The organism is Lysobacter sp. ISL-50 (genome assembly GCF_018612875.1).
Taxonomy (GTDB): domain Bacteria; phylum Pseudomonadota; class Gammaproteobacteria; order Xanthomonadales; family Xanthomonadaceae; genus Lysobacter.
The window spans coordinates 19658-132038 of the sequence record NZ_JAGGRI010000003.1; the positions used below are offsets into that span (position 1 = coordinate 19658).

Annotated in this window: 114 protein-coding genes, 1 tRNA gene and 4 pseudogenes; 62 read left to right on the forward strand and 57 right to left on the reverse strand. The window is 63.9% G+C overall.

Annotation, left to right across the window (positions count from 1 at the left end; all coding sequences use genetic code 11):
- The first annotated feature begins 92 nt into the window (after window positions 1-92).
- The 6 genes from J7J50_RS01595 (at window position 93) to J7J50_RS01620 (ending at window position 5678) form a co-directional block, all read left to right on the forward strand.
- Entirely contained in the window at window positions 93-2570 is a 2478-nt protein-coding gene (locus J7J50_RS01595; protein WP_215063358.1) for a DEAD/DEAH box helicase, read from the forward strand.
- 274 nt (window positions 2571-2844) lie between these two features.
- Complete coding sequence (locus tag J7J50_RS01600; protein WP_251044271.1) at window positions 2845-3483, forward strand: ribonuclease H-like domain-containing protein; 639 nt, start codon at window positions 2845-2847, stop codon at window positions 3481-3483.
- Window positions 3484-3674: 191 nt separating this feature from the next.
- On the forward strand, window positions 3675-3980 hold the full coding sequence (locus tag J7J50_RS01605; RefSeq protein ID WP_215063355.1) for an I78 family peptidase inhibitor: 306 nt from the start codon (window positions 3675-3677) through the stop codon (window positions 3978-3980).
- A gap of 236 nt (window positions 3981-4216) precedes the next feature.
- Window positions 4217-4627 (forward strand): I78 family peptidase inhibitor, encoded by a 411-nt coding sequence (locus J7J50_RS01610; protein WP_215063352.1) that lies wholly within the window; start codon window positions 4217-4219, stop codon window positions 4625-4627.
- Between the two features lie 140 nt (window positions 4628-4767).
- Window positions 4768-5244: a ribonuclease domain-containing protein gene (locus J7J50_RS01615; RefSeq protein ID WP_215063350.1), complete on the forward strand. Its 477-nt coding sequence runs from the start codon at window positions 4768-4770 to the stop codon at window positions 5242-5244.
- On the forward strand, window positions 5241-5678 hold the full coding sequence (locus tag J7J50_RS01620; protein WP_215063348.1) for a barstar family protein: 438 nt from the start codon (window positions 5241-5243) through the stop codon (window positions 5676-5678). Before J7J50_RS01615 ends, J7J50_RS01620 begins: the two co-directional genes overlap by 4 nt.
- 39 nt (window positions 5679-5717) lie before the next feature.
- On the opposite strand, the gene J7J50_RS01625 is transcribed toward J7J50_RS01620, so the two are convergent.
- The 3 genes from J7J50_RS01625 to J7J50_RS01635 form a co-directional block, all read right to left on the reverse strand.
- Window positions 5718-6797, reverse strand: a complete 1080-nt coding sequence (locus J7J50_RS01625) for a DNA topoisomerase IB (RefSeq protein ID WP_215063346.1) — start codon at window positions 6795-6797, stop codon at window positions 5718-5720.
- A 64-nt stretch (window positions 6798-6861) separates the two neighbouring features.
- A complete protein-coding gene (locus J7J50_RS01630) occupies window positions 6862-7092 on the reverse strand; it encodes a hypothetical protein (protein WP_215063344.1) in 231 nt (76 codons plus the stop codon).
- A gap of 87 nt (window positions 7093-7179) precedes the next feature.
- Window positions 7180-8463 (reverse strand): TCR/Tet family MFS transporter, encoded by a 1284-nt coding sequence (locus tag J7J50_RS01635; RefSeq protein ID WP_215063342.1) that lies wholly within the window; start codon window positions 8461-8463, stop codon window positions 7180-7182.
- 518 nt (window positions 8464-8981) lie between these two features.
- Here J7J50_RS01635 and gltB point away from each other — a divergent pair.
- Together gltB and J7J50_RS01645 are read left to right on the forward strand one after the other, a co-directional pair.
- Window positions 8982-13436 (forward strand): glutamate synthase large subunit, encoded by a 4455-nt coding sequence (gene gltB / locus J7J50_RS01640; protein ID WP_215063340.1) that lies wholly within the window; start codon window positions 8982-8984, stop codon window positions 13434-13436.
- A 265-nt stretch (window positions 13437-13701) separates the two neighbouring features.
- On the forward strand, window positions 13702-15234 hold the full coding sequence (locus J7J50_RS01645; RefSeq protein WP_215063338.1) for an FAD-dependent oxidoreductase: 1533 nt from the start codon (window positions 13702-13704) through the stop codon (window positions 15232-15234).
- A gap of 156 nt (window positions 15235-15390) precedes the next feature.
- On the opposite strand, the gene folE is transcribed toward J7J50_RS01645, so the two are convergent.
- The 9 genes and pseudogenes from folE to bioB form a co-directional block, all read right to left on the reverse strand.
- The gene (folE, locus tag J7J50_RS01650; RefSeq protein WP_215063336.1) at window positions 15391-15984 is read right to left on the reverse strand and encodes a GTP cyclohydrolase I FolE; all 594 of its coding nucleotides are present in this window, start codon (window positions 15982-15984) and stop codon (window positions 15391-15393) included.
- A gap of 234 nt (window positions 15985-16218) precedes the next feature.
- Window positions 16219-16560, reverse strand: coding sequence for a hypothetical protein (locus J7J50_RS01655; RefSeq protein WP_215063334.1), 342 nt, complete (start codon window positions 16558-16560; stop codon window positions 16219-16221).
- Window positions 16561-16807: 247 nt separating this feature from the next.
- Window positions 16808-18499 (reverse strand): diguanylate cyclase, encoded by a 1692-nt coding sequence (locus J7J50_RS01660; RefSeq protein WP_215063332.1) that lies wholly within the window; start codon window positions 18497-18499, stop codon window positions 16808-16810.
- 284 nt (window positions 18500-18783) lie between these two features.
- Window positions 18784-19776: a multidrug resistance efflux transporter family protein gene (locus J7J50_RS01665; RefSeq protein ID WP_215063330.1), complete on the reverse strand. Its 993-nt coding sequence runs from the start codon at window positions 19774-19776 to the stop codon at window positions 18784-18786.
- Complete coding sequence (gene bioC, locus J7J50_RS01670) at window positions 19773-20684, reverse strand: malonyl-ACP O-methyltransferase BioC (protein WP_215063328.1); 912 nt, start codon at window positions 20682-20684, stop codon at window positions 19773-19775. Before bioC ends, J7J50_RS01665 begins: the two co-directional genes overlap by 4 nt.
- Before the next feature lie 97 nt (window positions 20685-20781).
- Window positions 20782-21579 carry a pimeloyl-ACP methyl ester esterase BioH gene (gene bioH / locus J7J50_RS01675; RefSeq protein ID WP_215063326.1) on the reverse strand — a complete coding sequence of 266 codons (798 nt, stop codon included), beginning with the start codon at window positions 21577-21579 and terminating at the stop codon, window positions 20782-20784.
- Window positions 21580-21901: 322 nt separating this feature from the next.
- On the reverse strand, window positions 21902-22354 hold the full coding sequence (locus J7J50_RS01680) for an ACT domain-containing protein (RefSeq protein WP_215063324.1): 453 nt from the start codon (window positions 22352-22354) through the stop codon (window positions 21902-21904).
- Entirely contained in the window at window positions 22351-23583 is a 1233-nt protein-coding gene (bioF, locus tag J7J50_RS01685) for an 8-amino-7-oxononanoate synthase (RefSeq protein WP_215063322.1), read from the reverse strand. Before bioF ends, J7J50_RS01680 begins: the two co-directional genes overlap by 4 nt.
- A 93-nt stretch (window positions 23584-23676) precedes the next feature.
- A pseudogene (gene bioB / locus J7J50_RS01690) lies at window positions 23677-24639 on the reverse strand (biotin synthase BioB); the annotation flags it as partial.
- A 512-nt stretch (window positions 24640-25151) separates the two neighbouring features.
- Here bioB and J7J50_RS24610 point away from each other — a divergent pair.
- From J7J50_RS24610 to J7J50_RS24620, 3 pseudogenes are all read left to right on the forward strand, one after another.
- Window positions 25152-25286 (forward strand): annotated as a pseudogene (locus J7J50_RS24610) (double zinc ribbon domain-containing protein); the annotation flags it as partial.
- Window positions 25287-25457: 171 nt separating this feature from the next.
- Window positions 25458-25607, forward strand: a pseudogene (locus J7J50_RS25225) (ComF family protein); the annotation flags it as partial.
- 228 nt (window positions 25608-25835) lie between these two features.
- Window positions 25836-26177, forward strand: a pseudogene (locus tag J7J50_RS24620) (phosphoribosyltransferase family protein); the annotation flags it as partial.
- A 65-nt stretch (window positions 26178-26242) separates the two neighbouring features.
- On the opposite strand, the gene J7J50_RS01700 reads toward J7J50_RS24620, so the two are convergent.
- The 4 genes from J7J50_RS01700 to ubiA all read right to left on the reverse strand — a co-directional run bounded on the left by J7J50_RS01700 (window position 26243) and on the right by ubiA (window position 32077).
- A complete protein-coding gene (locus J7J50_RS01700; protein WP_215063320.1) occupies window positions 26243-27988 on the reverse strand; it encodes a M64 family metallopeptidase in 1746 nt (581 codons plus the stop codon).
- Window positions 27989-29003: 1015 nt separating this feature from the next.
- Window positions 29004-30446 carry a TIGR00366 family protein gene (locus J7J50_RS01705; protein ID WP_215063317.1) on the reverse strand — a complete coding sequence of 481 codons (1443 nt, stop codon included), beginning with the start codon at window positions 30444-30446 and terminating at the stop codon, window positions 29004-29006.
- Between the two features lie 127 nt (window positions 30447-30573).
- Window positions 30574-31095: a Rid family hydrolase gene (locus tag J7J50_RS01710; protein WP_215063316.1), complete on the reverse strand. Its 522-nt coding sequence runs from the start codon at window positions 31093-31095 to the stop codon at window positions 30574-30576.
- 91 nt (window positions 31096-31186) lie between these two features.
- A complete protein-coding gene (ubiA, locus tag J7J50_RS01715) occupies window positions 31187-32077 on the reverse strand; it encodes a 4-hydroxybenzoate octaprenyltransferase (RefSeq protein ID WP_251044273.1) in 891 nt (296 codons plus the stop codon).
- Window positions 32078-32417: 340 nt separating this feature from the next.
- On the opposite strand from ubiA, the gene J7J50_RS01720 reads away from it, so the two are divergent.
- The 4 genes from J7J50_RS01720 (at window position 32418) to J7J50_RS01735 (ending at window position 37960) form a co-directional block, all read left to right on the forward strand.
- Window positions 32418-32494 (forward strand) — tRNA-Arg (locus J7J50_RS01720).
- Between the two features lie 268 nt (window positions 32495-32762).
- Window positions 32763-33281: a hypothetical protein gene (locus tag J7J50_RS01725; protein ID WP_215063314.1), complete on the forward strand. Its 519-nt coding sequence runs from the start codon at window positions 32763-32765 to the stop codon at window positions 33279-33281.
- Window positions 33282-33626: 345 nt separating this feature from the next.
- The gene (locus J7J50_RS01730) at window positions 33627-34196 is read left to right on the forward strand and encodes a hypothetical protein (protein ID WP_251044275.1); all 570 of its coding nucleotides are present in this window, start codon (window positions 33627-33629) and stop codon (window positions 34194-34196) included.
- On the forward strand, window positions 34193-37960 hold the full coding sequence (locus J7J50_RS01735) for a peptidoglycan-binding domain-containing protein (protein WP_215063313.1): 3768 nt from the start codon (window positions 34193-34195) through the stop codon (window positions 37958-37960). The genes J7J50_RS01730 and J7J50_RS01735 overlap by 4 nt, the downstream gene beginning before the upstream one ends.
- Window positions 37961-38481: 521 nt before the next feature.
- On the opposite strand, the gene J7J50_RS01740 is transcribed toward J7J50_RS01735, so the two are convergent.
- The 8 genes from J7J50_RS01740 to J7J50_RS01775 form a co-directional block, all read right to left on the reverse strand.
- Window positions 38482-39174 carry a hypothetical protein gene (locus J7J50_RS01740; protein WP_215063311.1) on the reverse strand — a complete coding sequence of 231 codons (693 nt, stop codon included), beginning with the start codon at window positions 39172-39174 and terminating at the stop codon, window positions 38482-38484.
- Between the two features lie 566 nt (window positions 39175-39740).
- Window positions 39741-40211 (reverse strand): hypothetical protein, encoded by a 471-nt coding sequence (locus J7J50_RS01745; RefSeq protein WP_215063309.1) that lies wholly within the window; start codon window positions 40209-40211, stop codon window positions 39741-39743.
- A 25-nt stretch (window positions 40212-40236) separates the two neighbouring features.
- Window positions 40237-40668: a LacI family transcriptional regulator gene (locus J7J50_RS01750; protein ID WP_215063307.1), complete on the reverse strand. Its 432-nt coding sequence runs from the start codon at window positions 40666-40668 to the stop codon at window positions 40237-40239.
- Window positions 40665-42044: a recombinase family protein gene (locus tag J7J50_RS01755; RefSeq protein WP_343222416.1), complete on the reverse strand. Its 1380-nt coding sequence runs from the start codon at window positions 42042-42044 to the stop codon at window positions 40665-40667. Before J7J50_RS01755 ends, J7J50_RS01750 begins: the two co-directional genes overlap by 4 nt.
- Window positions 41999-42367 carry a recombinase family protein gene (locus J7J50_RS01760; RefSeq protein ID WP_215063302.1) on the reverse strand — a complete coding sequence of 123 codons (369 nt, stop codon included), beginning with the start codon at window positions 42365-42367 and terminating at the stop codon, window positions 41999-42001. The genes J7J50_RS01755 and J7J50_RS01760 overlap by 46 nt, the downstream gene beginning before the upstream one ends.
- Window positions 42368-42451: 84 nt before the next feature.
- Complete coding sequence (locus J7J50_RS01765; RefSeq protein WP_215063300.1) at window positions 42452-42820, reverse strand: recombinase family protein; 369 nt, start codon at window positions 42818-42820, stop codon at window positions 42452-42454.
- On the reverse strand, window positions 42817-43302 hold the full coding sequence (locus J7J50_RS01770; protein WP_343222417.1) for a DUF2924 domain-containing protein: 486 nt from the start codon (window positions 43300-43302) through the stop codon (window positions 42817-42819). The genes J7J50_RS01765 and J7J50_RS01770 overlap by 4 nt, the downstream gene beginning before the upstream one ends.
- A 177-nt stretch (window positions 43303-43479) precedes the next feature.
- Entirely contained in the window at window positions 43480-44412 is a 933-nt protein-coding gene (locus J7J50_RS01775) for a hypothetical protein (protein WP_215063298.1), read from the reverse strand.
- A 544-nt stretch (window positions 44413-44956) separates the two neighbouring features.
- Here J7J50_RS01775 and J7J50_RS01780 point away from each other — a divergent pair.
- The 13 genes from J7J50_RS01780 (at window position 44957) to J7J50_RS01840 (ending at window position 55496) form a co-directional block, all read left to right on the forward strand.
- Window positions 44957-45169 carry a helix-turn-helix domain-containing protein gene (locus J7J50_RS01780; RefSeq protein WP_215063297.1) on the forward strand — a complete coding sequence of 71 codons (213 nt, stop codon included), beginning with the start codon at window positions 44957-44959 and terminating at the stop codon, window positions 45167-45169.
- Window positions 45166-45636, forward strand: a complete 471-nt coding sequence (locus J7J50_RS01785; RefSeq protein WP_215063293.1) for a hypothetical protein — start codon at window positions 45166-45168, stop codon at window positions 45634-45636. The genes J7J50_RS01780 and J7J50_RS01785 overlap by 4 nt, the downstream gene beginning before the upstream one ends.
- Window positions 45637-45655: 19 nt before the next feature.
- Window positions 45656-46546 (forward strand): ATP-binding protein, encoded by an 891-nt coding sequence (locus tag J7J50_RS01790; protein ID WP_251044279.1) that lies wholly within the window; start codon window positions 45656-45658, stop codon window positions 46544-46546.
- Window positions 46547-46639: 93 nt separating this feature from the next.
- Window positions 46640-47167, forward strand: coding sequence for a hypothetical protein (locus tag J7J50_RS01795; protein ID WP_251044281.1), 528 nt, complete (start codon window positions 46640-46642; stop codon window positions 47165-47167).
- Window positions 47168-47181: 14 nt separating this feature from the next.
- Complete coding sequence (locus tag J7J50_RS01800) at window positions 47182-47379, forward strand: hypothetical protein (RefSeq protein WP_215063290.1); 198 nt, start codon at window positions 47182-47184, stop codon at window positions 47377-47379.
- Between the two features lie 188 nt (window positions 47380-47567).
- Window positions 47568-47804: a DUF6511 domain-containing protein gene (locus tag J7J50_RS25230; RefSeq protein WP_215063289.1), complete on the forward strand. Its 237-nt coding sequence runs from the start codon at window positions 47568-47570 to the stop codon at window positions 47802-47804.
- A gap of 52 nt (window positions 47805-47856) precedes the next feature.
- Window positions 47857-48606, forward strand: coding sequence for a hypothetical protein (locus tag J7J50_RS01810; protein ID WP_215063288.1), 750 nt, complete (start codon window positions 47857-47859; stop codon window positions 48604-48606).
- A 9-nt stretch (window positions 48607-48615) separates the two neighbouring features.
- Entirely contained in the window at window positions 48616-49494 is an 879-nt protein-coding gene (locus tag J7J50_RS01815; protein ID WP_215063287.1) for a hypothetical protein, read from the forward strand.
- A complete protein-coding gene (locus tag J7J50_RS01820) occupies window positions 49494-50348 on the forward strand; it encodes a ParB/RepB/Spo0J family partition protein (RefSeq protein WP_215063286.1) in 855 nt (284 codons plus the stop codon). The genes J7J50_RS01815 and J7J50_RS01820 overlap by 1 nt, the downstream gene beginning before the upstream one ends.
- Window positions 50345-52624: a phage/plasmid primase, P4 family gene (locus tag J7J50_RS01825; protein WP_215063283.1), complete on the forward strand. Its 2280-nt coding sequence runs from the start codon at window positions 50345-50347 to the stop codon at window positions 52622-52624. Before J7J50_RS01820 ends, J7J50_RS01825 begins: the two co-directional genes overlap by 4 nt.
- Window positions 52625-52789: 165 nt before the next feature.
- Entirely contained in the window at window positions 52790-53353 is a 564-nt protein-coding gene (locus J7J50_RS01830) for a hypothetical protein (protein ID WP_251044285.1), read from the forward strand.
- Window positions 53350-53781, forward strand: coding sequence for a DUF6362 family protein (locus J7J50_RS01835; RefSeq protein WP_215063281.1), 432 nt, complete (start codon window positions 53350-53352; stop codon window positions 53779-53781). Before J7J50_RS01830 ends, J7J50_RS01835 begins: the two co-directional genes overlap by 4 nt.
- 455 nt (window positions 53782-54236) lie before the next feature.
- Window positions 54237-55496 (forward strand): site-specific DNA-methyltransferase, encoded by a 1260-nt coding sequence (locus J7J50_RS01840; protein ID WP_215063279.1) that lies wholly within the window; start codon window positions 54237-54239, stop codon window positions 55494-55496.
- A gap of 35 nt (window positions 55497-55531) precedes the next feature.
- On the opposite strand, the gene J7J50_RS24630 is transcribed toward J7J50_RS01840, so the two are convergent.
- The gene (locus J7J50_RS24630; protein WP_251044286.1) at window positions 55532-56062 is read right to left on the reverse strand and encodes a hypothetical protein; all 531 of its coding nucleotides are present in this window, start codon (window positions 56060-56062) and stop codon (window positions 55532-55534) included.
- Between J7J50_RS24630 and J7J50_RS24635 the strand changes: the two genes are divergently transcribed.
- On the forward strand, window positions 56052-56597 hold the full coding sequence (locus J7J50_RS24635) for a hypothetical protein (RefSeq protein ID WP_251044288.1): 546 nt from the start codon (window positions 56052-56054) through the stop codon (window positions 56595-56597). The genes J7J50_RS24630 and J7J50_RS24635 overlap by 11 nt on opposite strands.
- Here the strand turns inward: J7J50_RS24635 and J7J50_RS01850 are convergent.
- The 5 genes from J7J50_RS01850 to J7J50_RS01870 all read right to left on the reverse strand — a co-directional run bounded on the left by J7J50_RS01850 (window position 56567) and on the right by J7J50_RS01870 (window position 59010).
- Complete coding sequence (locus J7J50_RS01850) at window positions 56567-56890, reverse strand: hypothetical protein (RefSeq protein WP_215063269.1); 324 nt, start codon at window positions 56888-56890, stop codon at window positions 56567-56569. The genes J7J50_RS24635 and J7J50_RS01850 overlap by 31 nt on opposite strands.
- Before the next feature lie 175 nt (window positions 56891-57065).
- Window positions 57066-57338: a hypothetical protein gene (locus J7J50_RS01855; protein ID WP_215063267.1), complete on the reverse strand. Its 273-nt coding sequence runs from the start codon at window positions 57336-57338 to the stop codon at window positions 57066-57068.
- Between the two features lie 164 nt (window positions 57339-57502).
- Window positions 57503-58147, reverse strand: coding sequence for a DUF3489 domain-containing protein (locus J7J50_RS01860; protein ID WP_215063265.1), 645 nt, complete (start codon window positions 58145-58147; stop codon window positions 57503-57505).
- Window positions 58148-58214: 67 nt separating this feature from the next.
- The gene (locus tag J7J50_RS01865; protein WP_215063263.1) at window positions 58215-58445 is read right to left on the reverse strand and encodes a hypothetical protein; all 231 of its coding nucleotides are present in this window, start codon (window positions 58443-58445) and stop codon (window positions 58215-58217) included.
- A 175-nt stretch (window positions 58446-58620) separates the two neighbouring features.
- Window positions 58621-59010 carry a hypothetical protein gene (locus J7J50_RS01870; RefSeq protein ID WP_215063261.1) on the reverse strand — a complete coding sequence of 130 codons (390 nt, stop codon included), beginning with the start codon at window positions 59008-59010 and terminating at the stop codon, window positions 58621-58623.
- A 252-nt stretch (window positions 59011-59262) separates the two neighbouring features.
- Between J7J50_RS01870 and J7J50_RS01875 the strand changes: the two genes are divergently transcribed.
- The 12 genes from J7J50_RS01875 to J7J50_RS01930 all read left to right on the forward strand — a co-directional run bounded on the left by J7J50_RS01875 (window position 59263) and on the right by J7J50_RS01930 (window position 68591).
- Window positions 59263-59805, forward strand: a complete 543-nt coding sequence (locus J7J50_RS01875) for a hypothetical protein (protein WP_215063259.1) — start codon at window positions 59263-59265, stop codon at window positions 59803-59805.
- A 230-nt stretch (window positions 59806-60035) separates the two neighbouring features.
- Window positions 60036-60284 (forward strand): hypothetical protein, encoded by a 249-nt coding sequence (locus J7J50_RS01880; RefSeq protein ID WP_215063258.1) that lies wholly within the window; start codon window positions 60036-60038, stop codon window positions 60282-60284.
- A 148-nt stretch (window positions 60285-60432) separates the two neighbouring features.
- Window positions 60433-60687: a hypothetical protein gene (locus J7J50_RS01885; protein ID WP_215063257.1), complete on the forward strand. Its 255-nt coding sequence runs from the start codon at window positions 60433-60435 to the stop codon at window positions 60685-60687.
- Between the two features lie 178 nt (window positions 60688-60865).
- Entirely contained in the window at window positions 60866-61399 is a 534-nt protein-coding gene (locus tag J7J50_RS01890) for a hypothetical protein (protein WP_215063256.1), read from the forward strand.
- 122 nt (window positions 61400-61521) lie between these two features.
- Window positions 61522-62052: an elements of external origin gene (locus tag J7J50_RS01895; protein ID WP_215063255.1), complete on the forward strand. Its 531-nt coding sequence runs from the start codon at window positions 61522-61524 to the stop codon at window positions 62050-62052.
- Window positions 62053-62055: 3 nt separating this feature from the next.
- The gene (locus J7J50_RS01900; protein WP_343222418.1) at window positions 62056-64002 is read left to right on the forward strand and encodes a phage terminase large subunit family protein; all 1947 of its coding nucleotides are present in this window, start codon (window positions 62056-62058) and stop codon (window positions 64000-64002) included.
- On the forward strand, window positions 63999-64217 hold the full coding sequence (locus J7J50_RS01905) for a hypothetical protein (RefSeq protein WP_215063254.1): 219 nt from the start codon (window positions 63999-64001) through the stop codon (window positions 64215-64217). The genes J7J50_RS01900 and J7J50_RS01905 overlap by 4 nt, the downstream gene beginning before the upstream one ends.
- Window position 64218: 1 nt before the next feature.
- On the forward strand, window positions 64219-65715 hold the full coding sequence (locus tag J7J50_RS01910; RefSeq protein ID WP_215063253.1) for a phage portal protein: 1497 nt from the start codon (window positions 64219-64221) through the stop codon (window positions 65713-65715).
- A complete protein-coding gene (locus tag J7J50_RS01915; RefSeq protein ID WP_215063252.1) occupies window positions 65712-66893 on the forward strand; it encodes a S49 family peptidase in 1182 nt (393 codons plus the stop codon). The genes J7J50_RS01910 and J7J50_RS01915 overlap by 4 nt, the downstream gene beginning before the upstream one ends.
- Window positions 66893-67285 (forward strand): head decoration protein, encoded by a 393-nt coding sequence (locus tag J7J50_RS01920; protein ID WP_215063251.1) that lies wholly within the window; start codon window positions 66893-66895, stop codon window positions 67283-67285. The genes J7J50_RS01915 and J7J50_RS01920 overlap by 1 nt, the downstream gene beginning before the upstream one ends.
- A 3-nt stretch (window positions 67286-67288) precedes the next feature.
- Entirely contained in the window at window positions 67289-68296 is a 1008-nt protein-coding gene (locus J7J50_RS01925; protein ID WP_251044290.1) for a major capsid protein, read from the forward strand.
- 4 nt (window positions 68297-68300) lie between these two features.
- Window positions 68301-68591, forward strand: coding sequence for a hypothetical protein (locus tag J7J50_RS01930; RefSeq protein ID WP_215063250.1), 291 nt, complete (start codon window positions 68301-68303; stop codon window positions 68589-68591).
- 263 nt (window positions 68592-68854) lie between these two features.
- On the opposite strand, the gene J7J50_RS01935 is transcribed toward J7J50_RS01930, so the two are convergent.
- Window positions 68855-69967 carry an IS110 family transposase gene (locus tag J7J50_RS01935; protein WP_215063248.1) on the reverse strand — a complete coding sequence of 371 codons (1113 nt, stop codon included), beginning with the start codon at window positions 69965-69967 and terminating at the stop codon, window positions 68855-68857.
- Window positions 69968-70083: 116 nt separating this feature from the next.
- Here J7J50_RS01935 and J7J50_RS01940 point away from each other — a divergent pair, with 116 nt between their 5' ends.
- From J7J50_RS01940 to J7J50_RS02015, 16 genes are all read left to right on the forward strand, one after another.
- Window positions 70084-70527, forward strand: a complete 444-nt coding sequence (locus J7J50_RS01940) for a hypothetical protein (protein WP_215063246.1) — start codon at window positions 70084-70086, stop codon at window positions 70525-70527.
- On the forward strand, window positions 70527-71075 hold the full coding sequence (locus J7J50_RS01945) for a hypothetical protein (protein WP_215063244.1): 549 nt from the start codon (window positions 70527-70529) through the stop codon (window positions 71073-71075). Before J7J50_RS01940 ends, J7J50_RS01945 begins: the two co-directional genes overlap by 1 nt.
- Before the next feature lie 55 nt (window positions 71076-71130).
- Window positions 71131-71889 carry a hypothetical protein gene (locus J7J50_RS01950; RefSeq protein WP_215063242.1) on the forward strand — a complete coding sequence of 253 codons (759 nt, stop codon included), beginning with the start codon at window positions 71131-71133 and terminating at the stop codon, window positions 71887-71889.
- Entirely contained in the window at window positions 71889-72320 is a 432-nt protein-coding gene (locus J7J50_RS01955) for a DUF6631 family protein (RefSeq protein WP_215063240.1), read from the forward strand. The genes J7J50_RS01950 and J7J50_RS01955 overlap by 1 nt, the downstream gene beginning before the upstream one ends.
- Before the next feature lie 181 nt (window positions 72321-72501).
- Entirely contained in the window at window positions 72502-72723 is a 222-nt protein-coding gene (locus J7J50_RS01960) for a DUF4175 domain-containing protein (RefSeq protein ID WP_215063238.1), read from the forward strand.
- Complete coding sequence (locus J7J50_RS01965) at window positions 72704-73180, forward strand: glycoside hydrolase family 104 protein (protein WP_215063236.1); 477 nt, start codon at window positions 72704-72706, stop codon at window positions 73178-73180. Before J7J50_RS01960 ends, J7J50_RS01965 begins: the two co-directional genes overlap by 20 nt.
- Complete coding sequence (locus tag J7J50_RS01970) at window positions 73177-73581, forward strand: hypothetical protein (RefSeq protein ID WP_215063234.1); 405 nt, start codon at window positions 73177-73179, stop codon at window positions 73579-73581. Before J7J50_RS01965 ends, J7J50_RS01970 begins: the two co-directional genes overlap by 4 nt.
- Window positions 73582-73642: 61 nt before the next feature.
- Window positions 73643-76912, forward strand: coding sequence for a tape measure protein (locus J7J50_RS01975; RefSeq protein ID WP_215063232.1), 3270 nt, complete (start codon window positions 73643-73645; stop codon window positions 76910-76912).
- 116 nt (window positions 76913-77028) lie between these two features.
- Window positions 77029-78606, forward strand: a complete 1578-nt coding sequence (locus J7J50_RS01980) for a hypothetical protein (protein WP_215063230.1) — start codon at window positions 77029-77031, stop codon at window positions 78604-78606.
- Window positions 78606-79541 (forward strand): hypothetical protein, encoded by a 936-nt coding sequence (locus tag J7J50_RS01985; RefSeq protein WP_215063228.1) that lies wholly within the window; start codon window positions 78606-78608, stop codon window positions 79539-79541. Before J7J50_RS01980 ends, J7J50_RS01985 begins: the two co-directional genes overlap by 1 nt.
- Before the next feature lie 12 nt (window positions 79542-79553).
- Window positions 79554-81263, forward strand: a complete 1710-nt coding sequence (locus tag J7J50_RS01990; RefSeq protein ID WP_215063226.1) for a hypothetical protein — start codon at window positions 79554-79556, stop codon at window positions 81261-81263.
- Window positions 81260-82075, forward strand: a complete 816-nt coding sequence (locus J7J50_RS01995; RefSeq protein ID WP_215063219.1) for a phage BR0599 family protein — start codon at window positions 81260-81262, stop codon at window positions 82073-82075. The genes J7J50_RS01990 and J7J50_RS01995 overlap by 4 nt, the downstream gene beginning before the upstream one ends.
- A gap of 17 nt (window positions 82076-82092) precedes the next feature.
- Window positions 82093-82329, forward strand: a complete 237-nt coding sequence (locus J7J50_RS02000) for a hypothetical protein (RefSeq protein ID WP_251044291.1) — start codon at window positions 82093-82095, stop codon at window positions 82327-82329.
- On the forward strand, window positions 82329-82550 hold the full coding sequence (locus tag J7J50_RS02005) for a hypothetical protein (RefSeq protein WP_215063217.1): 222 nt from the start codon (window positions 82329-82331) through the stop codon (window positions 82548-82550). The genes J7J50_RS02000 and J7J50_RS02005 overlap by 1 nt, the downstream gene beginning before the upstream one ends.
- Window positions 82537-84750: a phage tail protein gene (locus J7J50_RS02010; RefSeq protein ID WP_215063215.1), complete on the forward strand. Its 2214-nt coding sequence runs from the start codon at window positions 82537-82539 to the stop codon at window positions 84748-84750. Before J7J50_RS02005 ends, J7J50_RS02010 begins: the two co-directional genes overlap by 14 nt.
- Before the next feature lie 2 nt (window positions 84751-84752).
- On the forward strand, window positions 84753-85193 hold the full coding sequence (locus tag J7J50_RS02015) for a hypothetical protein (RefSeq protein ID WP_215063213.1): 441 nt from the start codon (window positions 84753-84755) through the stop codon (window positions 85191-85193).
- Here J7J50_RS02015 and J7J50_RS02020 read toward each other — a convergent pair.
- From J7J50_RS02020 to J7J50_RS02120, 20 genes are all read right to left on the reverse strand, one after another.
- On the reverse strand, window positions 85190-85561 hold the full coding sequence (locus J7J50_RS02020; RefSeq protein ID WP_215063211.1) for a hypothetical protein: 372 nt from the start codon (window positions 85559-85561) through the stop codon (window positions 85190-85192). The two genes, J7J50_RS02015 and J7J50_RS02020, sit on opposite strands and share 4 nt — an antisense overlap.
- A 247-nt stretch (window positions 85562-85808) precedes the next feature.
- Window positions 85809-86834 (reverse strand): hypothetical protein, encoded by a 1026-nt coding sequence (locus J7J50_RS02025; RefSeq protein ID WP_215063209.1) that lies wholly within the window; start codon window positions 86832-86834, stop codon window positions 85809-85811.
- 47 nt (window positions 86835-86881) lie between these two features.
- Window positions 86882-87889 (reverse strand): DUF4915 domain-containing protein, encoded by a 1008-nt coding sequence (locus J7J50_RS02030; protein WP_215063207.1) that lies wholly within the window; start codon window positions 87887-87889, stop codon window positions 86882-86884.
- Window positions 87890-88011: 122 nt separating this feature from the next.
- A complete protein-coding gene (locus J7J50_RS02035; RefSeq protein WP_215063205.1) occupies window positions 88012-88818 on the reverse strand; it encodes an HlyD family efflux transporter periplasmic adaptor subunit in 807 nt (268 codons plus the stop codon).
- On the reverse strand, window positions 88815-90935 hold the full coding sequence (locus tag J7J50_RS02040) for a peptidase domain-containing ABC transporter (protein ID WP_215063203.1): 2121 nt from the start codon (window positions 90933-90935) through the stop codon (window positions 88815-88817). The genes J7J50_RS02035 and J7J50_RS02040 overlap by 4 nt, the downstream gene beginning before the upstream one ends.
- The gene (locus J7J50_RS02045; protein ID WP_215063201.1) at window positions 90925-91443 is read right to left on the reverse strand and encodes a hypothetical protein; all 519 of its coding nucleotides are present in this window, start codon (window positions 91441-91443) and stop codon (window positions 90925-90927) included. Before J7J50_RS02045 ends, J7J50_RS02040 begins: the two co-directional genes overlap by 11 nt.
- A 3-nt stretch (window positions 91444-91446) precedes the next feature.
- Window positions 91447-92229 carry a Fic family protein gene (locus J7J50_RS02050; protein WP_215063199.1) on the reverse strand — a complete coding sequence of 261 codons (783 nt, stop codon included), beginning with the start codon at window positions 92227-92229 and terminating at the stop codon, window positions 91447-91449.
- Window positions 92230-92293: 64 nt separating this feature from the next.
- A complete protein-coding gene (locus J7J50_RS02055) occupies window positions 92294-92719 on the reverse strand; it encodes a hypothetical protein (protein WP_215063197.1) in 426 nt (141 codons plus the stop codon).
- Between the two features lie 10 nt (window positions 92720-92729).
- On the reverse strand, window positions 92730-93431 hold the full coding sequence (locus J7J50_RS02060; protein WP_215063195.1) for a hypothetical protein: 702 nt from the start codon (window positions 93429-93431) through the stop codon (window positions 92730-92732).
- Between the two features lie 292 nt (window positions 93432-93723).
- A complete protein-coding gene (locus tag J7J50_RS02065) occupies window positions 93724-94359 on the reverse strand; it encodes a DUF416 family protein (protein WP_215063192.1) in 636 nt (211 codons plus the stop codon).
- A 24-nt stretch (window positions 94360-94383) separates the two neighbouring features.
- On the reverse strand, window positions 94384-95196 hold the full coding sequence (locus J7J50_RS02070; RefSeq protein ID WP_343222420.1) for a DUF416 family protein: 813 nt from the start codon (window positions 95194-95196) through the stop codon (window positions 94384-94386).
- Window positions 95197-95348: 152 nt separating this feature from the next.
- Complete coding sequence (locus J7J50_RS02080) at window positions 95349-95675, reverse strand: hypothetical protein (RefSeq protein WP_215063185.1); 327 nt, start codon at window positions 95673-95675, stop codon at window positions 95349-95351.
- Entirely contained in the window at window positions 95669-96289 is a 621-nt protein-coding gene (locus tag J7J50_RS02085) for a hypothetical protein (protein ID WP_215063183.1), read from the reverse strand. The genes J7J50_RS02080 and J7J50_RS02085 overlap by 7 nt, the downstream gene beginning before the upstream one ends.
- A gap of 98 nt (window positions 96290-96387) precedes the next feature.
- The gene (locus J7J50_RS02090) at window positions 96388-97740 is read right to left on the reverse strand and encodes an XVIPCD domain-containing protein (RefSeq protein WP_215063181.1); all 1353 of its coding nucleotides are present in this window, start codon (window positions 97738-97740) and stop codon (window positions 96388-96390) included.
- Window positions 97737-98279: a hypothetical protein gene (locus J7J50_RS02095; protein WP_215063179.1), complete on the reverse strand. Its 543-nt coding sequence runs from the start codon at window positions 98277-98279 to the stop codon at window positions 97737-97739. Before J7J50_RS02095 ends, J7J50_RS02090 begins: the two co-directional genes overlap by 4 nt.
- Window positions 98280-98419: 140 nt before the next feature.
- On the reverse strand, window positions 98420-98953 hold the full coding sequence (locus J7J50_RS02100; RefSeq protein ID WP_215063173.1) for a hypothetical protein: 534 nt from the start codon (window positions 98951-98953) through the stop codon (window positions 98420-98422).
- Window positions 98954-99019: 66 nt separating this feature from the next.
- Entirely contained in the window at window positions 99020-99529 is a 510-nt protein-coding gene (locus tag J7J50_RS02105; protein WP_215063172.1) for a DUF4189 domain-containing protein, read from the reverse strand.
- Window positions 99530-99550: 21 nt separating this feature from the next.
- Window positions 99551-100663: a type IV secretion system protein gene (locus tag J7J50_RS02110; protein WP_215063171.1), complete on the reverse strand. Its 1113-nt coding sequence runs from the start codon at window positions 100661-100663 to the stop codon at window positions 99551-99553.
- Between the two features lie 34 nt (window positions 100664-100697).
- Window positions 100698-101438: a hypothetical protein gene (locus J7J50_RS02115; RefSeq protein WP_215063170.1), complete on the reverse strand. Its 741-nt coding sequence runs from the start codon at window positions 101436-101438 to the stop codon at window positions 100698-100700.
- Between the two features lie 99 nt (window positions 101439-101537).
- A complete protein-coding gene (locus tag J7J50_RS02120; RefSeq protein WP_215063169.1) occupies window positions 101538-102173 on the reverse strand; it encodes a LuxR C-terminal-related transcriptional regulator in 636 nt (211 codons plus the stop codon).
- Between the two features lie 485 nt (window positions 102174-102658).
- Here J7J50_RS02120 and J7J50_RS02125 point away from each other — a divergent pair, with 485 nt between their 5' ends.
- The 3 genes from J7J50_RS02125 to J7J50_RS02135 all read left to right on the forward strand — a co-directional run bounded on the left by J7J50_RS02125 (window position 102659) and on the right by J7J50_RS02135 (window position 106315).
- Window positions 102659-103072, forward strand: coding sequence for a helix-turn-helix transcriptional regulator (locus J7J50_RS02125; RefSeq protein ID WP_215063168.1), 414 nt, complete (start codon window positions 102659-102661; stop codon window positions 103070-103072).
- 34 nt (window positions 103073-103106) lie between these two features.
- Window positions 103107-104492: a DUF1963 domain-containing protein gene (locus J7J50_RS02130; protein ID WP_215063166.1), complete on the forward strand. Its 1386-nt coding sequence runs from the start codon at window positions 103107-103109 to the stop codon at window positions 104490-104492.
- A gap of 767 nt (window positions 104493-105259) precedes the next feature.
- Window positions 105260-106315 (forward strand): DUF3800 domain-containing protein, encoded by a 1056-nt coding sequence (locus J7J50_RS02135; RefSeq protein ID WP_215063164.1) that lies wholly within the window; start codon window positions 105260-105262, stop codon window positions 106313-106315.
- 76 nt (window positions 106316-106391) lie between these two features.
- Here J7J50_RS02135 and J7J50_RS02140 read toward each other — a convergent pair whose 3' ends face one another.
- Window positions 106392-106757 carry a helix-turn-helix domain-containing protein gene (locus J7J50_RS02140; protein ID WP_215063162.1) on the reverse strand — a complete coding sequence of 122 codons (366 nt, stop codon included), beginning with the start codon at window positions 106755-106757 and terminating at the stop codon, window positions 106392-106394.
- A gap of 351 nt (window positions 106758-107108) precedes the next feature.
- On the opposite strand from J7J50_RS02140, the gene J7J50_RS02150 reads away from it, so the two are divergent.
- Together J7J50_RS02150 and J7J50_RS02155 are read left to right on the forward strand one after the other, a co-directional pair.
- On the forward strand, window positions 107109-108311 hold the full coding sequence (locus J7J50_RS02150; RefSeq protein ID WP_215063158.1) for a nucleoside triphosphate pyrophosphohydrolase family protein: 1203 nt from the start codon (window positions 107109-107111) through the stop codon (window positions 108309-108311).
- A complete protein-coding gene (locus J7J50_RS02155; protein ID WP_215063156.1) occupies window positions 108308-108979 on the forward strand; it encodes a uracil-DNA glycosylase in 672 nt (223 codons plus the stop codon). The genes J7J50_RS02150 and J7J50_RS02155 overlap by 4 nt, the downstream gene beginning before the upstream one ends.
- Here J7J50_RS02155 and J7J50_RS02160 read toward each other — a convergent pair.
- From J7J50_RS02160 to J7J50_RS02180, 5 genes are read right to left on the reverse strand one after another with little or no spacing between them, the layout of a single operon-like run.
- Window positions 108976-109785, reverse strand: coding sequence for a hypothetical protein (locus J7J50_RS02160; RefSeq protein WP_215063154.1), 810 nt, complete (start codon window positions 109783-109785; stop codon window positions 108976-108978). The two genes, J7J50_RS02155 and J7J50_RS02160, sit on opposite strands and share 4 nt — an antisense overlap.
- 3 nt (window positions 109786-109788) lie before the next feature.
- A complete protein-coding gene (locus J7J50_RS02165) occupies window positions 109789-110421 on the reverse strand; it encodes a C1 family peptidase (protein WP_215063152.1) in 633 nt (210 codons plus the stop codon).
- A complete protein-coding gene (locus tag J7J50_RS02170) occupies window positions 110418-111425 on the reverse strand; it encodes an ImmA/IrrE family metallo-endopeptidase (protein WP_215063150.1) in 1008 nt (335 codons plus the stop codon). Before J7J50_RS02170 ends, J7J50_RS02165 begins: the two co-directional genes overlap by 4 nt.
- Before the next feature lie 3 nt (window positions 111426-111428).
- Complete coding sequence (locus J7J50_RS02175) at window positions 111429-111791, reverse strand: helix-turn-helix transcriptional regulator (RefSeq protein ID WP_215063148.1); 363 nt, start codon at window positions 111789-111791, stop codon at window positions 111429-111431.
- Window positions 111784-112065 carry a hypothetical protein gene (locus tag J7J50_RS02180; RefSeq protein ID WP_215063146.1) on the reverse strand — a complete coding sequence of 94 codons (282 nt, stop codon included), beginning with the start codon at window positions 112063-112065 and terminating at the stop codon, window positions 111784-111786. Before J7J50_RS02180 ends, J7J50_RS02175 begins: the two co-directional genes overlap by 8 nt.
- Window positions 112066-112381: the final 316 nt, after the last annotated feature.

Consider the following 112381-nt stretch of genomic DNA (forward strand, 5'->3'; position numbering starts at 1 on the left):
TTCCCGATTCCCGATTCCCCGCGCCACGCCGCCGTCTCACACGCTGAGATCAGCGTCGCGTACAACGAGACTCCGCCCGCTCAAGCCGCGCCATGTCCGCCCTGATCGATCCGTCCTCGCGCGACCTCGTCCCGTCCGCCGCCAGCGCCCGCGCCCTGGCGCGCAGCGATAACGAAGAAGCCATCGACGCACGCCACGGCGGCGCCCTGGCCGAGCGCCTGCAGCGCCGCTACCGCGACCGCATCACCGGTCACTTCACCCTGCCCGGCCGCGACGGCCGCTACGCGCCGCTGCCCGACGACCTGCCCGAATCGCTGAAGGCGGCGTTGCGCGCGCGCGGCATCGAGCGGCTCTACAGCCATCAGGCCGAAGCCTGGGACGCGGCCCAGGCCGGCGAACACGTGGCCGTGGTCACCCCGACCGCCTCGGGCAAATCGCTGTGCTACATCTTGCCGGTGGTGGCCGCGGCGATGACGTCCGGGGCCAAGGCGCTGTACCTGTTTCCGACCAAGGCGCTGGCGCAGGATCAGGTCGCCGAGCTGCTGGAACTCAACCGCGCCGGCGAGTTGGGCGTCAAAGCCTTCACCTTCGACGGCGATACCCCCGGCGATGCGCGCCAGGCGATCCGCCTGCACGGCGACATCGTCGTGTCCAACCCGGACATGCTGCATCAGGCGATCCTGCCGCATCACACCAAGTGGGCGCAGTTCTTCGAGAACCTGCGCTACATCGTCATCGACGAAATCCACACCTACCGCGGCGTGTTCGGCAGCCACGTCGCCGGGGTGCTGCGGCGCCTGCGGCGCATCTGCGCGTTCTACGGGGCCCGGCCGCAATTCATCCTGTGCTCGGCGACGATCGGCAATCCCAAGGCGCACGCCGAGGCGCTGATCGAACAACCGGTGCGTGCGATCCTCGACTCCGGCGCGCCCACCGGCGACAAGCACGTGCTGCTGTGGAACCCGCCGGTGGTCAACGCCGACCTGGGCCTGCGCGCCTCGGCGCGTTCGCAGAGCAACCGCATCGCCCGCATCGCGATCAAGGCCGGCCTGAAGACGCTGGTGTTCGCGCAGACCCGCTTGATGGTCGAGGTACTCACCAAATATCTGAAAGACGTGTTCGATCACGACCCGCGCAAGCCCGCGCGCATCCGCGCCTACCGCGGCGGTTATCTGCCCAGCGAACGGCGCGAGGCCGAACGGGCGATGCGCGACGGCCGCATCGACGGCATCGTCTCGACTTCGGCGCTGGAGTTGGGCGTCGATATCGGCAGCCTGGATGTGGTGGTGCTCAACGGTTATCCCGGCTCGGTCGCCGCGACCTGGCAACGCTTCGGCCGCGCCGGCCGCCGCCAGCAGCCGTCGCTGGGGGTGATGGTCGCCAGCTCGCAGCCGCTGGACCAGTACGTGGTGCGGCATCCGGATTTCTTCGCCGACGCCTCACCCGAGCACGCGCGGATCGCGCCGGACCAGCCGCTGATCCTGTTCGATCACATCCGCTGCGCCGCCTTCGAGCTGCCATTCCAGCACGGCGAGAGCTTCGGCCCGATCGATCCGGACGTGTTCCTGCAGGCGCTGGCCGAAACCGGCGTGGTCCATCGCGAGGGCGAGCGCTGGGAGTGGATCGCCGACAGCTATCCGGCCAACGCGGTGAGCCTGCGCTCGGTCGCCGACGGCAACTTCGTCGTGGTCGATCGCAGCGGCGGGCGTCAGTCGATCATCGCCGAGGTCGATTACTCGGCCGCCGCGTTGACCTTGTACGAAGGCGCCATCCACATGATCCAGTCGGTGCCGTATCAGGTCGAGCGGCTGGACTGGGAGGGGCGCAAGGCCTACGTCACCCGCACCCATGTCGATTACTACACCGACTCGATCGACTACACCAAGCTCAAGGTGCTCGAACGCTTCGACGGCGGCCCGGCCGGGCGCGGCGACAGCCATCACGGCGAAGTGCACGTGGTGCGGCGCGTCGCCGGCTACAAGAAGATCCGTTACTACACCCACGAAAGCATCGGCTACGGGCCGGTGAATCTGCCCGATCAGGAATTGCACACGACCGCGCTGTGGTGGCAGTTGCCGCAGGGCGTGTTGCTGTCGCGGTTTGAATCCAGGCAAGAGGCGCTGGACGGTTTTCTCGGCGCCGCGCACGCGCTGCACATCGTCGCCACGGTCGCGGTGATGGCCGATGCGCGCGATCTGCAGAAGTCGGTCGGCAACGGCGACGGCGCCTGGTTCGCGACGCAAGACGCGGACGGCCGCGGCCAGCTGCGCGGCGGCGAGCACGATCCGCCGCACGGCGGCGCGCTGTCGATGCTGGAAGTGCAGCAGTTCGTGCCGACCGTGTACCTGTACGACAATTTCCCCGGCGGCGTGGGGCTCAGCGAGCCCTTGTGGTTGCGTCAGGCCGAATTGGTGACGCGCTCGCGCGAACTGATCGAACGCTGCGATTGCCGCGCCGGCTGCCCGGCCTGCGTCGGGCCGGTGCTGGCGTCGGATGAAGAGCGCGGCGCGGCGACGCCGAAGTCGCTGGCGCTGCGGGTGTTGCGCCTGCTTGAAGACGACGCGGCATGACGGTCAGTCTCGCCAAGTTGCGGGCGTTGCAGCGGCAGGCCGGGCGGGTCGAGGTTGAGGCTGCGTCGGTCGATGGAGGAAAAGCGAATCTCCCCGCCCCGACCTCGACGCCCTGCGCCGCCTGATCGCACAACGCGAACGCAAACCTGCCGCCGCGCCGTCGTCGTCGACCGCGCCCAAAGCATCGTCGCCGCTCGCCCGCCTGCCCGCCGACCGCTCGCTCCCCGGCGAGCAGATCGCCCCGGGCCTGCACCTGATCCAGGCGCACTTGCCCATGCCGGCGCCGGCCGCGGCCTTGTCGCTGGCCTTCGCCAAGCGCCCCGACGACGCGCTCGACCCGCGCCGCCTGCTGTTCTTCGACACCGAAACCACCGGCCTGGCCGGCGGCACCGGCACCCGCGCCTTCATGATCGGCGCGGCCGACTGGCATCGCGACCCGCACCACGGCGACGGCCTGCGCATCCGCCAGCTGATGATCTCGACCCTGTCCGCCGAGCCGGCGATGCTGCGCGCGTTCGCGCAATGGCTCGCGCCCGACACGGTGCTGTCGAGCTACAACGGCCGCTGCTACGACACGCCGCTGCTCAACACGCGCTATCGATTGGCGCGCATCGCCAATCCGCTGAGCGGGCTCGATCACGTCGATCTGCTGTTCCCGGCGCGGCGCATGTATCGCGGCGTGTGGGAAAACTGCCGACTGGCGACGATGGAACGCGAGCTGCTGCGGATCGTGCGCGAGGACGACCTGCCCGGCTCGCAGGCACCGGCGGCGTGGCTGCATTACCTGCGCGGCGGCTCGTCGTCGCTGCTGCGGCGCGTGGTCGCGCACAATCACCAGGACGTGGCGACACTGGCGCAGCTGATGCTCAGACTGATCCAGAGCCACGACGAACGCGCGTTGTCTTCCGCATAGCGACCACGCGCGACGCGGCCGCGACATCGCCGCCACGCCCGGCATGAACGCATCGCGCATCACGCCCGATCGCGACCATCGCCGCGTCGCATCGCCCCGCTACACTGCGCGCCCCGGCCTTCATGCGCCGCACACGCCGCCGCCCGCAGGCTCGCGGCACCGATCTGACGAGCATCGCCAGGAGCATCGCCATGTCCCCCAACGCCTTCATCCGCATCACCCTGCCCGTCGCCGCGCTGAGCCTCGTCCTGGCCGCCTGCGCCACGCCGATTCCGCCGACCAACATCAGCCCCGCCGCCTGCAACGCCGAAGCCGCGCGTTGGGCGATCGGCCGCGCGCCCGACGACGCCACGGTCGAACGCGCCCGCACCGAAACCGGCAGCCGGTCGGTGCGCGTGCTCAAGCCCGGCACCGCGGCGACGATGGATTTCCGGCCCGACCGCTTGAACATCGACGTCAACGATCGCGGCGCCATCACCGGTCTGCGCTGCGGCTAAGCGACTCGCGATCGGGCCGGCGGCAACAGCGTTCGTCGCCGGCCCGATCCGACGGCGACGGCGCCGCGCCTTGTTGCAGCGCGGCAGCGATGCGGTTCGCGCACGCGATCGCGACCGCGCCCCTGTGCGCACAGTCGCGAAACCGCGCATCGATCCGGCGCGTTAACCTGCGACACAGCCGCGGCGGCGCAGGCTCGCCGCATCGCGCCGAGCGCGCACCCGCGAAGGAAACCGCCATGCCGAACCGAAACGACGCATCGCATCCGCTGCACCGTCTGCTGCCCGTGGCCGTGCTGGCGCTCGGCTTGTCCCTGGCGCTGAGCGCCTGCGCCAGCCCGCGCCCCGCCGCCGAAATGGCCAGCTCGGCCGAGCAAGCCGCCGCCGCCGGGCAACCGGCATCCGAACCCGCCACGCCCACGCAGCCCGCGCCCATGCCCGCAGCACCGACTTGCAACGCCGAAGCGGCCAAATCCGCGATCGGCAAGACCGCCGACGCCGCCACCGTAGAACGCGCCCGCACCGCCGCCGGCGGCCACACCGTGCGCGTGCTCAAGCCCGGCCAGATGATCACGAAGGAATACATGGACGGCCGGGTCAACGTGCACGTCGATGAGAAGAACGTGATCGTCGAAGTCGGCTGCGGCTGAGGCGCAGCGCCCTCATCGTCATGTCCCGGCGCGGCAATCCGATTGCCGCGCCGCGGTTCCAACGCATCACGCGTCGCGACCGCGCCGCCAACGACGCATTGACCTAAACTGATCCGGCTTGTCGCACCCGGAGCTTTGCCATGCGCGTGTCCTCCCGTTACCTCTGGCTCGCGATAGCGGTCCTGGCGATCGGCGTGTTGTATTGGAACGGATCGGCACGCCACGGCAGCGATCGCACCACGCAGGCGTCCGGCCCCGCCGCCGAAGCCGACCTGCCCCGCGGCGAACGCGATACCCGCCCGCCCCGCGCCAATCCGGCTCACAGCTATCCCGAGTTCCTGCCGAGCCAAGCCCACGAGGTGCTGCGCCGCATCGCCGCCGGCGGCCCGTTCGACCACCGCCAGGACGGCAGCGTGTTCCAGAACCGCGAGAACCGCCTGCCGCGGCAGCCGCGCGGCTATTACCACGAGTACACGGTGGAAACGCCCGGTTCGGACGATCGCGGCGCGCGCCGCATCGTCACCGGCGGCGATCCGCCGCGCGAGTTCTACTACAGCGACGATCACTACCGCAGTTTCCGCCGCTTCGACGTGGCGAGCGGAGGAGCCGCGCGATGAGCGCCGTCGATCCGCGCGAACTGCTCGCCGATCCGGCCCAGGCCGGCGCGTACTTCATCGATGCGCGCGACGCGCGCGCCCTGGCCGATGCCGCGGCCGATCTCGACTACGCGGTGGCGCGGGTCGATTTCGCCGGCTGCGCGGGCAAGGACGAAGCCCTGCAGCGGATCGCGCGCGCGCTGCGGTTTCCGGAATGGTTCGGCGGCAACTGGGACGCGCTCAACGACAGCGTCAACGATCTGTCGTGGTGGCCGGCGCCGGGTTATCTGCTGCTGATCGAACACGCCGGCGCGTGGCAGTCGCAGTACACCGACGAAGCGACGATCCTGGTCGAAATCCTCAACGACGCCGCGCAGGACTGGGCCCGGGCGCGGGTCGCGTTCTGGGCGCTGCTGCCGTTGCCGGCGGCCGAACTGGCGAAGATGGCGCCGTAACCGCGGTTCGCCATCGCGGCGATTCGCGGCGACGCCGCATCAAATCCCGTTGCGCCGCGACTGCGCGAGAAACCGCAACGCCGCGCGCTCCCACTGCAATTCGCCGCGCGCATCCTGCGCGTAGCGGCCCAGGCGCCCTTCGCGCCAACCGGCGAACACGGCCGGATCGATGTACGCCTTGCGGCATACCGACGGCGTGTTGCGCAACGCGCGCGCGACCTCGCCGATCACTTCGTTCTGCAGCGAGGCCAACGCGCGTTCGCTCGGCGCGCCGCCGCGCGCGGGCGCCGGCAGCGGCAGATGAGCCAGCCGACGGAACGCCGCCAGCGTCCCGCCCCAGGTGCGGAAATCCTTCGCGGTGAAATCCGCGCCCATGGCCTCGTGCAGGTAGGCGTTGACCGCGCCGGAATCCACCGGCTGCACGCGGCCGTCGTCGTCGCGGTACTGGAACAGCGCCTGCCCCGGCAATTGCTGGCAGGCGCGGACCAGCCGCGTCAGCCGGGCGTTGTCGAGTTCGGCCTCCTGCGCCTGCCCGCCCTTGCCGCGGAAACGAAAACGCGCGCGGCCGCCGCGCAGGAACTCGACGTGACGGTTGCGCAGCGTGGTCAGGCCGAAGGAGCGATTGCTGCGCGCGTATTCGTCGTTGCCGATGCGCAGCAGGGTCTGCGCCATCACCGCCACCACCATCGCCAGCACCTTCTCGCGCGGAAAGCCGGGGCGCTTGAGATCGCGCCGCACCCGCCGGCGCAACGCCGGCAACGCGCGGCCGAAGGCGATCACGCGCTCGAACTTGCCTTCATCGCGGAGCGAGCGCCATTGCCGGTGATAGCGATACTGCTTGCGCCCGCGCGCATCGCGGCCGGTCGCCTGCAGGTGGCCGCGCGCGTCGGCGCAGATCCACACCTCGGTGTAGGCCGGCGGAATCGCCAGGGCGCGGATGCGTTCGAGCGTCTTGGCCGCGCGCAGCGGCTTGCCGCGCGCGTCGCGATAAGCGAAACCGCGGCCGGCGCGGCGGCGGGCGATGCCCGGCTCGCCGTCGTTGACGTAACGCAGGCCGGCCGCGCGCGCGGTGCGGCGGTTGCTCGCGGCGGGAACGTCCGGTCCGGTGCGCTCGCTCATGCCCCAGCAATACGGGCCGCGGCGTCAAGAATGCGGCAAGGAAGCGCTCGCGGACGGGCGCGATTCAGCGCCCGCCGTCGTCCTTCTTCTTGAAATCGACCGGCTCGCTCTTGGCCTCGCTGCGCACGGTCTCGAGCTTGCGCTCGCACCAGCCCGGCGGCGTCTCGCCGGGCCGCGACGGGCCGCTGGCGCATTCGGGCCGCGCATCGACGGCGGCGTTGGTGTCCCGGTATTCCACACCGCCGCAGGCGCTCAGCGCCATGGCGACCGCGATCGAAACGATGACTGCACGCATGCTCAGGCTCCTGTCTGCTTCACCGCGACGATGCCGCGCCGATCCCAACCGCACCTGTGCCATCGGTCAGGCAGGGACCGCGCCGGTTCAGACCGCCGCTTCGGCCTCGGCCTCGGCCATGACGGCGACCGGCACCGCCGCCGGCGCGCGCGCGTAGCGCCAGGCGATCAACAAGCCGGCGAACAACAGGGCCGCGGCGATGAACCACGGCGCGCCGGGCAGGTGGATCGGCGAGCTCTTGCCGATGAAGTAGCCGAAGCTGCCGGCGAAGATCGCCGGGCCCAGCACGCCGGCCAGCGAAATCAGGCTCATCAGCGAACCCTGGATGCGCCCCTGCACTTCGGGCCCGACCTGGCGCGTGACCAGCGCCTGCGTGGCCGGCGCGGCCATCGCCCACAAGGCGCTGATCGGCAGGCCGAGCAGGAAGTACAGCCCGGTGTCGGACAGCCCGTAAATAACGAAGCCGATCACGCCGCAGCTCAGGCCGATCAGCAGCGTGCGCCGTTCGCCGAACTTGGCCACCATGCGGCCGATCAGGAAGACATTGACGATGATGTTGCACACGCCCACCACCAGCAGCACCCAGCCGACTTCGCGCAGGCCCCAGTGGTACTGGTAGTCGGCGAACAACACGAAGATGCTCGGATACACGTAGTGCGCCATGTTGGCGATGAACACCACCGCGGCCAGGCCGAACACCTGCGGGTAGCGCTTGAGCAGCACCAGCGCGCCGAACGGATTGGCGTGGGCCCAGTCGAAGCGCGGGCTGCGCCGCTGCGGCGGCAACGATTCGGGCAGCACGAACAGGCCGTAGAGGAAGTTCAGCAGCGCCAGGCCGGCGGAGAACCAGAACGGCAGGCGCAGGTCGATCTCGCCCAGGTAGGCGCCGATCACCGGCCCGACCACGAAGCCCAGGCCGAATGCAGCGCCGATCATGCCGAAGCTCTTGGCGCGCTGTTCCGGCGGGGTGATGTCGGCGATGTAGGCGTTGGCGGTGGTGAAGCTGGCCGCGGTGATGCCGGAGACGATCCGCCCGATCAGCAGCAGCGGCAGGGTGTCGGCCACCGCCATCAACACGAAGTCCAGGCCCAGCCCCAGGCACGACAGCAGGATCACCGGGCGCCGCCCGAAGCGGTCCGACAGGCTGCCCTGGATCGGCGAGAACACGAACTGCACCAGCGCGAACACCGTGCCGAACAGGCCGACCCACCACGCCGCCACGGCGGTGTCGCCGTTGACGAAGTTTTCGATCAGATGCGGCAGCACCGGAATGATCAGGCCGAACGACAGCACGTCGATCAGGACGGTGATGAAGATGAAAACGAGCGCAGCACGACGCGCGCCCGAGGCGGGAGCGGAAGCAGAGGTCATGAAAGTAGGCGGCCGGCCTGGATGATCCGATCGGCGCAGTCTAGCGCGCGAGCCCGCGGCCGCCATGGACGATTGTCACGCGGCGATGGTTTCCGACGTTACCAATTGCCCCGCGAAGCATATATTTTTCCTGTCGGATCATCTGCTTACGAAATCGCCTGTGAGCGCGCGCGCTCACAAAGCCGTGCCGGCGCAAGCGCCGTAATTCCCGTGCCCCCGGGTGAATTGCCGCATCGCACAATTTGTGCTTTAGTCGGAACACGCTCGGTTATTACACCGCCGGTGCAGGAGAAATCCCGCGCCAGTGGCGGACTCGCCTTGCGCGACGGCAAAACGACACAGCGATATCGCGACCACGACTCGCGTTGGAGAGCATTACGTCGAAGCCGATCTCCACGGCCGCCGCATCAGAGATGCGCGCCCGCGGAACCAGTGAGAGAGGCGCGACACAGGCACGGCCACAACGCGAAGGCGGTAGCGAGCTAGCGATCCACGGAACACTCACGTCCGGAGATGCGATGCAAGCCACGCAACAAAGTTTGTACGACCCCCGCGACGAGCGGGACAGCTGCGGTTTCGGACTGATCGCGCAACTCGACGATCGCCCTAGCCGAGCCCTGGTCGATCGCGCCCTGGAGGCGCTCTCGCGCATGACCCACCGCGGCGGCGTCGCCGCCGACGGCCTCAGCGGCGACGGCTGCGGTCTGCTGATCCGCCATCCCGACGCGTTTTTGCGCCTGATCGCGCGCGAAGCCAACATCCGCCCGGGCCCGCATTTCGCCGCCGGCCTGGTGTTCCTGCCGCACGACGCCAGCCAGGCCGGCGTCGCCCGCGACACGCTCAACGAAACCCTGCGCAGCGAAGGCATGCGCGTGACCGGTTGGCGCGTGGTGCCGGTGAACCTGGACGCCTGCGGCGATCTGGCGCGCAAGACCATGCCGCGCATCGAGCAGATTTTCGTCGATGCCGCCGCGCCGTTCGACCCGGCCGGCTTCCAGCGCTCCTTGTTCCTGGCGCGCCGCCGCGCCGAACAGCGCCTGCGCGCGATCAAGGACTTCTATGTGGTCAGCCTGTCCTCGGCCAGCATCGGCTACAAGGGCATGGTGCTGCCGGACCGGCTGATGCAGCTGTATCCGGACCTGCAGCGCGCCGAGCTGGCCGCCAGCGCGGTGGTGTTCCACCAGCGCTTCTCCACCAACACCACGCCGCGCTGGCCGCTGGCGCAGCCGTTCCGCCTGCTCGCGCACAACGGCGAGATCAACACCATCGCCGGCAACCGCGCCTGGGCGCAGGCGCGCGCCTACACCTGGCGCACGCCGAGCCTGGACCTGCGCGAGTTCGATCAGGTCGTCAGCACCGACGGCTCGGATTCGCAGAGCCTGGACAACATGCTCGAAGTGCTGCAGGCCGGCGGCATGGACCTGCTCAAGGCGATGCGCATCCTGATTCCGCCGGCGACCCAGTCGCTGGAATACAAGGACGCCGATCTGGCCGCGTTCTACGAGTACTACGCGCTCAACACCGAGCCGTGGGACGGCCCGGCCGGCATCGTCACCTGCGACGGCCGCTACGCCGCCTGCACGCTCGACCGCAACGGCCTGCGCCCGGCGCGCTGGCTGCGCTCGCGCGATCGCCATTTCCTGATCGCTTCCGAGGCCGGGGTGTGGGAGCTGCCGGTGGAGGAGATCGAAGCCAAGGGCAAGCTCGGCCCGGGCGAGATGATCGCCGCCGACCTGTACCAGGGCGAGCTGCTCGATTCGGAAGCCATCGACCGCATCAACCGCGCGCGCGCGCCGTACAAGCGCTGGCTCAAGCAGGGCATGACCTACCTGCACAGCGAGCTGATCGATCCCAACCTCGCCGCCGAGCCGTTCGATCACGAAACCCTGGCCGGTTTCCAGAAGCTGTTCCAGCTGACCCGCGAAGAACGCGAGCAGGTGCTGCGCCCGCTGGCCGAGATCGAACAGGAAGCCACCGGCTCGATGGGCGACGACGTGCCGATGGCGGTGCTGTCGCAACAGGTGCGGCCGCTGTACGACCACTTCCGCCAGGCCTTCGCCCAGGTCACCAATCCGCCGATGGACCCGTTGCGCGAGGATTGCGTGATGTCGCTGGCGACCCAGATCGGGCGCGAGGGCAACGTCTTCGTCGATGGCCCGGGCAATGTCGGCCACATCCATCTGAACTCGCCGGTGCTCGCCCAGCGCAAGCTGCGCCAGTTGCTGTCGATGGCGCCTTACGATCAGTCGCACCACTACATCGACCTGAACTACACCGCCGAGGAAGGTCTCAAGGCCGCGCTGTTGCGGCTGTGCGCGCAAGCCGAGCAGGCCACGCGCGACGGCAACGTGCTGCTGATCGTCACCGACCGGCGTCCGCGCCGCGACGCGCTGATGATGCACGCGCTGCTCGCCACCGGCGCGATCCACCAGCACCTGACCCGGGTCGGCCTGCGCTGCGAGGCCAATCTGATCATCGAGACCGGCACCGCGCGCGATCCGCATCATTTCGCCTGCCTGATCGGCTTCGGCGCGACCGCGGTGTATCCGTACCTGGCCTACCAGACCCTGCACGACCTAGGCGCGCGCGGCATCCTGCGCACCAAGCACGGCGAGGTCGCGCAGATCGGCCGCAGCTACCGCCGCGCGATCAAGAAGGGCCTGCTGAAGATCATCTCGAAGATGGGCATCGCCACCATCGGCAGTTATCGCGGCGCGCAGTTGTTCGAGATCATCGGCCTGGACAAGGAAGTCGTCGATATGTGCTTCACCGGCGCGCCTTCGCGCATCGCCGGCGCCGGTTTCGAGCTGTTGCAGGAAGACAACCAGACCCTGGCCGACATCGGTTGGGATGCCAATCGCCTGCCCGAGATCGGCGGCCTGCTCAAGTACACGCCGGGCGGCGAATATCACCTGTTCAATCCCGACGTGGTCACGCGCCTGCAGCGCGCGGTCGGCAGCGGCGAGTGGAGCGACTGGCAGCACTACGCCGAGGCGGTCAACGAACGCCCGACCGCGGCGCTGCGAGATCTGCTGGAGCTCAACGCCGATCCGGCCAAGGCGATTGCGATCGAGGAGGTCGAACCGGTCGCCGACATCGTGCGCCGCTTCGATTCGGCGGCGATGAGCCTGGGCGCGTTGTCGCCGGAAGCGCACGAAGCGCTGGCGATCGCGATGAACCGTCTGGGCGGGCGCTCCAATTCGGGCGAAGGCGGCGAAGACCCGGCGCGTTATCGCAGCGACAAGGTCTCGAAGATCAAGCAGATCGCCTCGGGCCGTTTCGGCGTGACACCGGAGTATCTGGTCAACGCCGAAGTGCTGCAGATCAAGATCGCCCAGGGCGCCAAGCCCGGCGAAGGCGGCCAGCTGCCCGGCCATAAGGTCAACGAACTGATCGCGCGCCTGCGCTACGCGATGCCCGGCATCGGCCTGATTTCGCCGCCGCCGCATCACGACATCTATTCGATCGAAGACCTCGCGCAGTTGATCCACGACCTGCGCCAGGTCAATCCGCAGGCGCTGATCTCGGTCAAGCTGGTGTCGCACGCGGGCGTGGGCACCATCGCCACTGGCGTGGCGAAAGCCGGCGCCGACCTGGTGACGGTGTCGGGCCACGACGGCGGCACCGGCGCCAGTCCGCTGTCGTCGATCCGCTACGCCGGCACGCCGTGGGAACTGGGCCTGGCCGAAGCGCGTCAGGCGCTGATCGCCAACGATCTGCGCGAGCGGGTGATTCTTCAAACCGATGGCGGCCTGAAGAGCGGGCTGGACGTGATCAAGGCCGCGCTGCTGGGCGCGGAGAGCTTCGGCTTCGGCACCGCGCCGATGATCGCGCTGGGCTGCAAGTACCTGCGCATCTGCCACCTCAACAATTGCGCCACCGGCGTCGCCACCCAGGACGCCGGCCTGCGCCGCGATCATTTCACCGGCCTGCCCGAGCGCGTGGAGAACTTCTTCCGCCTGCTGGCCGAGGAAGTGCGGCATTGGCTGGCCTCGCTGGGCGTGCGCACGCTCGGCGAACTGGTCGGCCGCACCGATCTGCTCAAGCAAAGCGAAGGCGACAGCGCGCGCCAGCAATGCCTGGACCTGTCGCCGCTGCTGGCCGGATCGGGTCTGGCCCACGGCGGCCATTGCGGCATGCCGGCGCCGGCGGCGGAACCCGACGGCCTGTCGGCGCAGTTGGAAGCCGAACTGGCCGAGGTGATCGCGAACAAGGCCGGCGGCGATTTCAGCTACAAGATCCGCAACACCGACCGCAGCATCGGCGCGCGCCTGTCCGGGCGCATCGCCCGCGCCCACGGCGATCGCGGCATGAACGATGCGCCGATCACCCTGCGCTTCAACGGCACCGCCGGGCAGAGCTTCGGCGCATTCCAGGCCGGCGGCCTGCATTTCGAGCTGTCGGGCGAAGCCAACGACTACGTCGGCAAGGGCATGGCGGGCGGCCGCATCGTGCTGCGTCCGCCGGCGGGCGCGCGTTATGTCGCCAATGAGACACCGATTCTCGGCAACACCTGTCTGTACGGCGCCACCGGCGGCGAGCTGTACGCCGCCGGCCGCGCCGGCGAGCGTTTCGGCGTGCGCAATTCCGGCGCGACCGCGGTGGTGGAAGGCGCCGGCGATCACTGCTGCGAATACATGACCGGCGGCGTGGTCGCGGTGCTGGGCCGCACCGGGTTGAACTTCGGCGCGGGGTTTACCGGCGGCATGGCGTATGTGCTCGATACCGAGCGCGATTTCGTCGATCGCTACAACCATGAGCTGATCGACATCCTGCGCATTTCCGCCGACGGCTTCGAGCATCACCGCTCGCACCTGCACGACCTGCTGGAAACGCATGTGGCATTGACCGGCAGCGTGTGGGCGCGGCGGATTCTGGATGAGATGCGCGACTACCTGGGCAAGTTCTGGCTGGTGAAGCCGAAGGCGGCGAGCCTGGAGTCGCTGGCCGAGACGTTGAGGAGTGCGGCGTGATGGGGGGCTGGTTTGCGGCAACGGCAACGGCGAATCCCCCCTGCCCCCCTTTTTCAAAGGGGGGAACGGCAACGGCTGATTGGGCGACGGTGACGACGATGATTGGAATTTCGCGGTTCGAGCATTCAAGCAAGCATCTGCCCGCCCCGACGGTAAAACCGACCGGGTTCCCCCCTTTGAAAAAGGGGGGCCAGGGGGGATTCGCTTTGGCTGTCGCTCCTGACGCCACCAACCGCCATCGACAACGCCAACCGGGCCCGCAGCAATGAGCAAGAAGCCAGTCTTCCAATTCCGCGACGCCCCGCGCGAGATGCCCTCGCGCATCCCCCTGCAACTGCGCCTCAACGGCGACTGGGGCGAACTCTACGGCCGCTTCGCCGAGGTCGAAGCCAAGAAGCAGGCCGGCCGCTGCCTGGACTGCGGCAACCCGTACTGCGGCTGGGCCTGCCCGCTGCACAACTACATCCCGCAATGGCTGGAACTGGCGCGCGAAGGCCGCCTGCACGAAGCCGCGGCGCTGTGCCACGAAACCAATCCGCTGCCCGAAGTCTGCGGCCGCGTGTGCCCGCAGGACCGTCTGTGCGAAGGCAGTTGCACGCTCAACGACGGCTTCGGCGCGGTCACCATCGGCGCGGTCGAGAAATACATCGTCGATAACGCGCTCGCCGACGGCTGGCGCCCGGACCTGTCCACGGTCAAGGCCAGCGGCCACCGCGTCGCCGTGGTCGGCGCCGGGCCCGCGGGCCTGTCGTGCGCGGATCGGCTGGCGCGCGCCGGCATCCAGGCGGTGGTGTTCGATCGCTACGAAGCCATCGGCGGCCTGCTGCATTTCGGCATTCCGAGCTTCAAGCTCGAAAAATCGGTGATGGTTCAACGCCGCGACGTGCTCGAAGGCATGGGCGTGCAGTTCCGCCTCGGCGTCGAGATCGGCCGCGACATCAGCCTGGATGCATTGATCGAGGAATTCGACGCGGTGTTCCTGGGCCTGGGCTCGTACCGCTACACCGACGGCGGCCTGCCCGGCCAGGACCTGCGCAACGTGCTGCCGGCGCTGCCGTTCCTGGTGCAGAACGGCCGCGTCGTGCATGGCGACGGCGAGACCCTGCGCTCGGCGCCGATCGCCGGCTGGGAAGATCAACTGGAACTGCCGGACCTGCGCGGCAAGCGCGTGATCGTGCTCGGCGGCGGCGATACCGGCATGGACTGCGTGCGCAGCGCCGTGCGCATGGGCGCGGCGCAGGTGCGCTGCGTGTACCGCCGCGACGAGGCCAACATGCCCGGTTCGGCGCGCGAAGTCGCCAACGCGCGCGAGGAAGGCGTGGAGTTCCTGTTCAACCGCCAGCCGCTGGAGTTGCTCGGCGACGGCACCACCGTCAGCGCGGTGCGCGTGGCCGAAACCCGCCTGGGTCCGCCGGATGCGCGCGGCCGCCAGCGCGCGGAAATCGTCGAAGGCAGCGAATCGGTGCTGGACGCCGACGTGGTCATCATCGCCTTCGGCTTCCAGCCCGACCCGCCGGCGTGGCTGGCGCAGCAGGGCATCGAGCTGGCCGACAACGGCCGCATCAAGGTGCTGGCCACCTCCGGCAGCTGCGCGACCAAGCGCAAGACGACGACGGGCTTGCCGTACCAGACCACGAATCCGAAGGTGTTCGCCGGCGGCGACGCGGTGCGCGGCGCGGACCTGGTGGTGACCGCGGCGTTCGAAGGGCGCGAGGCGGCGGCGGGAATCGTATCGCTGCTCAGCGAGCGCGCGCCGGTGGCGGTGCGCAGCGATTCGAAGCAGGCGAAGTTCGGCTAGCGTCGTTCCCTTCTCCCGCTTGCGGGAGAAGGTGCCCGGAGGGCGGATGAGGGCATGCGCGATCTGGTTTGCGACGCAAGTTGCCACGTCGCGTGCCCTCACCCCAACCCTCTCCCGCAAGCGGGAGAGGGAGAGGAGCAGATCACAGAAGCAGAATCAGCGCCCCGGACCCACATCGATGAACCGCAGGAACTCCGCGCGCGTGCGCGCATCGTCGCGGAACATGCCGAGCATCTTCGAGGTGATCATGCTCACGCCGCGCTTGTGCACGCCGCGGGTGGTCATGCACTCGTGCGCGCCCTCGATCACCACGCCCACGCCGAGCGGCTGCAGCACGTCCTGGATCGATTGCGCGATCTGCGCGGTCATCTTTTCCTGCACCTGGAAGCGCCGCGCATAGGTCTCGACCACGCGCGCCAGCTTGCTGATGCCCACGACCTTGCCGCTGGGCAGATAGCCGACGTGGGCCTTGCCGATGATCGGCGCCATGTGGTGCTCGCAGTGGCTTTCGAACTCGATGTCGCGCAACACGATCATCTCGTCGTAGCCGGCGACTTCCTCGAAGGTGCGCGCCAGGTACTCGCGCGGATCGTCGTCGTAGCCGCTGAACCAGTCGCCGTAGGCCTCGACCACGCGCTTGGGCGTGTCCAGCAGACCTTCGCGGGCGGGATCTTCGCCGGCCCAGGCCAGCAGAGTGCGGACCGCGGCTTCGGCTTGATCGCGGCTGGGCTTGTCGGGGGTGTCGGCCATGAGTCGGCCTCGTTCGGTGGGAGGGGAATGCTATCAAGCCGGGATTCGGGATTGGGGATTGGTTGGACGGGAATCGGGAATCGGGAATCGTAGAAAAGCCGCCAGGCCTCCCAGCTTTAGGCTTTTACGATTCCCGATTCCCGATTCCCGGCAAAAAAAAGGTCGCCCAAAGCAGGCGACCAGTTGACTCCCCGGGGGAGAGAGACCTAGGGAGCAGAGCCGGTGCGCGGGTTGTCAGCGCTCCGGCCGGTCGAGCGCGTGGGGCAGATTGCGCTCGATGTGGTGCCAACCGTCGCGCACGGCGTCGCGCGCTTCGGCCCAGTGCAGTCGCGACGAGGCCCGGCAATGGGTCCAGTCGCGCGCGAGTTCGTCCTCGACCTCCTCGAAGCGGCGTCCGCCGCAATGCAGATAGCTGTCGTAACCGTAGCGATAGGCCGGCTCGTAATCGGGCCATTCGCGACCGGCGCTGTAATACGCGGCGAAACGGAATTCACGGTGAAAGTGTTCGCGGTACTCCCCAGGGTCGATTGCCTGCGCGACGGCGGCGCCGACCTGGGTTTCGTCGTGTTTGCTCATGGCTTGCATCGACTTGCCTTAAACGCCAAACGCGTCCATGAGCCCACGCTAGGCCCTGGCGGATGCAATGCAGGTGAAGACGCGGCGTGACGGCGGCGATGTTCAGCTAAAGTTCGCGTCGCGCTCAGCAGCGTTAGCGCCGCGTGAGGATTTCGATCCGCCACAGGCTGGGCGAAGGCCGATACGCGGCATCGGCCGAGTGTTCAGGCGATGCTCGGACGAGCGCCGATACCGAGGCCGCGGGCGCTTACTCGGCCTGCAGCACCACCGCGATATCGCGGCTGCCGCTCTGCGCCACGCTGACCGCGTTGCGGCCGGCGGCGGTGGCGTTGCGCAGGGCGAAGCGCACGCGTTCGAACAATGCCGCCACCTGCTCGCCGCGTTGCGACATGGCCAGGCCGATGCTCACGCTGATGGTGATTTCGTGGCCGTCGATGCGGAACGGACGCTGGGCGAAGGTCTCGCCGATGCGCCGCGCCAGCAGCTCGCATTCGCCGCGCTCGCATTCGCTGACGATGCCGAAGCAATCGCCCTCCATGCGCGCGATGGTGTCGTCCGGGCTCAGCACCCCGCGCATGCGCGACAGGGCCTGCTGCAGCAGCGCATCGCCGACCGCGCGGCCGTAGCGCGCGTTGACCTCGCCGAAACCGTCCAGATCCACCAGCAGCAGGCCGTAGGTGTTGACGTTGAGGCTGCCCGGCGAGGACCAGGCTTCCAGCATCTGCTCCAGCACCTGGGCGTTGAGCGCGCCGGTGAGCGGATCGCGTTCGACCGACTGCCGCGCCAGCAGCACGATGCGATGGCGGTTGGCGGCGTGCTGGCTCAGGGCCAGCGCCAGCACCGCCGATTCCAGCACCGCGGTCAGGGCCAGGCCGCGTTCGGCCCATTCGGCGTCCTGCAGGCCCAGGATGTTCGCCGCCAGCGCGGCGGCCAGCACCAGCATCGGCGTCCAGCCCAGCAGGTAATAGCCGGCGTAGGGCGCGCCCTTGCGCCAGGCCACCACCGCGATCACCAGCATCAGCGGCACGCCCAGCAGCAACAGCGCGTTGCCGCCGATGTACCACCAGCCGTAGACGTGTTCGCGCAGCAGCACCAGGACCAACAGCCAGAACATGTTCGCCCACTGGATGCTGCGCAGCACCCAGGTGGTGCGCGGCATCAATCGCGGCAGGTCGAGGAAGCGCAGGCTGAAGCCGATCTGGAAGATCGTCGCCAGGGTCGCCAGCGCCCACCCCACCGCCGGTTCGCTGGCCATGCCGGCCAGCCCCCACATTTCCGAGGCATCGCCCGATCGCAGCAGCAGGTAGGTGGCCATGCACGCCAGATAGGCGCCGTAGCCCAGGTAGACGAAGTCGCGGAACGCCACCCACACGCCGACCATCGCCACCGCCATCAGCATCATCGCGGTGAAGGCGGCGGCCATGAAACGCGCGTCGCCGCGCTCCTGCCGGGCCAGTTCGGGAATGCTCGCGAACGACAGGCGGATTTCGCTCATCGCCGCGCGGCCCTTGATGCGCACATAGGCCACGGTCGAAGTCGGCCAGCCGTTGGGCAGCGACAGCACCCAGCCGCGCCGCATCAGCGGCACGCCGCCGCGTTCGGCGTCCTGGATTTCGCGCAGATGCGCCGCGCCCGGCGGGTAGTACAGCAGCGGCCCCATCGCGCGCGAGCCGCGCACCACCAGCATCAGGCCGTCGCCGGGCTTGATCGAGCGCTGGCTGGTCAGGCGCAGCCAGTAACCCTCCGAGCGGCGCGGCAGGCTGAAGCGGATGACGTCGTCGGGACGCTCGGCGGTCAGGCTGCGCATCACCGGCGCGCCCACCGGCGGCGTCTGCAGGTCGGTGTCGGTCATCAACACCTCGACCTTCAGCGATTGCGCCGCGGCCGGCGCGCACAGGCAGGCCAACGCGACCATCAGCGCCCACAGGGCCTTGCGCATACCCAGGTCCGCCCCCGCGAGAATGAGCGTTGAAGTCTAGCCGGAGTCGGCGCGGGCGGGATGGCCGATCGAGGCGCAATCGGGCGTCCTCACAAACCCAACGCCCCCACCTACCGGCTTCCCCCCTTTGAAAAAGGGGGGTTAGGGGGGATTTGCTCTTCAAGTTCAGATGGGCGCGAGGACTGCTTTCAGAGCAAAGGCAAATCCCCCCTACCCCCCTTTTTCAAAGGGGGGGAAGCGCCGTTTCTATTTAACTTTCATCGGGGAGAACTCGTCGTTTCGATTCAACCGCCGCGATCGCTGCGCAATTCCTTCACCCGGCGATCGTTGCCCGCCGCCGCGCGCGCGGCGACCACGCTGAATGCGACGATCCCGAGCATGACCACGCAGGCGCCGGCCAGCGCGCGGCCCTGCGGCCAGGCTTCGCCGAGCCACAGCGCGCCGATCACGGTGGCGAACAGGATTTCCGCCGCCTGCATGGCCTCGGCCGCGGCCAGCGCGGTCGGATCGTTGCGGACCATGCCGGTGGCCTGGAAGAACAGCACCGTCGCGATCACCCCGGCGCCCAGCGCCACGCCCGCGGCCAGGACCACCTGTCCGGCCGGCGGCGGGCCCGCTTCGATCCCGGCATACAACGCCACCGCCCACCACAACGGCTGGCTCGCCAGGGTCATGCCGAACACGCGCTGGGTGGCGTTGAGTTCGGTCCCGGTCTTTTCCAGATGCAGCAGCAGGCCACGATTGCCCAGCGGATAAGCGACCGCGCCGATCGCCACGCAGACCAGCGCGATCCAGCCGGCGCGATCCAGCCGCCCGCCGCCGTGGCCGAGTTGCAGCAACAGCACGCCGGCCACGATCACCGCGCCGGTCGCCAGCGCCGGCAGCGGAATCCGCGCGCGCGCGTCGCGATACAAAAACGGCGCGCACAGCATTCCGGCGATCACGGTCAGCTGGAAGGTGCCGGCCACCAGCCACGACGGCCCGCTGGAGGCGGCGTAGCTCAGGCACAGGTAGAACAGCACGAAGCCGATCCCGCTCCACAGCAGCCACGGCCCGGGATGAGTGCGGATCGCCCGCCACACCGGCCGCACGCCGCCCAGCAGCGGCATCGCCACCAGCAGCATCGGCAGGGTGAACAGATAACGCAGCGCCGCGGTCCAGGCCCAATGCCCGCCGGCGTTGGCGGCGGCGCGGTTGAGCACGTAGGTGCAGGTGAAGAACAGCGCCGAAGCCAGTGCGATCGACACCGCCCACAAGGCCTGGCGGCTGGCGCTCATGGACGCTGCCGGACGCGGATGCTCGACGCCGGCACCTGCACTTCGTCGATGCCGCCGACCCGGATCGGCGTGCCCGGCTCCGGGCCCCAAGCGTGGGCGTAGATGACTTCCCAGGTCGCTGGCAGCTGGCCGCGCGCATCGCGCAGCGGCTCGTAGGCCTGCGCGGCGCGGGCGAAGCGCGCGCGCCCGGTCAGGCTGCGCCGGCGCGTGACCATCGCGTTGGTCGCGCCGAGCGTGCGCAGTTCGCGCATCAGATGGCCCAGGTCGGGATGACCGAGGGTGAATTCGTCGCGATCGAGCACCGGATTCTTGAATCCGGACGCGATCAGGGCATCGCCGAACTGGGCGATCGACGGAAACAGGCTCACGTGCGGCGCCGCGTCGGCTTCGGCGAAGGCGCCGCGCAGCTCGAACAAGGTGTCCGGGCCGAAGGTCGACACCAGCAGCAGCCCGCCGGGCTTGAGCACGCGGCGGAAACCGGCGAACACCGCCGGCAGGTCTTCCACCCATTGCAGGCACAGGTTCGAGAACAGCACATCGACGCTGCTGTCGCGCAGCGGCAGCGCGCGCGCGTCGGCGCAGACCGCATCGGGCCGGCGCGCGCCGCCGAGCAGGCGCGGGCGCCAGCCGCCGTCGCCGAAATGCGTGCGCGCCTCGCGCAGCATCGGCACGGCCAGATCCAGCGCGATCACCTGCGCGCGCGGCCAGCGCTTCTGCATCGCCGCGCTCAGATGGCCGGGGCCGCAGCCGACATCGACCACGACTTCGGGCGCGCGATCGTCGAGGTAATCCAGGGTTTCCGACAAGCGCGCGCCGACTTCGCGCTGCAACGCGGCGGCATCGTCGTAGCCGTGCGCGGCGCGCGAGAACGAGCGGCGAACCTGGCGGTGGTCGAACAGATCGGTCATGGACTTCGGGCTTGCCTGTTGCTGTGCGGGAGGTTCATGCGCGCCGGGTGCGCGCGCGGGACGGATTCGAATGCATCGGCGTCATCGCCGCATGGCATCAGGCCGCGGCCGACTGGGCTTCCGCCTCATCGACGAAGGCCTCGATGGTCTGCGCGACTTCGTCGGTCGCGCCGAGAAACGGCGCGTGGCCGGCCTGGGCGATCACCACGCTGCGGCCGCGCGGCGCCAGCGCGGCGGCGGCCGGCATCGCGGCGGACGGCACCAGGCGGTCGCGGCGTCCGGAAATCCACAGGCTGGGCACTTGCAGGCCGGGCAGTTCCTCGCGCACGTCGAATTCATCCAGCAAGCTCAGGCCTTCGTGCAGCGCGCGCGCGGCCGGTTCGCCGCGCTCGAAGGCTTGTTGCTTGAGATGGCGCAGTTCGTCCTGCGCGCTGGGCGAGCCCAGCGCTTCCAGGGCCAGAAAGCCTTCCAGGGTGCCGCGAAAATCGCGCTGCAAGGCCTCGCCGAAATTACGGAACAGATCCGGCGACACGCCGTGCGGCCAGTCCGGCCCGACCACGAAGCGCGGCGAGGATGCGATCAGGATCAGGCCGCGTACCTTGCGCGGATGATCCAGTCCGGCGCGCAGCGCGACCTGGCCGCCGAGCGACCAACCCAGCCAGTAGGCATCGGGGATGCGCTCGACCAGTTCCGCCGCGAGCGCCTTGGGATCGAGCGCGGTGGCGTCCTCGCGCGCGTAGCCGTGGCCCGGCAGATCGATCAGGTGCACGGTGTAGTGCGCGGCCAGGCGTTCGACCAGCGACGCGAACAGGCCGCCGTGCATGGCCCAGCCGTGGATCAGGGCGATGGCCGGGCGTCCGCTGTCGGGGGAAGCGCCGATGGTTTGGATGTACATGGGGGAAGGAGGTCCGTACTGCGTGCGTTGGTGCTGAGCTGGTTGGTGCGTGTTTGCGCGTGTTTGCGAAGTGGCGATGGCTGTGTCGGCTCTGCCGACCTCGCGCTTATGTTCTTAGCCGTTTTTTTTGCCGTTGTTTTTTTGCCGTCATTCCCGCGAACGCGGGAATCCAGCGACTTTGACGGTACTCGCACGAAAGTCGCTGGATTCCCGAGCTCGCAGGAATGACGGTAGGAAGGTGGCTTGGCGGACGAAGTTCATCGGCTCCGGCACGCAACGTAATTCCGGCGCGAATCACGACTTAGTCCTGAACCCTGCCGCCTCACACCCCCGCCTCACCGCGCAAGGAATGCAACGCCGCCACCGCCTCGTCGCAGCGATCCGCCGGCACCAGCAGATGATCGTGATAGAACCCGGCCAACACATTGCACGGAATACCGCGCCGGGTCAGCGCGCGCGAGAACGCCGCGGTCAGACCCACCGCTTCCAGCGCCGAATGCACGCGCAAGGTCAGCCACGCGGCGACGAAGTCGTACTTCAATCCGTGTGCGTCGGCATCGGCGCGGCGCAGCACGCAGGTCAGGCCTTCGTTCTCGGTCACCGTCGCCAGGGCGAGCTCGCGCAAGGGCGAGCGAGCGTCGGACGTGCTGGCGTAGACGTACTCGCCTTCGCGCACATCGACCTGCAGGCCGGCCAGCATCTGCGCCAGATCGGTTTGCGCGATCGATCCAGCCGCCGCGCCCGCGTCCGACGTCGAAGACGGCCCGGCGCTCATCGCGCCGCGGTGGCCGGCGCGGCCGCGCCGCTATCGCTGCGTTCGATCGCCACGCGTTCGGCCGCGCGCGCCAGCGCTTCGATCAGGCCATCGACCTGTTCGCGCGTGTGCAGCGCCGAGAAGGTCACGCGCAGACGCGCGCGGCCTTCGGGCACGGTCGGCGGGCGGATCGCGGCGACCCAGTACCCCTGCTGCTCCAAGGCCTGCGCCATCGCCAGCGCCCGGCGATCGTCGCCGCACATCACCGGCTGGATCGGCGTGCCCGAATGCAACAGTTCCAGACCGAGCTTGCCCGCGCGTTCACGGAAATGCGCGGTCAGCTCGGCGAGTTTTTCGCGCCGCCAATGATCGCTGCGGGCGAGCTTGATCGCCGCGCGCGTCGCCGCGGCCTGCGCCGGCGGCAACGCCGTGGTGTACAGATGGCTGCGCGCGGTTTCGGCCAGATGGCCGATCAAGTCGGCATCGCCGTGCAAGGCCGCGCCGTAGCTGCCCAGCGCCTTGCCGAACGTCGCCAGCTGCAACGGCACTTCCTGCACCGACAGACGCGCCGCGGCGACCGTGCCGCGCCCGTCCGGGCCGATGACGCCGACGCCGTGCGCGTCGTCCACGTACAGCACCGCTTTCTGCGCGCGCGCCACCAGGGCCAGATCGCGCAGCGGCGCGATGTCGCCGTCCATGCTGAAGACGCCGTCGGTGGCGAGCATCGCCATGCCTTCTGGCACGTTGCGCAATTGCCGGATCGCGCCTTCCGGATCGGCGTGCGGATAACGGCGCAGGCGGCAGCCGGCCAGACGCGCGGCGTCGATCAGGCTGGCGTGATTGAGACGGTCCTGCACGCAGACATCGTCTTCTTCCAGCAGGCCCTGCACCGCGGCGATATTGGCCAGGAAGCCGCTGCCGAACAGCAGCGCGCGCGGCGAGCCCAGCCAGTCGGCGAGTTCGCGCTCGAGCGCTTCATGCTGGGCGTGGTGGCCGCAGACCAGATGCGAGGCCAGTCCCCCGGTCCCTTCGCGCGAGGCCGCATCCTGGAAGGCGTTGGTCACGGCGAAATGCTGCGACAGTCCCAGGTAGTCGTTACCGCAGAAATTGACCAGCGACCGGCCTTCGACCTCGCAGCGCGCGCCGTCGCGATGGGTGACCACGCGGTGGGTGCGGCTGCGCGCGTTCGCCACGCGCTGGGCCTGGGCTGTTTGAATCCGTTCGCGCCAAAGGGTTCGCTGGCTGCTCATCGCGGAAGCTCCGCCGCTTCAGGCGGCGCAGGTGTGGGCGGACTGTTCGGAATGTTCCTCAATACTCGCATGGACGGTGCCGGCGGTCTCGACGATTTGCATCGGCTTGAGGCCCAGGCGGGCGAACAGTGCAAGGTCGCGCTCGGTGTCCGGATTGCCGGTGGTCAGCAGTTTTTCGCCGTAGAAGATCGAATTGGCGCCGGCCAGGAAGCACAGCGCCTGCAGTTCGTCGCTCATCGCCTCGCGTCCGGCCGACAGGCGGACCATCGACTTGGGCATCAGCAGGCGCGCAACTGCGATGGTGCGCACGAATTCGAAGGGGTCCAGCTCGGCCGTGCCGGCCAGGGGCGTGCCTTCGACCTGGACCAGCCGGTTGATCGGCACCGAGTCCGGATGCGCCGGCAGGTTGGCCAGGGTCTGCAGCAGGCCGGCGCGCTGGCCGCGCGACTCGCCCATGCCGACGATACCGCCGCAGCAGGTCTTCATGCCGACATCGCGCACGTGCTCCAGCGTGTCCAGGCGGTCCTGGAACTCGCGGGTGTGGATGATCTCGTTATAGAACTCCGGCGCGGTGTCCAGATTGTGGTTGTAGTAGTCCAGGCCGGCCGCCTTCAGCGACTTGGCCTGATCGCCCGACAACATGCCCAGGGTGGCGCAGGTTTCCAGACCCAGGGCCTTCACCTCGCGGATCATCGCCGCGACCTTCGGGATATCGCGGTCCTTCGGCGAGCGCCAGGCCGCGCCCATGCAGAAGCGCGAAGCGCCGGCGGCCTTGGCCTGCCGGGCTTTCTCCAGCACCGCCTCGGTGCTCATCAGCTTGGTCGCGTCCACGCCGGTGTGATAGCGCGCGGCCTGCGGGCAGTAGCTGCAGTCTTCCGGGCAGCCGCCGGTCTTGACCGACAGCAAGGTGCTGACCTGGACTTCGGTCGGATCGAAATTCTCCCGGTGCGCGCTCGCGGCGCGGTGCAGCAGCTCGGGGAACGGCAGATCGAACAGCGCGCGGACCTCGGCGCGGGACCAATCGTGGCGGAGCGGAGTGGAACTCGGAGTGGACATAGGCACCGGGGCTGGCTCCAGCGGGACTGCACTGACGGCGGGCAAAGGGGGACCGGCCGCCGGACGGCCGGAGCCGGCAGTCTGGTAAGCGCGCGGGCGGCTGTCAACCGATCTTGTCGCGATCGAGTTGACAGCTTTGGGCGGGGCGTATGGGATGGACTGGGTCGCGGGGCCAGCCGCTGCGTGGTGGCGGTGTCTTTTGTAGGAGGGCCTTCAGGCCCGATGCTTTCCTCTCCGGAACCGCGCCCCGGCCGAAGCGCGGAAACAGATAGCCAAGCGAAGGCCCCCCCACCGCGCCCCTGCGAAGTCTTTTGTGGGAGGGCCCTTCAGGCCTGACGCTTTCCGCTACGAAGCGACAACCCCATCCGCAAAACAACCTCCCCGCGGACTTCCCCGACGCGCGCCCCCGCCTTCCCCCGACAGCCCTGGCGCCCACGGCAAGCCAAGCTGCGCCAATGACCTTCGCCGCCTCCGCGATAGACGCGCCGCGCGCCGGCGGACTCTGGCGTCGCCTGGGCTGGGCGCTGTGGCCGCCGCGCTGCCTGATCTGCGGCGAGGCCGGCGCCGACGGCCGCGACCTGTGCCCGATCTGCGCGGCGGCATGGCCGTGGATGGGCACGGCCTGTCTGGCCTGCGCCTTGCCGTTGGCGGCTCCGGCGCCGTTCGCCGGGCAAACGGGCGACGCCATGGGTTCGATCGATGACTCTGCTCATCCGAGAACCGACGCATGCATCGGCGATGACAACGCGCTCGCCCATGGCTCGCCGCACGCTTGGCCCGATGCAGCAGCCCAAACCGATGCCGCAAGCATCACCCCAATCTGCGGCCACTGCCTGCGCCGCCCGCGCGTGTTGAGCGAAGTCCACGCCGCCTGCGTCTATCGCGCACCGCTGGACCGGCTGCTGCCGCGCTTCAAGTTCCATCGCGATCTGGCCGCGGGCCGTCTGCTGGCGACGATGATGGCGCGGGCCATCGCGGCGAAATTCGAATCCGGTGATCTGCACCGATTCGATGACCGCAACGATGCGACGCGCACACCGGCCACTACAACGCCCTGCATCCCGGCCAGCCGCGCCGGCCCGCTCGAATCCCACACAGCTCATAGCGGTTCGCATGCGGGCGACGCTACAGGCCCTTCATCGCGGACGTCCCCGCCAATCGATGCACCGATCACTGCGCCACCCACCACGCCGATCCTCATCCCGATCCCCCTGCACCGCGCGCGCCTGCGCGAACGCGGCTACGACCAGGCGCTGGAACTCGCGCCCCCCCTCGCCCGCGAGCTGCGCCTGCCCTTGCTGGACGATGCCCTGCTGCGCCTGCGCAACACGCCCGCGCAATCACGCCTGGACGCCGCGCATCGGCGACGCAACCTGCGCGATGCCTTCGCCTGGCGCGGCGCCGCATCGGTTCCCGCGCACGTGGTCCTGATAGACGACGTCATGACCACCGGCGCGACCCTGCACGCCGCCGCGCGAACGCTGCGGCGCGTGGGCGTGCAGCGAGTGGACGCCTGGGTCTGCGCACGCGTGCTGTGAGCGCGAGCCGCTCTATGCCGACACGACGCGGCCGCGGACAAAGCCGCGACCGCCTCGCCCCAACGCTACGGCGACCCCGCCAGCGCCTGCGCCGGCTGCACCCGCGCCGCGTTGACCCGGATCGACCAACTGCGCGAATGCTGCAACAGCCCACCGGCCATCGCCGCGCTCACGAACGCGGTCTTGTCGGTGACGCGCAATTCCAACGTGCGTGTCGCCGGCGTGGCCGCATCCTGGCGGAAATCGTAGGTCGCCGAGGTCGCACCCGCGATCGCGGTGCCATCGAGGTACCACTGCACCGCGACGGTGCCGATGCTCGGCCGCAACAACGTCGCCGAGAACCGCTTGGTCGTACCGCGCGCGTACGCCACCGCCGCGGCCGGCGACGGCGATTCGGTGCCCGGCTCGACCAGGTCGATGCCCGCCGACGGCGACCCGAAGCCGCCGCGATACAACTTGCGCACGTACTCCTGCCGGCAGACCGGGCAGAACGTATTGCCTAGCGCGCGCATCAGGCAGGTGTTATCGACCGGCCGGTACATACCGTTGCTCAGATAGCGCGCGCCCTTGAACAAACCGGTGCCGCTGGTGCCGGCGGGCGTCGGAATCGGCAGACCCGGGGTGAACCAGCTGCGCCACTTCACCAAGCTGGCGTTGGTCTGGTTGGTGACGTTGGGCTCGCACAGCGCGCTGCCGCTGATATCGCTGCACGCCGGGAAGCCGGGATACGGGCTTTCGTATTCGTCGGCCAGCCCGTGGAAGCTGTGGCCGAACTCGTGGATCGCGATCAAGGCCGCGCTGGTGTGCGCGGAGATCGTCGCGAACGAACCGCCGGCACCGCCGTAGACCGGGTCGTTGACCGTCACCAGGATCTTGTCCCAATCCGGAAAGCTCGCCGCCGCCGCCATTACCTTGGACGAGCGCGTGGTCAGCAGGCGATGGATCTGGCTGGTGCAGAAGGTCGCATCGAGCGCGGTGTTGACGAATTGCCCGGCGCGCGGATCGTTGCGCGCATCGGTGTCGGCGCAACACGTGGTGCCGGTGCAACCGACCTGGTACGGCGGATGATCGGCGCCGGACTGGGCGGAGGCGACGAAGCCGGCCTGCCAGTTCACGAAGCTCTGATACTCCTTGTACGGGCTGACGTTGAACATCGCCGTCTTCAGCGCCGCGGCCTGATTGGCGAAGGTGGTCTGCTCGGCATTGGTGTAGCCGTCGCCCAGCACGAGGATGTCGAGACGATTGCCCGAGTTGGCCGCCTTCGCGGCACCGGCCTTCGCATCGTCCGGCGCGGGCAGCGACCACGGCGTGCGCGCCGGCATCGTCGCCGCCAGCGGCAATTGCGAAGAACGGATCGCCAGTTCGCGCAGATCGATGCGCTGCGCGGACTTGGCGTTGCCGTTGCCGATCAGTTCGATCGTATCGGCCTCCTCCATGGGCACGCGGACGACGAAGGCGCGGCGCGGGTCGCGCACCAGCGGATGCAGCTCGATCGCACCGTCGCCGTGATCCGGATCGTGCGCGAATTCGGCGCGGATGAAGTTGGGCACCTGCGCCTCGTACACGGCGGCGTTCTTGGCGCCGTTGCGCGACACGCGGTATCCCACGCGTTCCACGCCGCGCTCGACCGGTTGGTCGCTGCGCTGGTCGCGATGCGGATCGGACAATTGCACCTGGGTGTAGAACACCGGCTCGGCGCGGCCTTGCGCGTCCATTTCGAACACGACGTAGTGAGCGGGAACGGCGGCGTAGGCGCAGGAACTGGCCAGCAACCACAGTAGGGCGGCGCGCGTGAGCTTGGACGAAATCATGGGATCTCCCAACGGCACGGGGATACGGGCGTCCGCGCGGCGCGGACGGTTTCGTCGCGGAACCCGCGCCAACGACGGCGCCACAGCCCCGGGTGTGCCCACGACGGCTGCACGCTAACCCACGCGCTGGCCGTGCTTCGTCGCGGCGATCACACAATGCGCCGGCGCGATGGAGGAGGTTTTGTGATGCCCGCCAGCGAATATGCGTTTTCGCGCATCGATGGGCCGATTCGATGGGACGACTCGATGGACCGATCACGCCGGCGCTGTCGCCCGGCTCGAAGCGTTCGCAAGCATCGCCTGGGTTGCCCAGGCGAAGACAGGCGCGGCGATACACGACGTCCGCCGAATCCCTCGCACGCGCGCATCATCCGCGTACACACGCCCCGCAGGCAGCGCGAAGCGCATACGAGCGCAGGCGAGACCGCTCGCGGCCCCGCCCGCCGCCCGATGGCGGAATCCTTTCCGCCACGCGCGCCATCCCGGGCGCATCCCCGATTCCGACCGCCCGCCATCCATGGCGGTGGTTTCCCTACGCCTCGCCTCCTGGCGAGCCTGATCGAATCGAGCGGGGGTTTGCTGATTTACTCACCGGCGTCCTTGCCGTGTCGGAACCGACCTTCATCGCGAGCGCTTGGCCGACGAGGACGCATGTCGCCCGCGATGTTCCCTGGTCCGATTCCGAAGTCCTTTGAAGTCTCCCGAAGTCCTTTCCCGATAGCCGACGAAGTCCGTTTCAAGCCCCATTAGCGGAGGAAATCCGTTTCCTTTCGCGTGGAGCCATTGTCGCGCAGACAGGTCGCACAGGCTGAGAAGTGCGAGCGTATCGACGGAAAAAACCGCGGTTTGTTCCAGTGTGGAGGTGGAGCGCGACCTCCTTGTTGCGCTCCCGCCGCGGCAGCCCGACGCGACGTCTCCACCCGCACAGGATCGCCCGCCGCCCCGGTCCAGGGCAGTCGGGCATCGTCGCGAACGGGGGTAGGATTTTTCCGGTTGCGCGGCCGGCGTTTTGCGCTTACGGCATGACCGGCGGGTGATAGCTCAGAGTCAGGCCGAGCAACCACAACAGCCCCAGCACCAGCGGAATGTGCACTAGCAGCTGGATGAAGGTGAATCCGACGATGTCGCGCGCCTTCAGTCCCAGCACGCCCAGCAGCGGCAGCATCCAGAACGGATTGATCAGGTTCGGCAGCGCCTCGGCGGCGTTGTAGACCTGCACCGCCCAGCCCAGATGCACTTTCAGATCGTTGGCGGCCTGCATCACGTAGGGCGCCTCGATGATCCATTTGCCGCCGCCGGAGGGCACGAAGAAGCCCAGCACCGCCGAGTAAACGCCCATGACCAAGGTAAAGGTGTCGGTATCGGCCACGCGCACGAATACGCTGGACAGATGATGCGCCAGGGTCTGGCCGTCGCTGCCCTTGGCCGCGGTCAGCAGGCTGGCGATGCCGCCGTAGAGCGGGAACTGGATCAACACGCCGGTGGTGCTGGGCACCGCGCGCGCGACCGCGTTGAGGAAGCTGCGCGGTCGCCAGTGCAGCAGCAGGCCAGCGGTCAGGAACGCGAAGTTGTACGTGTTGAGGTTGGCGATGGCGCTGACCACGGGTTTGCCGGAAAACTCCACGATGAGCCACCCAAGACTCATCGCCGCCAGCAGCAACGTGATCAGCGGGCTGTATTCCAGCCATTCGCCCGGACGCTTGCGCGGCGGCAACGTGGCGGCGTTCTTTTCTTCGACGGCGAAATGCTCGGCGCCGTCGAAATCGCGCGCGCGCCGCACCGACGCGCCGCGCGGCGCGGTGACGAAGCAGATCAGCAGCGACACCGCGATCAACACCGCGGTCAGCACCACCGACTGCCACAGCAAAATGGTTTCGCTGAAGGGAATCACGCCGGTGATCGCCAGCAAGGCCGGCGGCATGCTCGCCGGATTGGCCTGCAACTGCGCGGCCGACGAACTCAGGCCCATTGCCCATACCGCGCCCAGGCCGAGATACGCCGCCGCGCCGGCCGCGCGGTAATCCATGTCCAGGTCGTCGCGACGCGCCAGCGCGCGCACCAGCAGGCCGCCGAATACCAGCGAAAAGCCCCAGCTCAGCAACGAGGTCAACATGCTGATCAGGCCGACGTAGCAGATCGCGCCGCGACCGCTGCGCGGGACGCGGGCGAGCGCGTCGATCACCCGCGCGACCGCCGGTGCGGTCGCGACGACGTAACCGCCGATGACCACGAAGGCCATTTGCATGGTGAAGGGAATCAGGCTCCAGTAGCCGTCGCCGAATGCCGACGCGGTCGCCGTGGGCGTGGCGCCGAAGCCCAGCGCAGCGACCGCGACGATGACCACGCCGAGCGCGGCGAACACATACGCGTCGGGAAACCATCGTTCGGCCCAGGCCGCGCTGCGCAGGGCGAAGCGCGCGAGCGGGCCGTCGGCGGGAGCGGAGGCGGCTGAGTTCATGGCGGGATTCCTGCGACGGGGCTGGGCGATTGTCCAAGCCTGGGCCGGACGGGCCACTTGCACTTTAGTCGCACACTCGCCGCCGCGGCGAGGGTACACGCCGCTGCCACGGCGCGCCCTGCGTGACTTACGGCGTCTTGGCCGGCGCGATCCGCGCCTTCGCCCGCTTGCCGGAGCCGATGATCGCCTCGGCCCGCAGCTCGAAGCTGGCGTCCTTCGAATACAGGCCGCTGGTCGCGACCGCGGTCCAGGCCGGATAGTGGTCCTTGAAGAACTCACGATGCACTTTCAACACCGGCGCGATACGGCGGCGGAATTCCTCGTGATCGCGGGCGACGTGGAAGCTCTGCATCTCCACCACATCGTCCATGCTGGCGCCGGCGCTGCGCAGGTGCGCCTGCAGTTGCTGGAACAGCCAGCGCGCCTTGGCCTCGTCGTCGACGCCTTCCAGCGCGGGAATGCCCGAGACGATCACGCGGTCGCCGATCTTCACCACCGGCGAGTAGTGCAGATCGTGATACGAACTCTCCCACCCTTCCGGCGCGAAATGCTCGCGCGCGGGCGCCGAAGCCGGCGGCGCGGCGATGGCCGGCAACGCCGCGACACAGAGCGCGGCCAGGGGAATCAGGGAACGCAGCCAGACGCGCATGAGTCACTCCGCAGCCGATAAGGCGGCCATTGCACGCCAGCGGCGCGGCGCTGTCATTGCCCGCGATCGCGGTTTCGCCGGATTCAGCGCCTCAGACCGCCGCGGAGGTCGCGCGCAGGGCGTAGTCCAGCGCCAGGCCGGCGAAGATCGTCAGCCCCACCCAGTGGTTGTGCAGGAACGCGCGGAAGCAGGCCTCGCGTTCGCGATGGCGGGCGATAACGAACTCATACACCACCAGCGCCGCCGCGACCGCCAGGCCGCCGAAGTACCACACCCCCAACTCCGCGCGCTGGCCGACCAGGCCCAGCGCGAGGAACATGAGCGCATACAGCACGCCGATCGCGACCAGATCCAGATCGCCGAACAAGATCGCGGTGGACTTGGAGCCCATCTTCAGATCGTCCTCGCGATCGACGATGGCGTACCAGGTGTCGTAAGCGGTGGACCACAGGATATTGGCCGCATACAGCAGCCACGCCAGCGCCGGCACCTCGCCGCGCACCGCCGCGAACGCCATCGGAATGCCCCAGCCGAAGGCCATGCCCAGATAGACCTGCGGCAGATAGGTGTAGCGCTTGAGATAGGGATAGCTCGCCGCCAGCACCACGCCGACGAAACTCATCACGATGGTCAGCCGGTTCAAGGTCAGGACCAGCCCGAACGCCGCCAGCATCAGCACCGCGAACACCGCCAGCGCCTCGCGCCCGCGCACCTCGCCGGTCGCCAGCGGCCGGTGCTTGGTGCGCTCGACATGCGGATCGAGCCAGCGATCGGCGTAATCGTTGATCACGCAACCCGCCGCCCGAGTCAGCCAGACCCCGGCGCTGAACACGAACCACGTCCACAGCGGCGGCACGCCCCCGGCCGCGACCCACAGCCCCCACCAGGTCGGCCAGAGCAGCAACAGCCAGCCGATCGGCCGATCGCCGCGGGTCAACTTCCAATAAAGCGACAGCCGCCGGCGCCAGTCCGGCGCGGGCATGGGGGAATGAGCGTGTTCCATAGCGCATAGATTAGCGCGAGGTGTTCGCGGCATCTGCGTTGGAGGTGGGTCGGGTGCTTGGCGGGTGTGGGCGGGTTGGACGCGGCCCGGTGATGGCGGCGGCTGGCTGGCGCGGGGTTAGCGGACTGGACGTCCTGGGCGGCCTGTCGCTCAAAAGCGTATGTGTCGCGGGGCCGAATGCCTTCCGCCATCGGGCTGGTGCCGTCATTGCCGGCCCGCCGACCCGCGACCTTGCGGCCGCCCGCAACGCGACGTCACCCAAACCGCCGGATTCCGTTAGAATGCACGGCCGCACGACACCCTCGTGCGCACCGACAACGCGCCTGTAGCTCAGCCGGATAGAGTAGTGGCTTCCGAAGCCATTGGTCGGGGGTTCGAATCCCTCCAGGCGCACCAAACTCCCAGCCTCAACCTTTTCTACGCCTCGTCGCAACGACGAAAAAGGCCCTATTTCCGGGGCTTTTGGCGCTTTCCATTGGTCGGCGAGTTATCCACAGAGGGGCTGTTTGGCGATTTTTTCGCCTCTCTCCGGGCCTTTTTCTCCAAGCCATTGGTCGGCCGACCATTGCTCGCCCCTTAAAATTCAGGCACTTACGAGGGCCGGTTTTTTGACGTTTTGCCTTCGAAAGGGCGGCGAAACTCACGTCCATTGAAAGAGCGATGCTTGCGTATCGGACTGCTAAGTGAGGCCGCGCAACATTTTCAGTGGTTCTGCGACCAGATACTTGTCAGAGGCTGTGAACTTCGCGTCGCGCCGGATAACCTCCCTCTTGGCATCAATCGAGGGATCAAACAATCAATGGCGACTAGGTACTCCAAGCGGCGGTTCGACGGAACAGTAGTCCACTACGACTCCGAGGAGGATATGCGGGCAGATGAACCACCTCGGGCAGGCTTGTTCGTCTTTTCAGGTGTCTTCGCCGAGTTTTCCATCTTCTACGCCTTGGTCGGCTTCTTCATATCCGCCGTGGTGATCGCCTTAACAGTGTATGGCCTTGATCTGGGCGCCAGTTGGTCAAAGCCTCTGCGCTTTAGCGCGGTGCTTGTGGCGATCAGTGCGGTTACTTATCTGATAGCGCGAACGGGCTGGTTCCTAACCCAACTCTTCTTCCTTGTCGTGGGCGCCATCATCATCCTTAGCGTTCTCGGTGCGATCGTTGCTGCACTCTGGCATTTCGCATAGGGGAATTGGCGGCGGCCCTACCCCGAGCGAATCGATCGTGCTTGAGGAACGCCCTGCTTCAGACGAGCGTTCGTGGTGACCTCCAAGCGCTGTCGTAGCACATGCTATGCGTCACGCTCGCACCATTGGAGGAATGCTTCCTCAGAAACCAGCGAGCGGTCTTGACTCCGGCTCGACACCCGGTACAAGCTGCGCCCAGCTTTACCCTATTACTGCGGGAGTGCCCAATGTAGGCGCTTCGGCTTGACCCGAATCCTTTGGACGGGCCCTTTCGTGGGCACCCCAGGACCTTACCGCGCAGGACTAGCGGCAAGGGCATTTACACGGGTCCAACATGGACAGTTTATGTGCCAACGCTGCTACCGACCTATTGCCGATGCGCTGCATCCATTCTTGGATGCGGAAGGCATTCCCGTGCCTTCAAGCACGGACTATCTAGCTGACCCGGAGCCTGAAATGCCATTTGTAAACGAATTCATTCCTGCTGAGGAAGTCGCGAAGTATCAGCTAGAAGAGATTGATAGCAAATTTGTATCAAATGGAACACGAGCACGGGACTGGACGATTGATCGCGAGCGGGACATCTACCTGAGGAATGTCGCCATAGGCGGCGGGGCAGAACCCGAGCTGCGAAACAGGACGTCATGGACGTTGTATTGGCATGGCGATTTGATCTTTCTGCGGCTTGATTTGATATCCGGCGGCGAAGAATCGGACGGAGTGGGCTGTTCGCAATGGAAACTAATGTGGCTCAACGGAAGTAACGGCTTGCCGCCGCACTTGAAGGAACAACAGACACAGATCTTTTCGGATCTCAAAGAAGCGTTGACCGCATACAAGAGCTTCGGCATCTACTCACGTGATTGGCTTGGCTATCGGGTCATCCTTGAAATTGATGAGGCGTGCGTGATATGACGGACGCGCTGACAGCCAATGAAGCGATAGCGCTTCTGCGTGGGAGCCCAGGCGATTACGCAACTCCAGAGAAGTTGCGTGCTTTAGCTGCACAGGTTGATGCAGACAGTCCGGGCCGACTGACCGTTCTCTATAGCGGACAAACGGCAAACGGGGTGTGGTCTTCAGATGTAATCGACAGCATGGTGGACGCCAATGAGGACGTTCGCGTCATCAATAAGAGTGAAGCGGCACGGCTATTCAAATCTCGTGATTTCTACCATGCAGTAGCCAAAGCTTACGGTCTGGATGACGCCGAGCCGTTAGTTACAGGAAAGTACCGCGGCCCGGCCAGCGACTGGCTCTATCATCCCACTGAGGGTCCCTGGGCGGATGCCTCTGCGCGCTTTGCGGATAAGACGATCGGCGAAGTCCGCGCCATCGTCAGCGATGCGCAGCCTAATCGCGTCTTCGGTGCGATTGAGGTTCCGCATGTTCTAGCCAATAAAAGCGTTACCACCGTGGAGGAGATTCCGCGCGACGTGCTCGTGGCACGTCAATCTACTCACGGGGAGCAAGCCGCGTTCGAAATGATCGTTGCACGGGCACGCGAAAACGTGGGTCGATTGCGCGTCGTGGTGGACGACGTCGGCATGCCGCAGCGGATAGATGGCGGCGCGATCCAGTTGGATAGCCGCGCCTATTTCATCGGAACGCAGATCGAAGGCAAGGTGCCGGGGTTTACGGCGGTCACCCGGCCTTTGGCTGAAACCATGAACCCTCCGACCGAGTACGCGCTTGCAGGGCAGCGGCACATTACTGACTGGCAAGCGCAGCTAGCACAGAGCGCAGGTGCGAGGGAGGCTGCGCAATCGGCTTCCATCAGACGAATAGGCGCTGCTGTAGGTCTGGGCGTCGCCGCCAGCGCCTACGACGCAGTACAGAGTGGTTCTCGCGTCGACACCTTGCTCGCGCAAGACAATCCGCTGGCCGCACAGTCGGAATTGACGCATTACGCCGCGCGCGGCACGGGCGGCTGGATAGGTGGCGCGTCGGCTGGATTGGTCGCCACGGCGGCATCGACTGGACCTGGCGTGATTGGCTTCATCGTAATTGGTGGCGCGGCCGTGGCTGGCGCGCATGTGGGCGAGCATGTCGCCACGGTGGCGGACAGCTACAAAACCTTCATTCAGAAGGACACTCAGGGCGTCATATGGCACTCCAACGGGCTGCAATGGGTCCGGAAGGATATGGGCGACCTGATCGATGATGGCAAGAACGAACCGGTAAAGCAGGACTTTTCTGCCGATCCGGAAAAAGCGGACGAGCTGAATTACCGCGCAAGTATTTCGGCCACGGAACTAGCGATCGGAAAATTGCAGTCGCCAAAAAATCCGTACTCGCAGCCGGCGTCGGACAACGATTCGGTGAGCCAACGCCGCGCGGATTGGGAACGCAACCCGCAAACTGGCACTTGGGACCGAAAGGTAGTCGAGGGCTTTGAGCAGCCCGGCGTACCGATGATCCGACCCGAGCGAGCCAGCGCCGAGCGCGCCGCCGAGTTGGATCGCGCATCGCAACAGGTGATCCAAGAGAACATCGCCAACGGACCTGCGCCGATGGCGGCTCGTTTCCAACTGGTTCACCGTAGCGAAGGCTGGGAACGGTTCGGCGTGGTACCGCCCTCCATCCAAACCGCGCTTCAAGACGATTCGCTGATCGCGTCGGATGGCAAGCTGTATCAGCGTACGGCCGAAGGGCAATGGCAGCGCAATGGCGAGTCCGTGGTAGCCGCCGGAAACCTTCGTCAGGAACTGGACAGCACGCGTGCGGCACTGCAACCGCAGTTGACGCAGCATCAGGAACAAGTCGCCGCTATTCCGCCTCGGCAGCCGCCAACCTTGGAGGACATCGAGCGCAAGGATCTGATGAAGACCCTCAGAGACCATAAGGTCGAGCCCAGCGCCGAGCAGTTGGAAGCGGCGCTGGAGGCGGTCAGGCGAACCCAACAAGAGCATGGCATCAACCCGCTGACGACCTCGCTGCACCTGAGGCTCAATACGGCGAGCGGAAAATTCGATATCGACAGTCCGATCGAACATATCGGCCGTGATGCGGATGGCGCGAATCGGGTTCAGGCCACCACGAGCCCGTTGGAAGTGCAGCTGGCGATGCTCGACTTGCGGTCGCCACCTCCCACAACACCGGAGCCGCCGGAACTGCGCATCGCGAACCTGTCTCCGCAACAGCAGGCCGCCTTGGAACAGGTCGTTCGCGAGGCGAACCGCTTGGGCCTTCAACGCGATGACGTGCAGGCCACCGCCCGCCAAGCCGTGGCCGATGCAACGGATGGTATCCCCGACATCGTCACGACCCCCGTTGACGCTGATCGCCCGCGATCAACACTCAAGCCCGAAGCATCGCGCCAAGTGGATGCGCCTTCACCCGTCATAGCCAAGGTTACGGTCGCGGAACCTGTCGCGGAGAAACCGCAGGATAAGCAACCGGAGCAAAACCCTTCAGAAGCAGGGCGGACGCCGACCGGAACACTCGACGGCGCGCAGCAGACAGCTACTGCGGCTCCACTTGCTGCTGCGACCACCCCGCCCCTTCGGGAAGCGGAGAACGTTCGAACCGTGGCCGAGCCGGGGTTACCCCCGGCACCTAAGCCGGCCGAGCCCGCACCGATCGCCGTAGCGCCGGCCGAGCCAGTTAAACCTGACGTAGTCGTCGCGAAGCCGCCGGAGCTGCAGGCGCCTGCGTCACAGCCCGCGCCAGACGCGCCGACGACCGCGCCTCACCAACCCGCACCTCACGTCGCGCTGGTGGCAGCCGAGGCCACGCTAACGCCGGACTCGCCGACACAGACGCCGCCCCAGCCAGTCCCTCAAGTCACACCTGTAGCGGCGGAAGCCGAGCCTGCGCCGGATGATGGAACCTTGCGCTACGGCGACCGAGGTGATGACGTCGAGATGTTGCAGTACCGCTTGCAGCGGGTCGGCTACGGTGGAACAGACGACGCACCCCTACAGCGGAACGGTCAGTTCGACGCCGCAACCGAGCAGGCCGTACGCCAGCTACAACGCGACCATGGTCTGGCGGAGACGGGGAGCGTTGACCCCGAGACGGTCCACGCGCTCGCAGTTGCGCAGCAGGCGAAGATCGAATCGCAGAAGGCCGACAAGACTGCCATTGAGGCCCCCCAAGCCGATAAGGCTATGAAACCCGCCGACCTGGCGACCGTGGTAAGCGACGAGCGCGCTGTCGAAGCCGCTATGACATCGTTGACTTCCCCACTGGCCGAATCGCGTCTGATCGAGACTAACCATCGAGTCGAGCCTGCGGCTGCACCCAATGAAGATCGGTTGAAGGAGCGCGAACCGAACTATGCGCCGGTCCGCGACAAGGCGACGCCAGCGCCGGCAATGGACGCACAGGATCTGGCACGCATGTCTCCTGCTGACCAAGCCATGTTCGCGAAGATTCGCGCGGCGGCCCCCGGCCACGTCTCAGATGAAACCGTGGCGGCGGCGATGCTCTCGGCCAAGCGCGACAAAATCCACGATGCAGATAGCATCGCGCAGGTGGGCGTCGCTAACGGCAAGCTATGGGTCGGCTCAACCACACCCGGCTTTTATGGCGCGGCATCGCTCTCCGAGCCGCCGCCCGCGATGCAGGACACGCTGCGCGAGACGCAGGCGGTCAATCAGCAACGCGAGCAGCAGTTGGCCCAGGAGGCATCGCAACGTAATCCGGATGACCCGAGTCGTGGACCGTCACGGTAACCGGAGCAGCGGATGAATACGACCAACGGACCGCACATGGTCTACCTGCTCGCAGACCAGCGGCGTGGGCCCTATGTAGTCGGAGTAGGTGGAGAGCTTGACGAGGTCGTGAGAGAGTTTCGCGAAACGCATATAAGAAGAGTATGGCGTAGCGGCGATCGCAACCTGTCCCCCTTTTGCTTGGTCTGGTTTGAACGAACCCAGACCCATGCAGATGCATGCGAGCGCGCAGCACAGATCCGGGCTTGGCCGCATCGCTGGCAACGCCGCTTGATCGAGTCGGTTAACCCAGAGTGGCTAGAGCAATCTCAAATAGAGGCCGGTGCCCCGACGTTTATTTGGCAATGCATTCCTGAGCTGTCCAGCCAAGGCAGCATTCGTTATCTGTCAATTGATAAGGACCCTCAGTAGACGCATCGGCATGGGCGCTGGTGGGTAAAGACCCTTCCCCCCTTTTGCTCACTTTTTTGATGGTGATCTTCGGATCTGAATCACCCTCTAGTTTGAGCATCGGAACGACTTCAAGAAGATTTCAATGCTTCGATTTCTTCAAGCTGCTCTGCGGCGGTGCGCATGTATAACTTGACGCCGTCCAGCATGCAGTTTCTCGCTGGCAATAACGTGCGCGTCGCCGCAGGCTGGAACGGGTGCGGACAATACAGATCGCTGGCCTCCATCAGACCCAAGCCCTGATCCAGCGCATAGTCCACGGCCTGCAAAAACACGGGTAACGTCTCCCCGAACGTCTCCTCCATCGCCCCACGCAGCCCGTCGTCTACGGCGAGATCGTGGCGAAGCTGCTGAAGCTGAGCGGGCCCGAATAGCACACCACTGCAATAGTTCTGTGTGATTACGCCGATGAAGTCAGCACTGACCAACTTTGCCGGCAGCACTTCCAACCAGTTCACCACATAGCGTTCGTATTCGGGATGATCCTCTAATACGAATGAGAATGCCCCTCCGCGCAGATACCAAAACTTGCGCAAGAACCCGGCCAACATGGCCATGCAGTAGCCGTCGCCTTTATTGAACGGCGTCCCTTGAGGCAACGTAGCGGCAACCGCCAACGCCTGCGTCAATGCAGCAACCTCGTCGGGTTCTAAGCCGAATAGACGTTCCAGGCGGCGCGGCGCGAGCGGATCTCCCAGGCTGTCGAAATAAAGGCCTTGCACCTCGTCCACACCGATCAGGTGATAGGTGATGTCAAATCCCATAACGCGCTCCGTGCCCCCATCGGCGATGGGGCGAACTGTATCGCAACTCACCCGGAGCTTGGAGGGGCGGGCGTAACCGGTGGAAAGCCGGGCGTCAGGAAAGGAGAAAGGGAAGGCTGCGTCCGTAAGTGGACCGCTGAAGCGCTAGGCCAACAAAGGCTCATTCACTTCTACCCTCTCCCAGTTCAGCGCGGATAAGGCGGCCCTGGCGATCCAGCCAGCGGGCGACCCACCCGGCGGCGGCGGCCGACGTCTGGAACGGCCGGTCGATCTGGCTCCCCCTGGCCATGTGCCGGCGGATCACCGCCGTGCAGCCTCGCGCGTTGGCGGTAATCGAAGCCAGCCACACGTCCGGACGCGCGTCCGTGACGGCAACGACGTGACGGGCAGCGGGCGCACCCAACGCCTCCCAATGGAAGCCGCTGGGTAACGGAACGTGCTCAAGGTCTGTTCTCATGGCGCCAGACTAGGAGCGTTGGGTCGCACCGGCCGCGACGGTGGCCCACGCGTAGTAAGCGGCGCCGGATCTGTGAAGATCAGGACGCCGCAGTGATGACTTCACTCAGTTACTCAGCTCGGGCGGCGTGCTCGTCCAGTAATTGACGCGCACCGCTCTTGGACAGTCCATTGAGGATCGCCAACTTCGCCAGAAACGCTTCGCGGGGCCGTGCTTGATCGGCCTCCCAGGTATAAATCGCATTCGTGCTTGAGCCCAAAAGTAGGCCCATTTCCCGGCGACTCAGCTCCAATCGCTCCCGCAGCGCGCTCACCCGTGCAGCGGTGTAGCGAAAATTCGCTTTAGGCTTTTCCCTAACGGTCTCGTCAGGCTTGGCGTGCAGGCGCGGCCGAGCCGAGCGCACCGTTCCTTTCGATACGCTGGCCACTTCTCGCCTCAGCGTGACCCGCTCGTTCTTCAGCGCCACCACGGTCTTACGCAGCACAACGAGCTGCGCCTTCATGGGTTCGATGATCTTCTTGGCTTCCCTACGGGAGATGCGGACGATTTGCTCTTTGGTAACAACGGCAACGTTTGCCATGATGGAACTTCCTGTCGTGGTGATGTTACGGATGATTCGTGAGACCCACTAAGCGGCGCTGGTCCGACCACAGCAACGGCGGGCTGATGCCCAAGCGGTCGATCTGCACGTCGGGAATGGTGTCGTCCAGGATGCCCGCGACGATCTCAGGCGCGAGCAAGGTGAGGTTGATGATCCGACCGACATAGCTGTTGTCGGTGGACTCGGTTTCTGCGATTTCCTTCATCGAAGACATCTCGCCCCGTTCCAGCATGGAGCGCCAGCGGACACCTTTGGCGAGGGCGCGTTGCAACGAGGTCAGTTGCAGGGCCGAGGAAGCCGCATCGCTGTTCGTGGCCTGCCCGTAGCGCCTGCGGCCGGCGCGGCGGCTGATACTCAGCGGCACGATCACGGTCAGCGCGCCATCGCTGGTTTGGACGATGCTCGCCGCCCCGGTGACATTTACCGACGCCTTCATGCGGCGATCTCCTGCCGTGCGAACTCGTCGGCCAGCGATACCACCCCGTTGGGATGGAACCGAATCTCCATCGCGTCCGGTCGAACCACGATCTTCTCCACCAGCAACCGAACCAACCGATGTTGTTCAGTCGGGAACAGCGTATCCCAGACTTGATCGAACTGGCGCAGGGCCAACACGATCCGCGCCTCGTCGGCGCCGGGCATTGCCTCGACGGCTTTGGGCACGATGGCGGCCAGCAGTTCCGGGGTGTTGAGCATCTGGCGCACGTACTTCACCACGATGCCTTCCAACTCAGCCGCTGGAAGCCGGGGGAACGTAGACGCCGAGGCCCCTTCGTGGATGTACGCGGTACTCAGGTAATAGCGGTACATGCGCCCGTTGCGTTTGGTCGTATGGCAGGGCGTCATCGCCCGCCGGTCCGGCCCCTCAATCAGTCCCTTCAGCAAGAACGGCACCTTGGTCCTGCTCGCGTTGCCTCGGACCGTCGCATTGCTCGCCAGAATCGCTTGCACCTTGTCCCATACCGCCGTATCGATGATCGGGGGATGGCATTGAGTGAAGTACTGATCGCAATGTTTCAGCTCACCCAAGTAGGTGCGGTTGTGCAGGATCTTGTGAATCGTGCTCTTGTCGTGCCGCTGCTGGTCGCGCACACGGCCTTGGCGGGTGGTCCACGCCTTGCTCATGTAGCCCATGCCATTCGCGTCCGTTACCACGGCTTGAATGGACTGCGTTTCGATTAGACGCTGAAAGATGAAGCGGACCTGCGCGGCTTCCAGATGGTTGACCGCCAAACGTCGGTCTTTGATGTCATAGCCCAAGGGCGGGATGCCGTGCATCCACAATCCCTTTTTTTTGCTCGCCACCATCTTGTCTCGCACGCGATCCACGGCCAGTTCACGCTCGAACTGCGCGAACGTCATCATCATGTTCAAGGTCATTCGACCGACCGCGTCCTTGGTGTTGAAGTTCTCCGTGATCGACACTAACGACACCTTATGCTGATCGAACAGATCGATCAGAACGGGGAAGTCACGCATCGATCGGGTCAAGCGGTCGAGTCGGTAGACCACAACCACATCGATGACGCCGTTGCGGATGTCGGCAAGCAATCGTTGGAGTACGGGCCGGTTCATGTCGCGAGCGGACACTGCAAGCTCGTCGTAGTCATCGGACACTGGAATCCAGCCATCACTGCGGCGCGCGGCAATGTAGCTCGCACCGGCATCGCGCTGGGCCTCGACGGAGTTGTACTCGCGCTCCAACCCTTCTTCGTTCGATTTTCGAGCGTAGACGGCGCACCTCAATCGTTTTACATCTGTGGTCGTTATCGCCATTGGTCTGAACCCACCAGCATCGCGGTCCCAACACATGCATTTATAGCCACAACGTGGTCGGGGTCGAAGACCGCCAGTAACCTATGCGCATCTGCAGTGGAAGCCACTAGTTCAGACCATTCGCTGATTACGACACAGTCGAAGTGTTCTTGCTGAACTGCATGCAGTAGACGTTGCAGCTCCGGCCGGTCCCATCGATCGCAGTGGTGTCCCTGGTCGACGAACAATGTCGCAGATTGGCTGGCGCCCATTTGCGCCATCGCCTTTTCCGCTAGTTTTCGCTGAAAGACGAGTTCCTCGGTATCTTGATTCGGTGTGTAGCAGTACACCGCGAATCGCATATCTTTCATCTCACGCATGTTGGGCTCCGTTAGCGATGTTGGGTTGGCCGGGTGGGCACGTACTGAGGAATTGCGTGCGCGGTGATCGCGGGCTAGAAGCGCTCATGCGGCGAGCCTCACGACGAGGCCTTCGCGCAAGCGGCATTCGACCACCAGCACCCCGTGCTTGCGGAAGAAGCGGGCCAGCATCTGAACGCCGAGTTCCGAGGCGGCCAAGCGGTTCCACCCGGTGACGGCGATGCAATCAATCGTGCCGCCGGCCGCATCGGCCAGAAGTCGTTGGAACCCGGGCCGCGCGTCACGATCTACGTCCAGCCCGTCGTCGCTGTAGTGCTCAACCTCGACCTCTCCACTCGTGCAACGGTCGATCACCTTACGAACGCCTTCGCGTTGATAGGCGATGTAGTCGGCGTCGGTCTGCGCCGACTGGCAATAGATCGCGATACGCAACGCGTCATTGATGATGCTCATGCTTTCTTTCCTTTCTCAGCGCTCGCGCGCAGTCCGAAGAACGCCGGCCCCGACCAACGGGTTCCGGTAATTTCCCTGGCGATCTTCGACAAGCTGCCGAATCGCCGACCTTCATAGTCAAATTCGCCGCCGGCACGCACGGTCACCCGATGCAGCCGTCCGTTGTATTCGCGCGTCAGCACCGTGCCGACCACCGGGGCCGGCGCACTCGCCCGCCGGGTCACCTTGCCGGTTTCCACCAATCGCTTGAGCCGCTGGGTATTGCTGTCCAACAGCGGGTCGTGGGCGGCGCGGTACGCATCCTCTTGTAGGCGGTGTGCCAGCCGACGAATTGCATAGCGCCGATTGTTCACGCCGGGTGGTTCGCCAAACAGATCCATCCACTTCTGCTTAAGCTCGCCCCACGACAGGTGCGGCAAGGCAGCGACCTGCGCGGCCAGCGTGCTCTGGGTATTGCCCTGATCATCCACATCAGCCTCCACGGCTCTCCAAGGTGTTGGCATACACCCTCGGTTGGCCCGTCTTATCAAGTACAACCGCACGAGAGACCGAAAACATTGGAGACGATTGCGCTGCCTTCCGACGCATCGATTCGGCGATCAAGGAGGCGATGGCACTGACCCGGCCCTCGATCTGTCGGGTTTGTTCTTGGCTAGGAATCATTTCGCGGTCTCGGCGTCGTTATAGTCGTGGGGCAGTGCTACTTTGCGAATCGCCACCTCGCCCTGGCTCCAATCGATGAAGCGTGCAATTTCGGGACGACGGCAGATCTGTTTCAGGCTGGTGTTCTCGCGGCTGTGCCCGGACCGATCGAGCACCCAGCTTTGCTTCGGCCGCTCCTCACCCATGTCGTGGGCTTCGGCGATCGCCAAGACAAAGCGACACTGCTTGCGGTGCAGCACCAACTCTTGATCTTGCAAACGAAGTCGGGAGCCATCAGGACTGAGCTTGAACCAGCGGCGCTGGCGACCGGCGGCCACTGCAAGCGCGTCTACGGGAACCACCGTGTTCGCGAACGTTTCATAGTCGAATTCCAGACCTTCGGCTTCCAGTCTGGCCACGCGCGACAGCGGGATCATCAAGCGCTGCCCATCGCTCAGCTCGACAGGGAACTCTTCCTTCGTTGTAAGAACGACCTGTCGCCCTGCCAAATCGCGTTCCAGCGCGGCGATGACCGGCTCCATGTGCGGACTTGCCGTGCATCGCAGCAAATAGACCGTCACGCTCTGCTGTCGGATCGACACCTGCGCCAAGCGCCACAGACGGTTGGGCATTAGAACGACCGGCACGGTATCGGACAACCGCTTCGCCAGTTCGCCCGGCAACCACACATGGCGCACCCGCATTTTCATATCCGCTGGCCACACCTCGACCCGGCCGCCGCACGCCACGCAGACCAACGCATGGTCGTCGTACTCCTGCATCTGGCGCACCGCCATGAGCCCGCACGTTACGCACAGGCTGCGGATTGCGCGTTTCGCCGGGTACATCGCACCCAACGCGACCAGCTTGGGCTGCAGTGAACTGCCCGTCGCAGACAACAGTTCGTCGGCCGGTTCGTTATCGAACCAGTTCAGGTATCTCTTAAGCACAGCAAAGCTTCCCGACCGCGTTTGATCGCGGGTACAAGGCACCGTTCGCGCCGTCGCCGGCACGTCAAAAAACTACAGGCGGATCAATAGACCGGCGGTGCCGTCATCGACCTAGGTCGTGATATCGCCGGTGATCGGGGTGTTTGATCTGGCCACAGCCCGCTATGACGGCATACGGCGGTTGGAAAGCGGAACAGAAGGGGGCGCGCAGTCGGCGCGCAGGTACGAGGGTGCTGACGAATCCGTTCATTGGGGGAGGTCCTGCAGAGCCACTTCAGGTGGCGTCTTTCTTTGAATGAAGATTATCGCGCCGTTCATTGCGTGCGCAATATCACGGCGGCGACTTCGTGCAAATGGCAAGCAAAAACACAGATCTGTTAATTGCGCGTTTTGCTTGAGCGTGAACGCCAGCAAAAGTCTAGCCATTGCTAGCCACTGTCTAGCCTCGGATCTAGCCATTTCTATCTTTCGGTTCTAGCCAGCTTTGCGCGACGCTATTCGCCACGACACACACCGTGTCGTCGCACGAACAGGAGTCGCGACAGTGAGCATTCCCCATCTATCCACCGAGGAACTCGCCGAGCGCTGGCGCGTTGCCGCACGTACGGTCAAGCGCTGGCGCAGCGAGGGCATCGGTCCGCGTTCGGTCAAGGTCGCGCGCAGCGTTCGCTATCGTCTGGACGACGTCGAGCGCTTCGAACGCGGTACTGATACCGCCATGGCACCGCGCGCGAGCAGCGTCGAGGCGAACGCATGATGCTGCTGGAGCACTGTATTTCGCGGCCGGCATCGGAGTTGGCGGACTACCCGCCCGAGGTGCTGTTCGATCTCAAGAAGCAGGCGGCCGATGGTCTCGCGACTGCGAAGGCGAACGCCGAGCTTGTCGATCGCGCGCTCGATCTTCGCTATAGCCGCACCGCCGCATCTGCGCGCATCGCGGCCGGCAAGGACACCGGCTCGGTGACGTTCGCCGATGGCGCGATTCGCGTCAGCGTCGAGCTGCCGAAGAAAATCGAGTGGGACCAAACCAAGCTCGCGCGCATCGTGGAGCGCATTCGCGCCGCGGGCGAAGACCCGACCGAATTCGTGGAGGTCAGTTACCGCATCAGCGAATCGAAGTACAGCGCGTGGCCCGCTTCGATGCGCTCGCCGTTCGACGCCGCCCGCACCTTGAAGATCGGCAAGCCCACATTCCGACTGTCGTTGCCGGTGGGTGCAGCGTGACCATCATCACAATTTCTAGTTGCATTACCCGGCATCGGACACCCGCCCGCACCTCGCCGCCGAAACGTCCGGGGGGCCGCTGATGCCGTTGCCGATCATCACCGCCGATCAGCGTCTGGCCGAGGTCCGCGGCGTCAAAGGTGTGCTCGTCGGTAGTTGGGGCCTGGGCAAGACGTTCCAGCTGTGGACGCTGGACCCGGCGACGACCCTGTTCGTGGATATCGAGGCCGGCGACCTGGCGGTCAAGAGCTGGCCTGGCGATAGCTTGCGCCCACGGACATGGGAGGACTGCCGCGACATCGCCGTCCTGCTCGGCGGCCCGAACCCGGCGCTGCGCGAAGGTCAGTCGTTTAGTCAGTGGCACTACGAGAGCGCCACCGAGCGCTACGGCGATGCGGCCGAGCTGGCGAAGTACCGCACCGTCTTCATCGACTCGATCACCGTCGCCGGTCGCCTGTGCTTCCAATGGTGCAAGGGACAGCCGCAAGCGTTCTCGGAGAAAAACAACAAGCCCGATGTCCGCGGCGCGTACGGGCTGCTCGGCCAGGAGATGGTCGCGTGGCTGACCCACATCCAACACACCCGCACTAAGCACATCTGGTTCGTCGGCATCCTTGATGAGCGCACCGACGAGTTCAACCGTCGTTACTACGAGCTGCAGATCGACGGCTCCAAGACCGGTTTGGAACTTCCCGGCATCGTCGATGAAGTGATCACGCTGGCCGAGATCAAACCGGCCGATGGCGAACCGTACCGCGCGTTTGTGTGCCAGACCGGCAATCCCTGGGGGTTTCCCGCCAAGGACCGCTCTGGCCGGCTCGACATGGTCGAGCCCCCAAACCTCGGACAGCTCATGCGCAAGCTCGGCGCGCCCGAAGCGGCGGCGCCTAACCCACCTTCCTTTCATTAACTCGGAGTCCGCATGTCGGCCTGGAACAATTTCAACGACGCCGATAGTCCGGCGTTCTCGCTCATCCCGAAGGGCACCTTGGTCAAGGTCCGCATGACCATCAAGCCCGGCGGCTACAACGACCCGAGCCAGGGTTGGCTGCACGGCTGGGCCACGCGCGGCGACACCGGGGCGATCTACCTCGCCGGTGAATTCGTCGTGCTGGACGGCAAATATGCGAAACGCAAGCTGTGGTCCCTGATCGGGCTGCACAGCGTGAACGGTGCGACTTGGGGCCAGATGGGTCGCAGCTTTATCAGGGGCGCGCTCGACTCCGCGTTCGGACTGCATCCCGATGACATCAGCGCGACCGCGCAGACCCGCCGCTGCATCGAGAGCTTCGCCGATCTGGACGGCTTGGTGTTCGTCGGCAAAGTGGATTGGGACAAGGATCAGCGTGACGGCTCCGACAAAGCGGTCATCAAAATTCCGATCACGCCCGATCACCCGAGCTACAAGGAGGTCATGGGCGGCATGCCGACCGCGCCGAACGCGGCGATGGCGCCCGCGCGTGTGCCGCACGCGGCCCAGGTCGCGGCAACGGCCGCCCCGGTCGCCGGTCGCCCGGCGTGGGCGCAGTGAGGCGAACCCAACGCATGACCCGACAGTCGCCCCTGCAAGAGCGATACCCGAACCGCGAGGGTATCTATACCGAACTGCGCAAACTCTCGGCCGCGGATCTGCACGCCCAGATCCAGCATTTGCTGCAGCAAGCGCAACAGCACCATGAACACGCCAGGGCGTTGATCGACTACCGCGACCGCGTGGTCGATCAGTCACGTCATGGCCGATGACGTGTTGCTGGGCCTGCGGAAAGCCCGCCCGCGGCTTCGGCCATCTGGATCTGCGCCGCCAGATCGGTGATCCGCGGCGCGCGCCGTATCGATGGGCGTTCTGCTCGACCACCTGCCAGAACGCCTTTCACCAACTCTACGACACACGACGCCGGAGTGATCCGGCGTCGATAGAGGAGCTATTGCCTGTGACCCACCCCCTGTCCCACGAAGCACAACGTGCGTGCCGCCAAGCGCTGGCGTCGGCCGCCGACAACATCGGATGGCACAAGCCCCTAAACAACTACAACCAAGCGCAGGTCATGCAAGTCATCGAAGCCATCACCTTGGCCTACGAAGCATCGATTCGCGGACAGACATCGCCGGCTGGCCACAAGGTCGCGCTGCCGCTGGATGGATTCGAGAACGACTCCATCCCTTTTTGAGTTTTGGCATTGCCATTTTTTTTTGGCATTCGCCACTTTAGCGACCGAAACTATGCTTGATTTCAACACGCACGACGTATCCGAACAGGTCGGCGCGCTCGTCGATTCCGCAATGGAACGCGAGGCGGCGTTGTTGCCGCCGCGTGCCTACCTGGGCGCATCGAGCCTCGGCGAAGACTGCGCGCGCCGATTGCAGTTCCAATACTTCGACGCGCCCAAAGACCTCGGTCGGCACTTCCCCGGTCGGGTACTCCGCGTGTTCGCACGCGGCCACCGCGTCGAGGACTGGATGGCCGACTGGCTGCGGCTGGCCGGTTTCGAGCTGCGCACGCGCAACGACCAAGGCGAGCAGTTCGGCTTCGCCGCTGCTGCCGGGCGCGTTCGCGGCCACGCAGATGGCGTGATCGTCGCCGGCCCCAGCGGTTTTCAATACCCGATGCTCTGGGAAAACAAAGCCGTCGGCCTGAAGACGTTCCGCGAGCTGCAGCGAAAGCGGCTGTTCGCCAGCCGGCCGGTCTATGCCACGCAGATCGCGATGTATCAGGCGTACCTGGGTCTGCACGAACACCCGGCGCTGTTCACCGCCATCTGCGCCGACGACATGTCGATCTATGCCGAGCGTGTCGTGTTCGATCGGGGCCTGGCGCAGCGCGCGTCCGACCGTGCCGTCGAGATCTTGCGCGCCAGCGATGTCGCCGAGTTACTGCCCCGCATCACCACCACCCCCACCCATCAAACCTGTCGCCAGTGCCCCTGGCAGGACCGCTGTTGGTCCCTAGCCACCCCCATCACCCACCACTGAGGTTGCGTCATGAACCAGAATGTCCATCGTTTGCCGATTACGATTGAATCCGAGTCCGAAGCCATCACGTTGCCCGCGCGCGAGCGCTGCTCGATCGAAGTGGTCTTGGTCAACGCCGTGATCGCGTCGGCTTGGTTGCACCGAAACAGCAACAACCGGCCCATTCGACACAAGGCGGTGTCGCAATACGCCTGCGATATGACCGGCGGGCAATGGAAGAGCACCGGCGAATCGATCAAGTTCAGCAAGAGCGGTCGGTTGCTGGACGGCCAGCACCGACTATCCGCGATCGTGGAAGCCGATGCGATCATCGACGTGGTCGTGAACACCGGCCTGGAAGATGGCTCCTTCGATGTCATCGACACCGGTCGGCACCGAACTGGGTCCGATATCTTGACCATCGATGGCATTTCGCTGAGCGAGGCCCGCACGGCCGCGGCGGCGCTGCCGATGATCGTGAACTTCAGTCGCGGCCTGCTGGCGCACAGTTCCGCGCGCCCCACGAACCAGGCACAACTGGATTTCTGGAAGCAGCATCCGTATGTGCAGCCCGCCAGCCGCTACGCGGCGCTGCTGCCGAAGCGCTACCCGCCCATTTCCCATGCTAAGGCGATGTTCCTGCACTGGCGGTTCGCCCAGATCGATCCGGAGGCCGCGGAGGACTTTCTCAGCGCACTGTTCACCGGCGGTCACCTGTCGATGACCGAGTCCATCTATCACCTGCGCGCCAAGCTGATGGAATCGCGCATGCAGGGCGTCCCGATCCGCGATGGCGTCCAGATCCACGCTTGTTTCAAGGCGTGGAATCTCTACCGCGCCAAGCGCGAGGTCAGGACGTGGCGTTCGGTCTTCCCCAGGGCCGACGAGAAACTGCCGGAGCTGATCTGATGACTGTGGAGTTTCATCCGCTTTGCATGGCTCTGCCCGACATGGCCGACGAGCCGTTCAAGGCATTGGTTGAAGATATCCGTGTGAACGGCCTGCGTCACGATATTGTGCTGTTTGAAGGGGCGATTCTCGACGGTCGCCATCGGTATCGTGCGTGCCTGACGTGCGGCGTCGTGCCTCGATTCGTTACCTTCGACGGCGATGATCCCCTCGCTTTCATCATCAGCGAGAACGTCACGCGGCGGCATCTTAGTGAGTCCCAGCGAGCGATGGTCGCTTCACGACTTGCTAACCGCCCGGTCGGAGGAACCTATTCTCATTCTGCAAATTTGCAGAATGAGATTGTGACGCGCGACCACGTCGCTAAATTGCTCTCGGTTTCCGACCGTACGATCGCTAACGCGGTTCGTGTCAGGGAGGCGGGTATCCCGGATCTGATCGCCAAGGTTGACGGTGGCGCAATCACCGTCCACGAGGCGGCCAAGATCGCCTCCCTCAATCCCAAAGCTCAAGCGCGATTGGTGGCGATCGAGGAGCGAAAGCCGCGACAGCGCGAGCTTTCGGCGTCGCTCAACCGCAGTGCAAGTCGGAATCGGGTAGACCGGCCGGAGGTGGTGGCGCCCGTTGAGGCGACGGTTCGCTACGGCAGTCAGGTGTTGGTTCGACTGGAGCGATTCGCCACCGACAGCATGGACGCCGCGGAATCGCCTGAAGAGTTCGCGAACCGATGCGTGGCCGAGATGGACTGGGACAGTCCGAGGCTTAAGGGGCAGCTGATGCTGGTGCTGAGGGCTACGGCCGGCATCTGCGCCCTCGACGCAGCCCTGCGCCAAGCAGTGGAGGCGCGCGCATGATGGATTTCAACGATGCCCTTGCATCGGAAAACGCCGCGCGCGCGCGGCGGGCCGATGTCCGCGCGGCGCTGCTGCAACGATGGGAAGGCGTGCTGCACGCGCTCCTACCGAAGGGCAAGGTGCGCCACGGCAAGTTCGTCGTGGGCGACGTGACGGGCCAAGCGGGCGATAGCCTGGAGGTGGAACTGACCGGCGACAAGGCAGGGCTGTGGAAAGACCATGCCAGCGGCGAAGGCGGTGATGCGTTCGACCTCATCGCGGCCCATCATCGCTTGGATGCACGGCGCGATTTCGCGAAGGTGCTGGACGAGGCCGACGCGCTGCTGGGACGTGCGCCCGAAGCGCAGGCGCCCTTGCGGCGCCGCCGCTCCGAGCCGGTACTAGACGAGTTGGGACCGCATACGGCGCGATGGGATTACCTCAGCGCGGAGGGCGAGCTGATCGCGTGCGTCTACCGCTACGATCCGCCCCACGGCAAGCAGTACCGACCGTGGGATGCCAAGCGTCGCAAGCACCAAGCGCCGACGCCGCGACCGCTCTACAACCAGCCTGGCGTCGCGGCGTCCAACGAGGTTGTGCTGGTGGAGGGCGAGAAGTCGGCCGATGCGTTGATCGAACGCGGGACGTGCGCGACCACGTCAATGAACGGCGCCAACGCCCCGATCGACAAAACCGATTGGTCGCCGCTGGCCGGCAAGCATGTGCTGATCTGGCCCGACAAGGACAAGCCCGGTTGGGAGTACGCGATGCAGGCCGCGCAGGCGGCGTTCCAGGCCGGTGCGGACTCGGTGGCGTTGCTGCACCTACCCGACGACAAGCCGGAAGCGTGGGACGCCTTCGATGCAGTGGCCGAGGGCTTCGACGTCGACGGCTTCCTGCGCGCGGGCGAGCGCACCTTCCTATCGCCCGGCAACGATGACGCGCCGCCTCCTATCGACTTCGGCGGCCTGGACTGGAGCAGCGACGACGGCCTGGGACTGGCCTTTACCCGCCACTATGCCGACGACTGGCGTTATTGCGCGGCCTGGGGTCAGTGGTTGAGTTGGACCGGCATGCGCTGGAATCCTGATCGAACCCTCGTTCTGCAGCACCTGGTGCGCGGTGTCTGTCGTGCGGCGCAGCCATTTTCCGAAAAGCCGTCGCAGCGTTCGAAGCTGGCGTCGGCTTCGACCGTCGGCGGCGTTGAACGCTTGGCCCGTAGCGACCCGCGCCACGCCTCCTGGGCCGAGGATTGGGACCGCGACGTGTGGGCGCTGAATACACCGAGCGGGATCGTGGATCTTCGCAACGGCGCGTTGCGCCGGCATGCACGCGGTGAACATATGACTAGGCTGACCACGGCCAGTCCGATGGGCGAGTGCCCGACGTGGCGCCGCTTTCTGGGCGACGTGACCGGTGGCAACACAGAACTCGCCGACTATCTGCAGCGCGTCGCGGGTTACTGCCTGACCGGCGTGACCCGCGAGCACGCGCTGTTCTTCCTATACGGAACTGGCGCGAACGGTAAGTCCGTGTTCGTCAACACGTTGGCCACGATCCTGGGCGACTACGCGACCAACGCGCCGATGGAGACGTTCATGGAAGCGCGCGGCGATCGACACCCGACCGATCTGGCCGGGTTGCGCGGCGCGCGCTTCGTCGCGGCCAGCGAAACCGAGCAAGGCCGGCGCTGGAACGAAGCCAAGCTCAAAGCCATCACGGGCGGCGACAAGGTCAGCGCGCGTTTCATGCGCCAGGACTTCTTCGAGTACATCCCGCAGTTCAAGTTGGTCATCGCCGGCAACCACAAGCCGGCGATTCGAAACGTGGACGAGGCGATGAAGCGCCGGCTACACATGGTGCCCTTCACGGTCACCATTCCCCCGGAGCGACGTGATGGCCGCTTGACCGAGAAGTTGCTGGCCGAACGCGACGGGATCATGAGCTGGGCCGTGCAGGGCTGCTTGGACTGGCAGCGCACGGGCCTGCGCCCGCCGCAATGCGTGATCGATGCGACCGACGAGTATTTCGAGGAAGAAGACCGCGTCGGCGAATTCGTGACCGAGGACTTCTTCGTGCACCCGGACGCGCGCGTAACGATCGAGGACACGTTCCTGCGTTGGAGGGAACGGGGTGAGCAGCGCGGCGAGTACATCGGCACGTCCCGGTGGCTGGTGCAGCAATTGCTCGCAAGAGGCTTCGCTCGCTTGCGACTGCCCGGCGGCGCGAAAGGATTGGCCGGTCTCTCGCTTAAGCCGCGCCAGCAATCCGTGCGTCTTCCCTACGCCGACAACTAACCCCTTGTGACCGAATGGTGCCGAAGAATCGTAACTCCCTACATGTGTGCGCGCGCACACACGCGTATAGACTTACGATTCTACGGTCTCATTCGGTCACAAACCGCATCGACCGGAGACAAATCAATGACTTACGAAACACCCACCTCGCATGCGGACGCTCGTATGCGACAGCCGAACGTCTTCGGCGCTAACGCCAAGACGACGATTCGCGACGAGTCAGCGGATCGCCACGCAGGCAATGCCAGCCCTGCGCTCGATACGGACAGCCCTGTCATCCTCGCGCTCGACCTGGGCACGACGCTGGGCTGGTCGTTGCGCTTGTCGGGCCAAGTCATGAGCGGCAGCGAGCCGTTCAAGGTCGGTCGCTTCGAAGGCGGCGGCATGCGCTACCTGCGCTTCGTGCGCTGGCTCGATGACCTGTGGCGCTTCGCCGGCCCGCTGGCGACCGTCCATTTCGAGGAAGTGCGCCGGCACAAGGGCGTTGACGCCGCGCATGCCTACGGCGGTTTCCTGGCGCAGCTCAGCGCGTGGTGCGAGCGCCATGCCGTGCCGTACCAGGGCGTGCCGGTGGGCACGATCAAGAAATTCGCGACCGGCAAGGGCAACGCCAACAAGGCGGCGATGATCGAAGCGGTGAAGCACTGGGGCTATCAGCCGGCCGACGACAACGAGGCCGACGCGTTGGCGCTGCTGCACTGGGCAGTCGCCCAGGAGCCGAAGGCATGAGCTTCACCTGGACCATCGATGCGGTCGCGGATCGTTTCCACGAAGCCGCGGTGACCGCGCGCCGATTGCCGCCGGCCAGGGTGCAGGGCTACGCGGCGTACTGGCCCGACATCCAACGCCAGTCCTGGGAAGGCTACGCCGACGAGCGCATCGTCCTGCGCTTTGCTGCCTCGCCTGCTGCGATTGATCGCTTCGGCGAAACCGTGCGGTGGCTGCGTTGGCTGGACGAGGAGCAGCGTCGCCTGATCTGGCTCAGGGCACAGTACGTGCCGTGGCGCGAGGTGTGTACCCGCACCGGTCTGATCCGCAAGACCGCATGGCGACGCTGGCAGCACGCGCTGACGCTAGTGACCGTGCATCTCAACGGTCCGTTGCCGCACTTCGCGGCGGTCAAATCCGTCGCTGATCGAACGACGTTGTCCTACTGACCCTTGGTGTCCCCTTGTGTCACCACGGAGCAAAAACAGGGTGTCCCAAACATCCGGGTTTTGCCCTAGCCTAGTCGGCATGCTGAAGATGGTGCGTCGGGGGACGCGGCAGTCGGCACGGTCAGCCCGAAGCGTCGCAGAGCATCAGCGAAATCTTCGGGCTGACCCTTTTCTCGCCCGGTCGAAGACAGTCACCACGGCGTCTTCGAACAGTTCAACGCAACGACGCCGCGACACAGCCGCAACGTGCGGCGCGCGAACGAGTCGCCGCCGTTGCCTCACCCTCGTAGCACGCGGCCCACACGCGCCGACACGTCGCGACGTCGGCGGATGAAATCGGCGGGTCCTCCCTGGCCGATTCGGGGTGCGGGGGGCCCAGCCGCAAAACCCCGCTAGCGTCAATCTCTTTTTTCGGGTTTGCAGTCCCTGCAACCCGGTTCGCACTCGGACATCCTTTGAACCTTCAGATCGAACAGCGCCCGATCGAGGCGCTCATTCCGTTTGCGCGCAACGCGCGCACACACTCCGATGCGCAAGTCGCGCAGATCGCCGCGAGTATTGTGGAATTCGGTTGGACCAACCCGGTTCTTGTCGATGGCGCCAGCGGCATCATCGCCGGCCACGGCCGACTGCTCGCCGCACGCCAGTTGGGTCTCGGCAAGGTGCCGGTCATCGAACTGGCGCATCTGACCCCGGCGCAGAAGCGCGCCTACGTCATCGCCGACAACCGGCTCGCCGAGAACGCGGGCTGGGATGAGGAACTGTTACGGCTGGAGCTGGAGGAGCTGCGCGACGCCGATTTCGATCTGGACCTGCTCGGCTTCACCGATGACGAACTGGATGAGTTGCTCGACGGCGACCCGGCCGGGTTGACGGACGACGACGCGGTACCCGAAGTGCAGGAGCAACCGGTCTCGCGCCGTGGCGATGTTTGGATCTGCGGTAACCACAAGGTGCTGTGCGGCGACGCCACCCACGCCGCTGACTACGCGGTGTTACTCGGCGACGAACTGGTGGACATGACCTTCACCGACCCGCCCTACGGCGTGAACTACGCCAACAACCCGAAGGACAAGCTGCGCGGCAAGCACCGTCCGATCCTCAACGACAACTTACTGGCTGCGGACTTCAGCGCATTCTTGGAAGCGTGCTGCGCGCAGATGGTAGCCCTGACCAAAGGCGCGATCTACATCGCCATGTCATCGTCGGAACTGGACCGGTTGCAGACGGCGTTCCGCGCTGCCGGTGGTCGCTGGTCCACGTTCATCATTTGGGCCAAGAACAAGTTCACGCTGGGCCGTGCCGATTACCAGCGTCAGTACGAGCCGATCCTCTACGGCTGGCGAGATGGCAACGACCGCTTTTGGTGTGGCGATCGCGACCAGGGGGATGTTTGGTTTATCGACCGCACCAGCAAGAACGACTTGCATCCGACCATGAAGCCGGTGGTGCTGGTCGAGCGGGCTATTCGCAACAGCAGCAAGAGTCGCGATCTGGTGCTCGATCCCTTTGGTGGATCGGGTACCACGATGATCGCGGCCGAGAAAACCGGCCGCCGCGCGCGCCTGATCGAGCTGGACCCGAGGTACGCGGACGTGATTGTTCGGCGCTGGCAAGACCATGCCGGCCAGGCCGCGCTCCGGCAGTCTGATGGCGTGCTGTTTGATGATGCCGCGAGCAGCGTCGAGCCCGACACCCTCGCGGATGCCGAATGATTCGCCCGGCTTATTACAACGAACTCGATCCCTACCTATGCCATTGGCTGCGAAACCTGATTGCTGCCGGCCTGATCCCACCGGGCGACGTCGATGACCGCGACATCCGATCTGTTCCCGCAGACGATCTGCGCGGCTACGGCCAATGCCACTTCTTCGCCGGGATCGGCGGCTTTGCCTACGCCTGCCGGCTCGCCGGCTGGCCCGACGAGGAACCGATCTGGACGGGCGGCTTCCCGTGCCAGCCCTTCAGCGTCGCGGGCCGACAGCGCGCGCGGGCGGATGACCGTCACCTCTGGCCGGAATTGCATCGCCTTATTGCATCCGCGCGACCCGCTGCATTCCTGGGTGAAAATGTTGCTGGCATCGTCCCGCTGGCACTCGACGGAGTTCTCGCTGACCTGGAAGCCGAAGGCTACGCCAGCCGGGCGGTTGTTGTTCCAGCTTGCGCCGTCAACGCCCCGCACCGACGCGGCCGCGTCTGGATCGTCGGACGACGTTTGGCCGACGCCGCTGGTTCCGAGCGGCGGGCGCAGCGTGCCGCCGGGAACGACGTTGACGGGCAAGATGCCGAACGGGAAGAAACGCACCATCGAACTGGCGCACTTGGCGAAGCGGGTCTGGCCGACCGCGACGGCGAACGACGCGGAGAAGCGCGGCGACTTTGCGGCCGAGCGGCGCAATGGCCTGCCGGGGGTGGCGAAGGCGGTGTGGAGCACGCCGCGCGCGAGCGACGGGGAGAAGGGCGGCCCCGGCCAGCGCTTCGGCAGCGGGGCGACGTTACCGCTGCCAGCGCAGGCGGTGTGGGCGACGCCGACGGCGCGGGATCACAAGGATGCGTCGAGCATTGGCAGCGCACCGGTCAATGGGATGCTTGGCAGACAAGTCGGACCCTCGCCGGTCGCCGGATACCTGAATCCGGAATTCGTCTTCTGGCTGATGGGGTATCCGCAAGAATTCCTAAGCTGCGCGCCGCCGGCAACGCGATCGTGCCGCAAGTCGCCGCCGAAATCCTCCGCGCCCTGCGCCGCTGACGCCGCGCTCTCGCGCGACGCCAGCACGCCGCCGGCTCAACCCTCGTCGGCGGCCAACCCGACGTAGCGGGCGTACCTGTAGCCTTCGGTGCGTATATACAGCGTCGGACGGTTCGCCGACCGAATCTCCAACGCGTCGGTGTACATCCCGTGGAAGTTGTAGAGCCAATCGCGGTCGCGCAGCAGTTGCTTGGCGAAAGCGTCGTATTCGCAGGAGGTCAGCTCCTTGACCTCCACGACTCGAGCGAACTCTGCCGGTACGTCTAGGTCCCGAAGCTCGCGTTGGACCCAGGACAAGTTCTCGGCTTTGCGTGCAAATCGGACCTTCTGGATGCGCGGCGCGATGTGGGTGGTAATCATTGGCGGTCTTCCGTGGTGGGCGTGCCGACATGAACGCTTCCTTCGGCGAGGAAGCCAAGCGGAACGACGGCGGTATTTGCGCTGACGCCACTTCTGTTTAGTCTTCAGACAAGATTGGTTGTTCTCCGAACGAAGAACGGCGCGCATCGCTGCGCGCCGCTTGGATGTGGCCGATTCAAATCAGATCGAAATCGCCGCTGGTCGGATTGAACCGAATGGCCGCGCCGGTGCGGATTGGCGTTGCGCCGCCGAAATAGAGGTGTCTGTACGCGCTTCGGTACTCCAGCGCGCGCTCGGCCTGTTCGCGACTCAGACCGCAGTCGATGAAGTAGTCGCGCAGTTCGTCGTCGGTGCTGGATTCGTTGTTGCTCAACTGGTCCTCGACCAGCGCCAGCAGTAACTCCGGCAGGGCCGAGAGCAGCGGATCGGGTTGTTTCCTTAGGCTCATGATGCGGTCTCCGTGTTGGGAGGCCATGAACGCTTCAAACCAAACGAAAACCAAGCGGTGTGCAGGGCATAAATCGACGTTCGTCGCAGCGTTAAGCTGTCGGACAAGAAGAGACGTTATCCTAGCGCGTCGCGGCCGGGCGTTTGCCCGGCCGCGCGCTGGGATCACTCTTCCTCGTCGCTGGTGGTGGGTGCCGCCGCACGTTCGGCTTCCTTGGCCTCCTCGGTCTGGATGCGGTAGACGCGGTCTTCCTTGCCCGCCTTCTCGTTGATGACCGTGTAACCCTTCTTCTTGAGCGTGCCGGCGAAGAATCCGCGCACCGAGTGCTGCTGCCAGTCGGTCGCGGCCATGACCTCCTTGATGGTCACGCCCTGCGGGCGCATCAGCAGGGCGACGACTTGCGCGATGCGATTCGGCTTGCGCTCTTTTGCCGGCGCGGGCGTGACTGCCTCGGCGATGACCCCGATAGCGGCGTTGGTGTCGCCAGCATCGGCATCCGCGTCGCCGTCGACGTCGTGACTAGCGTCCGATTCGTTGTCGGCATTTTCTTCGCCGCTCTCAATGACCCCATCTCCTTCCTCCGCTCGGACGATGTCGGTCATCGGGGGCTCCAGACCCACCACCTCGTAGCCCGCATCGGTGAGCGCGTGGCCCGCGCCGTCCGTTGCGATCAGGTCGTTGAGCAGGAGCGAGCGGGTCACGGCCGTGCGCGCGCCGCCGCGCAGGTTGTCGGGGAAGTTCTCGATGCGACCGCCGGTTTCGACGGCGAGGAGGATCAGGGCGCGCTGGTTGTCGGTGATCTGGTACATATCTGTTTCCTAAGTGGTGAGGTGTGTTGGGTTAGCGCGCCCCGCCGGTGCGAGGCGCGCAGGAGGGTCAGCCGGCGAGCACTTCGCTGATGGCTTGGTGCGGGTTGATGTCGCCGTTCGCGATGGCGACCATCACGTCGTCGTTGAAAGTGTTCAGGACGAGGTAGGCCCGCCGTTCCATTTCGTGCTGTGCGGCCAAGTGCCAGTCGTTGATGCTGAGCAGTTGCGTCAGTGCCGCGCGGTTATACTTCTTCATTCCGTGGATGTAGTCTTTAAATGCTGCGGTTTGGTCGTTCATGGTTGGCCTCCGTGGCCGTCGTTGGTGTGGGGACATGAACGCTTCCTTCCACAACGAAGCCAAGCGAATAGCGCGACTAAGAACGAGCGTTCTCAGTTACAGACAGGCGTCAGACAGCTACGTTGCGCAGCCACAAAAAACGCCCCTTGCGGGGCGTTGTCGGGTGTTGTGGGGATCAGCCGATTCGGCGCTGTCGGATCGCGGTAGGAATCAGTAGATCGCAGGCCCTTGCCTCCTGCCACCGGTACGCGGTTAGGGCGACCTCCGGGATGGGCGCGGTAACGACCGTCTCCGCACGCGGATCGATGGACCAGTCTTCTGCTTCGCCTTCGCCGAGCCATACGCTGCCGAGCATCGTATGCCGCTCGGTCGGCAGGGCGTCCGCTGCGCTGCCGCCAGCGGCACGCAGTGCGGCGGCGTAGCCGGCGAGGTAGGCGGCGGTTAGCGCGCTGTCGAGGTTGCTGGCACACACGCTGTGGAAGTCCAGGCCGTCGCTACCTCGCATATCCAGCGTTGATACGTGCAGGTGTTGTTGCGCGATGGTGGTGAGCGTCTTGCGGTTCATGGCAGCCTCCGTGGCTGTGCGTTGGGTCGACGCATGAACGCTTCCGCTGGGTGAGAAGCCAAGCCGACTGCTCGTCATATCCTGACTTTCGCAGACCAAAGACAACGGGCGTACAGCTTCCGGCGGCCAGTTGTCCAAGGCCTAAACGAGTTAAGAGAACGCTCGTTCTTCCTGCAGATTCCGCTTGGCTTGTGAGCGAAAGGAAGCGTTCATGTCCTCGCCGCAACGACGCGGTACACGGAGAGCGTAGCCATGCCGCAGAACAATACGAATTTGTTTAGGGCCGCAACAAGAGCAATCGGCCCGTGTATCGATGCAATTAAAACGACGGAAGATTGGAGAAGACGGTTTACCGAAACAGAGCGCGAGCAGGTGAAATGGATGCTGGACACCTGCTGCGACTTGTTCGAAACGCTCCATGCTTGGATGAGATGGGACTATCGGCTGAACGACCGTGCCGCCCTGACCTACCACTTGGATCGTAGGCTTTGCCTGAAGCCCGGTGCGGACACGCGCCATCTGCCGCCTTGCCGCGCCGCCGTCTTCGCGGCAGGCGTGGAGGCAATGTGCGCCGCCAGAGGCCGTCTACGGGCGGCGGGTCGCGGCTTGGAACGCCCACTGAGTCATCGCGAGAACATTGCAGCGGACCAGATGGTGCGAGCGGTCGCCGAGATGTTTGACGTAATCGATGGTTGCGGCGGATACGTCGAAATGGCAGAGGAAATGAGAGGGATCATCGGAGAGGGTGGCGTCCCGTTAAGCCCCCACGTCACAGAGCCGCAAGCGGAATGGTAACGACTACAGCGCGATCGCATGGCTTAGTGCAGCGCTGACGCGAAGAGCGCAGACCCCAGCGTCCACCGGGCGTTGGGGTGTTCCTTCTTCCCACGGCACCCCGCAAGCGGCCTTGTTCCTGTCCGGTAGGTGTCTCGCGATATGAAATGCGGCGAACACCGCTTTGCTTCCTTGTTGGAAGAAGCGTTCATGTCCTCGCCGCAACGACGCGGCGAGCTTGGAGAACAACGATGGCGAATATGTCTTACTGCCGATTTCATAACACCTTGCACGCGCTGAGGGACTGCGATCACGTCTTGGGAGACATGGTCGACGGCGATCCTGAGCGACTCAGCGCCGAGGAACTTGAGGCGACGAAGGAGTTGGCTACCACTTGCTTGAACATCGTTCAGATGCTGGCCGAACGTGGCTCCTTGGCATTCGAACCCGACATGGACCTCGCGAGGGTAGTCGAGGAATTGAACGACTCGGCGACGTAATGGTTTGAGAGCGCCTACCCCAGCGCCCGACGGGCGCTGGGGTATTCCCTCTTCTGCGAGAATTTCGCGCACGATCCGTTGCAATTGTCGTTGAAGGAAGCGTTCATGGACTGGCCGCAACGACGCGGCGATTCAAGGAATATTTACCGTGAGCGAGTATTACCGCGATTTCCACAGCACTGCGAAGTACCTTCAGCGATACGAAGTATGCATCCACGATCTGCTGCAATTTGACGACACCGAGCAAATGGCCGCCGAAGATTTGGACGCGGCGAAGCGAATGGCGCGCAGTTGCTGGGCGGTGGTGATGATGCTGTGCGAGAAGGCTCAGATCGAGCTGCCCAAGGAGCCGGACTTTGATCCCATCCTCGATGAGGTGAATGAGGTCGCGGCCAACCGATAAGAACGGAGTGTGAAAACCCCAGCGCCCACCGGGCGTTGGGGTTTTCCCTCTTCCTTTCTTCAGCGCACCTGTCTGTCAGCTGTCGGCGGTCAAGCAGGCCGGAGGTTCCGCTTGCGATGCTCGCGCAGCGAAGCGTTCATGACGTCGCCGCACCAACGCGGCCTACCAAGGAAGATACATGAACGACCAATACCTTATCGCCGACGCGGAATTGCGCAGCTTCGGCGACTATCTGGAACGGATACTGCTGTCGAGTTACCCGGTGCCCGAGGAATCGAACGAAGTCCTGAGTCTGTTCGCTTGCTACGGACTTGCCAGTACGCTGGCCGAGCGTACCGATACCTTCCGCACCATGCGGTTATCCGCTGACCTGATTGAACGGCTGGTGGATGCTTGCCGGAAGGAACTGGCTCCGCTGGAGCGCGCGATTGATCAGGTCAAGGGCTGGGCCGGTAAGCGACTGGTACCAAGCGAGATTGGCGAGAACGAGATGACGCTGCGCTGGCTGTACGCCACCATTGAGCGTTACTTCGATGGGCTGGAACCGGAGTTTTCGGCGCTGCCAGTGCATCAGCTCAATCGGGTGTTGCGCCATGCTCGATTGATGCAAGTTTGGGATGTCGCGGATCACACGTATCCGCGCGTGCTACGCAACGCCATCAGCTATCTGGAGAACGCGATCCTCGCGGCGATCTGCGCGCCCCGTAACTAACCGCTGCCGCGCGAGAGCGCACACCCTTGCTCCCGGTGGGAGCAGGGGTGTTCCCTCTTCCCTTTACCCTATCTGCGCCGATGGCCGGCGGTCGCGGAGGCTGACCCGAATCGAATCCTGACGTGGGAATCTCCATCCGTGCTTACGGCCGCCATCGTGGCGTGTCCGACACCGCCGTGCGCAAGGCCATCGCCGCCGGCCGCATCACCGCCGAGACGGACGGCACGATCAATGCCGCGCGCGCTGACGCGGAATGGGCCGCTAGTACGCGGCCACCGGACGGGACGCAGCTTGCGCGCCCCTCGCGCGCGCGGTCCAGCGACGATGGTGCCGCCATGGTGTCTACGGGCGCGCCCAGCGGCAGCAACACCTACGCGCAGGCGCGTACCGCTAATGAAGTTTTAAAGGCGCAGCACCACAAGCTGCGCATCGCTCAGTTGAAGGGCGAGTTGATCGATCGCTCGCAGGTCATGGAACAGATCTTCGCGCTGGCGCGCACTGAGCGCGATGCTTGGTTGAACTGGCCGGCGCGCATCAGTTCGATGCTCGCCGCTGAGTTGGGTATTGATCCACACACGATGCATGTCGCGCTGGAGCGCGAGGTGCGCCAACACCTGTCTGAGTTGGGCGAGTTTTCCGCTCGTCTGGAGTAATGCGTGTACGACGGTTCGGACGACGTTGCGCGGTACTGGCGCGACGGCCTGATGCCCGATCCATTTCTCGATGTGTCCGAGTGGGCGGATCGCGACCGGGTTTTGTCCAGCACTTCGTCGGCCGAGCCAGGTCGCTGGCGCACCGCGCGAACGCCGTACCTGCGCGACATCATGAACGACCTGTCGCCGGCTTCGGCGACCGAGCGCGTCGTCTTTATGAAGGGCGCTCAGGTCGGGGGCACGGAATGCGGCAATAATTGGATCGGGTACGTCATCGCGTGCGCGCCGGGACCGATGATGGCGGTGGCGCCCACGGTCGAGATGGCCAAGCGCAATTCGAAACAGCGCATCGATCCGCTGATCGAGGAGTCGCCGTCGCTGCGCGAGCGCATTGCGCCGTCGCGCGCGCGCGATGCCGGCAACACCATCCTCGCCAAGGAGTTCCGCGGCGGCGTGCTGGTGCTGACCGGGGCCAACAGCGCGGTCGGCCTGCGCTCGATGCCGGTGCGGTATCTGTTTCTGGACGAAGTGGACGGCTACCCACGCGACGTGGAAGGCGAAGGCGATGCGGTGGCGCTGGCGGAAGCCCGCACCCGCACCTTTACCCGGCGCAAGATTCTGTTGGTCTCGACGCCGACGATTGCCGGCGCCAGCACCATCGAGCGCGAGTACCTTGCGTCCGACCAGCGCCGGTTCTTCGTGCCGTGCCCGCATTGCCGGCATGAGCAGTGGCTGCGATTCGAGCAACTGCGCTGGACCTGGGGCGAGCCGCGCTCGGCCCGTTACATCTGCGAGGTCTGCGAGCAGCCGATCGGGGAGCACCACAAGACCGCGATGCTGGCGGACGGGCATTGGATCGCGACCGTCCCGCAGAACAGCGGCAAGACGGCCGGCTACCACCTGTCCTCGCTGTACTCCCCGGTCGGCTGGCGCAGTTGGGCCGACATCGCCGCCGCATGGGAAACCGCCCAGGGCTCGGCGACCGCGCTCAAGGCGTTCAAGAACACCGAGCTGGGCGAGACCTGGGAAGAGGAAGGCGAGGCCCCCGACTGGGAGCGTTTGCTGGAGCGGCGCGAGGACTACCGCATCGGCACCGTGCCGGCCGGTGGATTGTTGCTGACCGGCGGCGCCGACATTCAGAAAGACCGCATTGAGGTATCGGTCTGGGCCTTCGGGCGCGGGCGCGAGACCTGGCTGGTTGAGCATCGCGTGCTGATGGGCGACACCGCCCGCGCGGCGGTGTGGAACGAATTGGGTCAGGTGCTGCAAGCGCAATGGACCCACGCCAGCGGCGCACTGCTGCCGCTGACGCGATTGGGTTTGGACACAGGCTTTGCAACGCAGGAAGCGTATGCGTTTGCGCGCTCGGCGGGCGATCCACGCCTGCTGCCGATGAAAGGCGTCGGCAGCGCCGCCGCGCTGATCGGCACACCGACCGCGGTGGATGTGAGCGTGCCCGGTAAGCGCATCCGGCGCGGCTTGAAACTGTTCGCGATCGCCGGTGGCATTGCCAAGCTGGAGTTCTACAACGCGCTACGCCTGTCGATCGAGATCGGCCCGGACGGGCAGCCGGCGTTTCCGGCCGGCTACGTCCACCTGCCGAAGGTCGACGGCGAGTTCCTTCAGCAGCTGACCGCCGAACACCTGATCTCCCGACGCGACCGCCACGGCTACACCGTGCGCGCCTGGGAGAAGCGGCGCGACCGCAACGAGGCGCTCGACTGTTACGTCATGGCGCGCGCCGCGGCGATGCAGGCCGGCGTCGATCGATTCGAAGAGCGCCATTGGCGCGAGATGGAGCGAACGCTTGGCGTTCTACCTGCGGCGATGCCATCAACGTCACCGTCCCCACCGACTTACCCCTCCCCACAGGCCGCCTCCCCAGGCGGCCTTTCCATTTCCGCCCCGCGCCGAGGGCGCCGGGTCATTTCGAGCCGTTTCATGCGATGACCGATCTTCCTTATACCCACGAACAACTTAAGGCGCTGCGCAACGCGCTCGCGCGCGGCGAACGCCGCGTCAGCTTCGGCGACCGCCTGGTCGAGTACCGCTCCGTCGACGAACTGCTGGCCGCGATCCGCGAGATCGAAGCCGCGCTCGCCGGCACCGAAGGCCAGCCCCGGCGCGTGCGCCGACTGCTGACCACCACCTCCAAGGGCTTCTGACATGAGTTGGTGGTCCCGGCTGCGAACCTCGATGTTCGGAGGCACGCCCGTGCATGAAGTCGCCGGCCACGGTCGCCGCTCGACCGCGTGGCAGCCCAGCAATCCCGGCGCGGTCGCCGCGCTGCTGGCGACCGGCGATGCGCTGCGGGTGCGCTCGCGCGACCTGGTGCGTCGCAACGCCTGGGCGAATGCCGCGCTTGAAGCGTTCGTCGCCAACGCGGTCGGCACGGGCATCAAGCCGCAATCTCTGATCGCCGATACCACGCAGCGCGAAGCACTGCAGGCGCTGTGGCGCGACTGGTGCGACGAGGCCGATGCGGCGGGCCTGACTGATCTCTACGGCTTGCAGGCGCTGGCGTGCCGCGCGCTGTTGGAGGGCGGCGAGTGCCTGGTGCGGCTGCGACCGCGACGACCGGAGGACGGCTTTGCCGTTCCGCTTCAATTGCAGTTGCTGGAGCCGGAGCATCTGCCGCTGACGCTCAACCGGGAGGAGCCCAATGGCAACCTGATCCGTGCCGGCATCGAGTTCGATCGGCTGGGACGGCGGGTCGCGTATCACCTCTACCTGTCGCATCCGCAAGACGGTGCGATGGCGCCGATGTCGCGACACGGTGGCATGGAAACGTTTCGGGTGCCGGCATCGGAAATCCTGCACCTCTTCCGTCCGCTGCGTCCCGGCCAGATTCGCGGCGAGCCGTGGCTCGCGCGCGCGATCATCAAGCTGCACGAGCTAGACCAGTACGACGACGCCGAGCTGGTCCGCAAGAAGACGGCGGCGATGTTCGCCGGCTTCGTGACCCGAGACGGTCCCGAAGATCCGTTGCCCGGGGATGGACCGCCCGACGAACACGGGACGGCGCCGCTCGGCCTGGAACCGGGCAGCCTACAGATTCTGGAGGCCGGCGAGAGCGTCACCTTCGCCCAGCCGGCCGATGTGGGCGCGAGCTACGAGGCGTTCCTGCGCTCACAGTTCCGCGCGGTGGCGGCTGCCGTGGGCATTACCTATGAGCAGCTGACCGGCGACTTGACCGGGGTGAACTACTCGTCCATCCGCGCCGGTCTGCTGGAGTTCCGGCGCCGCTGCGAGATGGTCCAGCACACCGTGCTGGTCTATCAACTGTGCCGGCCGATCTGGAATGCGTTCCTGGATGCCGCGGTGTTGTCGGGCGCGATTGAACTGCCCGGCTACCGGCGTCGCAAGCGCCAGTACCGCACCAGCAAATGGGTGCCGCAAGGCTGGAGCTGGGTCGATCCGGAGAAGGAATTCAACGCAATGATCCTAGCGATTCGTGCCGGCCTGCTCTCGCGCTCGGAAGCGATCGCCAGTTCCGGTTACGACGCCGAGACCATCGACCGCGAGATCGCGGCGGATGCTGCGCGCGCGGATGCGCTCGGCCTGGTCCTGGACAGCGATCCGCGCGCCGTCGCCCGCAATGGCGCCAAACACGCGCCACCACCGGCCGAAACCTCGGCCCTTGATGCGAAGCCCACCGAATGATCCGACTGCCCCATCTGGCGGCGCGCGTGTTCAACACGCCGCTGCTGATCCAGCGAGCCAAGCTGGACGTGATCCTGAGTGTGCTTGGTCCCCGATTCGAGCTTCAGACCGTGCCGCCGCCGCAGATGGGGCCGCCCGGTCCGAACGCGGCGCCGCGACTGGCCGACGAGCGCGGTATCGCCGTGCTGCCGATCCACGGCACGTTGGTGCAGCGCACCGGCGGCCTGGATGCGCTGTCGGGCCTGACCAGCTACGAGTCCATCGGCCGCCGACTGGAGGCCATGCTGGCCGACAGCACGGTACGCGGCATCGTGCTCGATATCGACAGTCCCGGTGGCGAAGCCGCAGGGGTGTTCGATCTGGCCGATCAGATCCACGCCGCCGGCCAGCACAAGCCGGTGTGGGCGGTCGCCAACGATGCGGCCTTCTCCGCCGCGTACGCCTTAGCGAGCGCGAGTCAACGCGTGTTTCTGACCCGCACCGCCGGAGTTGGATCGATCGGTGTGATCGCCCTGCATCTCGATCAGTCGCAGCAAGACGCGAACGCCGGCTTGAAGTTCACCCCGATCCACGCGGGCGCGCGCAAGAACGACGGCAGCCCGCATGAGCCGCTCACGCCGCAGGCGCGCGCGTCCATCCAAACCGAAGTCGATCGTCTGTACGAACTGTTTGTGCTGACCGTCGCTCACCAGCGTGGCCTCTCGATTGACGCCGTGCGCGAAAGCGAGGCCGCACTGTACTTCGGCCAGGACGCCATCAACGTCGGCCTGGCCGACCGGCTCGGCACGCTCAGCGACGCCGTCCAACAAATGCACACCGAACTGGATGCCGCCGCGCGTCCCCTTTTCCTGGAGTCCCCTCTGATGTCTACCCCTGATTCGGCGGTACCGACCGTTGAACCCGATGTCGTGCGCGCGCAAGCGCACAGCGATGCCCTGGCAATTGCCGAACTGTGCGAACTGGCAGGTCAATCCGCCCTGACCGCGAGCTTTCTGGCCGAAGGCATTTCGGCCGCGACCGCGCGCCAGCGGCTGCTCGCGGCGAAGGCCGAGTCGCCGGAGATCACCAGTCACCTGTCGCCGACCGCACCGATGCCGTCGACGGCAATGTCGCTGGATGACAACCCGCTGATTCACACGGTGAAAGCCCGTGCCGCCGCGGCGCGGAGGGGACGCTGATGCGCCTGACCACGTATCCGCCTGTCCAAGAAGGTTTGAACCTGGGCGATCTGCTCAAGTTCGAAGCCGACAACCTCTACTCGCGCGATCAGGTCATCGTCGTCGCCGGCCAAGTGCTGCAGCTCGGTCAGGTCGTCGGTCGCATTACCGCGAGCGGTGAGGTGGCGGCACTGGACCCCGCCGCCACCGACGGCCGGGAGGCCGCCGCTGGAGTGGCTATCGCGCCGATCTCGACCACTACCGAGCCCAGTCCGGACGGTTTGATCGTCGCCCGCCACGCCACCGTCGCCGACCACGCCTTGGTCTGGCCGCGCGCCGTAACCCCTGAACAACGTGCAGCCGCCGTCGCGCAATTGCGCGATCACGGCGTGCTTGTCCGCCACGGAGTCTGATCCATGTCCATGAACAACCCGTTCCATAATCCGGCGTTCTCGATGAGCGCTCTTACCACCGCGATTAACCTGCTGCCGAACCAATACGGTCGCTTGGACGAGCTGAACTTGTTTCCGGTCAAACCGGTGCGTACGCGGCAAGTGACGGTCGAAGAACGCAATGGCGTGCTGTCGTTGTTGCAGACCCAACCGGTGGGCTCACCGGGCACCGTGGGCAAGCGCGGTAAGCGCAGCCTGCGTGCGTTCAACGTTCCGCATATTCCCCACGACGATGTGGTGCTGCCCGAGGAGGTCGTCGGTGTCCGCGCATTCGGCACCGAGTCCGAACTGGAGACCGTGGCCGGCGTTATGGCCGATCACCTGCAGACCATGCGCAACAAGCACGCGATCACTTTGGAGCACCTTCGTATGGGCGCGCTCAAGGGTGTGATCCTGGACGCCGATGGCACCGAGTTGGCGAACCTGTTCGACATCTTCAACATCACGCCGAAGACCTTCGACTTCCAGCTCGCGAACAAGGACACCGACGTTCGCAAGAAGTGCCTGGACCTTAAGCGCTACATGAGCCAATCGCTGCTTGGCGAGCGCATGAGCGGCATTCATGTGCTGGTGTCGACCGAGTTCTTCGACGCGCTGACGGGGCATCAAAACGTAAAGGCAGCCTACGAACGTTGGCAGGAAGGCGCGGCGTTGCGCGATGACATGCGCGCTGACTTCCGAATGGCGGGCGTGAGGTTCGAGGAGTACACCGGCGAAGCCAGCGATGCAGACGGTAAGTCCCGTCGTTTCATCGCCGAAGGCGAAGGCCACGCGTTCCCGCTGGGCACGCTGGACACGTTCGCGACTTACGTGGCGCCGGCCGACTTCAACGAGAGCGTCAACACCCTGGGCCAACTGCTCTACAGCAAGCAGGCGCCGCGTAAGTTCGACCGCGGAACCGATCTGCACACGCAGTCGAATCCGCTGCCGATGTGCCATCGCCCGGCGTTGCTGCCTAAGCTGAAGGCGTAAGGGTGTGAACGCGTTCACGACAATGGACGAGGTAGTCTTCGACACGCTCGGCGTCGTCGCGCAGATTCAGCGCCGCCCTAACCCCTCGGTGCGAATCACCCTCATCGTGCGCGACGGCGTCGAGCGTCTCGGGGAGTTCCAGCAGGTCATCGGCCGAGCCCGGCATGTCCTGGTCCGGAATCGGGAGTGGACGTTCCGTCGCGGTGACGAAGTCATCCTCGACGGCCGCACGCAAGCGGTCGAAGCGCTGGTTCGCGATGACGGCCTCGTTAACGAGGCGGTGCTGCATGGATGATATGACTTGCACTGTCAAATAGCTTCGATAAGCATTCCTTTGAGTGGGCCAAATCCCCTCGGGACGACGCAGCCAGTACGATCGACGGTGTTATCACGCTGATATTCGCGGGTTGGGTACCGCAGTACTCGGGTTCGTTTCGTAGGCCTGCCTCTGTCTAAGGATCGTGAATCGGCAACTGCACCGCCATCACTCAACCATGTCGAGGGTTACCTACCACACCGGGCTGCGCCGACTCCAAGAGACTCGGAGGGCGCGGTGGTTCAGATTGCGCTTTGGGATCGCGTCATGCGCGCGATGTCCCAGATGAAGCCGGCCAGTTCGCGAGCGACGGCGACGACCGCGAGATTGGGGTGCTTTCCTTGCTGTGTGAGCTTGCGGAACCGGCCGCACAGGCGAAGTTGCGCATCCCAGGCTCGATCGACAATCAACTTGCTTAGTTCTTGATGTCGAGTTTGGATGATTCTGGTGACCTTGGCTGGATATCGATAGGACCAGGCCGCCTCGATCAACATTCGACGGGCATTGAAGTTTCCCGCTTTCGTGATCCCGCCGAGCTTACGACGTGCGCCTGAACTGTACTCGCTGGGCGTAATCCCGAGCCATGCCATCAGTTGGCGTGGATTTTGGAACCGGCTCAGATCGCCGACTTCGGCAAGGATGGCCATGGCGGCCGTGAACTGGATTCCGCGGAGCCCCTGTAAGGACTGGAGTACCGGGTAGTGGTGCCATTGCGGAGCGAGCTCGCGCAGAGCGCATTCCAATCTTGAGCTTTGATGTTCTCGATCAGTGATGGTCCGCAGGTGTTCCTCAAACGCGATTTGCGACCACGGTGTGGCGAAGACGAATTCGGATAGCCATCGTCGATGTGCAGGTCGCCAATCCGCTTTACCTTCGTATCGAACTCCGTGCGTCAGCAGGAACGACTTTAGCCTCTGCTTCGCATGTCGAAGATCTCGCTTGGCCGATACCCATGCCCTGACCAGGTCGCGTATGGCCTCGTCGTCGACGGTAGGTACGTGAATAGGACTGAAGTCGCCATGGCGCAGTGCGCGAACCAGCATGGTCGCATCGCGGCGATCGGTCTTGACGTGGTCGCCCGGTTTACGCGCGAGCAGCGATGGAGCGCATACAACGCACTCAAAGCCCTTCTTGGTCAGAAGCCGATAAAGACCATATCCGCAGGGGCCTGCCTCATAAATGAAGGCAACGCGCGCCGCCTTGGACCGCAATCGGGTACACAAGCGCGCTACGTCAACGTCTCGGACACCGATGTTGCCTAAGCCTTGTATTTCCCCGTATCCCACGGAGTAAGCAGCAACAATGCTCTCTTTATGTACATCGAGCCCGACGAACACGGTGTTGGTGTCGTTCATCACGGTAACCTCCACGGCGAGAACCACTTGCCAGCGTACTCCCGGCTCAGCGCGCGTGTCAGCGCGCCTCCCTGGCTACGCCCTTTTAAGGTGCGATCTTCGGGGGCGGACAAGTCATGCTGTCTAAGACCGCCTCGCCCTGGATTGTGTCCTGGGATTTGCTGGAGAAGATCGCTAGTCGATTGGCGGATATCCAGGAGAGCGAGGGCTATCGCACCAATATTGGCGCGACGATTACTTTGGAACCGTCGCAGCATTCCGACGAACTGGTTACCGGGCTGACACTGGTATCGCTCGGTATCCGGCGCGACGAAGCCAAGCCCCAAGGACGCCACCGAATCATGCAGGCGGTGGCCGAGGCGACCGTGCCATCGTCGCTAGAAGAGGCACACGTCCAAGCGCATGCCATCGCCGCCGACATCGAGGACGCGCTCGATGAGTGGATTCCGCTGCCGAATGCGTTGCCGGTGCAGGTCGAGGACATCGTGTTTCTCGACCGACCGGAGGGTTTACCGGTCGTGGCCGTGCAAGTGGCCCTGACGATCCGTTATCGCCGCTGATGGAACTGTTCATCGATGCCAACGCTACGCTCGATGTAGCCAAACGCATCAGCGAGATCCCGGCCAAGGTCGCGGTCGCTCAGCGCCGCGCGCTGGGCACGTTGCGCCGCCGCTGGCCGGTCATCGCCCGCCGCGACATTCAGACCGAGTACGCCCTGTCGGCGCAGCGCATCCGCGCCGGCATCAGCGTGCGAACGACGCGCGAGGGCGTCGAGCTGGTCGGCGTCGCGCGCGGCGTGGGCCTGCGGAACTTCGCGTCCAAACGCAGCGCCGATGATCGCGGTTTGAACTTCACCGCCCTCCGGGGCCGAAGGGGTTTCCGCCGTAGCGGTTTCCATCGCCGCCACGGCGGCGCCGACATCGCGTTCGTTCGGACCCCGATCTCCGGCGACAAGCGTGTGCCGCGCACGCCGATCATTCGCCTCTACGGGCCGTCGCTGGCGCAAATGCTGCGCAAGGGCGATCGCCCCGACCGCATGGCCCAAGCCGGGCTCGATGTGATCACCGCCGATATCGACCGGCTATTGCTGCGCTCGCTGCGCCGCTGAATCGGCTGCCGCCAGGCAGCCCACCCACACCTTATTTATAGGAGCAACGCGACCGATGGCCGCGCCTGATCTGTTTTCGTTTCAGGGCAAGGTTTACCTCGCCCAGCGCCAACCCAATGGCAAGCCCGGCCCGCTGCGGTGGGTCGGCAATGCCCCCCAACTCCAACTGGCTCTGGAGGTCCAGAACTCGGACAAGACCGAGTCGTTCAGTGGCAACCGCCTGCTGTACGGACGCCTGATCCAAAGCAAGACCGCCAATCTCAATCTGACCTTGGACGAGGCGACCCCGGAGAATCTGGCTGAGGGCCTGTATTCGATCCCGGCCACCTTGCCGGCCGGCGCGGTCAGCAATGAACTGCTGCCGGCGGGCTTGAAAGCCAACGACATGGTGGCGCTTGACCGCGGCTGGGTCAGCGACGTGTCGCTCACCGACAGCGCCACGCCGCCGGTCACGGTACCTGCACCGAATTGGTGGACCGAATCGGCCTCCGCAGGCTTGCTCGGGCTGCGCAAGGTCGATGGCTTTACCCAGCCGTTCAAGGCGACTTATAAGCACGGCGAGACGGTCAACATCGCCCTGTTCAACACGCCGCCGCAGGAACGCATGCTGTTCCTCGACGGCATCAACACGGTCAACGGCCGCCGCGCCCGCGTAACCCTTTACCGCGTCGCCTTTAATCCCATTGAACAGTTGGACTTGATCTCCGAGGAATGGGGCAGCCTGCAACTCTCGGGCGCGACGCTGTTCGATGAGTCCCGGTCGCTGGACCCGGACTTGGGCGGCTTCGGCCGCATCGAATTGGTGAAGTCGTAATGGCGCGCAAGGTCAAACATCCCGAGCCCGTCGTTGACGAACTGGCGATCTTGCAGCCCAACCGCACGCTGCCGTTGGGCGATCGCATTGTCACCGTGCGCGAGTTGGGCTTCTTCGAAAGCCTGCGCCTGCACGAATCGGTGGCCGCCCTGGTCGGCGGCCTGGTTGGTTTGACCGACGACGGCAACGTCGACCTGGATCGGCTGCATCGAGTCTGTGCGCTTCACCCCGACGCCACCGTCGAGCTGCTGGGGCAGGCCAGCGATCAGTCCGTGGAAGAAGTGCATTCGCTGAACGCCGCGCAGGGCGATCTGCTGCTCATGACGTTCTGGGCGGTCAACGCCGATTTTTTTCTGCAGCGCGTGCTGGCGGCGCTGGAAACCCGGCGCGCGATCCTGGCAACGACTGGCCCAGCGTCCTCGCCACCCTAATCGATCACGGCTTTGATTGGCGGTGGATCGAGCGCGCCACCGCGCGCCAGCTCTCCCTGTTCTATCGCATCGCCGTCCAGCGCGAGCGCGCCCTACGGGCCGATCGCGTCGAAGACGTCAACGCCGGCTTCGCTGGCGGGCGTGATGTCACCGCCTTCATTCAAAAGCTACGGAATCCCTTATGAAACTGATCGAGAACTGGCGCCACGCGTGGCGCTTTCTGAGCGTGCAAGCGATGACGCTCGCCATCGCCCTGCAAGGTGTGTGGTTGAACCTGCCCGACGACCTGCGCGTCCATGTGCCCGACCGCATCGCCGCCAGCGTCACCGCGGGTTTGCTGGTCCTGGGCCTGATCGGCCGGCTGTTCCAGCAGCGGGGAGCCCATGGCGAAACTCTCCGCTGAGCAGGCCGGCGGCCAGAACGTGGTCGCCTTCCTCGACATGATCGCCCACGCCGAAGGCGTGGAGCGCTTCAGCGAGCAGGGCGGTTACGACGTGATGGTCGGCGGCAAACGCTTCACCAGCTTTGACGAACACCCGCGCAAGTTGGTGTGGCTGCCGAAGTACCGCATCAACTCCACCGCGGCGGGCCGCTATCAATTCCTGTGGAAAACCTGGAACAGCCTGCGCAACAAATTGCGACTGCCCGATTTCGGCCCGGCATCGCAGGATCGCGCGGCCATTGAACTGCTGCGCGAGACCGGGGCACTGGCCGACATCAAGCAGGGCTGGATCAAATCGGCCGTGCGTAAGTCCCGCAAGACTTGGGCGTCGTTGCCGGATGCCGGCTACGGCCAGCGGGAGGTGCCGCTGGAAGCCCTACTGGCGGTCTACCAGAAGGCAGGAGGCCAGATCGCATGATCGCTCTGAAAGTGTGGGCGACCACGGTGCTGGCCGCGCTCGCTGCCGTGTTAGCCGCATTTGGTTGGGGCCGGCTCAAAGGCGCGCGACGCGCGCGCGAGCAGGCCGAAGAGCGCATTGCTGTCAGCGAACACAAAGTCGCCATCGCCGAGCGCGTGATCAATCACACCGAAGTGCGACACGAGGTCGACACCGATGTCCTTCACCTTCCGACGAGCGATCTTCCGCTCGGTGTTCCTGCGGCAATGGCCGTGGTGGTTGCTGATTCCGCTGCTGACCGCCTGTACGACGACTGGTCGCGCGACGGTACCGACGTCGGGGTGCGAGTGGACGCGCCCGATTCTGGTCTCTCGTCTGGATCAACTGACCGATCTGACGGCCCGGCAAATTTTGGCCCATAACGAGACCGGCCGTCGCTTGTGCGGCTGGGGCACAAAAGCGGCAAGCAAGCAGCTCTGATTCATGGCCAATCGCGATACCACGATCACGCTGCTGATCAAGGCTAACGCCGCACAACTAAATCAAGCCCTGCAACAAGCGGGAGTGCGCGCCCGCGTATTTGGCGACGATGCGGAGAGCGCGGGTCGCCGAGCGAAGAAGGGATTCGACCAATCCCAATCCAGCGTCGAAGCGATCGGCCGCCAACTTGGTCAAGCCAAAGCGCAGCTGCTGGCGTTCGTGGGATTGCAAAGCGCCGGCACCGCCATCGCCGGTCTGGTGCGCGCGGCCGACAGCTACAGCAATCTCACCGCCAAGATCAAGCTGGCCACGACGTCGCAGGCCGGCTTCAACTTAGCCGAAGAAGCGGTGTTCGCGATCTCGCAGCGCACGTCCACGCAGCTGGACGCCACCGCCACGTTGTTCGGCCGGCTCAGCGGTGCGCTGAAGGACCAAGGCGGAACGCAGCGCGAAGTGCTGGGTCTTACCGAGACGATCAACAAGGCGCTGGCAGTATCGGGCGCGACCGGAGCCGAGACGGCCTCGGTCATCGTCCAGCTGAGCCAGGCGTTCGCTGCCGGTCGGCTGAGCGGCGACGAGTTCAACTCGGTCAACGATGCCGGCCCGCGCTTAATGAAGGCGTTGGCCGACAGCATGGGCGTCACGGTCGGCGAGCTGAAGGCCTTGGCCGAAGCCGGCAAGCTGACCAGCGATCAGCTTCGTACTGCCTTCTCTGGCGAGCAGGCGAAGAAGATCGCCGCCGAGTTCAATCAGCTGCCGCTGACCATCGAGCGCAGCCTGACCCAGCTCGATAACGCATTTACCCGCTTCATCGGTCAGCAGGACCGGGCGATGGGCGTGTCGGCCGCTGTGGCCGGTTCGATCCAAGGTCTGTCGCAGAACTTCGACGGGTTAGCGAACGTCGTCGGCGTGATCGTCGTGGCCGGGTTGGGCCGCTTGATTGCCACGCTGGCCACGGCCGGCGCGGCGAAAGTCGGCGCCCTGCGCAAGACGCAGCAGTTGGCGCAGGAGGAGCTGGCGCAGGCGCGTGCGGCGGAAACCGCAGCGCAGGCCGAATTGGCGCGTGCCCGCGCGCTGACCCTGTCGGGCACCGGGACCGCGCGGGTCGCCGCCGCCGAAGCGGGGTTGGCCGCCGCGCAAACCCGCACGACGGCCGCGACACAGGCGGCGACGGCGGCCGTGGGTGCGAAGGCCGTGGCCGTGCGCGCGCTGTCGTCCGTGCTGACCCTGATGGGCGGTCCGCTCGGACTCGCCATTACCGGCGTGACCCTGCTCGCGAGCGCCTTTGCCACGGCGAGCGCGAACGCGAAGGCGGCGAAGATCGAGTTCGAAGGCACGATCAAGGCCGCACAACGCTTTCGCGAGCAGCAGGACATCGACACCGGGGTCGATCTCGGCAAACGGCTGATCGATCAACGCGAACAACTACAGAAGGAGCTGGACAATCTTCAGATCCTTCGGCAAGGCATCGGTCCACTCTATGGCGGCGTCCAGTTTGATGGCGGTCAGAGTAGCGGGCGGTTGCTGTTCGGCACGGATGTCGACGCCGAAATTAAGCGCGTTCAGACCCAACTGGAGCGGACGAAGCAAGAATTCAATCAGGTCCGCGACTCGCTGACCGAGCTGCGCACCGCCCAGGCTAACGGCGGACGCACTCGCGTGCAGGTCACGAAGGAAGCCGGTGATTTCACCAAGGCGCTGACCGAGCAGAACGAGCGGCTCAAGGTCGAGCGGATCGAGCGCGAGAAGGGCGTGCGTGCCGCCTTGGAGTATCAAGCGGTCAAGGCGGCCGGCGTCAACAACGCTACTGAGCTTGCCGCCGCAACGCGCAAGGTGATTGACGAACAAGTTCGGGAGCGTGAAGCGGCCCAGGCAGCCACCGAAGCCGGCAAGGCGCAGACCAAAGCGCAGCGTGACGCGGTACGCCAGAAAAAGGCGGACGAACGTCAGCAGGCCCGCGACCAAAAGGTAGCGGACAGCGCGCAGAAGAAGGAGCGCAAGACCAGCGAGGAGTTGGACAAGACGGTCGGCGATGCGGACGTCTCGCTGCTGCGCAATCGCGGCGACACCGCCGCCGCGCGCCAGCGCGAGCTGCTGCTGGAGCATCGCGAGTCCCTGGCCGAATTGCTGGAGCGGGGCCGAACCTCGGATTGGCTGAAACTCAACCTCAGCATCGACACCGAGGTGGCGCAGGCGCAGTTGGACGATCTGCAGACGCAGGTCGAGCGCGTGTTTGGTCAACAGTCCCGTGACGAGCAATCGATCCAGACGCGCCAGCAGGCAGGATTGCTGACCGAGATCGGTGCACGCCGCGAACTGATCGATCTGCATGCGCGGACCGCTGCTGAGGTCGAGCAGCTGCTGCCGAAGATGGATCAACTAGCGGCGAAGACCGGCTCGCCTGATTCTATCGAACGGGTCAAAGATCTGACCGCACAGGTCGCGGCGCTCAAGACCCAGTCGAACGAGCTGGTGGTCACGCTGACCAATGGCTTCGAAAGCGGCATGAGCAATGCACTGGAAGGACTGGCGTCCGGTACGTTAACGCTGCGCCAAGCGCTGACCGGACTGGTGCAGGACATGGCGCGCTCGATGGCGCAACTGGCGGCGCAGCAACTGGCCGCGATGGCGACCGCGAAGCTGATGTCGCTCGTCGGAAAGTTGGCCGGGGGTGGCAAAACGCCCGACATCGCCCAGCCCGATCCGGTGGAAGCGGCGAAGGCGGGCTTGGCCTATGCCACGCCCATCGCCGCGGCCTCGGGGGCATTGGGCTTGGCCGGCGGTGTGGTACTGAAAGCGGCGACGGCCATGCAGACCGCCGCGGCCGCAATGCTGGCGGCCAACGCCACCAAAGCGGCCTCGGGATTCTTCGCCAGCGGCGGCTTTACCGGCATTGGGCCGAAGTTTGCGCCGGCCGGCGTGGTGCATCGTGGCGAGTTCGTGCATCGGCGCGAAGTCGTGCGGCAGCCCGGCGCGCGTTCGTTCCTTGAACGGTTCAACCGCGTCGGCATGGCGGCGATTGATGGCCTGCGCGGCTATGCATCGGGTGGCTTTGTCAGCCCGGCGCCACGCGCCCCGGCCACGGTCAGTCGCTCGGTTGCCGAACAGCCTGGGCGCAGCGCCGAGCTGGATCGGCGTTCGGGCCAGATCACCAATGTGCTGTACCTGGACCCGCGCGAGATCGTGAACGTCATGGGCACTCAGGCCGGGCGGCAAGTGATCTTGTCCACGATTCGCGCCAATGCCCCCACCGTCAGGCAAGACCTGGGCTGACAGTCTCAGCCTGTGCGACCGCCGCCGATCAGCATCTTGGTCGGCGGGTAAGTTCCCCCCTGTTCCCAACCGCCACGCGTGCCCGGACCCTCATCCGGGCGCGCTTTTTTATGCCTATGACTCTGCGAACTGGCGTTGCCGCCGACTACACCGACTTCCTTAATCAACTCGAAAGCGCCCTGTGTGGCGAAGGGCATGCCTGGGGCCTGCTGTATGCCGGCGCTGGCAATGGCACCCTGACGGGCGTTGATGGCGCGACCGGCGGCTATCGCGGCGGTATCGCGTCGGTCGCCGAAGCCTTCACGATCACGGCGCTGGATGCGACTCGATTCCAGGTGGTCGGAGCGACGGCCGGCGATCTGGGCATCGCTACGGTCGGACAGCCCTTCGAACACGCGCGATTGCGCTTTCGGATCAACGCCGGCACCGCCGCGTTTGTCGCGGGCGATCGCTTCACTTTGAACACGACCCCGCCGTGGGCGATGGTGCGCCGCTTTGGCGTGCGCAATCCGACGTTCCGCACCGGTAACTTCGTCAACTCGGCCGCGCTTTTCGACAACAACGTCGATACCTGGGGTACTCGCGCTGTCGCGGATCTGCCGGCGACCGCTGCGGTCGAGATGATCGGACCTGTGTCCGTTCGTGCCGTGACGTTAGGCATAGGCGACAGCGGCGCTCGGGGCCCCGGCGCGTTCGAATTGCAACGCTCTGATAACGGCACTGCCTGGACGTCGGTACAAGCCTGGGCCGGAGTGACATGGGCGACCGCGCGAGCGCGGCGCACCTTTGCGGTGAGCGCCGCGCCGCCCGCTGCCCGTTTCTGGCGAGTGGTGGTTACTGCGACGGCCGGTGCCGGCCCGCTGGAGGTCAACGACCTGTCGTTCCACACCGACCTCAACGCCGACTACGAGCTGGAGGACCGCGCGCAGTGGATCGTCAAGGCACCGGGGCTCGACGGGTCGAAGTCGATCTTCGTCGGCGCGGAGCTGTTTGAGGATCCCGCGCGCGCCGCCTACAACCTCAACTGGTACGGCTTTCGTAGCCACAACCCATTGCTGGGCGTGCGCTCGCAGGTCAACAACAGCGGCCTGCGCAATCTGCCGCTGCGCAACGGCGCCTTTGCTTACTGGCTTGCGATCAATGGTCAGCGCGTGGTGATCGTCGCGCGCATTGGCACGGTGTACGTCAGCGCGTACCTGGGCTATGCCAACGCTTACGAGCCGCCGTCGATTCACGAGTATCCGCTGGTAATCGGCGCCTGCGGTTCGACCGAGAGCGGAACACCCGACGCGACCGATTCGAATTTCCGAAGCTTCTTCGATCCGGGCCGCTATGGCTTGGCCGCGAACTATCCCGATAACGTGTGGCGGCCGCACAGCAACCGCTATGCATCGGGCGCAAACGATTACGGCGATTCCGAGACCGGCGGCAAGGTGTATCCCAGCGCCATGTCGGCTTCGGGCGACCGTTCCTATCTACGCGATAGCCTGGATCAATCCTCGCCGCTGCTGCCCTTGATCCTGGGCAGCACGAACCCGCGCCATCCGTGGGGCGAGTTCGACGGTTGCGCTTGGACTACGGGATTTTCAACGGCCTCGGAGTCACGCATCGAGCGGGACGGCGCGACCTGGCTCGCGTTCCAGAACACGTTTCGCATCTCGCCCGACAACTTCTTCGCTTTGAGGATGGACTGATGGCGTATGCCACCTCGGCGGCGAACGATCCCAACGAGCTGCTCGACAAACTTCGGCTGTTCGCCCAGGGCGCCGGCTGGACGATCGATGGTCTGCGTGATCGCAGCGCGGGCGCCGGTAAGGCGCTGAGCCTGCACGCCGGCACGCTCCACGCGACCTTCTTGTCGCAGCTGACCGGCGGCGATGGCAACAATCCCTCGCCGCTGCTGGGCACGTTCGGCCACACCGGCTATATCGCCAATGCCAATGCGGAGGTCCAGAACGAGGCCAGCGCGGCGAGCTGGGCGAACTATGCGCAAGGCCCGTACAGCGCCGTCTATTTCTTCGGCCGTACCGCGCCGCAACCTTACCTGCATGTTGTTCTGGAAACCCAAGCGGGTACGTTCAAGCACTTCGGCACCGGACGCTTGGTCACAGCCGGCGTGGTCACCACCGGCCAGTACGTCTACGGGAGTTCGTGGTACTACGCCGCCAATCAAATCAACAGCGCAGACTCCCAGTATCACAGCGTCGCGTTCGATGACGCGTACTACAACTACACCACACCCTCGACGCGAATCCGAGCCGACTACGAGGGGATCACCCCGCGCTGGCATGCGACCAACGGCGACGCGAACGATCCCCGACGGCTGACGTGCGGCTGGCGGACCAAAGCCAGCCCGATCAACCTGCTCAAGGATGTAGGTCACAGCACCTTGACCGGCCGGGCGCCAGGGCAGCCGTTATGGTGCGCCGTGCCGCGCGGCGCGGGCCTGTGGTCCGATGTCGGTCATCCGCCCGACCTGCGCTTTATCCGCTTGGACAGCTATGCCCCTGGTGAGGAACTGCCGTTGGGCAGCGATCGCTGGAAGGTCTTTCCCGTCCACCGCAAGAACGGTCCTGCCGGCACCCCGAACAGTGGTGTCTACGGCTACGCCTACCGCATCACCGAGTAACCCCGACACCTCATGATCTGGCCCGCCCTTTGGCCGCTGACCTTCAGCGGTCAGGGCGACTATTTCCAATCGCCGCCGGCTTGGGATGGCCGGGCGTCTGCCGCGCTCGGCACCGAGCCCAGCCTCGGCCGACGTTCATTCGATGTGCCGAACCATGTGGCTGACCGACGTGTCGGTGCGCCGCAGCCGATGTTCGGCGACGATTTCTTCGATCGCATCCATGTCGAGCCGCAGGTACTGAACCTGGGCAACGTCAGTAGCGTCCAGCAACGGGCCGTGCGCGTCTGGAACGCGTATCGCGCCCGCGCGCTGACGCTGACGGACGCGGCCCTGAGCGGCGGCGAGGGGATCGTGCTGACCGCGCCCGGTGTGCCGCCTCTGCCGTTCGCGCCGATGTCCGAGCGAACGTGGCAGGTCGCGGTCGGGACGGACGGCCCGCCGGTCATCGCCGCGACGCTCGCGTTCCGGTTCGACGGCTTCGCGCAGATTCCGGTGGTCATCACCGGCCAGCGCATCGTCGCCTGGGCGTTCGTACCGGATTGGTCGCGCGGCGTACTGGAGCGGCTGGAATGGAAGACCGACATCCTGACGAATCCGCTTGCCGCCGAGCAGCGCAGGGGCTTGCGATCGGCGCCGCGCCGTTCTTTCGAAGCCACGATGCTCGTGGACGGACGCGAACGCGTCCTGCTTGATCTGGCCGTATTCGGCTGGGGTGGCCGCACCTGGGCGCTACCGATCTGGCCCGATGGGCAGTGGCTGGCGCAAGACCACGCGCTCGGCGTGCGGGTCATCGCGTGCGATCCGCACCATCGCGACTTCCGCGTCGGCAGCTTGGTGCAGTTGCGCGGGCGCACGGCGTTCGAAGTCGAGGTCGCTGAGGTCGAAGCGATTGGTGCGGCGTCGATCACGCTGCGTCATCCGACCACGCGCGCCTGGTCGCGCGGTAGCCGGCTCTATCCGGTGCGGACTGCGCGTTTGGCCGAGCCGCCCAGGGTGACCCGGCTGACGGATCAGGCTGCTTCGGTCAGCGTCCGTTTCGATGTGGTTGAAGCGTGCGATTGGCCGGGGATTGACGATCCGACGATGTATCGCGGCCATCCGGTGCTGGACCAGCGCCCGGACGAATCCGAGAGGCTCAACGACGGCTGGCAGCGCGCGTTACTGAGCTTGGACAACGAGTTCGGGCGAGCGTTGGTGCTGGACCCGGCGGACTGGGCGGCGACCACACAGGCGCACCGCTGGCGCATGCACGGCCGAGCCGAGCGCGCCGCCGTGCGGTCGTGGCTGTACACCCTGCGCGGGCGACAGCGCGCCGTGTGGCGGCCCACCCATGCCGACGATCTGACCTTGCTGGCGACCGTGGCCGGGACCGCGACCGCCCTGGACGTGGCGAACGTGGGCTTGGCACGGTTCGGCGGCTTGCGGCCGGGACGGCGTGACGTTCGGATCGAGCTGCGCGGCGGTGTGGCTTTGCATCGCCGAATCACCGCGGCCGTGGCTTTGGACGACGACATAGAGCGGTTGACGCTCAATGCCGCGCTCGGCTTGGACGTTCGCCCGCGCGACATCGGCCGCATCAGTTTCTTGGTGCTGAGCCGTAGCGACAGCGACGAAGCTGAGATCGAACACCACACCGACAGCGACGGCAGTGCCGACACCGCTATTGTCCTGCGCGCCGTTCGCGACCCTGATATTAACGACGACATTCCCGCGCCGACATGAGCTTCGACCAATTTGAACGATCGACTGCTGCGGGCAACCCGCAGCGGCTGTACGAGTTTGTGCGCGGTGCGCAGCACTACCGCTATACCGGCGGCGACCGCGACCGCGTCCTCGACACGCAAACGTATCGTGCCGTGGCTGCATCGGACGATGGCATTCGGCAGTCGGGCAGCGTCGCCAGCGACATGCTGACGATCGTGGTGCCGGGCGATCTCGATCTCGTCCGCTTGTATCGCGGCCTGCCGCCATCGACTGAGATCGGCGTGGTCATTCGTGATCTGCACGAAGGCGACGACGACGCCAAGGTGGCGTGGATGGGGCGCATCGCAGGGATCAATCGCACCGCGCCCGAACGCGCCGAGATCCGTTGCCAAACGCTCGATGCCGCGCTCTCGCAACCCGGTCTGCGTTTGGCCTGGACGCGCGGCTGTCCGCACACGCTGTACGACCGCAATTGTCAGGCAAACCCGGAAGCGCATCGCGTGCCGGTATCGCTGACGACCGTCGCCGGGATAGTGGTCACCGCGAGCGAGTTCGGCCACTACCCGGACGGCTGGTTCGCGGGCGGATTTCTGGCCTGGGACTTGGGCGAAGCGGGCATGGAGCGGCGCGGCATTCGCTCGCACCAGGGCGAGCGGCTGACGTTGCTGGGCGCAGGCGATGGTCTGCGGATCGGCCAAGCCGTCGTCGCCTATCCCGGCTGCGCCCGAACCATCGCGGTGTGCGATTCAAAATTCAAGAACGCCGCGAATTACGGCGGCGCACCGGGATTGCCCGGCAAATCCCCCTTCGACGGAACACCTGTCTTTTAGCTTCGGAACTTCTCGCGATGAATATTTGGGTCCAGCTCGCGATCATGGTCGTGAGCTATTTCTTGTCGAAGGCTTCACAACCGAAACCGCCGCAGCCCAAGCCCGCCGCATTCGGCGATTTCCAGTTCCCGCAAAGCACGGAAGGCACGCCGCAGGCGGTGGTGTTCGGCGATGTGTGGACGGGTGACTGGATGGTGCTGGGTGTTGGTCAGTACCGCACCGTGCCGATCAAGCAAAAAGGCGGAAAAAAATAATGATCGTGACCCTGGATCATCTGCGGCGCGTGCCGGGATTCGGCGTGCGCGATGGATTCTGCGCGCAAGGCGGTCGGGAATGGTTTGCCTACTACGGGTTGAGCTGGAGCGACTTCGTGCGCAACGGCGTCGACGCCGAGGTGCTGCAAGCGACCGGCGATGCACTGGCACTGCGTGTCATCGCCTTCGCGTGCGAGGAGGCGGCGCGTGGGCAGCAGTAAGAAACAGACGGTTGGTCACCGCTATCTCTTCGGCCTGCACATGGGCCTGTCGCGCGGGCCGCTCGATGAAATTGTCGAGATCCGGATCGGCGATCGCGAAGCCTGGAAAGGATCGATTACCAAGACCGGCCGCATCTTCATCAACAAGCCCGATCTGTTCGGTGGCGACAAGGGCGAAGGTGGGATCAAGGGCAAGCTCGATGTCTTGATGGGCGATATGGCCCAAGCGGTAATGCCAGTACTGTCGGCCTTGCATGGCGCCATTGTCCCCGCATTCCGGGGCGTGACCACGCAATACTTCGACGGCCAGATCACGGCCAACAACCCGTATCCGAAGCCTTGGAAGATGCGCACGCGCCGTGCCCTGGCGGGGTGGGACGGCGCAACGTGGTACCCCGAGAAAGCGGTGATCTGGCTCGGCAACGGCGCGGTGCGCGCGATGAACCCCGCGCACATCCTGGTCGAGTGCCTGACGAACCGTGATTGGGGCCGTGGCCTAGACCGGGGTCTGCTGGACGACGCCAGCTACCGTCGCGCCGCCGACGCGTTGTCGACCGAAGGCTTTGGCCTGTGCCTGCGCTGGAACCGCCAGTCCCCGATTGCCGAGTTCATGCAGGTGGTCATCGACCACATCGGCGCAGCACAGTACGTAGATCGGGCGACCGGCCGGTTGACGTTGAAGCTGATCCGCGACGACTACCGCATCGAAGACCTGCCGCTGTTCGACTACAGCAGTGGCCTGCTCGCAATCGAAGAGGATGAGGTCGCCGCGCCCGATGGCGCGGTCAATCAGGTCATCGTGACGTGGTACGACCCGACCACCGACGAAGAGCGGCAGGCGCGGGTGCAAGACCTGGCCGGCATCCAAGCAACCGGAGGCGTCGCCTCCAGCACCATGGAGTACAAGGGCCTGCCTACCGCTGATCTGGCGGCCCGCGTCGGTATGCGCGATCTGACCATTGCCTGCTCGGGCCTCAAGCGCTTGAAGTTGAAATTCGACCGCCGGGCCGGTGTGCTGGCGCCGGGTGGCGTGTTCCGCATCCGCGATCCGCTGCGCGGCATCGAGAATCTAGTGCTACGCGTCGGCACCTTCGATGATGGCAAGCTGGCCGAGGGCACGATCACGGTTGCCGCGGTGCAGGATGTGTTCGGGTTGCCAGCGACGGTCTACCTGGAACCGCAGCCACCGGTCTGGACACCGCCGAATCGCAACCCGCAGCCGTCGCCGAACCGGCGCTTGATGGAGGCGAGCTACCGCGACTTGGCGACCACGCTGAACGCCGCGGCCCTGGCGGCCCTGCCGGCGGATACGGGGGCCGTGGCCAGCGTCGCGGAGCAACCGACTGGCTTGGCGCTGAACTATGTGCTGACCACGCGTGTCGGCAACGGCGAGTACACCGAAGCAGGTGTCGGCGATTGGTGTCCGACTGCCGTGCTGGCCGAGGCAATGACGGCGACGACGATTGCGCTGCAACTGGCCGGCGGCCGAGGGCTGGATCAGGTCACGGCCGGCACGGCTGCTCTGATCGAGGATGAGGTTGTCCGCGTGGTAGCCATCGACCCCCAGGCTCAGACCGCGACGTTCGCCCGCGGCTGCGCGGACACGGTGCCGATGCCGCATGCGGTCGGCGCCCGGATCTGGTTCTTTGATGACTACGCCGCCGCTGATTCCACCGACTACAGCGTGGGCGAGACCGTGCAGGCCAAGCTGCTGACGCGCACGTCGAGCGCGCTGCTGGACCCGGCGCTCGCGCCCGTGGACACGATCAAGCTGGCGCAGCGGCAAGCGCGGCCGTATCCGCCGGGCGATCTGAAGCTCAATGGGCAGCGCTACCCGGCCTCGATTGACGGCGACCTGGCCGTGGCCTGGGCGCACCGCGATCGACGCTTGCAGGCAGATCAACTGGTCGATCACGGCCAAGGGTCGATCGGACCGGAGGCCGGTACGGCGTATGTGTTGCGGCTGCTGGACGACATCGCCGGCAGCGTGCTGGAAAGCCCGGCCGCCACGCCGGGCACCGGCTATACCGCCGCGTTGAAGGGTGTTTACCGGCTGCGGACTGAGGTCGGTTCGACCCGCGAGGGCCTGACGAGCTGGCAGAAGGCGGCGCACACCTTCGATTTCAAGAACGGACTGCTTCGCACCGAGACCGCCGATGAACTGGTGTCGGAAACGGGCGACTACTTACTGATCGAGTAATCATGGCAAATCTGAAACTCTCGCAGCTGCCGGCGGCCACTGCGCTGACCGGCGATGAAATCATTCCGCTGGTCCAAGGCGGACAGACCCGCCGCAGCACGGCGGCGGCCATCGCGGATCTGCGCCAGGGCGCTTGGCAGACGCCAACGCTCAACGCGTCTTGGACCAACTATGGGGATGCGTTCGCAACGGCTACCTATCGTAAGGATGCTAATCGCGTCCAGCTACGAGGACTGGTCAAAGGCGGCGCTGGCGGCAGCATTGTTTGCACGTTGCCGGCTGGATTTCGGCCGCCCGCGCAACAAATCTTTGTAGCCGTTTGCGATGCGCCGTCACACGCGCGCATCGACGTGAGGATTAATGGCGATGTGGCCGTCGCTCAACCCACCACAGGCACCATCGGGTGGCTTTCACTCGATGGAATTGGATTCTTCGTCGATTAAGATTGACGTCTGATCCGAGCGGGATACCAAACGTCGTGCTGCCGCCGGTATGCACAGATGCCCGCCAGGGTGCCTCCGGGGATGGCGAGGAAGCCCAGCATCGTTACCCACTTCAAGACCCGTTGATACTTCAACACGGCAAAAGCCAGGGACGCGATAAGTAGGTACGCCCCGCTCGCCGCGAGATAAGCCCCTATCACGATAGGGACGTAGGTAATGCCGAAGGTAAGAAGCCCATACCATAGGTAGTCGGATAGTCTCCCGTCCAGCCACATCGCGTAGTAATCGCGAATGCTCATCCATGCCAACTCGACATGAAGCAAAGCACAGTAAAAGTACATCCGCGCGACAATTGCTGGGGTCTTCATGGTCTATTCACTTGAATCTTCCTGATACGGGATCGGATCGAGAGCGGGTGCGTATTCAACATCGATAGCGCCGTTGCACACTTGAAACGACTGCGCGGACATCCTTGGAAAGGCATCGACGAAGTGAAGCAGGACTTGGACAGGGTTTCCGACCTCCTTGCGCAGCGCGGTGATTGATGCCTCCGCGAGCAACGAACGCTTTAAAACGCCGGTTGCTCTGCCGTATCGCCCAGCGCTTTGTTCTGGCTCAAGTAGGACCGCAGCTCTCTAGACTGATTTGACTCGGATTGTCTGGCCGGACACTGGATCGCTCCGAATGGGTCACGTCCGGTGTCGCCCACGCCTTTAACTCACTGTCGGAAATGGATTTGCTCAGCGCTAGAGCATTAGGGTCCATTGAGGACTCAAGTTCTGCGATTCGAGCGCTGACCATCCGACTAACGCGGTCGACATCGTTACCCGTGCGGGTACCTATCGCGTTCTGGACATGTCGATAGATGGCGAGAGAATAGGGTGCGCTAGGTCGGACCGATTGGCCGAGCAATGATCGTTGGGCGTTTGGAACCGGTGCGTACGCGGACGCCAACTGGATCATCATTTCCAAATCTCCCGCGCTGGCGGCTCGTTTTGCGATGCCTTCCGCTTCGCGGCGGTAAGCTTGTAGCTGCGGAAGAGCGTCGAGCACGCTATCCCATCTGAAGGCATTGCCGCTGGCGTACTGCTTCATGGCCGGAACGCTCCCCAGGGCCGCCGCGCGACGCCACATCTCGATCGATTGCGCTACGGTCGGTGGAGGAATATCGGCGCAATGATCCTCGTACTTCGTGAGGCGCTGATCTCGGAACGTCATTTCATTTTCGATCAGCTTCGCGGCCTGGCTTCGAAGGGCCGGGTCGGATAATGAGTTCATCGAAAGCTCGCGATCGCTTAGCCAGCGCTGATGCTGAAATCGCTTCAGGGTCAGCTCTTGGCAATAGGAGAACTCGGCGGCAAGCCGACAAGCGGCACCCGTGTCCCCTTGAGCAGCGCGGCTGCGCAGGGAAGCGACTGTTGCCCTGAACGGCTGGTCCAACGCCGGCAACGGACCGAGCGTCTTCGGCTGTGCGATTGTCGCGGCTGCCATCGGCGATGACGTCGCGGTGGCGACGGAAGGCGGACTCGATGTGCCGGTCGCGTCTGAAGACTCGGCTTTGCGATCCGTTATCAGATACATAGCGCTGGACGCCAAAATCGCACCAATCGCCGCGGCGAGCAGTAACGGGGTTTTGTTCACTGTGAAGTATCTCCAAGGAAAAGAGCAGAATGAAGAGCCACCACAGATCAGCCTGTGAATCGGCAGATCTGAGTCGTCGCTAATTGTTCAGGGTTAGGCTCAAGTAGCACGACGCGCGAACTCGGAACCACGCGCACGGTTGAAATCTCATCCAGATCGGGGAGAGCGACGCGATCAACAATTTCTCCTGACCTTATATCGATAAGCTGAAGGTCACAGACATTCTCCGCAGAAGCCCATTTGGTCGATAACGTCTCCGCGACCGAACCGCTGGAGGGGCGAACGCGCGATCGGCCGATAATGGCAAAGTGTTCGAGAAAGTCGAGGCCCCGCACTATGCCGCGCGGTTCCGCAACGTCTGTTTGATGCCCAGCTTGATCGACCTTGATAAGCCGGCCACGGCCGGCCTCCAAAAGCCATACTTCGTTTTGACGAACGACGGGCGAATGCGGAAGGCTTAGCCCGTCAGCTACGGTGCCGCCAGCGAGATCGAGGAGCACGCCGGATCGAAGTGGGTTGGATGCGCGCCATCCTTCGGCCGTACCGATCGCCGCCAATGCGGTGGCGTAGCGGGGCGCCCCGTCCGCGAAGGCCATCCCGTTCAGATGGCAACAGTCCCGCGGTCCATGCTCAAGCACGAAGGACGGTGTCCACTCAACGCGGAAACTGCTTGCGTAGTCCAGGCTGCAAAGCGCCGAGTACATGGTGTTCACAAACCAGAGTTTTCCGTCAGCGTCCCACTCGACATCGTGGATGCTGACGCTTCCAGTAAATTGAATGCCGATGGGGAGGTAACTGGCCTCGGCACCTAGCGCGGCAGGGAACCGGCGATACGTTTTGATGCCCAAAGCCGTGCCCAGAGCAATCAAAGGGCCAGCAACAGCGATGCCCATCGGGCCAGGAGCTGATGAGCGAGACATGTAGCATCGCTCGCCGTCCGAATGAATCGCCAGCACGACGTTTCCTTGGCGGCTGGCGACCAACAATGACTGGCCGGCTGATTGGAGCAGCGCTGCAAGTTGTCCGTTGCCTAGTAACGGCGTCGGTCGTTGCACCAGCGGTTGCTGCCACCACGCTGACCGCGCGTAGGTTCGTGCCAGTCCAGTTGGCTGCGTCGATTCTCTTGATACATGCTGCATTTGGAGTCCTTTCTCACGTACATCCGAGTGGTATGGGGCTACTGCGTCCGAGTCGCTCGATCGACTGCCCACTTTGCCAGCGACTTCTTGTTCACTAGTGCGCTGGCGGTTAGGAGTGAGCCAGGCCGTAGGTAGGCGCTATCCATGCCGACAGGCAATTGGGCCCGCTGGAAGTCGACCACAACTTCGAACGCAGGCTCCCTTAAAGGGAAGTAGCGGCCGACTTCTTCCGGGGAGCGCGGCAAGACCGACGTCTTTGTCACTCGCCCAGTGATTTCCGCTGACCCAAACTTCGGCATGGTATCGAGCGACAGGCTCACTTCGCCGCCTTGGCGAAAACTCGCCACGCGATCGCTCGGCACATACACGATGGCGGAAAACTCAGGGTCGCTACGCATGATAAGAACGCACCAATCATCGGCCCGCACCGCCATTCCGGGAACTGCGCGAACGCGAGCGACTACGCCAGCGCTGGGCGCTACGACAAGCTCAGGACCACCCTTCGCGTTGTCGCCGCCGCCGTTCGGCGCCTCGATTGCGACGTCCGGATCTAGGGTAAGCAGTACATCCCCCTTCTTGACGGTCTGCCCTTCTCTAACTTGTACTTGACGCACCGTAGCGGCGCGAAGCGGCATCACGCGCTCCATGCCTCCGCGTGGAAGCAAGACACCGCGGGCATCCACGTACTGAGGTATGTCAGCGATCAGTGCGTAAGCCAGTCCCGCAAGGAACAACCCAGACAGCACCAGAGAAAAATGTACACCGAGGCGAATCCGACGCGGCACGGCCGGCAATCGGTCAGCCGAAGGCCGCCGACCGCTCTCGCTGTTCGAAACCTCGTTCATGCGACCTCCTCGATCTGCGCAAGCAGTCGTCCCACTTCCCGAATACCCTGATGATCGAGAGCCAAGTGGCGATCTGCGCAGCGGCTTGCGCCTTGCTGATGTGATACGACAATCTTGGTTGAACCGAGCTGCCGTATGTTCTCGAAGATGCGCGTCTCCGTGGAGGGATCGATGTGTGCGGTGGCTTCATCGAGGATGAGCAACCTCGGGCGGCGGTATATCGCACGGGCGAGAATGATTCGTTGGCGCTGGCCAGCGGACAACGACCAACCAGCCTCGCCAACTGGAGTGTGCAACCCAAGCGGAAGTTCGCGAATTTCTTGCCAGATCTCAGCCGCCTTGAGCGCTTCTATGCACAGGTCACGGTCGGGCACTTCCGCAAACACCGTTACATTCTCCAAAACCGTTCCGCCTAAAAGTTCGTCTTCCTGCGTTACGGCACCGATGCTTGCTCGCAAAAGACGAGGATGGGTCGAGCTCGTAGAGGCGCCGTCGTAAGCGATATCGCCGGAGGTCGGGGTATATAGGCCGGCCAGCAACCGAACTAAGGTGCTTTTGCCACTGCCGGACGGTCCGGTCAGCAGGACAAACTCGCCAGCCTTGATGCTTACGTTGAGGCCACGCAGCACCCAGCGATCGTTAGGAGAATGCCGAAAGGAGAGATCAGCTACTTCGACCCCACCGTGGGGAATGAGTTCTCCTTTTCCGTCAGATTCTTCGGCCCTCGATTCGGGCTCGGACTCGTGGACCTCGGCGATGCGCTGCAGGTGGAACTTGAGGATCGCCAGGGCATTGACTTGATCGAAGGCCGCTAGCGTCTTGTCCGCCAAGAAACGCCGATACATCACGAACGCGAACAGACCGCCAACCGATAGCTCGCCTGTGCTTACCAGCAATGAGCCGTAGAGTATCGTCGCCAAGTTGCCCAGGCCTCCGAACAGTCCGGCGCTGGTCTGTTGGACGGCGACCCAGGCTTGCGATCGATCCTGGGCCGCGAGCTGCGCCTCGTAAACGGAACTCCACTCGCGTTCACGCGCCCGTTCCGAGCCGGTGAGCTTGAGAGTCTGTACGGCTCGGAAACTCTCGATCCGCTTTCCTTGCTCGCGGATTCGCAACTGCAAGGCTTCGCCACCTTGGCGAGTCACCAGCGGCGTTAGCGCACCCTTCACAACCACGGCGAGCATCACAGAGCCAACGATGAACGCTCCCATGATCGGCGATACGAGGAACATGGCGCACGCCAAGACCAGTGCCAGCACGCCATCAACTGCAAGCGACGGCAACCCGCTGCTGACAGCATTTCGAAGGGGTTCGACCGAATCGAATCGCGACACGACATCCGCCAGTCGTCTCCGCTGGTGCCATGCCATGGGGAGAGCGAGTAGCTTGGAGAATACTTGCCGCGCCGAAGTAGTGGCGACTTGCGACGCGATGCGGTGGTTGATGAGGCTGCGCCACAGCTCACAAACCGACGAGAAACCAATGGCGACGGCAGCGCAGATCGCGACCGTGGTCAGCGCGGAAATATTCCCGCGCGTGGCGCCGAAGTTGATGGCGACCTGCGACATGAGCGGTACGAGCAGGTTGACTACCTGAAGTAGCGTCGACAATAGGATCATCTGTCCTATGCCACCCCCCACGCCATCCAGAGACTTCCGTAGAACGGCGAAGTTGTACGGGGACGGTCGACGCACGGGCCTCAGTTCCTGCGTCGGACGCAACTGCACCGCGACCCCGGAGAAATGCCTGTCGACCTCGGTCCATGGCAGCGAGCGCAGGCCCAGCGCCGGATCGAAGATCACGCATGCGCGCCGAGTAGCGCTGACCAACGTGACGAAATGATCTCCGTACCAGTGAAGAATGCTCGGGACCAACAAGTCGCGCAGCTCAGGCACGCTGCATCGGACCGCAGTGGCCGCTAGATGAAGGTTAGCCGCCAGATCACAAAGTTTCCCGAGCGTAACGCCTCGGACCGATGAAGCGTGGCGGCGTCGCAGCTCTGCGGGCGGGCATTCGGCGTCAAGCAGGCTTAAGGCCGCACCCAAGCACATCAAACCGCACTCCGACTCCTCCACCTGTAGGAACTGTACGAGTTCCGGCTTCCTACTAAACTGCATCGTCGGCCTCCATGTCGATAAGGATGGTGCCCTTGCGCTTGGCAGGATCGCCGCTGGCGTACAAGGCGGTATAGAAACTACTTAGCTTGATCAGAGTCACCGGGCCGGCGTCGACAGGAGCGAACCGTATATCCAGTCCAGTGAGTCGGTAGCGCTCCGACAGCGCGCGAAGGCTGCGGGCAAGCTGGCCGCTATCGCGCTCCAGCCGCGAGTAGAAGATCACCGTGTCCAGATCTTTCGGTTCGGGAACCTCCATGTCGCAGAGACTGCCGCCGATAAGCGCTGCGTGGACCGTGACGTGAGCGCGCGCCTCATCCACCATCGCCCAAAACTGTGCGAGTAGCGCGTGCCTACGGGGGCCCTGCGCCAAGACGGAATTGGTATTTCGGTGGTGAAGGACGTAGGGCGCGCTGTTGTGCGGGGCTGACTTAGAGATGTCCTTCTCTAGAAAGAGCGGAACCCCCATGCCAACTGCGCGTGAAATCTCGGCCGATTGAAACCAATCCATATGTCAGACCTCGGGACGTTCGTTATGTCGCAGTGCTTCCAGGTATGTATCGACAAGCCCTTCGAACAGTTCCAGCAGCGGCTCCCAACGTGCATGCAACTCGGCAGAGCGCAGCGCAAGTTCGTAGCTATACGTTAGATGCGATCTAAGGCCGTACAGCGGTAGGTACAGAGCGCTGCCGGCGTCGTCTCCCCATAGCAGACTGTTCAGCAGAATCCGGCCGGTCCTACCGTTACCGTCCGCCAGTGGATGGAGATTTAGCCACGCCGCCTGAAGTGCAATCGCACGTAGCGATCGGGGGAGAGCAGGAAGATTGGCGTACGCGGCCAGCGTACTCAGACGGTGGGCAATGGCGGATGTCGGCAAGAACATGATCACACGCGCTTTCCGGTCCGGAGTGGTCCCCGCCGCGCTGGACCTCAACCTTGCGCCGGTAACGCCGGCTCGATCCGCCGCTTCAATAGCGATTGCCACGAGCTGCGCCGTATCCGATCGGTCTAGAGCACGTGTCAGTCGCGACGCAACCGCGCCTGCGGCGGCGATCTCCAGCTTGTCGCCGTCGCGGCGCAGGTGGATGGGGCCATGCTGTTGCTCTGCATGATGCGAAAGCGGATGCCTGGCGCGCGCTCCCGCCTTCGAAAACCAACTGTGGGTAAGCGGCGATTTTGTACGGGCCAGCCCGATCTCACTCACCCTCTCATCGAGGGCTCGCCATCTGCGCGCCACAGGCTCGGCGAGCATCGCCGGGTTGGGCAAATCAACTGGTGTGCGGTAGGCACGAATCATTGGCACTCCGTCCGTGGATGCATTGCAAGGGAAAACTGGGAGGGGCTTCACCCCTCCCAGGGGCTCAGCGAATCTCGATTGAGCCAGCGTCACTCTTCATAATCAGGAACGAATCCATCGCGCTCGGCTGACTGGCCCCGCTACCCCACAGAGTCACGGCGAGCCGCACTGATCGGCCGATACATTCAGCACTGACGCCAAGTATCGTTTTCGACCCGACACGGCTGTTCATTTTTGCCAAGAGGTTCTTCGACACAGCGCTTTTGTCGAAGACGACGGACGCAATCGAGTTCGCTCGCCGACTGCCGTCAAACGTATGCTCGATGCGAACCTCACCGCTGGCCGCATCAGCCGCTTTCCCGCAGCGAAACGTCGTCACGTTCGTCACAGCGGGAGCGGGCGTGTAGTTGCTCACGGTGAGTTGTTGAGCATGAGCGCCGGACGTGGCGCCCAATGCGGCAAATAGAAAAATCGGTAGCAGGACCTTCATGCGCAGTTCCTTATGGGCAGTATTCAGGTTGCAGGTAGGGGGAAATTGTTACGCCATCCCGTGTGTACTGGGTGGGTGGATCGAACGTCGCTTTATCCGTGTAGCGATAGGAGCGTAGTTTTCCTTGGGTGTCCACGACAAACAGGTCCAGGTGGGTCGGATTGGCCCCAGCCGCAACGAGCTTGTCAGCGGTATCCCAATCGTTCTTTGAAGGATGTCGATTGATCTGCTCGATGGTCGGATGGCCTCCGTAGACACTCACCGGATGGTTGTGAATCATCCCAACGATCTGAGCTGGCGCAATGCCCTCGAACTGCAGGTCCAGCGATGCCGTGTCACCGCCTGCCGCACGCGAGCTGATCCGCAGCGAGCCCCACTTGTCTCGATAGATGACTTGCAGGTACTCCTTGTTGTTCCAGTCCAGTTGCTTGATCTCACGGAGGTACTGAGCAGCCAGTTGGTCGGTGTACGCACTCTGGCTAAAATCGTCCGGTGCCTGACACAGCGGCACGCCTGGATCACTGGAGCCACCGCCGCCGGTGTCAGTGTAGTAATAGCCGTCGGTCACGTCATAAGTGAACGGATCATTCCATATGTAGGTGTAACCGATGTAGTCGCTGAATGAAGGCGCGAATACAGAGTAGGTCCCCCAATCATGCGTGTTGATGCCGCCCGCAATCAGCTCCATCTCTTCCTGTGACAGTTGTTGCATTTTTATGGTCCTTTGCTTTGGTCAGGTGCAGTACCCGTGCTGAGCTCGCTCGCTTGTTGGGTGATCAGGCCTGCAACGCAGATCGAATAGCCCGGGCGATTTGTGTATCAGTTCAACCTCGGCCGCCTCAGTTGCGACCCAATCCTCCCGGCTTCTTCGGCATCAAAAGATTCGTCGTAATGGTTAGGCGCGAGGTTCCGCGTTGAGGTGAGCCCTGAGCGGCGTGGCCGGTGACAGCGCGCCGATGTCGATTCCAGTCCGGGCAGTGGCGGCGATTCGATTGGCAGTAAGGTCATATCGCGGCCTTAACGTGCGCAGACAGTTGTGCCGCTTGCGAATTCGCAACGTAGGGCCGTACTAAAGTAAGACTCGGGGGGCTTTCTTCAGATTCGCGCTGTAAGGTTCTTACCAGTGCGGCGTCGCGTTCCTGTCCCGCTTGCTCGAGCCGAGCCAAACAATTCGATTGGCGCGCTATTTCGGCGTCTATCAATCGTGCCTGGTTGAGGCGTTCTGGCTCGGGTAGCGCGTCGTCCGGTACTAGCGTCGCGAGTGTCCAGAGCGCGCTGTCGGACGAGTCAATCACGTCCTCAAGCGACGGTGCCTCGACGCAGCCAAGGAGATGGGTTACCGCCATGCATGCGTCGGCGGCCCCGTGTGCATAGAGCGCGTTTCGGTCTATCCAGTCCGGCGACTGGCGGCTGCAGGGAGCAATGTGTTGCTCCGCCGCTCCAAGTTCGCCCGTAGCGGCGAATGCCCACGCCACGTCAAGCGCGTCTTTGAGGACTGCGACACTGCCCCGGTTGGCCTTTGCTCGATAGATCAGATAATTCGATACCATCGGTTCACAGCAGAACGCCATAAAGGTCACGCGTTTCCAACACGGTGCGTCGTGCAGCATCTGCGCGATCATTGAGCTGAGGCGTTTCATAGGCGGGGCTCCATGCCTTGCGATTTAGACCGCGCGATTCATCGCGTCGGAAGTTGTCGGTCTGCGCGAGGTTCCGGCCCCGGCGCGTTGAAGGCTTGCTTTAGTACGCATGGCCCTCTTGCGTAAACCAGCGACGACCTTGCTTCGATCCGCATCCGGTGCTGCCGACAAGCGCTCCAGACACCGAACTTGTCGCGCCTGCTCCGATCGAACACGCCGTTCGCGATCCCACAACTGCTCGGCGGTGATCGGCAACTGGTTGCGGTCTTGAATCTCGATGGAGTAGATAGCCGCGTCGCTCACGTCCAGTGCATCCGACAGGGTTGGAGAGCGCATCGAAACTAAAGTGTGGTGGATGCCGAAACATGCTTCGTCCGCCGATCGCGCGTAGGGTTTCGATCCGTGCAGCCACCCTGGCTTCTGCTGTCGGCTAAGTGATATGACGTGCCGAGACTTGGGGAACGCGATGTCGGCGCGAGCGACACCCCAAATCAAGTCCAAGCCCTCGCGGAGCAGTTGAGGTGACCCTAGGCCGGTGTCGTTGTGATAGATCAGGTAGTTCTGCAACATCGGCTCGCAGCACCACGCCATGAACGCGACGCGCCTCCAGCCAGAATCGGGTCCGAGATGCCGACAAATTAGGGGTTCTACATGGACCATGATGTGCGACCAAAGAAATAGAGTGTGGGTACTTGGCGTTTCAGCCCGCCGGCCCCCATTGGCCGGCGGGTTCCTGCCTCCACCGCCGTTAGCGCTCAACCGGCCGGGGGCGGGCGCGGTGAGCGACGTTCTTTCCCCGCTTCGCACGGCACGGGATCTTCGCTTGCCGGGAGTCATCCAGAAGCTCCGAGCGAAGAATCAGTACGTCGCGAGGGGCGGTGAGTCCGAAGCGAACATCGCCGTTGCGCACTCGGAACACGCGGACTTCGATATCCTCTTCAATCTTGATTGCCTCACAGGGCTTTCTCGTTAGAACGAGCATGCGGCCGTTACTCACGAATGGGGAACAGCGGGCCGTAGGCATAGCTGGCTTCGCGAAGCTGGGACTCGGGAACAGATCGGCGGAGCATTTCTTCCAGATCGGACGGGGTCATGTAACGCACGATGCATTCCGATTCTCGGTTATAAGTCGGCGCCCAGACTTCCGTGGTCACGCCGTGACTGATGTGGTGAAGGCGAGCGCGGGCGCTTGCGGCGGCGATACAAGTGTCTCGGCTCGCGAACGGAACATGGTCGGTCGAGCCGTTGACCGATACCCGCCAGTCCAGCGTGCCTAGATGCACGGCTTCAAAGATCACGACAGTGCCGGTTACCACCCTTCGTACTCCTTCAAAATCCCAACCTTCCGAGCAAAACCTTCGCCCACCCACTGCGGGTGGTAGCTACGCCCCAGCATCTGATCCGGGTGCAGGAACAATCCACGCGCCTGACGCTCTTCGATGCTGGCGAATCCCGGCAACACCGCCCAGAACGTGGCGTCGATGATTTCGTGGCTCGGCAAGGTCAGCCACGCGTGCAAGCTGAGCCGCGCGCCCGGCGCGATGCCGGTGCGAAGCATCTGCTCCAGTCCTTCGATCGAGGTGTGGCAAAGTCGTTGCCCGTCCTGATGGACAAAGCCCAGCGTGTACGCCAGTGGGGCGCGGAACTCGGTCTCCAGAACATCACGGACCAAGCTCAACAATCCGAAGCGCTGGGTCCGCACCACATCCTCGCTCAGGTGGCCCAATGCGCGAGACAGGTGACGCCGCACGGCGTCGATGGTGTGAGCCGTGGCATAGCGGACCGGTTGCGGGTCAAAGCGCGGGGGCCGCAGTCCCCAGTCGTAAGAGCGCCCGCGCGCGATCGCGAACTTGGTTTCGTAGAGGCCGGCAATACGGTTGAGGCCGGCAGCTCGGGAAGGAAAAAACCGACGAAGCCAAGGTGGCAGCATCCAATGCATAGTCGGTGGGAACAAAGATCGGGACACAAAGCGCTCCTGGCCGCCCCTTGCGGGGCGGTGCGGCTGAGGTCAGGTTGAAGGAAAGTTGCTTAGACGGTGCGAGCCGATTGGGCTCGGGTCTGCTCTTGGCTTTGCTGATCTTGCGTCAGCGACTGCTGCTGATTGACGGCAGCCAGCTGCTGGAAGGATTTCTCGACGGGGATCTGGGCCGCGACCTCGGTGTTGACCTGAGCGCGCTTGTGCGCAGGGTCAGTCAGTTCGCCCTGCACGGCGAAAAGGTCCGTGCCGGTCGGCGTGCTGCGGCCTGCGACAACATGGTTGATCTGCTCCAGCCCCGCTTGCCGCGAGTTCACCAATAGCGCCGCTGTCGTGCGCTCGGCGGTCTCGTTCAGCGGAAGCCCCTGTTGGGCGAATTCACGCTCAATACCGGCATGGAGCGTGCTATGCATCGAGTGGTTCGGATGGTCTGGATTGCGCGGATCGATTGCGCGCTGCTCCGACGCAGGCAGCGCGCCGTGCGCGTCCTTGAAAGGGCTCTCTGCCGGTCTATCGGGAAGGAGCCTGCCGATCTCGTCAGCGATGCCCTGAGCACCGCGGATGCTTGAAGCGCCGACAGAGACCCCGCCGCGGATATTCTCGATGTCCCCGCGGTACTTATCGAACATCGGCCTGTGCTGATCGGCGAGTTCGCGTGCGTGCGGCTGCGACAGTATCGATCGGTCTCGCTGGCCATTTCCATCAACATCGAGAAAGTGATGCATCCGGTGGGAGTCCCCGCCTGTGACCGCCGCCTTGACCGGATTTCTGATGTCCCACTGACTGCCGTTGTCCTCGTAACCCGCCGCCCTCATTACATTCAGTTCGACGGGCTCCGCGTACATGTGCACTTTTCCAAAGTGCTTGCTCGCTGCGCTGACTACGTCACCGGCCATCACGTGGTTGACGATCTGATTACCGCCTTCGGGGATGTTAAGGCCCAAGCTAACGGCGCCGTAGGGGTTAAAGGCCTCCCCGTTGAGGTTGAGCTTCGCTGCGGTGATCTGCGTAAGGCAGCCGCCGAGGGAGTGCCCGGTTACGGTGACCTGCGGTTCCCGGCCGCTTAACTTTGCTTGGTCTTGGGCCAGCTCGATGGCTTCTTTCGTAAACTCAAGCGCATCGGCTGCTTGAGCGTTGGCACGCTTTGCGACCATTCCGCCATCGGCGAACACGCCGTCCTTAAAAGGCTGGGTATCGAACTCGCTACCGCGATGGGCAACAATGATTTCTTTGGAATCGACGCGCTGGTAAATCGTGCCTTGGTAGCCCGATGGTTTATCAACATGGGCAAGGATGTTGTACTCGACCCCCCCAAGGACAACAGTTTGCTCTTTGGGGTTGCTGAGGTCGGGACTACGATATGCATCTTGCGCGAGGTTTGCATATTGCTGCGTCGTAGTGCTCATGGGGCTACCTTCCTGGCCGCGATTGTTATGCTGAACAAATCGCTCCGCAGCGATTCCTTGAATTCATCCGGACTAGCCAACCCATGATCGGGATAGCCATCGACTCTTTGTTGCTTCGGGTAAAGACCTCGCCAGTGGTATGACGTCTTCTGCGGATTCGTCTCGATGTCATCCGCGTACATTCGGGCGAAAAACTGGGTGTCGGATTTAGCGTCTGAGGCTTGGAAACGGATCGTCGAAGCTGTTGCCTTGATGCGACATAGTCCATGGCCGAAATAGTCATCGTTAAGCACTCCGTCCATCGAAACGCGGCCTTCATAGGTGTTGCTTTTGATCTTTTTCAGGGCAATCGGAAGGAAGATCGAAGTCGGAGTCGTCTGGACCCCGGAAAAGAAGTCGGCAGGAGGAAGGCAGTCCATGTTGGTGATGTCGTATTGCATCACTCCCTTAACCACAAGAAATGGCCCTGGGGCTTTATCGACGGTAATGGTCAAATCGAAAACTTGAGCGGGGGTCGGATTCTGTTTGTACTCGGGCATCTTAATTTCCGATCTATTTGAACATCCACTCGTAGCGAGCATTGCGCAGACAAGTGTTGCAGTAAGTGTGGTCAGTCGCTTGCTCACTTCATTTCGTCCATGCATTGGCGCCGGTAGAGCGCGTTAAAGAGTTGCGTCCGCTAGAGCCGCGCTTCGCAGGCAGGGGCAAGATCGCGTAGGAGCTCGACTTCACTCATCAACGCCCTACGTGCATAAATGAATGCAGTCGAATAGGCACAAGACACCGTTAGCACAACGGCGTAAACAGGGATCACTTCTGGGTAGGTATAAGCCAGGCTGAGAGATAGCAGTGTCAGTCCTTGCATGACCACTAAAGTCCAGGAGCCGATAGCGCCGACGGTTAGACCGCGAGCGCGGCGACGAACCGGCACTAGCTCTTCAAGCCGAGTGTTGCCCCATCGGACAAATAGATACTGATAAAGTGCCACCACCAGGCGGGTCCGGAGAAGCGCAAACCACACGTGGCCCCCCAAGGAAGCTGCGGCGGCAAGCCATGACACGACTAACATCTCGCTCACCCGAAACTTCACCGCAATCATCAGAGTTACAATCGACATAACCATTGCGGCGGGCGCGGCGATAGCCAATCCATCAATTGATTTACCATCGCCGAGCCACACGCGATGATCCGGGTTTAGCGCTTTGACTTCCATGGCGGGTCTCTATGTGCGTTGAAAACGTGCCAAATTATCGTTGTTGATGCTTGGTTCGTAATCGGATTAATGTATGAGCATTGGGGGTGAGCAGTCCGTATAAAAGATTTCACACTTTTCACCTCCCTTGGCCTCACAGCTCTCCAACGCCAAACGCTCGCTTTCATACTCGTTAGCTGCGGCGATGATCGAGCCAGACCTCCTCCCCGTAACCTCTTTGGGGCCAGCTATCGAGGCACATTGATTCGCGTAAGTCAGCGCGATTCGGCAGTTCGTGCCGCCTTCCTTTTTGCAGCGGTCAGTGGCCTCCTTTCGGGCGGTACGCTCCGATTTAGCTTTCACTGTCACGCCAGTTGATCCTGTTTCATGGTCCATCGCGATCGCTCCCCACGTTTCGCGCCACTTGGGACCGGTCTGCTGCTCACGGGTCTGGGGAATTGGGACGCAGTTCCCCGGATGGCCAGGATTGGTATAGCGGTAGAACCCGGGGGGGCAGTCGCCCTCTGCTAATGCCACGTTTGGGGCACAGAGCGGGAGCAGGAACAGGCCAATGGAAACGAGGCGGGCGATCGTCATATGTGATGCTCCTTAGCTAAATCAAGCGGGTCGGATCTTATTGGGGTTGAAACCTTCGCTGTCTTGAACCGTACCGTGATGCGCTCGCGGCGGGGGGGCGCTTCCGACACCGGGTCCTGGATAGTGCGAACTGCCCGCCGGCGGTGATGCTGAGGAGCCGCCACCGCTCCCGCCGATTGGACCAGCAATCGTCGAGTACGGATTGAAGTTCGCGAGGAGACCCCTGAACAACATCGCTGCCGCTGGCGGCGCGCCCATAATGAGAGTCGTGAGGACTAGTCCCAGGATTCCTTGCATCTGCACGACGCCATTAATACCTTCGGATGCGGTACCCATGCCGAGCAGTCGTGATAGTCCTTCGGCCGCCCAGAACCCTCCAGCGAGCGCGAGCGTTATATCCATAGCAAGCGTAACTGCGACGCTTAGAAAGGCCATCGCCATCAACGATCCTAGAAGGGAGTTCAGCCAGCCTTTGAACAGTCCTTCCGTTTGCTTGAAAATAAGGCAAAGGACGAAGAAGGGGCCAACTCCGAGCAGCATCGCGATCACGAACTTGTTCAGGATCAGGAGGCACCCGCCGACTACTGCTGGGCCTCCCACGCCGAGTCCGGCAATCAGACTGGCTTGATCGCGCTTCTTGAGCGCAACTGGGTTATCGCCTACGTCGAGCATGTCAATACTGCTGATTGCTAGCTGCATCAAGGCGAGGGCTTCGTCGATGTCATCGTAGACAGTGGTCTTGTCGTCGCCGGTGATCGCGTAGTTGATGACCTGACTGACGCCATCCGTCAACGACTTATAGATTGACGCTTGAAAGTTGGCGGCGGCGCCGCAGATCATTACGATCAGAACAATCTTAGTAGCTTCAACTTTCAGAGCCGCCATCGAACCGTGCGACTGCCCGGTCACGCGCAGGAAGCCCTGGTAAAAAATCCACAGCGTCACCAGCGGGGTGACACCTACAGCGACCAACGTTCCGACGCGCCGCAGTAGATTGCGCGAGTACTCGGTGATTTCGCCATCGAGAAAATCTTTGAACAGCGCGAAGAACCCGAGGCTGTCGATGCCATCGGGGATGCCAGCTCGCAACAGATGAAGGCTGCCCGTAAGACCGCCCGAGAACAAATCAAACATGTCGAAAATTCCGTTTAAGTAGTTCTGCCACTAATCAACGTTCGCGCCGCTTAGCCACTTCGAAGGCTGCCTTCAGCGCAGCCGCTCGCATGCCGCCTTGTGCGAGCTTCTTGAGGTCGATCTTGCTACCAGTTTGCTCGCCCTCAATAACTGCCTGTGCGGCTTTCGAATGTTCCTGTTCCAGCACTCGCACCTGACCGCCGTAAGCTTCCAGTATGTTTTGTGCGTTCTGCAGATCCACCTGAGTTCGAGCTTGGAATGACAACAAACGGTTGTTGTTCGCCTGAAGACGTCCGGCTTCGTCCGGCTTGATGCCGGCTCTTTCCTTGTAGACGTCCTTCAACTCGCCCTCGCGAGCCTCGGTCAGCTCTTGGAGATCGACCATGGCGTTGAATTGTCGGTTCTGGGTTTGCACCAGCGCCGTGCATAGTTCCTTCTGCTTCGGCCCCGGATTCTTGATGTCTGTGCAGCGCTCCATGACGCCGTAGCCCAACGGGCGCCGATCCAGCTTGACCTTCACGCCGTCACGGCCGACGTATGACATGCCATTGACAAGTTGCTGATTGAACTGCTTTTGCAGCTCCTTGTACTGATCGTTGAGCTTGTCATAGGAGCGCTTCATTTCCTGAAGCTGCTTCATACTCTCCACAGTGTTCTTTGGATCGTTCACGATCATCTGTGCGCCAGCCTGGTTGGCCCACAAGCCGACCGTCAACGCTACCGAGATTGCAGCCCCCCTGACGGAGCAACGATTGACTCTGCTGCGATTCTTCATACTGACTCCACGTCCTTTTTGTGAATGCTGAGATGGATCTGGCGACCGGCCTCGCCGCCTTTGTCATTGGCGTCACGCGACAGTCCATTGCGGAAGGCCTTACTCATCCATCAGGTAGTCCAGTCCGTTCGCGTAGAGATATGCCGTGAGCCCAGCGTCTTCGGTGACACTCAACTTCTCCCTCGCTGAGCACTTGTGCGCTGATACCGTCTTCTTCTTCATCTCGAACCGCGAGCAGATTTTGGCCATCGGCCAGCCCCTGCATAACGCTATAACCACATCGCTTTCTCGAACCGTTAGGTCCCACCAGTCGCTACTAAGGTTGTTTGTTGTGTCCAGCGTTTCATCAATGAATCGATCACCGCGGATCGCGTTAGCAATCGCCCACTTCAGCCAAATGGTCGGACTAGTCTTAAAGACGTAGCCATGAACAGCATGGAAGATCAGTTCTTGTGCGAGATGTGGGCTCTTATAGCGGGTGTGAACAATCACCCTTGCGAACGGAGCGCTTCGTCTCAACTCCTTTACCAGATCGAGCCGCCGGTACCGTCCCGGCAGCAGCAGCTCCGTCACAATGATGGCGCTGGCGTACTCCGGATGAAGTGCGATCTCCAGAAGCTGATCCCCCGTTGCGCACTGCCAAACATCTTCGGGCGGCGATCCAAATTGCGACTTGATCAGTTCGGATACCAGCAGCCGCATCGACGTTTCGTCGTCTGCAACGATGTACTTCATGAAAAATTCCTTTTCTTGAGAGCTTCGGCCTCCGGCCTGGGGTACGACGCAGGTAGTGTTGCCCGGCGCTCGCGTGAATGTCGATACGGGAAAAATCCAAGAAGTCCGAGCCTTTGCACTAAGTGACAAAGCCTCGGCGTAGCTAAATGCTGATTGGATGGCTTAAATTTAGGCTTTTCGTGCGTTTCGATGACGCAAAGCAGGATGTGACTAAACGCACATTTTCGTGCTCTGTAGGATTTTTCTGACCCGCCATCGAGCCGCAATCTGATGGGGATGGGATGGCTCACTTCGTCGCGGGGATGTGTGATTTTTGTTCTATTTAGTAAGCGCATTGGTTGCAGCACCGGTCCAATCGTGTAGCCGCATACGGCGACTATTCACGATATAAGTCAATAAGATCAATATCTTATAGTCTTAGGTGAGGAATCACCGGGTGAGGGCTGCCGAGGTATTCACACACGCTTCTCTCTAGCTTCTTGGATATGTCCAAGAAGTCCTTCACATCGAAGTCACGGGCGCCCGCGAAGCGGGCGACAGCAGCTGCGCCGAAAGTACGGGCGCCCACGAAGCGAGAGACGCCTGCTGCGCCGAAAGTACGGGCTGCCGCGAAGCGGGCGAAGGCTGTCGCATCCAAGCGCCGCAAAGAGCCGGATGAACTGCTTAAGATGATTGGCGCCCAAATTAGAGAGGTGCGGAGGGAGCGGGGGCTAAGCGGCGACCATTTGGCGCATGCGATCCCTTTAGACCGAGCTCACCTGGGGCTAATCGAAACCGGAAAGATCGCGCCGAACGTCAAGACGCTGGTGAAGATCGCGGCGGCCCTGGAATGCGAAGTGGGCGACCTCATCCCTTACGTCGAGGATCTGCTGCCCCACGCCGATTGGCTGGAGGAGTAAGCTGTCGCCCATCAAGGACTGATGCGAGTGCCCCATGTCCAGCCCTCTTATTCCTGGCCCGGCCTACGCTGACCCGGAGCAGTTTGTCGACGCGTTACATCGCGACCCGCACAGACTCGCGGAACTGGATGAGTTCTTGTGGTCCCACCGCAAGCCGGGAATTCTGCTCCGCCGACCCTATCCCCCAATCCATGGGTGCGGGATTCGGAGCCGCCAGGGCGGTTTGCCGGCGCTACCAGCATCGTTCGATTGGCCTTACGGGGTGAACTACGGCCAGCGGATGGCGATGCACTTCCTCGCGCAGATCGACTGCGCCGAACTGCCCCGAATCGACCCACGACTTCCCGCAGAGGGAGTGCTGTTCTTCTTCGCGGTGAACGCGGAGGAGCAGATTTGGGATAGAGAACAGCCGCACAACAGCATCCGCGTGCATTACGCACCCAATGTTCCGCATGACACCCCGTTACGCGCACCGCCGGACGATATCGAACCGATGCTCGGCGCCGAGGTCACCGATGACTATCCGTGGCCAGATTGGCGACTTCCCGGTGAGCCGGGCCCTACCGTACATCCGGCATGGCCATTGCTGGCCTGTCGCATGGACACATGGCCCGACTATGAGTCCCTAGAAACTGAGCCGCCGCGCGTAGGCGATTACTACGCGCGCAGGGTGGCTGAGTTGCGTGTTGGGTCGGTGGTCGGCGCAGCGGGTGTGCCAACAAAGTTCGACTGGCTTCCTCAGTGGGAGGTTCCCGTGGGGGCTGGCAAAGCGTTTCCGAGAGCTCACTTGGGGCTGGATGATGACTTTCCGCAAGCGGGAGTGATTGTTGACCGAATCGCGCGAGCCGTTGGACGACATCGCACCAGCCGACGTGGCATCAGCCTTCCGGGTGACGATGTATTGGGATGGGTACATCGTGCCGCTGAGATCGGTTGGGACCAAGTGCCCTCAGATAAGGACAGAAGCGAGTTCCGGGCCTGGCTGCTCGGGCTGGTTGGAGCAGAGGACGAGGATGGCATCTCACGCTACTACCTGGGACGAATCATCACCGCGGGCATCCGCCACACTATCGCGCTCGCTGGCGGATCGGCGAGCATTGCGGAATTGATACCGGACGCGCTGTACCGCGACCTAGAAGCGGCTCACCTGCCCATTGAGCAAAGCCGACACTCTCATCCTGTCGGCGGACACAACTGGCGGTTGCGAGCGCGAATTAATCAGATGCTTGGCCACCCCGAACTACTGCACGGATACGTGCCCAGGCCTCGGAGCGAGATGCTGTGCTTGCTTCAACTCGCAAACGACTACTCCATTGATTTCCAGTTCGGCGACGGCGGCCAGGCCACGTTCTGGATAGACGGGGACGATCTGTTGCACCGTCGTTTTGACAAGGTCATTGGGATTGTGGAGTCGCACTAGCGCCAATAGCGGGATCGGGTTTAACTTGCGCTAATCAGGGAGGAACTTCCGTGTCGCCTGAAATTCTCTTCGGAATTGGTGTCGTAGCGATCGCGCTCGTTGCGTTAGGGGCAAGAATTTTTTCCAAGCGCAGGCCTACCGATAATATTTTTAGGTGCTCACGCTGCAAAGGGGTTTCGCGTCACAACGCCCGCACCATTGAAGCTTGGCGCAACAGTAAGACAAAATTCTACTGTCCGAGCTGTCATGCGAAATGGCTTCAATCTCAACCGCCCCGGGAGCGGAATCAGCACGCCGGATCGGTGCGTGGCTCTGGCTGCCTTGGGGTCTTGACGCTGGTCGCATTGCTTCCATTCGGGTTTGTCATTGTTCTTTCGTTTTCTCAATGATCCTGATCCGCTGTTAGGAGTTGCGATGAAAGAAACAACGAAGCAGGACTGCCCACTATGTGCAACATCTGCAGTGTTCTATCTAGTGGATTACGACAAATGCAAATATTTCAACTGCACGGCTTGTGGCCTCTTCCAGATTTCATTACGGGGAGAGCGAGTTCTTAGCGGAGCGCCGCAACAGTGGCGAGACGAATTTGCCATTAAGGCGCGGGCGGCTCCTGAGGACCATGCCCTGGTCATCCGGGTGCCGACAGTTCCGCCTGGGGTGGAGGGCGCACGCCCAGCGCTGGAGGGTAAATATGTCGCTATGTCAGATTTGCCATAGGGATAGGTAGACTGTGATCCAGTTATAGGCAATCAATCATCAAGCGCGAGATGGAATACTTCCACATCGATGAAAGCGGCTTCACCGGCTACGACCTGTTGAACCCCGAGCAGCGGTTTCAGGGTACGAGTGCCGTTTCTATATCGGATGACGAAGCGGCGCGCCTGATCAAGGAATTCTTTCCTCGACTACAAGCGCCTGAGTTGAAATACCAGTCGCTCGCCCGACGGCAAAGTTATCGAAAGCCGCTCATTGAACTTCAGTGCATAGTTCTCTCGCAGTTCAAATGCACTACCTGCGTGGCGGACAAGCGCTTTCTTTTGATCTTGATGTTCCTAGATTACGCCGTCGAGCCGTTCTACTTTAAGCGACAGATGGATTTTTACGAAGACGGACAGAACTTCTCGCTTGCGTCGCTGCTCTGGAGGGTTGGGACGACCCTTTTCGGACCTGGCGCATTCGATCAGATCCTCGCGGCATTTCAGCGGGCGACCAAGGAAAAGTCGCCACCAGCCCTTAGGACGCTTGTTGAGGCAGTTCGGGCAGCGGACTGGAATCAGCTTCGCGAGGCGCTTGGGCCTCTAGCGCTGGCAGCTCCTGAGTGCCTCGGAGCGATAGCCACGCCTGGCGTCTCGACTGACGCCGCCTTGGTGCTCCTACAGGCTTTAATTACGCGCATGGAAGTTCAGTCTGGTGGGCCATATGAAGCTCGCCACGATCAATCAGAGAACCTCCGCAGGTATCATGAGTTGCTGCGGCGTTACATCGACCACAAAGAAAACGCTGAATTCATACACAGCAAAATTGCTCGCCTCAGGTTCCCACTCAAGCTGACGTCAGTCGTCCAGGTTGATTCGAAGACCAGTCCGGCGGTGCAAATCGCAGATGTCTTGGTTGGGGCGGCAGTTGAGGCGGTAAACACATTGACCGGTCAGCGCCAAGGTGTGCTGGATCCTGGTGAGGTGCTGTCGCTTTATGCCGCGGACCAACTCATTCACTACCTGCCCTCGAGTGACTTCGCCGAACAGAAGTGTCTCCGATCCGGATCGCAGGCAAGCGAAATGATTGACTATTTCACGCGGCATTTTGGCGACGGCGCCACATAACCAATCGAAGGTTATCCAAGCTTGAGAAGGAAGCGCCGACGAAACCTGGGCGATTCAAGAAGCTCACCATGGCCCTTCAGTCGTCCTTCTTATGTGCGCAATGTGCGGCGACACTCAAGACCATTTCCTGGATTGCAGTCACGAGCCTTGCAACGGCCGGTTCGCTGCCAGGTAGGCTGGCAACCAGTTCATCCAGCAAGCTCCCGGCACGCGTTGGCGGAGGATTTCCCGTGGTCGCTGGAATCTGCAAGTATGTGCATATTTTTTGCACATTTTCCGACACCGTGGCCATTTGGCCGCGCTCCAGTTTTGAGAGCTGCCCGGCATCCACGCCGGTATGCGTCGCCACGAATACTAACGTATAGCCCTTATTTTTCCGGGCCGAGCGCATCCGCGCTCCAAGCCGTGTCGCATCGTCAGGAGTCTTGAACCGTTCGGCCATATGTGCTAAATATTTGCATATTATTTGCAAGCTGGCTACATATGGCGGTCTACGTTGATTCAGAAGCGATTCGCTGGAGGGGCCGCGAGTGGTGCCACATGGTCGCCGACACTCTGGAGGAGCTCCATGACTTCGCAGCCCGCCTCGGTTTGCAGCGACGTTGGTTTCAAGATCGCGGTCGCTACCCCCACTACGATGTCACTGTAGCCGTACGCTCTAGGGCGTTGCGAATAGGGGCGATTGACGCCGACCGCGCGACTTTGATTGCCTGCTGTAAGCGGGTTCGCTTCGAGCTGAGCCGTCGCACTTAGGCCGTGTTGCCGTAGAGCCCATCTTCCCGAAGGACTGCAGATGACACCTGCACTGCCCCAGCCTCAGCCGCTCTCGCTGCCCGAGTACCTGTTGAAGGCACGGCGAACCAACCGATTCGAGAACAATCCGGAGGAGTTCGACAACCTTCGCTTCGGCTACTTTGGAGAGATCGGCGGACTGCTGGCGGCGGTCAAGAAATCTGGTCGGGACCAACTCACGGAACCGCAAAGCGCCCTGGCGGCCGAGGAGCTCGGCGACGCCCTGTGGTACCTGGTCAGTACCGCCCATCTGCTTGGCGTTTCCGCTGACGACCTGGGTGAACACTGCCTCCGGCGGCTGCGGCAACGCTTCGGTGATAATGACCGTCCCGCGGTGTTGCCAGTCACCTTCCGGCAGATCGACGCCCTGCTCGACACTTATAGGGAAGGCTGGGGCCTAGATCGGATCCAGCAGTTGGGAACCCTAGCCCATTCGGCCGGAAACATGGCCAGCATCACGATCACGAAATTCGAGGCAATGAGCCCTCCTGCGTTGCGCGAGCACTTTGGAATTCTGTTCGCGGAATGGGCTATTACGTGTGGGTGTTTCGATCTGCGCACAGAAGACATCGCGCGGAGCAACCTGGACAAGATTTCCAGCCGTTGGCCGGGTGACGAAAAGGTGTATCCGGCCTTCTTTGATTCCGACAAGCGCTTCCCGGAGTACGAGCAGTTTCCCCGCACGTTCGACATCGAGTTCATCGAACGCGACGGCTATGTCGTGCAGAGCCTCAAAGGCGTGTTCATCGGCGATCGGCTGACGGATAACAGCAATGAGGAGGACCACTACCGGTTCCACGATGTCTTCCACCTCGCGTACATTGCCTACCTTGGATGGTCGCCGGTCATCAGGGGCCTTCTGAAGCGTAAGCGGAAGTCAGATCCGCGCATTGATGAGAACGAGGATGGCGCTCGGGCCATGATCATCGAAGAAGGCATTGCGACTTGGATCTTCAATCACGCCCGGCGGTTTGGCTTGTATGAGAACATCGAGGTTGGCAAGCTGGATTACAGTCTGCTCAAGCAGATCCAGAACATGATCGAAGGCTATGAGGTCGAAAGTTGCAAGCTCTGGCAATGGGAACTGGCGATCCTCAAGGGCTTCGAGGTGTTTCGTCTGCTGCGACAGCATCGTGGTGGAATAGTCACCATTGACATGAATCAGCATGCGCTGACTTTCCGCCCGCACCCGGCTCAACCATGACTCCCGCTGCTTTTGTAAAGGCGCTGGCTGCATTCAGCCTGGACAACGTCTTCAATCCCTACGCGGACGTGTGCGCTGTGCACGATCGCGCCGATGCCGCCGAGTCGCGTCGACGTAACCTGCGCACATACTTGGCCGCGTCCGCCGACATCGGCGTGGACACGATCTGGATGGGCCGGGATCTGGGTTATCGGGGTGGACGACGCACGGGGCTGGCGCTGACCGACGAGTACCACTTGCCGGAAATTGCGAAGCGGTATCCAGGGTGCCAGTCACGCCAGGCTACACGCGGACCCGCCGTTGCGGAGCGAACCGCCGCTGAGATCTGGGCGGTGCTTCGGGTGATCGACACGCCCCCGCTGCTGTGGAATGTCTTCCCTTTCCATCCGCATGAGCCTAACAACCCGTTCAGTAACCGACGTTTCACGGCGCGAGAACTCGACCAGGTTGACGAGCTTAACAACGCGCTCATTGCTTGGCTGAATATCCGTCAGATTGTTGCGATCGGACAGGATGCGGCGCAGTACGCGCGGCGGTTCGGCGTGAAGGTGATCACCATTAGGCATCCGAGCTATGGAGGCGTCAGAGAGTTCAGAGAAGGGATGCAGCAACTGTATAAGCTGCCCGACAGTGCCGTGAGACGGGCAACGCAGGCTACGCTCATCTAGGCTGTTGTGAGCAGTACGCGCGTGAGGAGCGCATTGGTGGCTGCTACGCCACCGAATGCCTCCACGTCGAGATGCGCCAAGGTGCTGACGCAGGTCAGCACGCCCGGCGTATGTCCGGACTCGGTTGCCACGAACGACTGCAGTTGGCTCAAGCCGATCAGGTTCCCTACCGCACGACGTCCATAATGATGGGACCGATAGACGGCCGTGAGGTCAATCGCCTCGCGTGCGCGGTCGAGTTTGAAACTGAGATGGCTTAGACAAGGGATGTTAGTGGCGCGTCCGCCGTCGCTTGTAGGTCCGTAGATTGGCAGCTCTCCGCCGATCTCGTTGTCCAGCACATCGGCCACCTCATGCAGGCCCAGTTCGTAGGCGGCCTGATATTTGGTCCCCGCCCTGGTCCTTTGAAACTTGGTGACGATGACCTCAAGCGGATTGATCGTCTCTCTGGTCCGCGGGTGGGTCCGCTCCATCATGCGCATCGCGTACGTCCCCCAAGTTCCCGGCTTCTTGCCTTTTTTCATGGCCGCGAAAAATTGTCCATAGAAGTCGGGGCGCCCGTGACGCAAATACATCCGTTGTGGAAAGATGGTCGCAGCAACGGTGTACACCCCGATTCCGTCATCCGTCTTGCGAAGCTCTGCGTCGACGGCATTGATGGCCGCGACGTCGTCTGCGGTGAGCGTCGACGGAGATGTGATCTCGAGAACGAAGTTCCGGTCGGTGCGCCCTGGCGCCGCGGCCAAACTGCCAACAGCGCTCAACCATGCGGGAACTATCCTCTCCGAACAAAACAGCTTAGCCATGTGTCAGGCTCCAAAAGCGCAGAGTGCATGCTCGCGAACATACGTTACCGATATCCAGGCAACCCCATACTGACCCCAGCCGCGTCCCCAGCTGTTACGAATCAGAAAATGTGCTTCGCCGTCTTTCCAGCCGAGACCAACGATGGCGACCGCATGCAGGACCACTGGCATGAGGGCCGCGGCTTCGAACGTGACTACGCCATCGACAGGCATGTAGAAGCTTTCGGTGAGTCGTAGGCCGATCCCTACCGGCCGATGCTCACACAGCATCGCGCAGATGACTCCGGCATCCAAAGGCAGCATAGCGACGCCACCGCCATGCAGGTCAAAGGTGCTGGGCGGAGCAGGCACTGGCGCGACAGGCTCTACAGCTTGGTAGGGAAAATCCGATTCCACCGGCTGTCCATTGGACGTCGCGCGCAATGCGGCATCCAAGGGAACGCCGGTTCCAGGCAACCACGAGGGAACGAGGCAGGCGGCGCCCTGATAGGCGTACTCCGGACTGAGAGCTTCAACGCCGGTTGCGGCGTCGAGATTCAATTCAGCCAAGGCGAACGCAATGCAGGTCGGCCGAAGCCCTTGATCGCGTGCGGGGAACCTGGCTTGCGCAAGAATGACCTCTTCCTTGATCGTCACGCGGTCGGACTCTCCCGGAGCAGCTGCTGTTTGGCGATGCTTGTCAGCCCGGGGGCAATGTTCTCGAACGAGGTCCTGGCCTCAAAGGTGTTCGCCGGCGTTTCCTTCGCCCATGGTCGTACTTCTTCCATCGCAAGCACGGCGGGGCTGTCGTTGACTCCGGCCGTGTCATGCGCAAGCAGGAACTCAGCGGTGGTGGGGCCGCCAAACACGGAGTCGGTTGAGATCCCCTCTTTGCTTGACGCACGAGTCGGCCGGATCTGAAAACCTTCCGAAGCCAGTTCGTCCAGCGCCCAGAGGTAACCCGCACTCGCGTGGCTGCTAAAGCGCACGACTATCCGGTCCTCCGCGCGAGGTTCCAACACGCTGTCGCGATCGCGCTCATCCAGCAGCCAGACCTCCTTGCGCGCATCGAACGCCTGGCCGGCAAGCAGCTCTTCTTTGATGGCCAAAGGCTGGACGTTGATCAACCGCTTCACCTCGGCAGGCGCCATCAGTTTGTGGCGGGCCAAAGACCACGCCGCCGCCGTATAGCTGATGCCAAGCCGGAGCGACAGCTGATAGAGGAGCCGCGGGTCCGCCAGCGATTGCATGGTCCAGCCCTTGCGGCGCATCACGTGCGCCAGCAATGCCCGAGGGACCATGAGCTGGTAGGCAAACCAGTCCGCTTCCAGCTCATGGCGAGCCGCTTGAGGCCCATAGTCTAATGAATCGTCCGCAGTGGAGTCATGGCCCATAAAGTAGTGGCCCAACTCGTGGGCGCAGGTCATATGGATCAGTCCAGCGGATCGCTCGGAGTTGATCAGTATCCCGGACGCATCGTCCCGGATGAACGCACCTAGGAGCTTGTCCAGCGGCCTCAGTAGCACCGGCACGCGCTCTTTGCCCGCAATAAGGAAGGGGTCCACGCGCGTGTAGCCTTCTTGCTCGACGCGCCCCTTAGCCCCCGAGTCGCGATATACCTCGGACGCGCGACGTGCGGCAGCCATGATCAGAGGGAGCATTCCTTACTCCTTTCGCGTCACCTTGGGTGATTGCTTCAAAAACTCGGCGAACCGGGCCACTTCGTCTAGATCACGTTCCGATAAGCCTTTGATGGCGCGCGCCAGGAACGCTAGCTGTTCGGGTGCCTTCGGGGCCGGCTCCCTCCCCGTCAACAAAGATTCCATGGTCCGTCGATAGAGGCGAGCCAAGATGTTGAGCTCGGTGGATTCGACCTTGCGGGCCCCCGACTCAATCTTCGTGACGGCAGGACGGGAAATTCCTAAAGCCCCAGCGACGTCTTCCTGGGTCAGGCCGACGTATTCCCGCGCCAACCGCAGTCGTTCGGCCATCTCAGCGCGCTGATCGCCCTTCTCCGAACTAGTCATGGGGGTGCTCTGTAATGTAGTCGAGAACTTGGCAGGTCAGCAGCTCAACAAACTGCTCTTTCGACTCGTACCCGCCCCTGCGAATCACGACCTCTGCCGGAATGCTTCGACCCAGCAGCGTGTCGAGCTGCAACAGCGCCTCCACCGCCGTAAGGGAGTCCAGCGGTGCACCCAGCAGGCCAGAGGTGTCCCGCGGGTCTTCACCGAGTTCAATCGCCATCTCCTCCCAGAACTGGCCCAGAACCGCCTCTATCTCCGCCTTCCTGTCGTTCATCACGTCTCCGCAGAAAATCGCACGTTATGTTCTAAAAACGTACCACGTCGCGGAAGTGAAGGGAACCTGGACGGTTGAGTGTTCCGACAGACGGCCCTGGCTGAGGGCGAGCTGGGACTAGTCGTGGTCAGAAAGTGCGAGCGGCCGAGGCGGATTCTGACCTCAGGCCGGTCGACGCCAACGCCGTTGTCTGGCGGCCTGGGGCCGACTGAGGCCGTCGGGGGCCGCTCGCGGCCGACACGTGCCGGGACACGGCGACGCAGGTCAACCTGCAAGCCGACCCCGGCCGTCCGACCGCAGGGACATGCAGGGCCGT

Coding starts and splice junctions, on each gene's coding strand:
- bioF (WP_215063322.1), bottom strand. CDS start 23,583: ATGAGCAGCCAGCGAACCCTTTGGCGCGAACGGATTCAAACAGCCCAG.
- J7J50_RS01625 (WP_215063346.1), bottom strand. CDS start 6,797: ATGAGCGAGCGCACCGGACCGGACGTTCCCGCCGCGAGCAACCGCCGC.
- J7J50_RS01920 (WP_215063251.1), top strand. CDS start 66,893: ATGCGCCTGACCACGTATCCGCCTGTCCAAGAAGGTTTGAACCTGGGC.
- J7J50_RS01905 (WP_215063254.1), top strand. CDS start 63,999: ATGACCGATCTTCCTTATACCCACGAACAACTTAAGGCGCTGCGCAAC.
- J7J50_RS02140 (WP_215063162.1), bottom strand. CDS start 106,757: ATGGCCGAACGGTTCAAGACTCCTGACGATGCGACACGGCTTGGAGCG.
- J7J50_RS01915 (WP_215063252.1), top strand. CDS start 65,712: ATGATCCGACTGCCCCATCTGGCGGCGCGCGTGTTCAACACGCCGCTG.
- J7J50_RS01645 (WP_215063338.1), top strand. CDS start 13,702: ATGAGCAAGAAGCCAGTCTTCCAATTCCGCGACGCCCCGCGCGAGATG.
- J7J50_RS02055 (WP_215063197.1), bottom strand. CDS start 92,719: ATGAAGGTCCTGCTACCGATTTTTCTATTTGCCGCATTGGGCGCCACG.
- J7J50_RS01765 (WP_215063300.1), bottom strand. CDS start 42,820: ATGAGCATCATCAATGACGCGTTGCGTATCGCGATCTATTGCCAGTCG.
- J7J50_RS02035 (WP_215063205.1), bottom strand. CDS start 88,818: ATGAACGAGGTTTCGAACAGCGAGAGCGGTCGGCGGCCTTCGGCTGAC.
- J7J50_RS01735 (WP_215063313.1), top strand. CDS start 34,193: ATGACGGACGCGCTGACAGCCAATGAAGCGATAGCGCTTCTGCGTGGG.
- J7J50_RS01960 (WP_215063238.1), top strand. CDS start 72,502: ATGAAACTGATCGAGAACTGGCGCCACGCGTGGCGCTTTCTGAGCGTG.
- J7J50_RS01940 (WP_215063246.1), top strand. CDS start 70,084: ATGCTGTCTAAGACCGCCTCGCCCTGGATTGTGTCCTGGGATTTGCTG.
- J7J50_RS01935 (WP_215063248.1), bottom strand. CDS start 69,967: ATGAACGACACCAACACCGTGTTCGTCGGGCTCGATGTACATAAAGAG.
- J7J50_RS01950 (WP_215063242.1), top strand. CDS start 71,131: ATGGCCGCGCCTGATCTGTTTTCGTTTCAGGGCAAGGTTTACCTCGCC.
- J7J50_RS01945 (WP_215063244.1), top strand. CDS start 70,527: ATGGAACTGTTCATCGATGCCAACGCTACGCTCGATGTAGCCAAACGC.
- ubiA (WP_251044273.1), bottom strand. CDS start 32,077: ATGCCCGCGCCGGACTGGCGCCGGCGGCTGTCGCTTTATTGGAAGTTG.
- J7J50_RS01680 (WP_215063324.1), bottom strand. CDS start 22,354: ATGAGCGCCGGGCCGTCTTCGACGTCGGACGCGGGCGCGGCGGCTGGA.
- bioH (WP_215063326.1), bottom strand. CDS start 21,579: ATGTACATCCAAACCATCGGCGCTTCCCCCGACAGCGGACGCCCGGCC.
- J7J50_RS02175 (WP_215063148.1), bottom strand. CDS start 111,791: ATGACTAGTTCGGAGAAGGGCGATCAGCGCGCTGAGATGGCCGAACGA.
- J7J50_RS02020 (WP_215063211.1), bottom strand. CDS start 85,561: ATGAAGACCCCAGCAATTGTCGCGCGGATGTACTTTTACTGTGCTTTG.
- J7J50_RS01810 (WP_215063288.1), top strand. CDS start 47,857: ATGCTTGATTTCAACACGCACGACGTATCCGAACAGGTCGGCGCGCTC.
- J7J50_RS01730 (WP_251044275.1), top strand. CDS start 33,627: ATGTGCCAACGCTGCTACCGACCTATTGCCGATGCGCTGCATCCATTC.
- J7J50_RS01925 (WP_251044290.1), top strand. CDS start 67,289: ATGTCCATGAACAACCCGTTCCATAATCCGGCGTTCTCGATGAGCGCT.
- J7J50_RS01655 (WP_215063334.1), bottom strand. CDS start 16,560: ATGAGCAAACACGACGAAACCCAGGTCGGCGCCGCCGTCGCGCAGGCA.
- J7J50_RS01665 (WP_215063330.1), bottom strand. CDS start 19,776: ATGAGCGCCAGCCGCCAGGCCTTGTGGGCGGTGTCGATCGCACTGGCT.
- J7J50_RS01965 (WP_215063236.1), top strand. CDS start 72,704: ATGGCGAAACTCTCCGCTGAGCAGGCCGGCGGCCAGAACGTGGTCGCC.
- J7J50_RS01995 (WP_215063219.1), top strand. CDS start 81,260: ATGAGCTTCGACCAATTTGAACGATCGACTGCTGCGGGCAACCCGCAG.
- J7J50_RS01660 (WP_215063332.1), bottom strand. CDS start 18,499: ATGCGCAAGGCCCTGTGGGCGCTGATGGTCGCGTTGGCCTGCCTGTGC.
- J7J50_RS01755 (WP_343222416.1), bottom strand. CDS start 42,044: ATGTGTTGGGACCGCGATGCTGGTGGGTTCAGACCAATGGCGATAACG.
- J7J50_RS01990 (WP_215063226.1), top strand. CDS start 79,554: ATGATCTGGCCCGCCCTTTGGCCGCTGACCTTCAGCGGTCAGGGCGAC.
- J7J50_RS01795 (WP_251044281.1), top strand. CDS start 46,640: ATGACCATCAAGCCCGGCGGCTACAACGACCCGAGCCAGGGTTGGCTG.
- J7J50_RS01985 (WP_215063228.1), top strand. CDS start 78,606: ATGGCGTATGCCACCTCGGCGGCGAACGATCCCAACGAGCTGCTCGAC.
- J7J50_RS01630 (WP_215063344.1), bottom strand. CDS start 7,092: ATGCGTGCAGTCATCGTTTCGATCGCGGTCGCCATGGCGCTGAGCGCC.
- J7J50_RS02065 (WP_215063192.1), bottom strand. CDS start 94,359: ATGAAACGCCTCAGCTCAATGATCGCGCAGATGCTGCACGACGCACCG.
- J7J50_RS01975 (WP_215063232.1), top strand. CDS start 73,643: ATGGCCAATCGCGATACCACGATCACGCTGCTGATCAAGGCTAACGCC.
- J7J50_RS01615 (WP_215063350.1), top strand. CDS start 4,768: ATGCGCGTGTCCTCCCGTTACCTCTGGCTCGCGATAGCGGTCCTGGCG.
- J7J50_RS01890 (WP_215063256.1), top strand. CDS start 60,866: ATGAACGACCAATACCTTATCGCCGACGCGGAATTGCGCAGCTTCGGC.
- J7J50_RS01970 (WP_215063234.1), top strand. CDS start 73,177: ATGATCGCTCTGAAAGTGTGGGCGACCACGGTGCTGGCCGCGCTCGCT.
- J7J50_RS01600 (WP_251044271.1), top strand. CDS start 2,845: ATGCCGGCGCCGGCCGCGGCCTTGTCGCTGGCCTTCGCCAAGCGCCCC.
- J7J50_RS02070 (WP_343222420.1), bottom strand. CDS start 95,196: ATGACTCCCGGCAAGCGAAGATCCCGTGCCGTGCGAAGCGGGGAAAGA.
- J7J50_RS01800 (WP_215063290.1), top strand. CDS start 47,182: ATGACCCGACAGTCGCCCCTGCAAGAGCGATACCCGAACCGCGAGGGT.
- J7J50_RS02115 (WP_215063170.1), bottom strand. CDS start 101,438: ATGAAGAATCGCAGCAGAGTCAATCGTTGCTCCGTCAGGGGGGCTGCA.
- J7J50_RS02170 (WP_215063150.1), bottom strand. CDS start 111,425: ATGCTCCCTCTGATCATGGCTGCCGCACGTCGCGCGTCCGAGGTATAT.
- J7J50_RS02125 (WP_215063168.1), top strand. CDS start 102,659: ATGTCCAAGAAGTCCTTCACATCGAAGTCACGGGCGCCCGCGAAGCGG.
- J7J50_RS01745 (WP_215063309.1), bottom strand. CDS start 40,211: ATGGCAAACGTTGCCGTTGTTACCAAAGAGCAAATCGTCCGCATCTCC.
- J7J50_RS02110 (WP_215063171.1), bottom strand. CDS start 100,663: ATGTTTGATTTGTTCTCGGGCGGTCTTACGGGCAGCCTTCATCTGTTG.
- J7J50_RS02085 (WP_215063183.1), bottom strand. CDS start 96,289: ATGCTGCCACCTTGGCTTCGTCGGTTTTTTCCTTCCCGAGCTGCCGGC.
- J7J50_RS02150 (WP_215063158.1), top strand. CDS start 107,109: ATGACACCTGCACTGCCCCAGCCTCAGCCGCTCTCGCTGCCCGAGTAC.
- J7J50_RS01825 (WP_215063283.1), top strand. CDS start 50,345: ATGATGGATTTCAACGATGCCCTTGCATCGGAAAACGCCGCGCGCGCG.
- J7J50_RS01850 (WP_215063269.1), bottom strand. CDS start 56,890: ATGATTACCACCCACATCGCGCCGCGCATCCAGAAGGTCCGATTTGCA.
- J7J50_RS02015 (WP_215063213.1), top strand. CDS start 84,753: ATGGCAAATCTGAAACTCTCGCAGCTGCCGGCGGCCACTGCGCTGACC.
- J7J50_RS01820 (WP_215063286.1), top strand. CDS start 49,494: ATGACTGTGGAGTTTCATCCGCTTTGCATGGCTCTGCCCGACATGGCC.
- J7J50_RS01865 (WP_215063263.1), bottom strand. CDS start 58,445: ATGAACGACCAAACCGCAGCATTTAAAGACTACATCCACGGAATGAAG.
- J7J50_RS01830 (WP_251044285.1), top strand. CDS start 52,790: ATGCGACAGCCGAACGTCTTCGGCGCTAACGCCAAGACGACGATTCGC.
- J7J50_RS01785 (WP_215063293.1), top strand. CDS start 45,166: ATGATGCTGCTGGAGCACTGTATTTCGCGGCCGGCATCGGAGTTGGCG.
- J7J50_RS01610 (WP_215063352.1), top strand. CDS start 4,217: ATGCCGAACCGAAACGACGCATCGCATCCGCTGCACCGTCTGCTGCCC.
- gltB (WP_215063340.1), top strand. CDS start 8,982: ATGCAAGCCACGCAACAAAGTTTGTACGACCCCCGCGACGAGCGGGAC.
- J7J50_RS01955 (WP_215063240.1), top strand. CDS start 71,889: ATGGCGCGCAAGGTCAAACATCCCGAGCCCGTCGTTGACGAACTGGCG.
- J7J50_RS01870 (WP_215063261.1), bottom strand. CDS start 59,010: ATGAACCGCAAGACGCTCACCACCATCGCGCAACAACACCTGCACGTA.
- J7J50_RS02005 (WP_215063217.1), top strand. CDS start 82,329: ATGATCGTGACCCTGGATCATCTGCGGCGCGTGCCGGGATTCGGCGTG.
- J7J50_RS02050 (WP_215063199.1), bottom strand. CDS start 92,229: ATGATTCGTGCCTACCGCACACCAGTTGATTTGCCCAACCCGGCGATG.
- J7J50_RS02130 (WP_215063166.1), top strand. CDS start 103,107: ATGTCCAGCCCTCTTATTCCTGGCCCGGCCTACGCTGACCCGGAGCAG.
- J7J50_RS02155 (WP_215063156.1), top strand. CDS start 108,308: ATGACTCCCGCTGCTTTTGTAAAGGCGCTGGCTGCATTCAGCCTGGAC.
- J7J50_RS02180 (WP_215063146.1), bottom strand. CDS start 112,065: ATGAACGACAGGAAGGCGGAGATAGAGGCGGTTCTGGGCCAGTTCTGG.
- J7J50_RS02100 (WP_215063173.1), bottom strand. CDS start 98,953: ATGGAAGTCAAAGCGCTAAACCCGGATCATCGCGTGTGGCTCGGCGAT.
- J7J50_RS01635 (WP_215063342.1), bottom strand. CDS start 8,463: ATGACCTCTGCTTCCGCTCCCGCCTCGGGCGCGCGTCGTGCTGCGCTC.
- J7J50_RS01910 (WP_215063253.1), top strand. CDS start 64,219: ATGAGTTGGTGGTCCCGGCTGCGAACCTCGATGTTCGGAGGCACGCCC.
- J7J50_RS02160 (WP_215063154.1), bottom strand. CDS start 109,785: ATGGCTAAGCTGTTTTGTTCGGAGAGGATAGTTCCCGCATGGTTGAGC.
- J7J50_RS01815 (WP_215063287.1), top strand. CDS start 48,616: ATGAACCAGAATGTCCATCGTTTGCCGATTACGATTGAATCCGAGTCC.
- J7J50_RS02090 (WP_215063181.1), bottom strand. CDS start 97,740: ATGAGCACTACGACGCAGCAATATGCAAACCTCGCGCAAGATGCATAT.
- J7J50_RS01855 (WP_215063267.1), bottom strand. CDS start 57,338: ATGAGCCTAAGGAAACAACCCGATCCGCTGCTCTCGGCCCTGCCGGAG.
- J7J50_RS02095 (WP_215063179.1), bottom strand. CDS start 98,279: ATGCCCGAGTACAAACAGAATCCGACCCCCGCTCAAGTTTTCGATTTG.
- J7J50_RS01740 (WP_215063311.1), bottom strand. CDS start 39,174: ATGGGATTTGACATCACCTATCACCTGATCGGTGTGGACGAGGTGCAA.
- J7J50_RS01875 (WP_215063259.1), top strand. CDS start 59,263: ATGCCGCAGAACAATACGAATTTGTTTAGGGCCGCAACAAGAGCAATC.
- J7J50_RS02135 (WP_215063164.1), top strand. CDS start 105,260: ATGGAATACTTCCACATCGATGAAAGCGGCTTCACCGGCTACGACCTG.
- J7J50_RS01835 (WP_215063281.1), top strand. CDS start 53,350: ATGAGCTTCACCTGGACCATCGATGCGGTCGCGGATCGTTTCCACGAA.
- J7J50_RS01750 (WP_215063307.1), bottom strand. CDS start 40,668: ATGAAGGCGTCGGTAAATGTCACCGGGGCGGCGAGCATCGTCCAAACC.
- folE (WP_215063336.1), bottom strand. CDS start 15,984: ATGGCCGACACCCCCGACAAGCCCAGCCGCGATCAAGCCGAAGCCGCG.
- bioC (WP_215063328.1), bottom strand. CDS start 20,684: ATGACCGATCTGTTCGACCACCGCCAGGTTCGCCGCTCGTTCTCGCGC.
- J7J50_RS02060 (WP_215063195.1), bottom strand. CDS start 93,431: ATGCAACAACTGTCACAGGAAGAGATGGAGCTGATTGCGGGCGGCATC.
- J7J50_RS01760 (WP_215063302.1), bottom strand. CDS start 42,367: ATGCGTGAGATGAAAGATATGCGATTCGCGGTGTACTGCTACACACCG.
- J7J50_RS02120 (WP_215063169.1), bottom strand. CDS start 102,173: ATGAAGTACATCGTTGCAGACGACGAAACGTCGATGCGGCTGCTGGTA.
- J7J50_RS01860 (WP_215063265.1), bottom strand. CDS start 58,147: ATGTACCAGATCACCGACAACCAGCGCGCCCTGATCCTCCTCGCCGTC.
- J7J50_RS01620 (WP_215063348.1), top strand. CDS start 5,241: ATGAGCGCCGTCGATCCGCGCGAACTGCTCGCCGATCCGGCCCAGGCC.
- J7J50_RS01980 (WP_215063230.1), top strand. CDS start 77,029: ATGACTCTGCGAACTGGCGTTGCCGCCGACTACACCGACTTCCTTAAT.
- J7J50_RS01700 (WP_215063320.1), bottom strand. CDS start 27,988: ATGATTTCGTCCAAGCTCACGCGCGCCGCCCTACTGTGGTTGCTGGCC.
- J7J50_RS01595 (WP_215063358.1), top strand. CDS start 93: ATGTCCGCCCTGATCGATCCGTCCTCGCGCGACCTCGTCCCGTCCGCC.
- J7J50_RS02105 (WP_215063172.1), bottom strand. CDS start 99,529: ATGACGATCGCCCGCCTCGTTTCCATTGGCCTGTTCCTGCTCCCGCTC.
- J7J50_RS02045 (WP_215063201.1), bottom strand. CDS start 91,443: ATGGATTGGTTTCAATCGGCCGAGATTTCACGCGCAGTTGGCATGGGG.
- J7J50_RS01710 (WP_215063316.1), bottom strand. CDS start 31,095: ATGCGCGTCTGGCTGCGTTCCCTGATTCCCCTGGCCGCGCTCTGTGTC.
- J7J50_RS01605 (WP_215063355.1), top strand. CDS start 3,675: ATGTCCCCCAACGCCTTCATCCGCATCACCCTGCCCGTCGCCGCGCTG.
- J7J50_RS02000 (WP_251044291.1), top strand. CDS start 82,093: ATGAATATTTGGGTCCAGCTCGCGATCATGGTCGTGAGCTATTTCTTG.
- J7J50_RS01705 (WP_215063317.1), bottom strand. CDS start 30,446: ATGAACTCAGCCGCCTCCGCTCCCGCCGACGGCCCGCTCGCGCGCTTC.
- J7J50_RS02040 (WP_215063203.1), bottom strand. CDS start 90,935: ATGCAGTTTAGTAGGAAGCCGGAACTCGTACAGTTCCTACAGGTGGAG.
- J7J50_RS01880 (WP_215063258.1), top strand. CDS start 60,036: ATGGCGAATATGTCTTACTGCCGATTTCATAACACCTTGCACGCGCTG.